The 115,343-nt window shown below is 41.7% G+C and carries 90 protein-coding genes, 3 tRNA genes, 1 other RNA gene and 1 pseudogene; 47 read left to right on the top strand and 48 right to left on the bottom strand.

The genetic code is table 11. The annotated features are described in order from the left end of the window. The first annotated feature begins 83 nt into the window (after window positions 1-83). From INT03_RS06245 to INT03_RS06260, 4 genes are all read left to right on the top strand, one after another. The gene (locus INT03_RS06245) at window positions 84-1,151 is read left to right on the top strand and encodes a helix-turn-helix transcriptional regulator (protein WP_193008242.1); all 1,068 of its coding nucleotides are present in this window, start codon (window positions 84-86) and stop codon (window positions 1,149-1,151) included. 237 nt (window positions 1,152-1,388) lie between these two features. Next, on the top strand, window positions 1,389-3,722 hold the full coding sequence (locus tag INT03_RS06250) for a TonB-dependent receptor (protein ID WP_193008244.1): 2,334 nt from the start codon (window positions 1,389-1,391) through the stop codon (window positions 3,720-3,722). Between the two features lie 29 nt (window positions 3,723-3,751). Next, the gene (locus INT03_RS06255; protein ID WP_193008246.1) at window positions 3,752-5,020 is read left to right on the top strand and encodes an MFS transporter; all 1,269 of its coding nucleotides are present in this window, start codon (window positions 3,752-3,754) and stop codon (window positions 5,018-5,020) included. Between the two features lie 391 nt (window positions 5,021-5,411). After that, window positions 5,412-6,572, top strand: coding sequence for a siderophore-interacting protein (locus INT03_RS06260; RefSeq protein ID WP_193008247.1), 1,161 nt, complete (start codon window positions 5,412-5,414; stop codon window positions 6,570-6,572). Window positions 6,573-6,595: 23 nt separating this feature from the next. Here INT03_RS06260 and INT03_RS06265 read toward each other — a convergent pair whose 3' ends face one another. The 11 genes from INT03_RS06265 to INT03_RS06315 all read right to left on the bottom strand — a co-directional run bounded on the left by INT03_RS06265 (window position 6,596) and on the right by INT03_RS06315 (window position 24,595). Then, window positions 6,596-7,993 carry an MATE family efflux transporter gene (locus INT03_RS06265; protein WP_060490649.1) on the bottom strand — a complete coding sequence of 466 codons (1,398 nt, stop codon included), beginning with the start codon at window positions 7,991-7,993 and terminating at the stop codon, window positions 6,596-6,598. A 111-nt stretch (window positions 7,994-8,104) separates the two neighbouring features. Further along, window positions 8,105-8,836 (bottom strand): thioesterase II family protein, encoded by a 732-nt coding sequence (locus tag INT03_RS06270; protein WP_060490650.1) that lies wholly within the window; start codon window positions 8,834-8,836, stop codon window positions 8,105-8,107. Between the two features lie 42 nt (window positions 8,837-8,878). Then, on the bottom strand, window positions 8,879-9,472 hold the full coding sequence (locus tag INT03_RS06275; protein ID WP_060490651.1) for a GNAT family N-acetyltransferase: 594 nt from the start codon (window positions 9,470-9,472) through the stop codon (window positions 8,879-8,881). A gap of 26 nt (window positions 9,473-9,498) precedes the next feature. Continuing rightward, window positions 9,499-10,809, bottom strand: a complete 1,311-nt coding sequence (locus INT03_RS06280) for a lysine N(6)-hydroxylase/L-ornithine N(5)-oxygenase family protein (RefSeq protein ID WP_226950300.1) — start codon at window positions 10,807-10,809, stop codon at window positions 9,499-9,501. 95 nt (window positions 10,810-10,904) lie between these two features. After that, window positions 10,905-12,524 (bottom strand): (2,3-dihydroxybenzoyl)adenylate synthase, encoded by a 1,620-nt coding sequence (locus INT03_RS06285; protein ID WP_193008249.1) that lies wholly within the window; start codon window positions 12,522-12,524, stop codon window positions 10,905-10,907. Between the two features lie 12 nt (window positions 12,525-12,536). After that, a complete protein-coding gene (locus tag INT03_RS06290; RefSeq protein ID WP_193008251.1) occupies window positions 12,537-15,752 on the bottom strand; it encodes a condensation domain-containing protein in 3,216 nt (1,071 codons plus the stop codon). 241 nt (window positions 15,753-15,993) lie between these two features. Next, window positions 15,994-19,248 (bottom strand): AMP-binding protein, encoded by a 3,255-nt coding sequence (locus INT03_RS06295; RefSeq protein WP_193008253.1) that lies wholly within the window; start codon window positions 19,246-19,248, stop codon window positions 15,994-15,996. Next, window positions 19,245-21,791: a condensation domain-containing protein gene (locus INT03_RS06300; protein ID WP_193008255.1), complete on the bottom strand. Its 2,547-nt coding sequence runs from the start codon at window positions 21,789-21,791 to the stop codon at window positions 19,245-19,247. Before INT03_RS06300 ends, INT03_RS06295 begins: the two co-directional genes overlap by 4 nt. 43 nt (window positions 21,792-21,834) lie before the next feature. After that, the gene (locus INT03_RS06305) at window positions 21,835-22,599 is read right to left on the bottom strand and encodes an SDR family NAD(P)-dependent oxidoreductase (RefSeq protein ID WP_060490656.1); all 765 of its coding nucleotides are present in this window, start codon (window positions 22,597-22,599) and stop codon (window positions 21,835-21,837) included. A gap of 25 nt (window positions 22,600-22,624) precedes the next feature. Continuing rightward, window positions 22,625-23,260 (bottom strand): isochorismatase family protein, encoded by a 636-nt coding sequence (locus INT03_RS06310; RefSeq protein ID WP_060490657.1) that lies wholly within the window; start codon window positions 23,258-23,260, stop codon window positions 22,625-22,627. A 129-nt stretch (window positions 23,261-23,389) separates the two neighbouring features. Further along, window positions 23,390-24,595, bottom strand: a complete 1,206-nt coding sequence (locus INT03_RS06315; RefSeq protein WP_060490658.1) for an isochorismate synthase MenF — start codon at window positions 24,593-24,595, stop codon at window positions 23,390-23,392. Between the two features lie 810 nt (window positions 24,596-25,405). On the opposite strand from INT03_RS06315, the pseudogene INT03_RS06320 reads away from it, so the two are divergent. From INT03_RS06320 to INT03_RS06330, 3 genes and pseudogenes are all read left to right on the top strand, one after another. Then, window positions 25,406-26,148, top strand: a pseudogene (locus INT03_RS06320) (IS5 family transposase). Between the two features lie 696 nt (window positions 26,149-26,844). After that, a complete protein-coding gene (locus tag INT03_RS06325) occupies window positions 26,845-28,017 on the top strand; it encodes a type III PLP-dependent enzyme (protein WP_226950299.1) in 1,173 nt (390 codons plus the stop codon). Between the two features lie 97 nt (window positions 28,018-28,114). After that, a complete protein-coding gene (locus INT03_RS06330) occupies window positions 28,115-29,179 on the top strand; it encodes a 3-deoxy-7-phosphoheptulonate synthase (RefSeq protein WP_193008259.1) in 1,065 nt (354 codons plus the stop codon). A 47-nt stretch (window positions 29,180-29,226) separates the two neighbouring features. Here the strand turns inward: INT03_RS06330 and INT03_RS06335 are convergent, their stop codons facing one another. After that, window positions 29,227-29,946 (bottom strand): 4'-phosphopantetheinyl transferase family protein, encoded by a 720-nt coding sequence (locus INT03_RS06335; protein ID WP_060490662.1) that lies wholly within the window; start codon window positions 29,944-29,946, stop codon window positions 29,227-29,229. 819 nt (window positions 29,947-30,765) lie between these two features. Between INT03_RS06335 and INT03_RS06340 the strand changes: the two genes are divergently transcribed. The 6 genes from INT03_RS06340 to INT03_RS06365 all read left to right on the top strand — a co-directional run bounded on the left by INT03_RS06340 (window position 30,766) and on the right by INT03_RS06365 (window position 36,128). Then, window positions 30,766-31,359: a hypothetical protein gene (locus INT03_RS06340; RefSeq protein WP_193008261.1), complete on the top strand. Its 594-nt coding sequence runs from the start codon at window positions 30,766-30,768 to the stop codon at window positions 31,357-31,359. 159 nt (window positions 31,360-31,518) lie between these two features. Beyond that, complete coding sequence (locus INT03_RS06345) at window positions 31,519-32,511, top strand: DUF2345 domain-containing protein (RefSeq protein ID WP_193008263.1); 993 nt, start codon at window positions 31,519-31,521, stop codon at window positions 32,509-32,511. Beyond that, on the top strand, window positions 32,508-32,924 hold the full coding sequence (locus INT03_RS06350) for a hypothetical protein (protein WP_193008265.1): 417 nt from the start codon (window positions 32,508-32,510) through the stop codon (window positions 32,922-32,924). The genes INT03_RS06345 and INT03_RS06350 overlap by 4 nt, the downstream gene beginning before the upstream one ends. Window positions 32,925-32,948: 24 nt before the next feature. After that, window positions 32,949-33,695 carry a hypothetical protein gene (locus tag INT03_RS06355; RefSeq protein WP_193008267.1) on the top strand — a complete coding sequence of 249 codons (747 nt, stop codon included), beginning with the start codon at window positions 32,949-32,951 and terminating at the stop codon, window positions 33,693-33,695. Between the two features lie 345 nt (window positions 33,696-34,040). Then, a complete protein-coding gene (locus INT03_RS06360; RefSeq protein ID WP_193008269.1) occupies window positions 34,041-35,147 on the top strand; it encodes a hypothetical protein in 1,107 nt (368 codons plus the stop codon). Window positions 35,148-35,414: 267 nt separating this feature from the next. Next, the gene (locus tag INT03_RS06365; protein WP_193008271.1) at window positions 35,415-36,128 is read left to right on the top strand and encodes a GAD-like domain-containing protein; all 714 of its coding nucleotides are present in this window, start codon (window positions 35,415-35,417) and stop codon (window positions 36,126-36,128) included. 249 nt (window positions 36,129-36,377) lie between these two features. Here INT03_RS06365 and INT03_RS06370 read toward each other — a convergent pair whose 3' ends face one another. The 3 genes from INT03_RS06370 to INT03_RS06380 all read right to left on the bottom strand — a co-directional run bounded on the left by INT03_RS06370 (window position 36,378) and on the right by INT03_RS06380 (window position 38,391). After that, on the bottom strand, window positions 36,378-37,112 hold the full coding sequence (locus INT03_RS06370) for a DUF305 domain-containing protein (RefSeq protein ID WP_226950291.1): 735 nt from the start codon (window positions 37,110-37,112) through the stop codon (window positions 36,378-36,380). A gap of 125 nt (window positions 37,113-37,237) precedes the next feature. Further along, window positions 37,238-37,705, bottom strand: a complete 468-nt coding sequence (locus INT03_RS06375; protein WP_226950292.1) for a DUF305 domain-containing protein — start codon at window positions 37,703-37,705, stop codon at window positions 37,238-37,240. Window positions 37,706-37,782: 77 nt separating this feature from the next. After that, complete coding sequence (locus tag INT03_RS06380) at window positions 37,783-38,391, bottom strand: DUF411 domain-containing protein (RefSeq protein ID WP_193008273.1); 609 nt, start codon at window positions 38,389-38,391, stop codon at window positions 37,783-37,785. Window positions 38,392-38,597: 206 nt separating this feature from the next. Here INT03_RS06380 and INT03_RS06385 point away from each other — a divergent pair, with 206 nt between their 5' ends. Together INT03_RS06385 and INT03_RS06390 are read left to right on the top strand one after the other, a co-directional pair. Continuing rightward, window positions 38,598-39,365 (top strand): heavy metal response regulator transcription factor, encoded by a 768-nt coding sequence (locus INT03_RS06385; protein WP_193008275.1) that lies wholly within the window; start codon window positions 38,598-38,600, stop codon window positions 39,363-39,365. Window position 39,366: 1 nt separating this feature from the next. Next, complete coding sequence (locus INT03_RS06390) at window positions 39,367-40,848, top strand: ATP-binding protein (protein WP_193008277.1); 1,482 nt, start codon at window positions 39,367-39,369, stop codon at window positions 40,846-40,848. A 337-nt stretch (window positions 40,849-41,185) separates the two neighbouring features. Here INT03_RS06390 and INT03_RS06395 read toward each other — a convergent pair. The 4 genes from INT03_RS06395 to msrB all read right to left on the bottom strand — a co-directional run bounded on the left by INT03_RS06395 (window position 41,186) and on the right by msrB (window position 42,778). After that, window positions 41,186-41,262 (bottom strand) — tRNA-Asp (locus INT03_RS06395). Window positions 41,263-41,327: 65 nt separating this feature from the next. Beyond that, a tRNA-Val gene (locus INT03_RS06400) sits at window positions 41,328-41,403 on the bottom strand. Between the two features lie 304 nt (window positions 41,404-41,707). Then, window positions 41,708-42,193, bottom strand: coding sequence for a glutathione peroxidase (locus INT03_RS06405; protein WP_045451216.1), 486 nt, complete (start codon window positions 42,191-42,193; stop codon window positions 41,708-41,710). Window positions 42,194-42,352: 159 nt separating this feature from the next. After that, the gene (gene msrB, locus INT03_RS06410; RefSeq protein WP_045448234.1) at window positions 42,353-42,778 is read right to left on the bottom strand and encodes a peptide-methionine (R)-S-oxide reductase MsrB; all 426 of its coding nucleotides are present in this window, start codon (window positions 42,776-42,778) and stop codon (window positions 42,353-42,355) included. A gap of 646 nt (window positions 42,779-43,424) precedes the next feature. Here msrB and INT03_RS06415 point away from each other — a divergent pair. Continuing rightward, entirely contained in the window at window positions 43,425-45,068 is a 1,644-nt protein-coding gene (locus tag INT03_RS06415) for an aminotransferase class I/II-fold pyridoxal phosphate-dependent enzyme (RefSeq protein ID WP_413469119.1), read from the top strand. A 120-nt stretch (window positions 45,069-45,188) separates the two neighbouring features. On the opposite strand, the gene INT03_RS06420 is transcribed toward INT03_RS06415, so the two are convergent. Together INT03_RS06420 and INT03_RS06425 are read right to left on the bottom strand one after the other, a co-directional pair. Continuing rightward, window positions 45,189-46,796, bottom strand: a complete 1,608-nt coding sequence (locus INT03_RS06420) for an inorganic phosphate transporter (RefSeq protein ID WP_193008281.1) — start codon at window positions 46,794-46,796, stop codon at window positions 45,189-45,191. Between the two features lie 638 nt (window positions 46,797-47,434). Next, window positions 47,435-49,063, bottom strand: coding sequence for an ATPase (locus INT03_RS06425; RefSeq protein ID WP_193008283.1), 1,629 nt, complete (start codon window positions 49,061-49,063; stop codon window positions 47,435-47,437). A gap of 253 nt (window positions 49,064-49,316) precedes the next feature. Between INT03_RS06425 and INT03_RS06430 the strand changes: the two genes are divergently transcribed. From INT03_RS06430 to INT03_RS06450, 5 genes are all read left to right on the top strand, one after another. Beyond that, window positions 49,317-50,027 carry an FFLEELY motif protein gene (locus INT03_RS06430; protein WP_193008285.1) on the top strand — a complete coding sequence of 237 codons (711 nt, stop codon included), beginning with the start codon at window positions 49,317-49,319 and terminating at the stop codon, window positions 50,025-50,027. An 81-nt stretch (window positions 50,028-50,108) separates the two neighbouring features. After that, complete coding sequence (gene ubiE, locus INT03_RS06435; protein WP_193008287.1) at window positions 50,109-51,245, top strand: bifunctional demethylmenaquinone methyltransferase/2-methoxy-6-polyprenyl-1,4-benzoquinol methylase UbiE; 1,137 nt, start codon at window positions 50,109-50,111, stop codon at window positions 51,243-51,245. A 111-nt stretch (window positions 51,246-51,356) separates the two neighbouring features. Next, window positions 51,357-52,061, top strand: a complete 705-nt coding sequence (locus INT03_RS06440) for an SCP2 domain-containing protein (RefSeq protein WP_193008288.1) — start codon at window positions 51,357-51,359, stop codon at window positions 52,059-52,061. Between the two features lie 137 nt (window positions 52,062-52,198). After that, on the top strand, window positions 52,199-53,860 hold the full coding sequence (locus INT03_RS06445; RefSeq protein ID WP_193008290.1) for an ABC1 kinase family protein: 1,662 nt from the start codon (window positions 52,199-52,201) through the stop codon (window positions 53,858-53,860). Window positions 53,861-54,044: 184 nt separating this feature from the next. Further along, window positions 54,045-55,460: an FAD-binding oxidoreductase gene (locus tag INT03_RS06450; RefSeq protein WP_193008292.1), complete on the top strand. Its 1,416-nt coding sequence runs from the start codon at window positions 54,045-54,047 to the stop codon at window positions 55,458-55,460. Between the two features lie 92 nt (window positions 55,461-55,552). Here INT03_RS06450 and ruvB read toward each other — a convergent pair whose 3' ends face one another. From ruvB to INT03_RS06475, 5 genes are all read right to left on the bottom strand, one after another. Next, on the bottom strand, window positions 55,553-56,533 hold the full coding sequence (gene ruvB / locus INT03_RS06455) for a Holliday junction branch migration DNA helicase RuvB (RefSeq protein WP_045447074.1): 981 nt from the start codon (window positions 56,531-56,533) through the stop codon (window positions 55,553-55,555). A gap of 203 nt (window positions 56,534-56,736) precedes the next feature. Next, complete coding sequence (ruvA, locus tag INT03_RS06460; RefSeq protein ID WP_193008294.1) at window positions 56,737-57,357, bottom strand: Holliday junction branch migration protein RuvA; 621 nt, start codon at window positions 57,355-57,357, stop codon at window positions 56,737-56,739. 94 nt (window positions 57,358-57,451) lie between these two features. Then, window positions 57,452-58,489, bottom strand: a complete 1,038-nt coding sequence (gene fba / locus INT03_RS06465) for a class II fructose-bisphosphate aldolase (RefSeq protein WP_193008296.1) — start codon at window positions 58,487-58,489, stop codon at window positions 57,452-57,454. Between the two features lie 554 nt (window positions 58,490-59,043). Then, window positions 59,044-59,430 (bottom strand): hypothetical protein, encoded by a 387-nt coding sequence (locus INT03_RS06470; RefSeq protein ID WP_055123806.1) that lies wholly within the window; start codon window positions 59,428-59,430, stop codon window positions 59,044-59,046. A 259-nt stretch (window positions 59,431-59,689) separates the two neighbouring features. After that, window positions 59,690-60,904 (bottom strand): phosphoglycerate kinase, encoded by a 1,215-nt coding sequence (locus tag INT03_RS06475; protein WP_193008298.1) that lies wholly within the window; start codon window positions 60,902-60,904, stop codon window positions 59,690-59,692. Between the two features lie 355 nt (window positions 60,905-61,259). On the opposite strand from INT03_RS06475, the gene INT03_RS06480 reads away from it, so the two are divergent. After that, window positions 61,260-61,589 (top strand): TraR/DksA family transcriptional regulator, encoded by a 330-nt coding sequence (locus tag INT03_RS06480; protein WP_193008300.1) that lies wholly within the window; start codon window positions 61,260-61,262, stop codon window positions 61,587-61,589. Window positions 61,590-61,637: 48 nt separating this feature from the next. On the opposite strand, the gene INT03_RS06485 is transcribed toward INT03_RS06480, so the two are convergent. Both INT03_RS06485 and INT03_RS06490 read right to left on the bottom strand, forming a co-directional pair. Continuing rightward, on the bottom strand, window positions 61,638-62,306 hold the full coding sequence (locus INT03_RS06485) for a thiamine phosphate synthase (RefSeq protein WP_193008302.1): 669 nt from the start codon (window positions 62,304-62,306) through the stop codon (window positions 61,638-61,640). A 171-nt stretch (window positions 62,307-62,477) separates the two neighbouring features. Beyond that, entirely contained in the window at window positions 62,478-63,566 is a 1,089-nt protein-coding gene (locus tag INT03_RS06490; RefSeq protein WP_045451193.1) for a serine hydrolase, read from the bottom strand. A gap of 427 nt (window positions 63,567-63,993) precedes the next feature. On the opposite strand from INT03_RS06490, the gene INT03_RS06495 reads away from it, so the two are divergent. From INT03_RS06495 to INT03_RS06505, 3 genes are all read left to right on the top strand, one after another. Beyond that, window positions 63,994-64,629, top strand: a complete 636-nt coding sequence (locus tag INT03_RS06495) for a response regulator (protein ID WP_055123802.1) — start codon at window positions 63,994-63,996, stop codon at window positions 64,627-64,629. 195 nt (window positions 64,630-64,824) lie between these two features. Continuing rightward, window positions 64,825-66,618 carry a sensor histidine kinase gene (locus INT03_RS06500; protein WP_193008303.1) on the top strand — a complete coding sequence of 598 codons (1,794 nt, stop codon included), beginning with the start codon at window positions 64,825-64,827 and terminating at the stop codon, window positions 66,616-66,618. Between the two features lie 100 nt (window positions 66,619-66,718). Next, window positions 66,719-68,431 (top strand): sigma-54-dependent transcriptional regulator, encoded by a 1,713-nt coding sequence (locus tag INT03_RS06505; RefSeq protein WP_193008305.1) that lies wholly within the window; start codon window positions 66,719-66,721, stop codon window positions 68,429-68,431. A gap of 78 nt (window positions 68,432-68,509) precedes the next feature. Here INT03_RS06505 and INT03_RS06510 read toward each other — a convergent pair whose 3' ends face one another. Both INT03_RS06510 and gpmI read right to left on the bottom strand, forming a co-directional pair. Beyond that, window positions 68,510-70,012, bottom strand: a complete 1,503-nt coding sequence (locus INT03_RS06510; protein WP_193008307.1) for a S41 family peptidase — start codon at window positions 70,010-70,012, stop codon at window positions 68,510-68,512. Window positions 70,013-70,365: 353 nt separating this feature from the next. Further along, entirely contained in the window at window positions 70,366-72,024 is a 1,659-nt protein-coding gene (gene gpmI / locus INT03_RS06515) for a 2,3-bisphosphoglycerate-independent phosphoglycerate mutase (protein ID WP_193008309.1), read from the bottom strand. A 260-nt stretch (window positions 72,025-72,284) separates the two neighbouring features. Between gpmI and ssrS the strand changes: the two genes are divergently transcribed. Next, window positions 72,285-72,480: non-coding RNA, 6S RNA (gene ssrS, locus INT03_RS06520), on the top strand. Between the two features lie 133 nt (window positions 72,481-72,613). Here ssrS and INT03_RS06525 read toward each other — a convergent pair. Further along, on the bottom strand, window positions 72,614-73,234 hold the full coding sequence (locus INT03_RS06525) for an FxsA family protein (RefSeq protein ID WP_055123798.1): 621 nt from the start codon (window positions 73,232-73,234) through the stop codon (window positions 72,614-72,616). 254 nt (window positions 73,235-73,488) lie between these two features. Here INT03_RS06525 and ruvC point away from each other — a divergent pair, with 254 nt between their 5' ends. Next, window positions 73,489-74,073, top strand: a complete 585-nt coding sequence (ruvC, locus tag INT03_RS06530; RefSeq protein WP_045446965.1) for a crossover junction endodeoxyribonuclease RuvC — start codon at window positions 73,489-73,491, stop codon at window positions 74,071-74,073. A gap of 129 nt (window positions 74,074-74,202) precedes the next feature. On the opposite strand, the gene INT03_RS06535 is transcribed toward ruvC, so the two are convergent. From INT03_RS06535 to INT03_RS06555, 5 genes are all read right to left on the bottom strand, one after another. Further along, window positions 74,203-75,183, bottom strand: coding sequence for an META domain-containing protein (locus tag INT03_RS06535; RefSeq protein ID WP_193008311.1), 981 nt, complete (start codon window positions 75,181-75,183; stop codon window positions 74,203-74,205). A 294-nt stretch (window positions 75,184-75,477) separates the two neighbouring features. Next, the gene (locus INT03_RS06540; RefSeq protein ID WP_087815507.1) at window positions 75,478-76,140 is read right to left on the bottom strand and encodes a glutathione S-transferase family protein; all 663 of its coding nucleotides are present in this window, start codon (window positions 76,138-76,140) and stop codon (window positions 75,478-75,480) included. A 234-nt stretch (window positions 76,141-76,374) separates the two neighbouring features. Continuing rightward, complete coding sequence (locus INT03_RS06545; protein WP_193008313.1) at window positions 76,375-77,013, bottom strand: peroxiredoxin; 639 nt, start codon at window positions 77,011-77,013, stop codon at window positions 76,375-76,377. Window positions 77,014-77,253: 240 nt separating this feature from the next. Beyond that, entirely contained in the window at window positions 77,254-78,015 is a 762-nt protein-coding gene (locus INT03_RS06550; RefSeq protein WP_193008315.1) for a phospholipase D family protein, read from the bottom strand. A 146-nt stretch (window positions 78,016-78,161) separates the two neighbouring features. Beyond that, window positions 78,162-79,901, bottom strand: a complete 1,740-nt coding sequence (locus INT03_RS06555; RefSeq protein ID WP_193008317.1) for a glutamine--tRNA ligase/YqeY domain fusion protein — start codon at window positions 79,899-79,901, stop codon at window positions 78,162-78,164. Window positions 79,902-80,174: 273 nt separating this feature from the next. Here INT03_RS06555 and INT03_RS06560 point away from each other — a divergent pair, with 273 nt between their 5' ends. Continuing rightward, complete coding sequence (locus INT03_RS06560; RefSeq protein ID WP_193008319.1) at window positions 80,175-80,690, top strand: peptidylprolyl isomerase; 516 nt, start codon at window positions 80,175-80,177, stop codon at window positions 80,688-80,690. A 115-nt stretch (window positions 80,691-80,805) separates the two neighbouring features. Beyond that, complete coding sequence (locus INT03_RS06565; RefSeq protein WP_193008321.1) at window positions 80,806-81,660, top strand: UDP-2,3-diacylglucosamine diphosphatase; 855 nt, start codon at window positions 80,806-80,808, stop codon at window positions 81,658-81,660. Between the two features lie 133 nt (window positions 81,661-81,793). Here the strand turns inward: INT03_RS06565 and orn are convergent, their stop codons facing one another. After that, window positions 81,794-82,381 (bottom strand): oligoribonuclease, encoded by a 588-nt coding sequence (orn, locus tag INT03_RS06570; RefSeq protein ID WP_045446983.1) that lies wholly within the window; start codon window positions 82,379-82,381, stop codon window positions 81,794-81,796. Between the two features lie 220 nt (window positions 82,382-82,601). Here orn and rsgA point away from each other — a divergent pair, with 220 nt between their 5' ends. The 4 genes from rsgA to secB all read left to right on the top strand — a co-directional run bounded on the left by rsgA (window position 82,602) and on the right by secB (window position 85,524). Next, window positions 82,602-83,705 carry a ribosome small subunit-dependent GTPase A gene (gene rsgA, locus INT03_RS06575; protein ID WP_055123794.1) on the top strand — a complete coding sequence of 368 codons (1,104 nt, stop codon included), beginning with the start codon at window positions 82,602-82,604 and terminating at the stop codon, window positions 83,703-83,705. A 173-nt stretch (window positions 83,706-83,878) separates the two neighbouring features. Next, window positions 83,879-84,334, top strand: a complete 456-nt coding sequence (locus tag INT03_RS06580; protein ID WP_045446990.1) for a rhodanese-like domain-containing protein — start codon at window positions 83,879-83,881, stop codon at window positions 84,332-84,334. Between the two features lie 305 nt (window positions 84,335-84,639). After that, window positions 84,640-84,903: a glutaredoxin 3 gene (gene grxC / locus INT03_RS06585; RefSeq protein WP_045446994.1), complete on the top strand. Its 264-nt coding sequence runs from the start codon at window positions 84,640-84,642 to the stop codon at window positions 84,901-84,903. Window positions 84,904-85,071: 168 nt separating this feature from the next. Further along, window positions 85,072-85,524 carry a protein-export chaperone SecB gene (secB, locus tag INT03_RS06590; protein ID WP_045446997.1) on the top strand — a complete coding sequence of 151 codons (453 nt, stop codon included), beginning with the start codon at window positions 85,072-85,074 and terminating at the stop codon, window positions 85,522-85,524. Window positions 85,525-85,765: 241 nt separating this feature from the next. On the opposite strand, the gene adk is transcribed toward secB, so the two are convergent. From adk to INT03_RS06620, 6 genes are all read right to left on the bottom strand, one after another. Beyond that, window positions 85,766-86,422, bottom strand: coding sequence for an adenylate kinase (adk, locus tag INT03_RS06595; protein WP_193008323.1), 657 nt, complete (start codon window positions 86,420-86,422; stop codon window positions 85,766-85,768). A gap of 220 nt (window positions 86,423-86,642) precedes the next feature. After that, window positions 86,643-87,923: a c-type cytochrome biogenesis protein CcmI gene (ccmI, locus tag INT03_RS06600; protein ID WP_193008326.1), complete on the bottom strand. Its 1,281-nt coding sequence runs from the start codon at window positions 87,921-87,923 to the stop codon at window positions 86,643-86,645. Continuing rightward, a complete protein-coding gene (locus INT03_RS06605; protein WP_372862127.1) occupies window positions 87,920-88,414 on the bottom strand; it encodes a cytochrome c-type biogenesis protein in 495 nt (164 codons plus the stop codon). Before INT03_RS06605 ends, ccmI begins: the two co-directional genes overlap by 4 nt. A 65-nt stretch (window positions 88,415-88,479) precedes the next feature. Next, window positions 88,480-89,139, bottom strand: coding sequence for a DsbE family thiol:disulfide interchange protein (locus INT03_RS06610; protein WP_055123790.1), 660 nt, complete (start codon window positions 89,137-89,139; stop codon window positions 88,480-88,482). A 1-nt stretch (window position 89,140) separates the two neighbouring features. Continuing rightward, complete coding sequence (locus INT03_RS06615; protein WP_055123789.1) at window positions 89,141-91,171, bottom strand: heme lyase CcmF/NrfE family subunit; 2,031 nt, start codon at window positions 91,169-91,171, stop codon at window positions 89,141-89,143. Window positions 91,172-91,652: 481 nt separating this feature from the next. After that, window positions 91,653-92,987, bottom strand: coding sequence for a hypothetical protein (locus tag INT03_RS06620; protein WP_087815527.1), 1,335 nt, complete (start codon window positions 92,985-92,987; stop codon window positions 91,653-91,655). A 478-nt stretch (window positions 92,988-93,465) separates the two neighbouring features. On the opposite strand from INT03_RS06620, the gene mrdA reads away from it, so the two are divergent. The 8 genes from mrdA (at window position 93,466) to scpB (ending at window position 101,421) form a co-directional block, all read left to right on the top strand. Then, window positions 93,466-95,451: a penicillin-binding protein 2 gene (mrdA, locus tag INT03_RS06625; RefSeq protein ID WP_193008327.1), complete on the top strand. Its 1,986-nt coding sequence runs from the start codon at window positions 93,466-93,468 to the stop codon at window positions 95,449-95,451. Window positions 95,452-95,487: 36 nt separating this feature from the next. Continuing rightward, window positions 95,488-96,174: a 16S rRNA (guanine(966)-N(2))-methyltransferase RsmD gene (rsmD, locus tag INT03_RS06630; RefSeq protein WP_193008328.1), complete on the top strand. Its 687-nt coding sequence runs from the start codon at window positions 95,488-95,490 to the stop codon at window positions 96,172-96,174. Between the two features lie 210 nt (window positions 96,175-96,384). Beyond that, window positions 96,385-96,813 carry a 50S ribosomal protein L13 gene (gene rplM / locus INT03_RS06635; RefSeq protein WP_045447009.1) on the top strand — a complete coding sequence of 143 codons (429 nt, stop codon included), beginning with the start codon at window positions 96,385-96,387 and terminating at the stop codon, window positions 96,811-96,813. 10 nt (window positions 96,814-96,823) lie between these two features. Continuing rightward, window positions 96,824-97,210, top strand: a complete 387-nt coding sequence (rpsI, locus tag INT03_RS06640; RefSeq protein ID WP_045451158.1) for a 30S ribosomal protein S9 — start codon at window positions 96,824-96,826, stop codon at window positions 97,208-97,210. Between the two features lie 231 nt (window positions 97,211-97,441). Continuing rightward, window positions 97,442-98,533 carry a lipid A biosynthesis acyltransferase gene (locus INT03_RS06645; protein WP_193008329.1) on the top strand — a complete coding sequence of 364 codons (1,092 nt, stop codon included), beginning with the start codon at window positions 97,442-97,444 and terminating at the stop codon, window positions 98,531-98,533. A 155-nt stretch (window positions 98,534-98,688) separates the two neighbouring features. Beyond that, window positions 98,689-99,774 (top strand): tryptophan--tRNA ligase, encoded by a 1,086-nt coding sequence (locus INT03_RS06650; protein WP_193008330.1) that lies wholly within the window; start codon window positions 98,689-98,691, stop codon window positions 99,772-99,774. A 158-nt stretch (window positions 99,775-99,932) separates the two neighbouring features. Further along, the gene (locus INT03_RS06655; RefSeq protein ID WP_226950294.1) at window positions 99,933-100,739 is read left to right on the top strand and encodes a segregation and condensation protein A; all 807 of its coding nucleotides are present in this window, start codon (window positions 99,933-99,935) and stop codon (window positions 100,737-100,739) included. 136 nt (window positions 100,740-100,875) lie between these two features. Beyond that, window positions 100,876-101,421 carry an SMC-Scp complex subunit ScpB gene (gene scpB / locus INT03_RS06660; protein ID WP_390890579.1) on the top strand — a complete coding sequence of 182 codons (546 nt, stop codon included), beginning with the start codon at window positions 100,876-100,878 and terminating at the stop codon, window positions 101,419-101,421. A 185-nt stretch (window positions 101,422-101,606) separates the two neighbouring features. On the opposite strand, the gene lolA is transcribed toward scpB, so the two are convergent. From lolA to rplU, 3 genes are all read right to left on the bottom strand, one after another. Then, entirely contained in the window at window positions 101,607-102,293 is a 687-nt protein-coding gene (lolA, locus tag INT03_RS06665; protein WP_193008349.1) for an outer membrane lipoprotein chaperone LolA, read from the bottom strand. A 453-nt stretch (window positions 102,294-102,746) separates the two neighbouring features. Beyond that, entirely contained in the window at window positions 102,747-103,004 is a 258-nt protein-coding gene (gene rpmA, locus INT03_RS06670; protein WP_055123782.1) for a 50S ribosomal protein L27, read from the bottom strand. Window positions 103,005-103,095: 91 nt separating this feature from the next. Beyond that, window positions 103,096-103,407 (bottom strand): 50S ribosomal protein L21, encoded by a 312-nt coding sequence (gene rplU, locus INT03_RS06675; protein ID WP_010199185.1) that lies wholly within the window; start codon window positions 103,405-103,407, stop codon window positions 103,096-103,098. 551 nt (window positions 103,408-103,958) lie between these two features. On the opposite strand from rplU, the gene INT03_RS06680 reads away from it, so the two are divergent. The 5 genes from INT03_RS06680 to hemB all read left to right on the top strand — a co-directional run bounded on the left by INT03_RS06680 (window position 103,959) and on the right by hemB (window position 113,324). Beyond that, window positions 103,959-104,984, top strand: a complete 1,026-nt coding sequence (locus INT03_RS06680) for a polyprenyl synthetase family protein (RefSeq protein WP_193008332.1) — start codon at window positions 103,959-103,961, stop codon at window positions 104,982-104,984. Between the two features lie 620 nt (window positions 104,985-105,604). Next, window positions 105,605-107,002 carry an efflux RND transporter periplasmic adaptor subunit gene (locus INT03_RS06685; RefSeq protein WP_193008333.1) on the top strand — a complete coding sequence of 466 codons (1,398 nt, stop codon included), beginning with the start codon at window positions 105,605-105,607 and terminating at the stop codon, window positions 107,000-107,002. A 34-nt stretch (window positions 107,003-107,036) separates the two neighbouring features. Next, entirely contained in the window at window positions 107,037-110,267 is a 3,231-nt protein-coding gene (locus INT03_RS06690; protein ID WP_193008334.1) for an efflux RND transporter permease subunit, read from the top strand. Next, window positions 110,264-112,075 (top strand): efflux transporter outer membrane subunit, encoded by a 1,812-nt coding sequence (locus tag INT03_RS06695; protein ID WP_193008335.1) that lies wholly within the window; start codon window positions 110,264-110,266, stop codon window positions 112,073-112,075. Before INT03_RS06690 ends, INT03_RS06695 begins: the two co-directional genes overlap by 4 nt. Before the next feature lie 241 nt (window positions 112,076-112,316). Further along, window positions 112,317-113,324, top strand: coding sequence for a porphobilinogen synthase (hemB, locus tag INT03_RS06700; protein ID WP_109589282.1), 1,008 nt, complete (start codon window positions 112,317-112,319; stop codon window positions 113,322-113,324). Window positions 113,325-113,430: 106 nt separating this feature from the next. On the opposite strand, the gene INT03_RS06705 is transcribed toward hemB, so the two are convergent. Then, window positions 113,431-114,408 (bottom strand): glutathione S-transferase family protein, encoded by a 978-nt coding sequence (locus tag INT03_RS06705; protein ID WP_193008336.1) that lies wholly within the window; start codon window positions 114,406-114,408, stop codon window positions 113,431-113,433. 306 nt (window positions 114,409-114,714) lie between these two features. Between INT03_RS06705 and INT03_RS06710 the strand changes: the two genes are divergently transcribed. After that, a tRNA-Val gene (locus INT03_RS06710) sits at window positions 114,715-114,791 on the top strand. Between the two features lie 241 nt (window positions 114,792-115,032). Here INT03_RS06710 and INT03_RS06715 read toward each other — a convergent pair. Beyond that, window positions 115,033-115,257: a helix-turn-helix domain-containing protein gene (locus INT03_RS06715; RefSeq protein ID WP_095570171.1), complete on the bottom strand. Its 225-nt coding sequence runs from the start codon at window positions 115,255-115,257 to the stop codon at window positions 115,033-115,035. Window positions 115,258-115,343: the final 86 nt, after the last annotated feature.

Here is a 115,343-nt window from a genome sequence, read left to right on the forward strand (position 1 = left end):
CCAAGTCAATGTCTACAGATTTGACAGCATAGGTCAATCCTGTGGACGATTGATCCCCTAAAAGTATTATAAGAAGAGATAAAATGAAATATGTGTTTGATAAGCAATTAGAAATGATTAATGACTGGTGCATGGTAAAAAATGTACAGCGGTTTAATCAGTTAAGTCAAATCATTTATATTGATAAGTCTATTGGTGATGGCTACTTTGAACGTTATGATTTCGGTAGCATTGGTCTATCACGGGTCAATTGCTACTTTCATAGAAATCATCAATTCATTAATCCTAATTGCCAAACCAGTTATGTTTTATACATTGTTTTGCAAGGGAGCTATGAATATCAGCTAGACGACAAAGTGACTATAGAAGAAAAAGTAGGAGTAAAAGCAACAGTAAAAACAGAAGTAGGAACAGAAGTAGGAACAGAAGCAAGGCAGGTAAATAGAACCAAGCTAAAACAGTTTGAGCAAGTAACGATAAATGCGCCTGCCATTTGGTTAATAAAAGGCGATTTAGGGAGATTGAGCACAATTATTAGCGCTAAGGAAGACATTAAAGCCTTATATATTGAGCTAGATAAAGACTTTGTTGGTAAATTAGCCGCACAAATAGAGCAGCAGACAGATGCCAATAACTTAATCATATCCAAATTAATGACTATGTCCGATTCGTCAATTTTACCTTTAAATCTGACTACCAAAGCGGCAAATTTTGTAATGCAGGGCTGGGAGGTTTATAACACGCCTAGTCCCACTGATGATATTAAATTTATGGCACTACAAGGACAATGCTTAACCTTTACGAGTTTATTATTGAAACAATGTATTACTGAAATAGGCGGGGCTAAAGTACAGGCTCTTAATTCTGCTTATCAAGCCAAACTGCTTCTTGATGAGTTTTACAATAAGAATTGGACGATACGAGAGCTTGCGCAAAAAACAGGCACAAATGAATGTTATTTAAAGGCCGACTTTAAGAAATTAACGACTCGAACGATTGGTGATTATCGAACTCATAAACGCATGCAGTTAGCCATGAAACTATTACAAGAGAGACAAAAAATTGCTCCAATTGCTAATCAGCTTGGTTTTAGTAGTACTCAATATTTTCGTCGGGTGTTTTACAAGTTTTATGGCTATATGCCGGATTAATATATGATAAATTTTTATAAATCAATAGCTTTCCTGATTTTACTAAATAATTACGTATAGTCTAAAAATTTGTGTTAACTTTGTAATTGATATTGATTATCATTAACATTGTTTTTCATTTATGTTACTTTGGATTTATATATGTTGCCTAGCAAATCATCTTCCCTTCAATATTATCTCAGTGACCGTCATCTCAGTAAGGATATCAAAACGACTAAAAAATTTAATGCTTTATATATGCCCTCCTTATATCTAGCGCCATTACTCAGTTTATATATTCCTACCACAGCATTGGCAGCCCCATATGAAAATAGCCTGTCCTCAAATGTGCAAACCTTTAATGCGGAACAGTTTGCTGAGAGGAAAGAGGTCGCTGAACAAAATAATGGTATTAATGAAATGACATCTGATGACATGCCTACTGTCACCCTTGATGCGATTACTGTTAATGCTCGAGGTATTGAAGAAGACGAGTTAAAGACCCCCTTTGTGGTTGATACGATTGACGCGCAAGAAATTGAAGACAAGCAATATGTGACGGTAACAGATGCTTTGCGAGATGTACCTAGTATAGATATCCACGATGGTGGTAATGTGGGCTACTCGACACTATGGATGCGTGGTACAGGCTCGTTAAGTATTACCAGTCTTGATGATAATTCTGTTGATGTCCGAATAGATGGTATCAGTAATGGTAAAACGGGATTGGCACGAAACTTAATTGATGTTGAAAAAGTTGAAGTCGCAAAAGGTCCTCAAGGGACAATATTGGGTTCAAGTGCTGAGGCTGGTGGTATCATTATCAAAACCTTTGACCCATCAGATTATACAGAAGGCAGGGTCAGTGTGGGTGTGGGTAATCATAATCTTAAGCGTGGCGAGGCGATGCTAAATCTACCTATAACGGATAATGTTTCTTTTCGCATTGCAGGTATGCTGGAGGAACGTGATAATAGTCTGATAAAGCGAGAAGATGGCAAACCGCTTAATAAAAAAGACAAACAAGGCATACAAGCCAAGTTGCGTTGGCATGATAATAACGAAGACAATAATGTCGTCTTAACCGCTTATCATGATGAGCAAACCAATAATGTTCCTGTCCTACAAAAAGATTTTGATACTTATAAAGTTGCCACGTTTAATCTACCACATGAAAATACAAACACCGCTAAGGGCATGAATTTAGTGGTGAATAGTACCGCTTTTGATTTTGCTGATATAGAGTCAAAAACAGGTTATCACCATTATGATAGCGATATTCTGCGCCCCTACCTACCGCCAGAGATGTTGTCCTTACAATTCAGCGGATACCGAATTCCAGAAGACCAACAGCCCATATTCAGTGAGGTTCTTACCCATCCTGATAACAATCGTCAATACTTAGAGGAATCGATTAAACAGGTTTCGCAAGAAATAACATTGGTCTCTAAGCCAGAGAGCGAAGTCCAGTGGGTCGCAGGACTCTACTTCGCAAACAAAGATAGGGTGTGGAAAAACGATGCCCGAATGAACTTAAATGACATGCCAGATGGGTTATTGAAAAACAGCACTCTTGGTAGTGCGAACAACGCAATTACCGATAAAACATTTGATACTCAGACGAAAGCCATATTTGGTGAAATAACGTATCCTGCGACCGAAAGTCTAGATGTGATAGCAGGGCTACGTTTGGCAAATGAAGAGCAAACACACGACGCCGTTTGGCAAGGCAATGATAATAACCCATTGGGTAATGATGTAAAAAGTGGCAGTAAAACGCTGGAGGACACCGCAACGACGGGACGCTTTGGTTTGAGCTATGCTATAAGTCCTAATTGGCGGGTATATGCGCTACAATCACGCGGTCATAAGTTCGGTGGGTTTGCCGATTATGACAATAACATGGCTTATGGTAACCCCCTTGCATATTACAAGCCGACGACAATTGATGCCTCTGAGATTGGTACAAAATATCGCAGTGCAGACAATCGCTTAAATTTGGGGTTGGCACTTTATCGTAACAAAATGAAAGACGACCATATGAGCGTAACAGCCTCACCTCCTGAATATAAAAGTGAAACGTTCAACGTTGATAGCCGTAGTCAAGGTATCGAGCTATCCGCAGATTGGCGAATAACCAATAATTGGCAGATAAAAACCCAACTTGCCTACACCGATGCAAAGGTCACTGATGCTAGCGAAGTACCACCACCCGCTAGTCCGGGGATGTTACCGCTAACGGCAGAAGATAACCACATGCCACAAGTGCCAAAATTCAGTGGCAGTATTGGTATGCAATACAACGATGATTTACTGTTTACATTGCCAGTATTTGGTAAAGCGCAGTGGTTCGCTGATGCAAAATATCGCTACGTGGGTGACCGTTATGCGCAAGCGTACAATGGTATTGAGCTTGAGAGTTATGGTTTGGTTGACGCTAGTCTAGGACTCACCAGCTACAACCACGAACTAAGCATTTGGGGTAAAAACTTAACAGATGAACGCTACGAGCATATAAAAATATATCCGATGAATGTTGGTATATTAGGAACTGATAGAAGCTATGGTCTTAAATATAGTTATTACTATTAAGACTGTCACTACTATTAAGGTAACAACAGATGAAAATATCTTCCAATCGCAAGCCTTGGGTTTTGCTTGCCAGTATTTATATCACTCAGTATATCGGGCTGGCTTTTATTTTTGCCTCTTCCGTTGCCATCATGCGTGACATGAAGATGCCATTAAATAAAATTGCTTTATTAAACTTCATTGCCTTACCGTTATTACTGAAAATACTTTACGCACCGTTTATAGACCTTATTCGACCCTCATTTATGCACAGACAGTTACAAGGGCGTTATCGCAGTTGGTTACTTATAGCGCAGTTTTTAATGATGATTTTATTGGTTATCATCGGTATGCTAGATATTGCGACACAGTTTAGTCTAATGATAGGATTAATGCTTGTTTATGCTTTGGCCGTGAGCGTGCAAGATGTTGCGGTAGATGGCCTTGCGAACAAAATCTTTAGTAAAAATGAGCGGCAACGAGCAAACAGTGTGCAGTTCTCTGGTAATCTTGTGGGTAATATTATTGGTGGTGGCCTGATACTTATGGCATATCCTTGGCTACAATGGCAAGGGTCACTGCTTGTGCTAGCGTTATTAACAAGTATCTCATGGTTACAACTGCTGCGTTATGTAGAGCCGACAATAGAGTTACCAGACAATGCTGATACCCGCACAGCCGCTACGCAGTTTGTGCAAAAGACGTCTTTAACGCGCTCGTTAGTTATCTTATTAGTCGCCATGTGGCAATTTATAAGAAGTAATCTGGCATGGTTTATTTTATTAGTAATTTACCCTGTCGGATTTAGTGCCGGTTTTACCCTATTGAATCCAATACTGGTGGATGCGCACTGGACGTTTGCAGATATAGGTTTTGTGACTAAAGTATACGGTTCTGTGATTGGGGTGATTTCTGCGCTTAGTGCCAGTCTTCTTATTGACAAAATGGGCCGAGTTAAAACATTGCTCGTGTTAACGGTAGCGCAAGCTTTGGTACTGATGTTATTTTTACCTCTAAGCTATGGTTACACCAATAAGCTTATGGTATATAGTGCAGTGACCACCTACTTTTTAGTAAACCCTGCACTCATGGCGACTGTTGCCACAATTGCGATGGATAAAGCCAGCCTAAACTCTGCCAAAGCCACGTTCTTTACCTTGCAACTGGGTACTTTTTCTTTTATGGGCTTTGTTTGTGCAGGTGTAGCGATGACGGCAGCCAATACGTTTGGCTACAGCAAAGTGCTAATGGCAAGTATCTCTCTCACCCTCATCATTGTCTTATTTATGCGCGCAAAACAAACCATGTTTAATAGCTAGATCTCAGTCACTTAATCTAGGGCGTGTCTTCATTTACAATTTATGGGCTAAAAATGGCTATATTACCGCCAAACTTTGTCTAATTCGTAGTCAATATGTCTATATTAACTGCGAAATTATTCGCGTTTGACAACAATCTATCTCATTTTTATCTCTATAATCCAATTGGAGACATGCCCTAGACAGACCCTAGTCTTAATCAACCTTAAAAGTAGTACACGGCAGATGATTGCAAGTACTACAGTAATAGGCTAAGCGAGTCTTACATCGTAACTCTTTAAGGGTGGGCAACTATAGTATCGCTTCTACACATTTTCTTCTATTACGCTAGGGTCTGTTAATTGTTTAATAAACCCTAAATTCTATTCACTAGCACAGCACAGGTTACCTTATGCCAGCAACCCCCCCCTATACGCCGATAGCAGATATAGATGCCAAGTTAGACATCATCGAGCATCTTAATCAAGACCATATCGAAGAAGTACAAGCGATTGCAGCGTATTATTACCCCGATTTAGCAATTACAAATCCCCTTATTATAGATATTTATAAAGAAGGGATGCTGATATCAGCACAGGTAAATAATAAATCCCAAGAGTTGTTTGTCGATTTTAAACTTGAAGGTGATTTAGAAGAACAGGTGCTTTATTTGGCATATACTGCGATGGCGGAGCAAGGTCGCGATTTAACAGGTAATAAAAAGCATTACTTTGAGGTGATTGGTAAACAAAAATTAACGCCAAACATGACGCGGTTGACGCTACATAGTGAGACGCCGCTACCAGAAAATTATGCCGGCTATGCTTATGGAATGATACTAAAAGTACTGAATAAAACACCCCTTCAGCAGACAGTAGCAGACAAGCAGCAAATCACCTCGCTAACCACCTCCATAAAAGAACAGGTTAATAAACAAGTAAAAAAACGAGGCAATCAAGCATTCTTATGGCTGCTTAAAAAAGTATCTAGCGATAGAAGGCAAAAGATTGTAAAAACCATCAATAAAGATATTCGTCTGTACACACTACGCTCGGCTTGGAAGAGTAAAAAATCTGATTTTAATAATCAAGGTTATATGGATGTGTTCACGCATGGAAATAGTGCAGGTAGCTTATGGATTGAAACAGTAAATTTGGGCGATATTGTTTTTAGTCGTACAGAAACCGATGACAAGCACGCGCATTTACAGGAGGGGCAAACGGTGTTAATTGCTGATGAAACGGCTTATCCTGCTTTGGCGGGTATTCTGGACTTTTGGCAAAACGATATACCGCCTCATATTGTTATCTTAAGTCAACAACCGTTAGAACAAGATTACTTTGACGATAATGAATTTCCGGTAGGAGCGACTATTCATCGTATTGTCAGCCCATATAATCAACAAGGGTTAAAAACCCTTGAGATATTAAAAGATATTGAGTCTATAGACGGGGTATGGGGCGCGTTTGAAAGCAAGGCGTGTAAAGTCGTGCGTCATTATTTACGTAATGAGCGCCAGTTAACTGGCAAGCAGAACCATATTAAAGGATATTGGAAAGCCACTACTGATTGATATGGCTAGGCGGCTAGTCCAGCCTAGCTGCCTAGCTGTATATGTTTAAACTTTCTTCGGCATACTATGGCAAGAACAAATGACGACACCGCCAATCCCACTACCATTAATAACCATATGTCTTCAACGCGCAGTCTCATTATCCAATTAAATTTAATAGAGAGGATAACGACGGGAACAATAAATAGCCAATAATTGATAAGTATCACCAATAAGGGTTTTACGAAATCTTCAAAACCTCGTAAAACACCACTGATGAGCATTTGCATGGCACTAAAAAATTGAAAAGCAGCGCCATATGTCATCAGAATGGTGGCTATCTCTTTTACGCCATCGTCATTGGTAAAATAGCCCACTATCTTATCATCGTAAACGACTAATAAGGCGGCCATAATCGTTGCATACACCACCGTAACCAACAGGGTGAATATTGCCACTTTTGCAGCGTTTGACGCATCCGCTATACCATTAAAGTAGGCGATGCGAATCGTTGTTGCATTCGCAATAGCCACAGGAATCATAAACGCAATCAAGGTGATGTTTAAAACAATTTGATGCGCAGCAATGTGCCGAATACTGTAGGTGGAGATTAAAAAAGCCAACACGGTTAACGCCATGACTTCGAGTAAAAAAGAAAAACCAATGGGCAATCCTTCTATGAGTAAGCGTTTACTGTCTTGTTTGTCTACAGAAACATTATTACCAGAGACCGAATGACCAGCACTGGCAACCCAAGGTAACTGTTGAGTAATCTGTTTTTTTAAGAACATACAAGCGATATACCCACTTACTGCCGTCGCCAGTCCGCATCCCATCCCACCCATTTCAGGAAACCCTAAAAAACCATGGATAAAAATAACATTCAGACAAGCGTTCATAATAACCAGTAGAAAGCTCACTAAAACAATAGGTTTTAGGGTACTATTCCCTTCACCCGTTATTCTATACATAAGCATATGAATAATACCTGGCATTCCAAGGCCAACAAACATTAAATAATTTCTCGTGATTAAACTGACCTCGTCATCTTGAATAAACCAAGTGACTGAAAAGGCTAATAGTTCAATGATTACGAATCCAATAATAGACAGCCAAAAAGCAACGTTTTTGGCATGTAAAAAGAGCTTTTGAGCCGCTATATGTGTATTGCCGTGATAAATGTTATTGGCATCGGCGTTATTGGTATCAACAGTATTGTTAAGGGCGGCAAATTTAGGAACAAAGACATATAACACACCCGTAAAAAAAAGAAAGACAGGTGTCCATATGGCACTGCCTAAACCCACGGCGGCTAGATCTTTATAATTATATTGTCCAGCAACCATCGCATCAACGATACCGAGCGAGGCTTGGCAAAGCTGTATGAGTATCAATGGAATAGCAAGCTTTAAAATAGGTTTAATGATGGTAGAGTTTGTCATTTTAAATAGGCTTCAAAAAATAAGGCGATAGGGGTTTATTACTAAATGTTGGGCGGATACCAGCTTTTATATTGGGTACTTATGCTGCGTTCTTATATACGGTTCGATATATCAGATGGTAGTTGTTGTATACTCAATGGCATAAGTGACTATTTGTAGCATCTCTTTGCACACCTCACGATTGTTAAAATAAAAATGACCGCCTGCAAAAACGTAACTTCCTAGCCAGTTTTCACTATAAGCTGACCAAGCATCCATTTTGGTCTTGTCAGCTATATCCGTGTCGTCATCGCCATATAATGCCAGTAGCGGCACGGTGGTCTTCTTTGGATTGTCTGCTAATAATCTATCGTTCACTAAAAAATCATTACGCAAAATACGTAAAAAGAAAGATAAGGTGTTTTTGTTGTCAAGAATTGCTTTTGGTGTGCCGTTATAATGCGTTAATGCCTCAATTAACTCCTCATCCGTTAATAAATGCTTGAGTGGCATATGCCGAGTATGCTGATAGCTTGGTCTACCACTGACGATAATGAGACTAAGAAAGGGGCGAGTAGACGCATCTAAATAATTAATGACTTTCCAGAGTAACGCTGCTCCCAAACTATGCCCAAAAAGTGCAAAAGAGTGCTGTCTTTTGCTAACGTCTCGATTGATATTTTCAGCGATTTCTTGGGCAAGAACGTCTGGACAATCGCATAATGGCGTGCTCATTTTAATACCATGGCCTGGATATTCTACTGGTATCACATTAAGATAGCTTGGGAGTAGTTTTTGCCAAGCGCTATACAACATAGAGCTACTCCCTGCTGGCGGTAAACAATACATATCATATGTCGTCATGCTTTCCTTTTGTACCCTACGTTTTTTATCATTGATGACGCCTTAAGCGCTTACCGGTGACGTATTTTGAGCGTTATAGAAAGTGTCCCGGTAACAAAAATATAACATTGCCACTTTTTCGGGCATATCAAGCTCACCTTGAGGCTCATAAGACAAAGCGTTCAAGATCTTCGACATGGGTTTATTCTTGCTATCAGGCTCTACGATAACTTTACGAGCGCGACTGTTTTGGAATATAAAATCTGTTAGGCACCGTATAATGGGTTTAGCATAGCCTTTACCGACGACGTCCGTTTCTCCTAGTAGGATATGAAAGCCCATATCTGCCGCCTCAATATCATAATATAAACGGACACGATCTCGGGCCGCTTCATACACTTCAATGTACCCCACAGCCCTACCATTTATCGTTATGAAATAAAGCCTTTGATGGTCGTCTACAATCATCTTTTCATAGTAGGCCAGTAGTTTAGGCATCGGCTCATTTAATTGCCATTGCGGGATAACGTGTTCTTTATGCATCCAGTCATATATCAGTGGCATATCGTCGGGGTATTGAATTTTCCTTAGTCCATATACTGTGTCCGCTATTTTTTTTTCATAATTATTTGGCAATATTTGCGATAGGGTTGGCATATCAAGCTCTCTTTATTATAGTAAGGCTATTGTAATGCTTTGGGTAGAAAGTCTTGGAACGCTATTTTTTTCTCTACTTGATAATATTCTTCACCCAATATTTGGTTGATGATGATCGAGTTTCTATAACATCCCATGCCGAGATCCGGCACAGAGATACCATGAGAATACAAGCCAACATTTTGCACAAAGATAGTTTCGTCATCATCTATGCTATAGTTCCGAGCGATTTGATAACGCCCCTCCGTATCATCTCTATTGATTTTTTCAGAGATAGAATGGATAAATTCTGGTGTTTTATATTCGTAGCCTAGTGCTAAAATCAGTGCTTGGGTATCCATCTTAAATTCTTTATTTAAATCTAGATGATTCAGTTGCAAGGAGAGTGTCTGGTCATTTTTTTTCTCTACATCGTTCAAGCGTACGTTAATGAGCATGTTGACATTAATCGGACTTTTTTTCGCTTTGATATAGAGCAAGTCATAGATATCATTAATAAGTTTTAGGTTAATGCCTTTATATAAGTGATCTTGTCTACTAATCACCTGATTTCTGGTACTTTCAGACAATGAAAAAAAGTAATCTGTATAATCAGGCGAGGTCATCTCTAAAGACAGCTTACCCAAATCCATCGCAAAAATACGATTGGCCATGGTTACCCAGTTAAGCTCGTAGCCATAGACATCTATATCTTGCAATAAATCATAGAAAATCTCTGCACTACTTTGACCACTACCCACGATAGTGATAGATTTCTTCTGCTGATATTTAGGTTTGTTTATTGAATAATGAGCGCCCAAATTAATGTCTTCTTGATCTATTTTACAAAAGTCAGGAACAATAGGAGCGCGGCCTGTACCGAGGGCGATGTTTTTCGTTTGCACGGCAAAATTGGAGTCTGAGCCGTTTTGTCCGAAAACGGTATATAGCTTTTGTTGCTCGTCATATGTTATATCGGTGACATGACAGCTATAGTTTAGATTCTCTAATTGATTAGATACCCATGAACAGTACTGGTTATATTCGGACCTTAAGGGACAAAAATCTTCTCTAATATAAAACTGATATAAACCGCCCGTTTTTTTTAAATAGTTAAGATAAGAGAATCGGCTGGTGGGGTCAGCAAAACTTACCAAATCGGCTATAAAAGGAATTTGTAAGGTGCTCCATTCGGGCATAATACCTGTATGCCAATCAAAATTAGGCTTTTTTTCAAAAAAACAGGCAGTTATGTCTGTTAAATCATTAGTCAATGCAGCCATACCTAAATTAAAAGGTCCTAGGCCAATGCCAACTAAATCATAAATCGTATTATTCATGTGATTGTGAGAGGTCATTATTGTGTCCATTTTTTAACGGTTACTTACAGTGAATTATTTTTATTGATTAGAGACGGCTTAATTTGCCAATCAGGCAGTGCAAATCAAGCCAATTACTTACGCACTTTACCGACCAAGGTATATTGAAAGTCGGTAACCAGTTCTAATTCGTCAGGTAACTTATAATGGGCAATGTTCTTTTGCATAAGATGGGTGCGTAAGGTCTGCAGCGTTAGGGTACGGCTTTCATCTTTTAAAACAACAAAAACCTTTATTTTTTCTCCTAATCTCACATCTGCAATGCCCACGACAGAGGAGTCTTTCACGGCGTCATGTGTTAGGATTAAATTCTCTAATTCACTTGGTGCTATCTTCTCGCCAGCCCTATTAATTTGCTCTTTACCACGCCCCGTTATGACAATATTTTGCTGATTATCAAGATAGCCCAGGTCGCCTGTTTTATAAAAACCATCGGGGGTAAAACTGTCTTTATTTATCAGCGGTGAATTGTAATATCCGTTGATGGTATAAGGCCCTTTAGTCATAATTTGACCCACCTCGCCATGACTTAATACGCTCCCGTTTGGCGCAATAATGCTAATGACGTCACGGGGGGATAGGGGACGACCTTGCGTATGGATGATGGTTTGTTCATCGTCGTCTAACCTTGTGAAGCAAACGAGCCCTTCTGCCATCCCATAGACTTGTTGCAGCGTAATGTCTAACGTTTGCATCACCTTTTTAGCCATTTCGGGAAGCAATTTTGCGCCTCCCACTTGTATCACCTTTAAGCTGGATAGGTCATACTTAGGGAGGGCAGGTGAGTTAATCCATAATGACATCAAAGAAGGCACTAACGAGACTTGGGTAACGTGTTGGTTTTGCATGAGTTTAAAGCACTGTCTGGGGCTGGTTTCAGCGGTAAGAATGACAGTCGCCCCTTTATAAAATACGCCTAAAAACCCCGGAGAGCTCATCGCATAGTTGTGCATCACAGGCAGCACTACCAACTGCTTTGTTTGTTCATTGACACCCGCAATATCGGCGCTCATTTTAACCGAATACAGATAATCGGCATGGGTTCTAGGAATGAGTTTTGGAATACCGGTGGTACCACCTGATAACTGTAAAAAAGCCACTTTGGTTGCACTCACCTCACTGATATCTAACGGCTGATGGTCTTCCGTTATCATAGGCAGTGACTGCTCTATTGTCTCTTGAACAGTAATGGTTTCTCTGTACCAAAGCGTGAAATTGGGATAAGCAAATTTATTTATTATGTCCATCGCATCATCTTGATGAGCATTTACAGATTTTATTTTGATATAACCCACGGCTTTGCTCTGCTTAGCAATATTTTCAATTTCATAGGCGCCATAGCCATCTAAACAAAATATGGGCCTTGCGCCGATGGTATAGATGGCAAACAAGACAATAAAGAACTCAATCGTATTGGGCGCTTGTAGAATAATGAAGTCATCTTTTTTGAGATTTTGAGACTTCAGGTAGCTACCAAACTGTCTAGCCTTGGTATAAAGCTCAGTGTAGGTAAGCTGCTTGTTGCCATCAATAACCGCTGTGTTGTTGCCATATTTTTGTTGGATATTATCTAAGAACTGGATGTGGTTATGTGACCGCCACAGTCCTTCTTTCTGGTAGGTCGAAATTCTTTGTTTATCAAAAGAGACATAGTCACTTTCTAAGTCTGCCGTTAAGTCTTCGGTTGCAAGCATTATTCTCTCCTATTAGAGGTTTTCACCTTTTGCTATCTTATGAAATAACTGTTTTCTAAGGGTTCTGACAGTAGCTGTATGTTCAGTATGGGCAGTCGCTGTTATTAAAGCGTGTACGGTCTGTTTAATAAGGGCGATTTGTTGGTCATTATAATTTTGAGTGCGATAACATATCAGCACTCTTAAGGCCGCAAGTGGATCTGCTTGCTGTTCGAACATCTCAAAATGTAAACCAAACTTTGATAAATCTCGTATGGGCTCCAAAAGCTCGATATTTATTGTTTTATCGGCCGTCTTTATGTCACCATTTAGCATATTGGTGGTATGAAATTGGATATAAAATTCACATAGATTGTCGGTTACTTCTTCTACGGCTACGGCGTCTTCTACGATGCTAAATGGAACATCGCTATAAGGAAGGCCGGATAAAATAGACGTTTTTACTTGGGCGATAAGTTCAGCAAAGGTTAGATGTTCGTTGATAGCGACCTGATGCAAAACAACGTTGGTAAAAAAGCCAATCGTGTCTTGAAACGCCACCGCTTCACGGCTAAACATTGAGGTGCCCACCAAGATTTTTTTACCGGCTCCGAGATAATATAGTGCTAGGGTGATACAGGCATACAGAACATGGAATAATGAGGCTTTATGGATGTTGGCCCATCTGCTCAAGGCTGCATGCACTGTTTTGTCAAACTCTATTTCAACAATAGCGCCGGTGTAATCTATGTCATCGGGTAACTCATTCTCTTGACTAAATAAGGGGCGTCCTTTCTCAACCTTACCTAAATAGGTTTTCCAATAATCAAGATGCTTACCTAATATTTCTTCGCGGTCCTGATTGAACACATATTCTATATAGGATTTAGGTGTCGACTGCCAAATGGGGAGCTGACCGTTCGCCCGTGTTTGATAAGCAGTTATCAGCTCTTGCATAAAGATTGCCGTAGACCACTCGTCAAATGACAAGTGATATATCAATAACGATAAAATTTGTTGATATTTATCATCTTTTAATAGCCGTACTCTAATAGGTATCTCTTTACTTAGATTAAACCCTGTCGTTGCTTCACGGTCCAATATTTGCTGATAATGTTCGCCATTTTGATGGCTTGAGTCTAAAAACCAGGCGTAGTCTGCCAAATCTGCCATCGGGATGACGTTTTGTAGGATGCTATCGTCTTCTGGAAGAAATAACGTACGCAGCGTAGGATGTCTTTCAATGACATCTAAAAATGCCTGTTGCAATAGGGTTTCATCGACTGAGTCAGAAAAGCGTAAGGCATAGGGGATATTGAACATTGGATTTAAACCAAAATCAGCGAGCTCAATGTAAGAGCTTTGAAGAAGACTGAGCGGAGCTCGATTAAGATTATTTTTGCCCACTTGTTTATTCTCTTTTTGTTTCTCCTCTCTGTGTTCATCGTCTTCGTGTTTGTCCGTAGGAGTCTGTACGTCTCCTGTAGAGCCCAATGACCCCGGAGACACTGATTTTTTTGCCAGCTCTTTTGCAGAAGGATGATTAAAAAAATCGACTATTTGGATGTCTAAATTATGTTTTGTTTTGAGTTTGCCAATAACTTTGCTGGCTAATAACGAATGCCCGCCTAACTCAAAGAAATTATCGTCTGCTGTGAGGTCTTTATCCTCTAGTACGTCTTTAAACGTGTTAAGAATAATATCCGTTGTCTGTTGTCGCTCTAGCGCTAAATTGGGGGACTGTACTGATGGTGTCGCCAACTCCTCTCGATTCGTGCTCACTGCCACATTATTGGCAGTTTGTGCTACAAAACTTGAGAATAAGGTGTCTGTAGTAGGGAATAAACTGACTACAACAGGGGACTTGCCTATGACAATGGCCTGTAAGTAATCAACAAACTGAGTTAATAAAAACGTCCCTAGTGAGGGCTCTACGATGTCCTTTAAGGTCATTTCTAGATGAAGGTTTTCATTGGCTTCTATTCTAAAAGCCAACGTAATATCTTGGTCTGTGTTGAGCGGTGGTACCGCTAAGCTTTTCATCCCTATATTTGCTAGGTTCAAATGTTGCGCTGCATCATCGAACTGGGTAATCAGTATATTGGGTAAAGCCTGACGCTGCGATTGGGTGATCGTGATAATTTCTTCAATGGCCCTATTATTTTCAATCGCCATTAAAACCTGATTACGTGTGTCTTCGACAAAATTATTGAAATTAGTATCTACCTTTGTTATGCGAATAGGTATCACATTAGAGCTGGTTTTTATTTGATTGAGCGCAGTGATAGCGTTGGTATCGACGACTGGCATTAAAACATCTATAAACTCTTTAGTGAACAAGGTGGCTATATAATTGCTAAAAAGTGCCACTATAGTATGGGTAATACTAACTTTTGTGTTGTGACTAAATTTTTTTATACTGTCTATAGCAATAACAGTACGAAATCTATTGGCGGCAGGTGATATGTCTAAATAATTGTGCCAACCATCATGACTAATCGATAACGTTTCTTTATGTCGTTTTAAATAGCTGTTTGGCAAGGTGGTCTTTATTAATCCATTTGGAAACTGCGTGCGCCAATACGACGTTGATTTTTGTAAGCTTTCTTGCGGTGCAGTAAATACAGATGGCTGTGACGGCAAGTTTTCTTTAGCATAATAGTGATTTAAGGCATTAAAAATGGGTTGCCAAGCCGTATCATCTAGTAATATATGATGACCAATAATACCTAGAACCGTTGTATTGGCATCAACCGAAAAAAGTATAAATCGAATAGAAGGCTCTTTAGACAGGTTTATGGAAATAGATTGGAGTTCCAATATATAATTGATAGCCGCTGGTATACTCTCTATAGATAAAATAGGAACGTCTACAGGATAACAGGTTAAATGCTCTTTTTTTAAATCGCCGTCACTATCTAACTGATACGCGAGGTTGAGACTTGAATCTGCCCTATAAAGTTGTTTAATCGCCTGTACAAGTTGTTTTTTGTTTAAATCTCCCTTTAGCTCTAAAGCCATACTAAAAGGTCCAGCAGCAGATAAAGGGTCTTGTTGATGCAGCATCCAGGCACGTTGCTCTGCTAAAGTTAACTGTGAGGAGACTGTATGGTCTTGGTCTATAGTCGTATCAACAACGGTATTAGTGTCTATGGTATTAGTAACGATATTAGAGTTTGAAATACCAAGCGCCTCTAACTTTTTCTGAAAAGCAATATGCGTATCTTTGTTTAAGACAGTGTCATTCATAACTGAACCTTTTTATGCTTATATAGTCGAACCGTTTTTAAACCGATACGGTGTTAAGCTCGCTGAATATGCTATCTGCGCTCGTTTGCCTTGTATCGATTTTAAAATCGCTTGACTATAAATGTAATAATAAACGTTATAACCCACTTAGACTTATCGCCAAACTAACTTGTCTAAGGTTGGTTTTATTATCGTGAAACCATTCGGATGAGCGACTGAGATAATGTGTTGTTTAGATGATTTATTGTGGTGCTATTCGTTGTTGTACTAAATGAATCAGCGACTGTATCGTCGAGCAGGCAATCAACGCGTAAACGTCTATATAAATTTGGAAGTGAGCGTTGATTTTCTCTTTAATGGCAGCCAGTTGTTTGGGTCTAATGCCTAACGTTTGCAGGTCAACAGTTAGGTAGTCCTGTGATTTTGGTACAACGGACGCAAAACATTCGCTAATATATCTTGTAACCGCTGTTAGCGTTGTATCTGGTTTGGTATGATTGGACTGGTTTGTTGTCGCGGCTTTAGTGACCACACTAGGGGTCAAAGACTTGGTGGCCGCTTCATTATCATAAAGGCTGGATTGAGCCAAATTTTTTATCAATGTTCTATCAGCTTTACCGTTGGCGGTGAGCGGTATACTTTCTACATGTAACCATTTGGAGGGAATATGGGAGCTCGGGAGCTCATTGTTTAAACATTCTCTAAATTTTTTAGCAGAAATAGCCTGATGGTCTTTTGTCTGATAAACAGCCACCAGCTCATCTGTATCTAGCTTGGCATTATGCGTGCATAAGACGATGGCCGAGGTAATGTTTTCCAATTTCGCTATGGATTGTTCTACATCTAAAGACGCAATACGTACCCCTCTCACTTTCAGATAGCCTGCGTGTCTGCCCGAAAAGATGATATTGCCATCTTCACGTAAGTACCCTAAATCACTTGTCAAAAATCCGAGTTTAGTCTGCCCCTCACTGTCGGTAATATTAACGAAATCAGACTGATCTAATTTTTTATTTTTTAAATAGCCGTTAGATAAGTTACCGCCCGTCATACATATCGTGCCAACAACGTTATAGGGGCAAACCTGTAAGTCATCATCGACAATATAATGTTCATTATTTGCCATGGCTTTCCCATAAGGAATGACCTCTATATCCTCTTTTTGGATGTTATGCCAAATGTTCCAAATGGTTGTTTCGGTAGGGCCGCCTATAGAGTAAAACTGTGCATGAGGGATTAGCTCTCTGAGCTCTTGGATAACGTAAGGCTTAATATAATCACCGCCTAATGTAATATGGCGGATGGACTGTAGCTGCGAAGCCGTAGCACAGGTTAGCAACATATCGACAATCGCGGGCACGCTAGACCAAAACGTAATATGATGAATATCGACCAGATTGGCCCAATCAATGGCACTTTTAGCTTGGGTGGGTGTGGGCAATACCAGTGTCGCACCGACAGATAATCCGCCAAAGATATCAAAATTGGACATATCATGATGAAAAGGTGTCACCGCCATGACGACATCTGACTGATTTAAACGCCATGTTTTTACCGATTGTTCGACTACATTTGCTGTGGCAAGGTGGTTTAGTACCACGCATTTGGGAGTGCCTGTACTGCCTGAGGTATATAGATAGTAAGCTGGCGTGGTATCTATAGTATACTGATGATTGAGTGTGAGATTAACAGCAGTAGCAGTAGCAGACAAGATATTGTCAATATCAAGCCATTTAATATTATCTGCAATATCCCAATCTCCTTCTAGCGCTTTACTAGAGCCGATGATGGCATCTACATTGCTATTGTCTAAAAAGTATTGGATTCTTTTAGTAGGGGCTTGGATATCAATAGGTACCCAAATCACCCCTTGGAGCGCACAAGCCAAGAGGCTATAAATAAATTCAGGACTTCTATCGAGGCAAATAGCCAAAACCTGGCCACGCTTTATGTTGTTTTTCTCTAGCGCTTGGATAACCTTTGCCACCTCATTGCCTAACGTTTCATAATAGATGGCTGTATCGCCAAATATAATGGCCGCTTTATGGGGTATGGTTGTCCATAAATTCGAAGATATCTTACCTAGGTAGTCCTCTATAGCCACGGTGTCTGTCTCATGGTCTGTTTTGCTAGCAGGCGGTGAGTTGTCTGAAGTCAAGCTATTAGCCGTCATAAAACTATCAACAAGAGCTTTTGATAAACGGTCTACCGCAGCGGCATTTAAAAAGATAGTTTCAAGGGTAGCCGCAAATTGCTCGATAAAACTCGTAGATAATGCGTCAGTGGCGTAATCAAGGTCCATAACAAGACGGTTGTCTGCGGATAATGAAAGACGAATATCAAGGGCTAATTGTGGCGTCTGGGTGAGGCCAGAATGGTAACGAACGCCATGTGTTTCTAAGGTGGGTTCGCGCCAAGATAATCCATTAGTAATAGCAACAGGTAAGCTTATAATTTTACCTGTTTGCTTAACCAGCAGCTTACCTAACTCAATACCAGAGAATGACGCATGTTGCATGGCGGCTAATATGTCTTGTTGTACTGATTTAGCATATACAGATATCTGCTCTTGGGGGTTATATCTGCTTTCAAGAACAATAAAAGAGGAATGTGTGCCTAAGGTATTAATCATCGCTGAATTCGATATTGGCAGTGACACTATTATCTCATTGGTTGCCGTGTAATGAGATAACGCCATAAGAATAAGGGTGGTTAACAGGCTATTTGGTAATAGTTTGTCTTTAGCCGCTATTGCTATTAAATCCTTGTAATCTTGCCCATCAATTGAGATGGTTTTTCTACTATATTGAGCACAGCCAGAGTCAGAACGATAGATGCTATCTAATTCTTTTTCCCAAGGCAGTTGCATGACGGTGGTTATAGGTGCTAGCTTTTGTTGCCAATATTGTTTATCAACGTCTTTATTGTCATAAAGGATAGACGCCTTATTGTTATTTTGTTGGAGGGTATGTTTGCTTGGATGTTCCTTAATAGCGTCTTTATTCTCACTAAAGGCGTCTAGTATAATTTGATTTATGGCATAACCATCAAATGTTAAACCATCAAAGCTTGTAAAAATAATAGTTTCTTTATCGGATTCATTATCTTCTTTAGCGTTGGCGGGCAGGTTGAACAACCAGAATTTCCATAGTGGCTGTTTCAAAAGGTGCTGATAATGGGAATAACGCGCTCTTAATTGTTCGTAAGTGTGTTGAGCCTCTATAGGACTGCTATCGGATAAGTCGATAACCTCAAACTGACTGTCTCCCGATTGCCAAACGTTACTTTGTAGTTTTTCAGCATCAATCGTGGTGCGTAATACATCGTATTTATCCACCAGTCTTTCGAGGTTCTTTTGTAAAGTCTCAGCATCTATGTTGCCTCTATACTCCCTAAAATCATGCATTGCTAAGCCACTAAGGGGTAAAATATTTTCTCTTGCTAATAGATACGCTTTTTGTAGAGGATTTAAAGAATCGGACCGTGTTAAAATCATACGAGTTCACCTTCTATTACTGATAAAAATGCAGTAGCAATCGGCATTGCCGTTTCGGGTTTTTTTTCTTCAACCAAACTGCCAAGGTTGCTGGCTGTTCTCTGGATAAAAATATCTACAATAGTTAAATTAGCGTTTTGGAAATACTGATTAATGGCATTCACAAAATGGGTGGCCGTGAGAGAATCACCACCAATATCAAAAAAATCGTCCGTTGCCGCAATCTCGGACATGGCTAAGCCAATTATTTTAGAAGCTATGTAGACAATGACATGCTCAACGGCGCTATTAAATTGCGCTTTTTCTTGCAGTTGATTAGAAGAGAGGTAACTTGACAGTAACCGGTCAACATCTACTTTATAACTATCAGACACTGGGAATTCATCAACGGTCTGATAAAAATGTGGCATAAGATAAGACGGGAGCATTTCTACTAATTGTTCAGTAATATAGTTATTGATGAGTAGGGTAGGCGTCGAATCGGCAATTAAAAAGGCAAATAGTTTTTCGGCATGGTAACAGACACAGACGTTGGCAATACCGTCTAATCTGCGTATCTTATCTGCGATTATTTGTGTCGGTATGAAGCAACCTTGACGCTCTATATAGGAGTGATAACTTGTATATTGTTGAATCTCAAATGTATCATCGTAATAAGCCAAATCAGATTTTCTATGCACTTGTCGCATGTTGTGATCGGTGTTCGATGGTGTCTCACTCCTTTGAGTTGTCAGGGGTTCTTGAGTCGCCAGCGTGCCTATTACCCAAGCCGGACAAGTCAATCCTAATTTATTATAGATGGGGATATGAGGCAGGGGCGGACTAATTATTGATTTGATGCTGTTAGAAGTGGCTAAATGAGTATCTAGCGTGTGGAAAACATCTGTCAAGGCGTCATCTGTCTTTATCGTACCCGCTACAAATGCTTTGATAGCATGGATATAGTAGTTGAACATGTCAGTTGCACTATTGCCTTTAAAGGCATCGTGGCGTATGTCCCAATTAATCACAAGCCTACTATTTAGGTAGGCAATTTGTGCGTCCAAATCAACTTTTGGCCCTTGGGAAACACAATATACGGGCTCACCAAAGGTTTTTTGGAAGTTTTTTGAAAAAATTTCTTTAGAGTCTAATAAGGAAGAAAAGACAATAGGGGAAATTTCATGCTGATGGGTGAAGTCTGATAAGTCTCGAAGGACATGAATACCCGAATAAGCCGTATGTTCTTTTATAGCGCTTAATTCATTATGAATCTGTTCATAAGTCTCTATAAGAGACTGCTGACCACTTAGTGCTATATTTAATAAAGTAAACTCTGAAAATTCACCAATCACATTTTTTAAAGCATCAGGTTTGTTAAATAAAGGGTAATTTAAACGAAAATAGTTATTTGTCGACCATCTGCCGATACTTAAACCAAATAAGGTTAACAATATCTCTGACATACCTAAAGATTGTGAGACGGCAAAAGCGTGTAGAGACTCGGTTTCTTGCGCTGATAACGTATGGCAGAGACTGTTAGTTTCGATAACCTCGCCTCTGAGTCCCTCAGCAATACGCGGTAATTGGGGTATGGGCGCAATAGTATCTAATCTACCTTGCCACCACCGTTTATCTGCTTCTACCTTTGTACTATGAATAGCGTTGTGTTTTTTTTCGTTGAGATAGTCAAAATAAGCGGTGGGTTTAGCGTCCGCTTGATGCCATGGTGGCGATAATTCATTATGGTGAGGGCTATTATTGTTATGAATGTTATAGCTATTATAAACAGTGCTGAGATGTTCTAAAGCGGTAAGCAACGTCACGGGGTCAACGCTGATCATATCGACATCGATATGTAAGTAGGTTTTATGATGAGGTAGGACGCTCACGCTAATAGCAAAAACCTGCCCTTGGCTGATGTTAAGCTTTTGATGAGCAAAGGTGCGTCTTTTTTCTTTTAAAAAGGCTTGTATCTCTGCGGCAGACTGCTTGGTTAAGTCATCAACATGGATGACGTTATCAGGATGATAAAAATTTGCAAATGATTGCTTGCCTTGATTAGAGACTTGAATCGTTAACATGGGGTGTTGTTGAATTAGCTCTAGAACCGATGTTTTCAGATGACCAATACGAAGAGTTGGACTATCAAATTCCAGATAAATATGCGCCGACATACCTTCACTTTGTCTGCCTACCCAATACGCATACTGCATGTTAGAGAGTTCATACTCCTCGTTATCAGAAGTGGCATACTTATTTTCGATAATGCTTTGAGAAGATGCTGACCCATTATCGCTGACTGCTTCCTCGCTTGTCATATTTGTAGGGTTTTTTGCACCCTCAATTTCATGTTGGATAATTTGCAACCATGAATCAACATTAGGTTCGGTCACAAAGTCGATATAAGAAAACTCCTTATTGTATTGTTCGCTAAAGGCATCGACAAGTTCCATCACAATTAATGAATGTAAACCAAATTCGATAAGATTATCGTGCGTCTCTATATTTTCATTTTGCAGGACTTGTCTAACCTGCTCTAGCAAATCACATTGTAAGTTCATAAAGCTACCATATTTATTGTTGTATTTGTTCGGTATTGTTTATTCATATACCCAGCGTGGCCCCACCATCTATAACGATGTCATGCATGGTTATATGGGCAGCGGTAGGCTCAAGTAAGAAAATGATAGCGTTAACAATATCTTTAGGATTAGCGAGTTTTTTGAGCGGAATACCCACTTTATAATTAGCGTGATCACCATTAATGGTATAGCGTATATTTGCCTCACTATCTAAACAGTTATCCCAAAGACTTGTTAACATAGGCGTCATCGTAGAGCCAGGCGAGACTATATTCACCCGAACATTGTATTTCGCCAATTCAAGACCAATGGCTTTCGCAAAATGGGTAAGCGCAGCTTTTGTCGCACCGTACGCGGCCATGCCTACTCGCGGTGTTCTTCCAGCGTTTGAGGAAACAATAACAATACTGCCTTGTTGTTGTTGTCTAAAATGCGGTATTAAATAGTACATAAAATAAAAAACAGCATCGACATTTATGGCAAACATCTCCCTCCATTGTTGGCTAGTGATATCCTCATGCTTATCGGTGTACATAACGCCAGCCACATAAGCAACATATAGCGGTGGGTGCGTGGGTAACAGCTGTTCACATAATGCGCCAATTTGCTCTTCACTGGTAACATCACAAAGATATAAGGACAGTTTAGGATGCTTAATGATTTTTGATATGTTATCTAAATCTCTATCCAAACCTATTACGTCGTAACCTTTAGCAAGCATAGATTCAGTTAACGCCAGTCCGATACCTTGATTTACCCCAACGATCCATATAATTTGTTGTGTCATAACAGTCACTTATTGATATCTATTTCTACGAACGAATAATTTCAGCTGTGGTTACTACTTTTCCTAGATTGCGTTGCACATAATTTAAAGCGAAAATATGGTCTTCTCTAGAAAAGTCAGCGACGGCATCTTCGACAACAAAAGGCTTTATATTGTCCATAAATGCCACAGAAGCAGTTTGTAATACGCCGATATGCGCATATACACCGCAAATAATGATTTGGTCTTTTTTCTGGTTTTGCATATCCTCGCCTAGCTGAGTTCTATAAAAGGCGCTGTAACGCCATTTTTCAAGAATAATATCATTGTCTTCTGGCGCTATTGAGGCAGTGATATTTTCTTGACCTAATTTATCGGGTTCTGTCAACCCTTTTCCCCACATATCTGTTAATAAGCCTCTATCTTCTGTAGATTGTTTTTGGGGCTGCGCTGAATAATACACTTGAACATTATGGTCTTTCGCCCATTGTTTTAACTGTTTTATATGCTCAATAACAGAGGCAATAAGCACGCTATTAGCACCATAGAAGCTTAAGAAATAGTCTTGCATGTCATGAATCAATAAGACTGTTTTATTGGCATCTATGGTCCAATTCACTTTTGCTGTTGGATACTCATGTTGCTGGATAAGCTCGTAATTATTTATTTTGCTAATGCTCATAAAAAGCCTTATGCCGTAGGTAAAATGAATGGTGAGGGCATTCGATAATCAATCTATTTGTTGTTTTTAGTCACTTTAATGGCGGATTAACTGGATTATGTCAGGGGCGTATACGCGATGTTGATTAAGTTATTCATGTAATGTAAACACATTTAACATCGTTTCTAGCTTTTTTTGGGTTTCTATCCATTCTGAGTCTGGACACGAGCCTGCAACAACACCAGCACCTGCATATAAAGACATATGATTACTCTCTAAAAGCCCACAGCGAATGGTCACTAACCATTCACCGTTGCCTTGCGTGTCCATCCAGCCAATCAAACCGCTATAAAATCCACGCTCATACGTCTCTTTGCTTTGAATGAACTGTTTTGCCTGCTCTGTCGGGGTGCCACATATCGCGGGGGTGGGGTGGAGGTTTAATGCTAAAGTAAGCGCATCGGGGGCGTTGTGTCGCAAGGTGCCATTGAGCACTGTGGAGAGGTGGAGCATGGTGGAGGTTTCTAAAATTTCTGGTGTTTCTGTCACCGTCAAGCTAGAACAATAGGGCGCTAAATGGCTCACTACTTTATCGACAACCAAACTGTGCTCGCGTTGATCTTTCGGCGAACTTTTTAGGATTGTTTTATTTTTTAGGTCTTGTTTGAGGTTTTTGGTCAGTGCCAACGACCCCGCCAAGGGGTTACTTTTTACGCGGTGCCCTTCTTTAGATAATAATAATTCCGGACTTACCCCGACGATTGTTTCAGTATCCGATACCGGCACCGCAAAGGTATAAGCTTGCGGGTTTTTTTCAACCAAGATTTTAACCAAACTCGCAACGTTTGGCGCACTGTCTATTTCTAACTGCAACATACGCGATAGGACAACTTTACTTAACGCGGTTTTTTCAATGGTGTCCAAAGCGTGTTCTACCAGTTCTTTGAAATCTTGTTCGGACACCGAGCTTTTAACTTGGTGAACGTTAAATTCTTGTGGCTTACTATCAAATAAGTCATCGAGACAGCTTTTTGTGGATTCAGTGTAAAAGCTTAAACTGGAGTTTTGCTGCGTATCAAAAGGAATAGCACCCATTAGGATAGGGTTTGGGTTGCCTGCTGCTATTAACCTAGAAAACTCATGATCAATGTGGTTTTTTAGGATGGCAGTATCTTTTGCTGGCGTTGCTATACAGGACACAAGTTGACTGGCGTGAATTTGGTATTTATCGGCAATAAAATAAGCGTCATTTTGGGTAGATATTTTATTATTTCTATAGTTGCTGGGGGCGTATGTGCTGTTTTGGGATGTTTCTTTAACAAAACGGCTTCTTTCTTCTTGAAGAGTATTAAACATTGTTATGCCTTTTTTAAATTGTAGTTATTATCTTTTCTTTATTTTTCTAAAACAGATAAAATTGCATCAGAGTTAAGTAAAGAGTTTCTTAACCAGTGAGCAAACATATCTAGATAAGTCTACTAAAAAAATTCCGATGTTTTTTTAAACATTCCCAATCATACGTCGTCACTTTTTTCGTATTTTTTAATACTTAAGTTGAACGTCTCGTTTATTTATTGGTTATATTTTTTACCATGTACAAAAATGAACTATTGTTCATTAAAAATACTCTCATTTAATTTATTGTGGACGCAGACGATAGTAACGACTGCAGGTTTTTTAAGCATTCGGGGATTATATATACAAAAGATTTTTATTTCAATGTTAATGATAATAATTATCATTAACATTACAATTATCATTAACAAATAGCAACATAGACCTAGAATAATCAGCTGTCTAGGCAGACACTCATATATAATAATTATTATTGTAACTTTATGTAAAAATGTGTATAAAATAAATTTTTTAATAGTTATGAATATAAATTTAGTTGTCAATAACATATAAGGTATTGATATTTAATAATATTTTGCATAGTAAGAATATTTTTTTTGGGTGATTTTTTAAAATCTTAGATATTTTCGGTTTTAAGCAGAACCGCCAATAGGTTAGCGTTATTATGAGGTTTAAATGGTTTTATCATTAAAAAAAGCGATGAATAGCAGGAAAAATTAATGTTGCTAGGGCGTGTCCCTAATTGGAAAAAGCGCATATATCTTCTAAAATAAAGCATGCATTTTAGAAGATATGAGGCAAATAACTAAGATGGCCAGACAAGCATTAACCGATAACCTTTGGGAACAGTTACAGGTAACTATGGCACAGCATGGTTGCTATCAAAAAGAAAAGAATCGCGAGGTTATGGAAGCTATTCTCTGGAAACTCCGTACAGGCGCTCCTTGGCGTGACATACCTAAAGAGTTATGCCCGTGGAAAACTGCTTATAATCGTTTTAATCGATGGTCAAAGACTGGTTTGTGGCAGAATTTTTTTTGGCTTACGAAAGGAAGTTGATACGGAATAAGTATTCATCGACGGAAGTTATATACGGTGTCATCAGCATGCAAGTGGAGCTCGGCTTGGTGAATGTCGAGCAATTGGACAAAGCCGTGGCGGAGCAACTACAAAGATACATTTATCCTGTGATGCCGATGGATATCCGCTCGATTTTAAAATCACTGGGGGTGAAGTCCATGACAGTCAAGTTGCAGGTGAATTGATTAAAATGATTGGACAAGCTGATTGCTGACAAAGGCTATGATTCAGAGTCTATTAGAGACAAAGCTCTAAGCTGCGATATGATACCCGTCATTCATAAAAGAAAGAATGCCAAACACCCTAATCCAGAGTTTGATAGCTATTTGTATAAACTGCGTCATCTTGTTGAAAATATGTTCGCTAGACTTAAGCATTTCCGCAGTATAGCCACTCGCTATGAAAAGTTAGCTCGTAACTTTAAGTCAATGCTTTACTTGGCCTGCACTATCATTCATTGCAAAATAAATTGAGGACACGCCCTAGTTACTTTACTCAGATAATAGGTTATGATAATGATAATTATTATCATTTTATAGTTAGTGATTTATTTTTAGGCTATGGATGGTAGAAACGTTCTTATGAGGTATAAAAATCTACTATGTAACGACTCATCGCTAAGAATTACACCGTTATAAACGGGGTAAACTGCAGGTTATTTTTAAGAGCAGGCAGCATACAAACCATAAAAATATGCCAAAATAATCATTAGGGGTAAGTGAAAAACGTACGAGAGCATACTGGGTTAAAGAGCCAAAGAACGCTAACAAAAGGAAGAAGAAAAGGCTTTATATTTATAAACTTATATTTGTAGATATAAAGCCTTTTAGCAAGTAATCGGATGAGGCGACAACATACATATTCCAAATATGTATCGCTAATGACCACAGATATTTACGATTAAAACCTTATGCTATGGTCGTAGTGATGCGAACCAAAAAACAGTGTTCTAAACTAAAAAATGAGTGGAATGAAGGGGTGGACTGTTATGAATAGTCTTATATGGATTGTTTTAAAACACGTATTATTAAATGAGGGATAACACCCGATATGTATTGCTTAAGCCATGGATATAATAAATATAACTTTATATAAGATCCAAATAAACCATACGCCACACATAAAATGATAAACCAAATAAAATGATATTTTATTTAAAGGGAATAATGATGTTTGATATTAATACGTATTTACAACATGAAAAATGGAATAAAATACTACGACTCTCTGAGACCAAATCGTCGCCTTTTTTGGTGGTAGATTTGGACTGTATCCAATCTAACTATATGGATATGGTCGGGCTATTTCCTAGATTTAATATCTATTATGCCATGAAAGCAAACCCTGCCCATGAAGTGATTAATCTGCTTAAGAAGATGGGATCGTATTTCGATTGTGCGTCTACTTATGAATTGGATAAAGTTTTAGAAAGCGGCGTACACCCCGATAAGATATCGTATGGCAATACGATAAAAAAGATAGAAGACATAGCATATGCGCATAGCAAAGGGGTGAGATTGTATGTGACCGATTCCGATGCCGATATAGAGAACATCGCCAAGTTTGCGCCAAACGCTAAAGTATTTGTACGTATCTTAGTCGATGGAGGGGACACCGCAGAGTGGCCCCTGTCGCGTAAATTTGGCTGCCACCCTACCATGGCCGTGCATCTTTTAATCAAAGCAAAGAAGCTCGGCTTAGTGCCTTATGGGGTTTCGTTTCATGTCGGCAGCCAGCAGCAAAATATTTCGTCATGGAATGAGGCGCTGGTTAAGGTTCAAGCGATATTTAAGCAATTACAAGAGAAAAACATTACGCTAAATATGATTAATCTTGGGGGTAGGTTTCCTGCTCGGTACAAAAAATATATTAACCCCCTGCAAGATTACGCTAACAGTATTAATCGTTATATAGATGAGTACTTTCCCAACTGTGAAGACCTAGAATTGGTTTTGGAACCAGGGCGCTCGCTCGTCGGTAACTCTGGGGTATTGGTCAGCGAAATTGTCCTCATATCGCATAAATCGCTCAGCGATAAAGCGCGTTGGGTGTTTACTGACGTTGGATTGTTTCAGGGGTTATTCGAAACCTTGGGCGAGGCGATTAAATATCCCATCTATACCACCGCTATGGCAAGCTCAAAGCAATGTGAAAGCGTGATTTTAGCAGGGCCGACGTGTGATTCCGCCGATATCATGTATGAAGAAACCATGTATCAATTACCCGTAGAGAATAAAATAGGGGACAAGCTGTATTGGCTAACTACAGGCGCTTACACCTATTCTTATTCCTCGGTTGAGTTCAATGGTTTTCCGCCGCTCAAAGTTCATTACTTAGAATAAAATTCTTTTAGATGGCTAGCTATTGAATACAGTTGGTTTTAGCTAGGTGACCTAATAGCCTTTATTTAAATTAAAGGAAAAATATACAATGCAGTTTATGAGTAATTTTCAGAATAAGATACATAACGATGACATCGGTCGTAAGTTTTCTAGCCTGCTAACTCCTAACGATTTAAAGTTACGCTATCCTTTAGCCAAGGACGATATAGGCAGAATTGCTAAACATAGAGAAGTTGTAACAAATATCATTCAAGGCACTGATTCGCGTTTGTTATTAATTTGCGGACCTTGCTCGATACATGACCCGGCGGCAGCCGTAGATTACGCCTATCGGCTAAAAGCATTAGCGCAAACAGTTAATTCAGATATCTATATTGTGATGCGCACCTATTTTGAAAAGCCACGTACCACTGTAGGGTGGAAGGGTTTTGTAAACGATCCAGACTGTGATGGCACCTGCAATATCGAAAAAGGGTTGTTAAAAGCACGGGAACTCTCTATTCTATTAACTAAAATAGGCTTACCCCTCGCTACCGAAGTCCTTGATCCTTATGTCTGCCACTACTTTGATGATGTTTTTAGTTGGGGTGCGATTGGTGCGCGCACCACCGAATCACAAATCCATCGTGAAGTAGCGTCTTCGCTGCAAGCTCCTATAGGTTTTAAGAATAGTACCAACGGGAATGTTGTAGTTGCTGTTAATTCAATAAAAGCAGCCTCTAAGGGACATCATTATATAGGTATCAACCAACAAGGTGATATTTGCAAAATCAAAACGCAAGGAAATACTTGTGCTCATTTGATTCTACGAGGGGGTAAGGTGCCTAATTATAGTAGTAAACAGGTTAAAAACTATGCTAATAAAATGCGAGAGTCAGGTGTTTTACCTGCTATTATTATAGACTGTAGCCATAATAATTCGAATAAAGATTATAGAAAACAACGCTTAGTTGCGGATTCTGTGGTGAAGCAAATAGTGGCAGGTAACCACTCAATTGTTGGTATGATGCTTGAAAGCAATATTAATGCAGGGAAACAATCTGTAAGCTCTGAGATTAAGAGTATGCAATACGGTGTGTCGATTACCGATGAGTGTTTAGATTGGCAAGCGACTGAAAAAATCGTACTCGATATTAATAAACAACTATCTAAAAGAAAGTAAGGTTATAGTTAAAGATAGCTCATATACATTTTATGTACGCGCTTCTCTTATTTGATTATAAACGTAATAATATGGTTGCCATATACTTTATATCCCCCACTAAAATTGTTAGAAACAGCGAGTTGAATATCTTCAGATACTATTATCTCGAATGTTTGTTTTTTATAATCAACTTTTGTTAGCATCGCCGCTTCAAAACCTACATAGCATTTTATATGACTATATATTGTCTTAAACAAAGCTTCTTTTGCAGAAAAGACCAGCGTACAGAAAAATTCATATGATATGTGATCTTTATGATAAAAAGAGCGGTCGTTGCCACATAATATCGCAGTTGATAGGTTTTTCGCTGTCTTTAAGCTCATTATCTTCTCACAGTCCACACCAACTCCATAAATAAAAGACGATTTTTTAGCTATTGCCGCAGACATTTCATTAGTGTGTGTTATTGAAACGTTATAGTTTGAATAACATATCGGTTCTCTACGCGCACCATTAGTCACTGAGAGTATAGGTGACCCTTCTTTGAATAAAGCCATTGCTGCTACAATTCGACCTGCTAAAAACTCTGCCCGTCTCTTGTTTATCGACTGTTTGATATTATTTGGCTCGGAAAAAGGCAACTCGTTATATAAGGAGGGGTTAAAATGCGAAGAATTATAGACACATACCTGTATGACGCAAGAAAGTGTCGCGATGTCATGTTTCACTGAATAAATAAAAGATTGTTGAATAAAATCGGATAGCTTTAAAAAATCTGTACTCATAGTTAGTTTACCAAGTTTGGTTCTACAGTTTTTTCAGCATAGCTCAATTAAATTTGTGATCAAAAAGGTGTAAAAGCTCGCTTTCAATTGAGACCTGATTAACTAGTTACGGCAATCATCCTCATCATCTAAATGGATACTAATCCATTTAGATGATAGCAAAAATAACTTTGATATTTATTAATTCTTTGCTTATGGTTATAAGTATTTGGATGGTAGTGGGGACAGGATGCTTATTTACTCTAAGTATCATCAGTTCGAAACACCTTTGGAGTGTTTTTATTTAGCAGAAAAGTTAAGGTTGTGGGCCATAACATTTTGTATTGAAACTAACAAAATGATTACGGATAAATTGATAGAACGCTTTTCATTTTTATCTTAAGCTCAGTTTGATTCTTAAGTTTCAAGCTACTGAATTTGTTAATAATAATAAGTTACAGGGATCAGTTACCATAACCGACTTTTAACAATCTTGGTCACAAAATGGTCACCGTTTGGTCACTGAGCACTTGGTCACCGACTTTCAAAAGATAGAGCTCATACGCAAAAACTTATCATTCATGCATTGTTAAAGAGTAGACCATTTAGTAAAGATAAATAGAGAAAGAGCATCCATCCCTTATAAGGAAAGGGCTTGAGAGGAAACTCAGACACAAAAAAACCTCAAGTAAACTAATACTTGAGGCGAAACTTGCTTGAAATGTTTTGTGACATTTAATATTAATAATGGAGAAAACTATTAGAAATTTACTAACAATAACTTTCATTGCTTTGGTTTCGTCAGGATGCTATCAGAGTATAGAGAAAAAGGGATCTACAATGACAAATGATCAAAAGATAATTAATGCAGTAGTCAGATCGAAGAATATTAATAAAAATATCACTAATGGAAATGGCAACATTAATGAAGCTCTTAAGTCATCTATGGAAATACTTTCTGGAAAGTCTACACTATTAGATAATGTTGATGAATTTGGAGAATTCAAACCACATGTTCCTAAACAAGGGCCTATGAAAGATTACTTCTTTATAAATGATCCATTGCATATATCTATTAGTTTAAACAACGAAATTACAAATATTGAAAGAATTAAAATAGCTACGACTACTCAGAAAGAGTTAAAAACAAAAAATTTAGATTTTGATGCTTTAAACCTTAAAAACTATGATATAGCAAAAAATAAACGTTTAGAAAGCACCTCTACAAACAAATATACTTACCTATTAAATCGCTTATATAGTTCAAAAGACTATCCAAACGTTATAGTCAGTATTTTAATTAAGACATCAGATGAAAAAGAGTACTTGAATTACAACACAGCTAGTGAATTACCTGAATATATACCACGCATTAGAATTTCTTTAAAGGATCAAAGATCATTACGACCATTTCAAACAATAGGTAATATATAGAACCATTTAAAAACGGGCGAAGCATTAGTACTCTCAACCCAGCCGCAAACCCACGCACAAGCCCAAGAGCACGACTACCAGCAGCATACGCCAACGCTGACCCAAACCGCACTCGGTGGTCAGCACCTAGCGGAGCGACTCACGCAACTGGCAACGGGATTGGGTCGCAATAGCAAAGATCATAAAGCGATTAAGACTCAGCTTGAGAGTATCGTCAAAGAGCAAGATGCTAACCAGCTTAATAAGACCCATCAAACAACACCATTCACGCTGATTGATAGTGCAGCGGATACAAGTTACGTCAGTGACGACACGATTATCCAACGCACTATGGGTGAGCTGCTAACCACCACTCAGCAAGACTTAAATATTAGTAGTGGCGATAGTCATAACCAAATCAGTAGCGAATCACTCAATATCATAGCCGATGGTCAATTTAGCATGACCAATGCCAAAGAGAATATTACCCTCTCCGCCCATACGGGTAAGCTTGAAGCCACGGCTAAGCAAGATGTGAATATTGCCTCCTCGACTAAAGAGGTTGAGATAGTAGCGACGAATAAAATTACGCTGACGGCTGGTGGTGCGAGTATCACTTTAGATGGTGGTGATATTACGATTACGGCAAAGCAGTTTACGGAGAAGGCTGGTAAGCATAGTAGGGCTGGAGGCGGTGTAGATGGGTTGGGATTGGCAGGGTTGCCTAGCATAATTCCTGAGAAAAAGACGCTGATGGATGGAGTTTATAATTTGGCATACCAGTTTATTTTTGCAAGAAATATGCCTTATGCTAATGTAGCTTATACAGCTAAAAACATTACAACGGGTGAAACAACTCAAGGTATTACAGATAAAAATGGCTGGACTGAACAATTCTATACAGATACCGAAAATGAAATTGAAGTCCATTTAGGTTTACCGTGGCAGAACTCAACAGATGATAAACCTTATAATCTAACTTATCAGTTTGTATTTGCTAACAACCTACCTTATGCAAATGTTAAATATATAGGTAAAAATATAAGAACTGGAGAAGTCTATCGCGGCACTACTGACGAAAACGGATGGACTGAAGAATTCCATTCAGAAAGTGAAGACGAAATTGAATTAAGCTTAAATCTACCATGGCAAAATAATAAGGACTCTTTATGAGTGATCCAGTAACTCATGCTAAAAGATATACTAGTAACAGAACTAAAGCTAAACCTACAAATAAGGTGGTACAGAAGGTCTCATATATCTCTCAAGAGCAAGTTAGCAATATTGAAGATAGAGCGACAGATATGATAGTAACAGCGCTATTGAGAGAGTACTCTAATGCTCCTGGTGGACTTTTAGGAGCATTACAAGCTTTGTTAGTAGGTGGACAAGCAACTCTTAATCATGTAAAGAGTATTTTCCAAAAAGATTACAACTGGTACAAAGCTACTGGGGAAAGGCTAGAATATCAGGAACTTAGTTCTATGCCTGGAATAAGAAGATGCTTAGATTATATGAACTGGGATAACTACGAGACGTTCGACGAAGCTTGGAAAGATGTGGGAAACCAATGCTATAACAAATAATCAACTTATAAGAGTAATATAACAATGAATATTATTATTAAGTCTTTACTATTTATTAGCATAATATGTTTATCATCTTGTACTAATAACTCAAATTTAGCTGAACCTAAAAAAGTTTCATTAATAGACTATATCGACAAATCTGATTTAGAGAAATATGGTTTTTCAGCTAATGATATTGAGAACTTCGATACTAAAATCAAGGATAATGGTGTATTTGCAAACGACTATAAGAGCTATGAGGTTAATGGATTTACAATCTTATCAAGTACTGAAAATACTGAACATATATTCATACTAAAAAATAATAAGTTTATTGCTACTTTTGATGACCAATCAAGAAGCTTATACTCTACACAAACTAATATTCCTACACGATTAGATGCTATTGTTACTTATATACCTGAAATTCCTTCTTTGAGCTATAGCACTAATAAACTAAACCATTACGACCTTAATCTGGATGGTATTGATATTATTAGTGAGATCATACCGAGTGATGATAAAGGATTAGATTATTTCTCTGCAGAGCTTTTAGGTGCACCAAATCTTAATATCGTTGAAGCAAGTATAAATGGTAAAGAGTGCAAAGCCTTAGCAGGCTCTTTTGCCTGTTGTCTTTCATCTCAGGAAAGTTATGATGCATATAAATTCAGCTATCAAGATGGTTGGATTAGTCTTCCCACTAATAAAAAATTAAATACAATGTGCAATGCTGAGGATTTCGAAACTTCTAAACATGAACTTAAAAACAAGCTTTTCTTAAAATGACAAGTACGAAATTTACCAATTCTTATTAATGATCTAAAAGTTCTTGCTCACTAGTAATAGTCACATCAACATCAAATATGCCAACACCCTCGTCCTCTCCACCCAGCCGCAAACCCACCTCCAAGCACAACTCTAAATCTAACCCTTAGAATAAGGCAAATTATATCAAACTAACTACGCCAGTCATGTGGCAGTTTGAAGGTGAACAAGGGTAAGGCTATAAAATCCCATTATTCAAGCAACTAAGGCATGTTTGGTATTATGTTTAAACAAATTTTCATTACTCTGATTTGCTTTAGCTTCCTTTTTTTAGCTACTGCCTGCCAAGCAGAAAAAGAGGTTATTATGCCTGATAAACCTTTAGAAATTGCCTTAAACATGACTGCTAAAGATTTATACGATGCCAACCCTGAGTATAAAGCTTTCCAAGAAGCAGATGCTCAGCCTATGGGAGTTACCTTTCAGGGTTATGACTTTCCAACAAACAACATGGGGAAAGTAATTTTCCATTATTCTGACGGTAGTTTCAATATTGACCAAGTTGTCACTGTTTTAGCGATGGATAAGGTAACTAGCGAGCAGAGAGGGTTGAATAAAATTACAGTTGATTTTTTCTTCGATAAGACAGACAACGGTATATCAGACGCAGATGCTTATCAAAAAATGATGTTTTTCTTTAAAGAACTACAAGATAAAGGTTGGACGTATGCGCATTCAAATAGCGCTCCTAGGTTGACTGCCAAAGACAGTTTTACATTTGCAACGACAGATGAAGGTTCAGAACTATATCTTGATTACAGTTACCCACTTACTTTTAAAGAGTGGATGCAACTTAATGATCTACAGCTATGGCGATTAATATATGGCACAGAAATCTATATGGACATTAGAATAAATAGGCAAAGTGACCCTGAAACAGGCAACCGTCATTACCTGATTAGCTTAGATATTTTCGATGAGTTAGAGTTAATAAGACAAATCATTCCTAATAACTATGATGAATCTTTGACCAAAGAATATAGTAAGCTTTATGGCGGATTACCTGAAGCTAGACTTTTTTTCGAGACTAAAGCCATTAAAATGGGATTAAAGATTCAGCAAAATCAACCTGATTATACGCTACCACTCGTACTTAAAGAGACAGGTATTGACACCAGCAAGTTTGTCTCTATCGACCCCTATAAAATCACTTACAAAGAGTTTATGAAGCGTTCTGAGTCAGGCGAAGACATGACGCCCTATTACGAGAACCAGCCTACCGCTAAACCTGAAATCACCAGTCAAGCTCGAGGCCATTGCCTAGCCGAACAACCCTGCCCTAAATCAGGCTACTGGTTCACTTTAGCCAAAGCAGACAGTCGTGCCTACTTTAAGCAAGACGACACCATGCCAGACTATCCAAACAACAACTGGGGTGAAGTGATTTGGCAGTTTGAGGGTAAGAAAGGTTAGTTTGTTATTATTTTACTTAAACCACCTTTGTGTGGTTTTTTATATTTATGACTCTCAACTCAAGCTCGAGCTCCAATAACAAACAGGACAACTACCAGTATCATCCTGCTACTTTGATGCAACTAGGGCTTGATAGAGAATTAAACGACCACAGGGCAATTAATAAGGCATTATTAAACAGTAATAATAAATAGCAAGCCAACACCTACCAACAAATATCATTGACACTGATTAATATGTACAAATAAACATCTAAAGGATAGAAAAATGAGTCACTTTATTATTGATGAAGGATTTGATTACTTTTTAGAAAAGTTTGGTCAACCTGACTGGCAACAGCCTGTTGAACAAGCTACCTTGGAATATTATCGTGGCAAGTTGCCTGACAAACTTCTTTTCTATTGGGAGAAAATGGGCTTCTGCCGCTTTAAACAAGGTCTATTTTGGATGGTCAATCCTGCTGACTATGAAGATGAGCTCGTGCTTTGGCTAGGTGAAGACATTTTAAAACAAGACAATTATTATGTGATTGCTCGTAGTGGCTTTGGCAAGTTATACGTTTGGGGTGAAAAAATGGGTCATGCCTATACAATTACTCCAACTCTTGGTTGGGTTTATCAAGAAAAAGGGGAAGCGAAAGATATTGCAAAAGGCCTAGCAGATAGAAAAATTGAATTATTTTTTGCTTTTAAAGAGACAAAATATGTTGATATGGTTGATAACAATAGCAAACCCTTATTCAATCGCTGCGTGAAAAAATTTGGAGCACTTGAATACGATGAAATGTTTGGCTTCGTTCCTGCCCTTGCCATAAGTGACAACGCGTCTATCAAAAATGTCGATAAAATGAATATCTTTGTGCATCTTAGTCTCTTACCTGACTTGATTGAAATCCAATACATCGACTTTAAGAAATTAGGACAAATGGCATTCGGTGTTGAAGATTCATCAAATCTACCTGATTTAGATGACTTAGTATAATTAATTATTTAAGCCACCTTCGGGTGGTTTAAACACAGATACACTATCCTAGCAAATCTTATTCATATCAATGGCGTACCTAGGAGACTCAACCTTTTAAGGCTTATGGTAGACAAAGGTGGCGACGTGAATATTGATGCAGGCACTAGCGAAATTTTAGAAAAAATATAGAGCAGAAGAAGCAGTACCTTAATAAATATAAGACACTGCTTTTTATCTAAAATACCTCCATTCTTAAGCACTCGTTATTTAACTATTATGCTTGGCTATCCAGTTTTGCATTTGCTCAATTTCAGGCTGCTGCGCGTCAATTACTTGTTGTGCCAATTGACGCATTTCTTCATTTTTGCCATACTTTAGCTGTATCTTTGCCATATCTACTGCGCCAATATGATGCGGCAACATACCGCGAGCAAATGCCATATCTGGGTTAGGGTCAGCGATACCTGCCATCATTTCACTATGCATCGTATCCATACCTTTAGCATAAGCTGTCTGCATGGCTTCAGTATCAGACGTTGGCTCAGCAGCATCAGGATGGTTGGCAAGCCAGTTCTGCATTTGCTCAATTTCAGCTTTCTGAGCGTCAATAATCTCTTGTGCCAACTGACGCATTTCTGCATCTGTACCATACTTTAGCTGAATCTCTGCCATATCAACAGCACCCATATGATGACCGAGCATTCCTTGAGCAAAGGCAGCATCGGGATCGTTGTATGCCATGCCTGCCATCATCTCATCATGCATCTTAGTCATAGAGTCATTATACTCTCCATGCATGCCCGTCATCGCATCGCCTGACATATCATGACCTGCATGAGCATCCATCGCGCTAGTGTCTGTTGTAGCATTATTAACAGGAGCCGCCTCGTCTTTGACAGTAGCCTCTGTTACATCATTCGTCGGCTGACAAGCGCTAAGCAGCATCATGGCACTGACACTAACTGCAAGCATGGCAAGACGTGAGTTTCTTATCATTTTCATGGTAGATCCTTAATTACGATCGTTTGGTAGTTATGGTTCATATAAAAACTGGCAAATCAGCTAAGATCCACCAGTTGGAAAAATCATTTAATTTATGTACTAAGAGGAGTGTGTTTTAAGGCTATTTATTCTAATGCTTCGATCAGTGCCTGCATCTCTTGGATTTCACGTTTTTGTGCTTCGATGATGTCGTCAGCAAGCTGCTGTACTCTAGGGTCTTCTATATCGGCTCTTGAGCTGGTTAAGATCGCAATTGAATGATGCGGTATCATAGCCTGCATCCAATCCACTTGATCGACGGTTGCTTGAGATCTGACGCCCCAGATACCCACGGCAAACATCAGCACACTAAGACCATAAATCATTAAGTTGACCTTAGTTTTCTTGTACATATTGCTCATAAAGGCGAGCATAATTACTGCCATGCCTGCGCCCATATATAGCGCCATATAGGCTCTGGTCTCACTAAAATAAATATGATCCCACTCATAAGTATTGAAGTACATCATGATATACATCACCACGGTAGACGTCAGAATCATGAGGGTGAACTTTACATAAGGGTTCATCTGTTTTTGCTCTGTATGATTCATCAGTCAGTCTCCATCAATGCTGCTATCAGTACTACAATGAGTAGCTGAAATTTAAAAAATCTATCTAAAGTATTGGCTTATAGTTGCTGCTCTGCGGACTCAATCTCAGCGTATACTTGGTTTGTACCATCTTTATTGATTTGCATAATTTGGTATGGCATAAACTTATCTTGATATTCCATACCAGGGCTTCCGACGGGCATACCCGGTACCGACAAACCAATGGCTTGCTTTGGTGGGTTTTGCAAAAACTCAGCCACATACTTAGCAGGAACATGACCTTCGATGACATAACCATCACTGGTAACGGCGGTATGGCAAGAACGCATCTCAGCAGGTACACCGTAACGCTCTTTAAATAATGACAAGTCTGCAACATCATGGGCAGTTGTCGTTAACCCATTATCTTCTGCGTGCCCTATCCATTCTTTACAACAGCCACAATTGGCATCTTTATAGACAGTGGCTGACACGTTCTTGAGCAGGTCTGGGTTGTTGGCTGGTGTCTCTGTCACTGTTTGCCTACTCTGTATAGCGTTTGCCTCACCACTGCTGGCGTTAGCGGCATTGGCAGTAGAGGGGCTGGCATTAGAAGCATTGCTGTCAGATTGCCCGCACGCTGATAATATGGCAGCAGTTAATAAGACCGCTGACCCTCGAACAAACTTAACGGTAAAAGGCATCATAGAGGCTTCTCATGGTGTTGAATATTAAAATTAGGATGTATTGAAGCCAAACTAGCATAACCACTCTGACAGTCAGATGACGCCAAGATGACAATTTTGTCATCTTCTAGACTGAGCATAGGTTTATTACCAGTATTCCTCTATGATTGATAACAATAGAGACATTTTATATTGATCTCATCCTAAATAATTGGCGCGAGTATGCTATGAAAGTATTGTTAGTCGAAGATGAGTTATCACTTGGCGACTACATTAAAAAAGGTTTAAGCGAGGCAGGTTTTATCGTTGAGCATAAAACCACAGGTTTAGATGGGTATCATGCTCTGATGACTGAGGACTTCACTGTCGTGGTGATGGATGTGATGCTGCCTGATGTCAGTGGTTTTGAGCTGGTCAGTAATTATCGCGCTGCTGGTAACACCACCCCTGTATTATTTTTGACCGCAAAAGATGACCTTAGCGACCGCATAAAAGGCTTTGAGATTGGCGGTGACGATTATCTCACTAAACCTTTTGCCTTCGCTGAGCTGTTGGTCAGAATCAAAAGCTTACTACGCCGTGCCAATCAAGCAGATTACGCCAGCACAGTGCTTCAAATAGCTGATTTAAAACTGGATATCGCCAAACGTAGTGTGCATCGAGATAAAGGTTCTATCAAATTGACGGCCAAAGAATTTGCGCTATTGCAGTTTTTACTTGAGCATCAAGGCGAAGTATTGCCCCGCTCTGTCATCGCTTCACAAGTATGGGATATGAATTTTGATAGCGATACCAATGTGATTGATGTGGCGATAAGACGCTTACGAAGTAAAATCGACGATGGCTTTGAAAATAAGCTCATTCATACCGTACGCGGTATGGGCTATAAACTAGAAGCGGACAATAGCGCCGTTACAGTCAATAATGAAACTAGCATTGATATGAGTAATGAGGCTAATACGGTTTCTAAACTCAATCATGTTGAAGTAAAATAGCATGACATATAAATCGGAGCATCGACGCTTGTCATTACTGTGGCGCACTACCCTAGTATTAACGGTATGTGTGCTGATATCTCAAGCTTTTTTGTACATATGGATACAGCGTTCGGTTAATGATCATTTTGAACAAATGGACTCAGAGATCCTGACTCATGCTGCGTTTAATTTACGACAGTATATGACAGAGGTGACATCGGATGATCAGCGCTCTGACAACCTTTCCGACCCTGCTCATCTCGCTAATACAGCATCATCCGTGATAGATATTTTTCGACCAGATTATGAAGTCAAAACAATTATCACTGACCATAATGGACAAGTCATTAATAGTCAGCCAAAGGATTTTATTGATAAACTCAATGACTCCCAATTGGTCGAAAAACTATGGCAGCAGCACCGCGATCAACCCTTTGACTTGCAGCTTAATCATCGTCATTATCGCGCGCTGGTCATTGAGCACTCTAATCGCTTGGCATTAATCGCGCTACCGATTGATGTGCATCATCAATACCTTGCCCAGTTTAATCACCATCTTATTCTGATACTTATTGCGATTACTTTTATCTTGGTATCAGTGGCGGCTTTTAGCGTCTATTTAGGATTCGCCCCCTTAGCGACCATCAGTCAAAAAATGGCACGTATCAACGCCGAGCAGTTAGACGATAGAATCATCGTCTCTGAAATGCCAAGCGAGCTGCGACCATTGGCTGACGCTTATAATGCCATGATGGATAAACTCGAACATAACTTTGCCTCATTATCACAGTTTTCAGATGACATTGCTCACGAACTGCGCACACCACTGGCAACATTAAGTACCCAAACTCAAGTGATGCTCAGTAAACCTAGAGACCATCAAGAATATGTCGAGCAGCTACATCATCAACACGACACGCTCAAGCAACTATCCCTGCTAATTAACAATATGCTATTGCTGGCAAAAACTCAAAAAGGTCTTTACGATTCACAACGTCATCTTGTCGATACTGACTCACTGATAATTAAGCTCATCGATTATTTTGAGCTGATAGCCGAAGAGCGCGGTATCTCTTTTGAGAAAAAAGGGGCATTTGATGTGGTATTAGGGGATGAGAGCTTGTTACAAAGGCTGTTTGCCAACTTGATATCCAATGCGGTTTACTACGCCGCCAGCGACAGTATCATTACTATTACCGCCGTTTCTAAGACTGCTAGCCTCATAAAACATAACGCTCACGCCCTTAGAGAAACGGCTCAGCAGCCCTCGCTAAACATCACCATCACTAATCGCTTGCAGACGCCTCTAACTCAGGCGGAAGCAGATAGACTGTTTGAACGCTTTTATCGTCATGACAAATCCAATAATCAGCACTCGGGCACAGGACTAGGATTGGCCATCGTACAAGCAATCGTCAATGCCCATAACGGCAAAGTCAGTATTACCATTAAGGATGAGTATTACTTTCAAGTTAACGTACAGTTATTAAAAGAATCATAGGACGTGTTTAATCGAGAATAGTCACCGTTTGGTCACCGAGCAGGTGGTCAGCAAGGAGGTGATCAGCGATTTTCAAAAGATAGAATGTATGCAACCAAACTTATAGAGAATACTTTATCTAAGATAGACTAGTCCCTAAGAGTTGATAAGGGAAAAAAAGCCAACCTTTATAGATAAAGGCCGTAAGAAGAATTTTAGACACAAAAAAACCCCAAACAAAATTATGTTTGAGGCGAAACTTGCTTAAACTCGAGAGTTTAAATTTGTTTTAGCTTTTTACTAAATATGGCGCAGCGGACGGGACTCGAACCCGTACAGTTTAAATTCGTTTTAAATATGGCGCAGCGGACGGGACTCGAACCCGCGACCCCCGGCGTGACAGGCCGGTATTCTAACCAACTGAACTACCGCTGCTTAGGTCGTACTTAGTTTATTTAACCACTTAGCCTACTACTTGAGAGTAACGCTATACTAGATAGTGGTGGGTGATGACGGATTCGAACCGCCGACATTCTGCGTGTAAGGCAGACGCTCTACCAACTGAGCTAATCACCCTGAGAAGCGTTAAAAAATTGCACTGCAATTTTAGCTTCGCAAGTTAAAATTCCTTAAAAGGAATTTTATAGAAAGTTTAATCTTTAAAGTTGTCACGCTTTAAGTCAGTAAAAATTCTAACAACATTGAACTTAATTAAGTCCCCTTGCTGTGGGTGTGTATTATATAGATTTACACATGGCTGTCAAACAGTATTTTCATTTTTTTAACCTATTTTATAGGTTTTTATTTATTAATCTGACAAGCCTATGTTTTCATTGGATTTATATTTTTATAAAAAACCAATAAATTTTCAAGCATGACCCTATTTACTGGCTAATGCTTGTTCGATATCCATTTTTATGGCTTCTGGTTTGGTGGTTGGCGCATAGCGGTCAATGACCTGTCCATCTTTACCAATTAAAAACTTAGTAAAATTCCATTTGATACCGTCTGTTAATACGCCACCCTTTTGCTCTTTGAGCCAATCAAAAATAGGATGAGCGTCTTTGCCATTGACATCAACCTTCGCCATCATTGGGAAACTGACACCATAGTTCTTTTGACAAAATGCGCCAATCTCCTCATTACTGCCTGGATCTTGCCCGCCAAATTGATTACAAGGGAAACCAATAACGACCAATCCTTGATCTTTATATTGCTGATATATTGCTTCTAAACCTTCAAATTGCGGCGTAAACCCACATTTGCTGGCGGTATTGACGATTAATAACATCTTACCTTGATAATCAGCAAAGGCTTGTACAGTTCCGTCCATGTGCTCAGCAGTAAAATCATAAATAGTACTCATCATTTGTCCTTAAATTGATTAATTTATTATTTTGGTTTTTTTAAGCCGTGCTCATGTCTCAATAACAGTGAAAACATTAATAATGCTAACAACTGGCAAGGCAGCATCTCGCGCTTCCCTGCCATGACTCTAAAATATTCTAAGCAATTTTTTTAACAATTACTTTTCAGATTTATCTAGATCAATAGACACAGAATTGATGCAATAGCGCATCCCCGTCGTCTCACTTGGGCCGTCAGGGAAGACATGACCTAAATGTGCGCCGCAGTTACTACAGGTCACTTCTGTCCGCGTCATGCCCAGCGAATTATCCACATGCTCCTCGATAGCGCTGTTATCAACTCCTTGGTCAAAACTTGGCCAACCACAGCTGGCATCAAATTTATTGCTTGAGTCAAATAAGCTGGCACCGCAGCCTTTGCAGCGATAAATACCGTCATCAGTCGCATCGTTATAGACGCCCGTAAATGGGCGTTCTGTACCCTTTTCACGCATCACGTGATATTCATCAGCACTCAAACGCTCTTTCCAATCAGCTTCTGTTAATTGGCTGATCTCTTCTTGGCTAAGTTGATTGTCTTGCATAATGTATCCTTAATTTGGGTATGTATTATCTCATCCATTAGCATTAGCTTTTATCTGCTATTAACTAACACTTTATCGCCATATTTTTATAAAACCGATGGGCCTTATCTATTGTTTATCCACTCAATATTCAAGGTATACATTACAAGAAAACTATCATAAACAAGCGATAGTGTAAGGTATTGAAAAAGCTATGATAAATAAAATACAGCAAATTTTCTTAACGTATCAATGAATATAGATGTAGCCACGACAATGATTCTCTGAAAGAAGTTTGATATATAGGGCGTGTCCTCAATTCAATCGATTATCTTCTAAATGAGCTAAAAATGGCTAAATTTTGCCAAACATCGTCAAATAGCTTAGCAATATCTCGATATTATTTGCACTACTTTCCTTGTTTAACGACAATTTATCTCATTTTTATTACCATTTTTAAAATAAGGACACGGCCTAGTAGAGCAGCAATGAGGCAGCGATAATATTGTCAATGCAAGTTATTCTTGCATTGACAAATATACCACCCTTAAAAACAGCTTGCATTGATACTGATAATGCAATAATATCTTGCATTAAGGCTTAATTAAAACAAATGCCTGCTTTCCTTCTCTCGATTACCAACTACTGAATAAAGGCTTGAATGATTATGGCTGATGACAAAAATAAAAGCACACAAGCCGAAAGACTGGTACAGCTACGTCGTGATAAAGGGCTGACTGCTGAGCAATTAGCGCAAGCCATGACCGCAGCAGGCGCAAAAGTCAGTCGCGGTGCTATCTCGAATTGGGAGCGTGGCACCAATGGCATTGTGTCATCTAAACTACCAACGCTAGCACACATTTTAGGCTGCAGCGAAGGCTATCTGTTACGCGGTGAACTAAAAAACGACAGTGATAATAATAAAGAGGTAAGTGAAAGCACTCATTCTCATAACAAAAATAGTCAAAACATGTCATTTGCTCAAACTGACAAGATACATGACTCCCAAATTAATCAAACAGCTACAACTCCTACTATAGATACAAACTCACAAAATAACCCTATGAGTGGTCACCCTATGAACACAATAAAAAAATCGGATAAATTACAAAATGTTTGCTACGACATTCGCGGCCCGCTATTGCAAACAGCCAATAAGATGGAAGCAGAAGGCAAACGTATATTAAAGCTGAACGTCGGTAACCCAGCCCCCTTTGGTTTAGAAGCCCCGCATGAGATTTTGCGCGATGTGGCGATGAACCTACCAGACGCGACCGGTTATTCCGACTCGCAAGGGATTTTTTCAGCGCGTAAAGCTGTCCTACAGTACTATCAATCAAAGGGGTTGCTATCGGCAGTTGATGTCCGTGATGTCTATTTGGGCAACGGAGTTTCTGAGCTGATTGTAATGACCATGCAGGCTTTGATGAATGATGGTGACGAAGTGCTTATCCCAATGCCAGACTACCCGCTTTGGACGGCAGCGGCGAACCTAGCTGGCGGCACAGCGGTACATTATCGCTGTAATGAAGACGACAATTGGCATCCTGATATCGAAGACATTAAATCTAAAATCACCTCTAAAACCAAGGGTATCGTGGTGATTAATCCTAATAATCCAACGGGTTCACTTTATAGTGATGAATTACTGAAACAAATTATTGAGGTCGCTAAAGCGCATGATTTAATCATCATGGCCGATGAAATTTATGATCGTATTCTTTATGATGATATGGTACACACCCCAATGAGCACCTTGACTGATGATGTGCTGGTGCTCTCATACAATGGATTATCTAAATCGCATCGTATCGCGGGATTCCGCGCAGGTTGGATGATGGTGTCTGGCAAAAAACACCATGCCACTGACTTTATCGAAGGCTTGGACATGTTAGCGTCTATGCGCTTGTGTTCCAACGTCCAAGGTCAATATGCCATCCAAACCGCGATGGGCGGCTATCAAAGCATGAAAGAGCTCACGTCAGAGCGTGGGCGCTTATATAAGCAGCGTGAAATGGCTGTGTCACGGCTTAATGCGATCAAAGGTATCTCTTGTACCATGCCACAAGGCGCGTTTTATTGCTTTCCAAAGATGGACCCTGATGTTTACCCTATCGAAGATGATATGGCATTTATGATGGATTTGCTTGTTGAAGAAAATGTCTTAATGGTGCAAGGAACAGGCTTTAACTGGGATAAGCCAGATCATTTCCGCTTGGTGTTTTTGCCAAACTTACATGATTTAGAGGATGCCATGGATCGCTTGGATCGCTTCTTTGCCAAAAAGCGCAAACAATTTGGTACCGAATAAAACTTAACTTGACATAAAAAAACGCTTATCGGCATGATACTGATAAGCGTTTTTTATTTGAAACGTGCTTATAAATAAGGTTAAATAAGATTTAAGCAAAAACCTTAATAAGCGTACGTGTTAAAAAATATTGACCAAAATAATATAACTGATTGCAGACATTGCCGCTGCTGCAGGAAGAGTAATGATCCATGCCAAACCGATAGGTTTCATCAACGCCCAATTGGTGTCTCTATTGACAATACCGATGCCAAGTACTGCACCGACCAAGGTATGCGTGCTCGATACGGGCAGACCCATGGTTGATGCGCCCATAACCACTGCTGCCGCAGCCAATTCAGCTGAAAAACCAGAAGCGGGATGCATTTTTGCCAAGTTGGTACCAACCGTTTGAATGACTTCTTTACCAATGAACCAAAGACCAACGATAAGCGCAACACCAAAGGTCAGCATAACCGCAGGCGGTACAGCGGCTTCAGTTGCAATGCTATTGGTACGGATAACATCCATAATCGCGGCAAAAGGACCGACTGCATTAGCAATATCGTTTGAGCCATGGCTAAAGGCAAAAGCAGAGGCGGTAAAGACTTGCATCCAGCTAAACATAATAAACGTCGCTTTGGTCAAATCCTCTTTATGTTTACCGCGGATACTCTTGGTATAGATAAAGGTCGCAAGCCACACCAGCGCCGCGATCATACCCATGATTAAAAAGCCTTGCAGCGTCGTCATGCCATTATTGACATTCTTTAGACCCTTAAAGATGACCAAAGAGGCCATGACCGCGCCGCCTGCTGCCGCAATGATAGGAACCCATTGCTTCAACGCTTTTAGCGTATCAAGGTTGCTGCGTTCATTTTCAATTTCATAAAGCTGTTTATAGTAGTCAGTCTCTAAATCTTCAACATCGCAATCATCATCTTTATAGATTTCTTGATCACGTAACATCGCTGACGTATAGGCCAGCTGTTCTGATTCTGTTAAACCGTCCAAAAATTCTTTGTGGTTTTGTTTTAAGGTTTTTTTGTCGCCTTTCAAAGTCGCAATGTGCGCCTCTGTTCTATCATTATATTCAATGATGTTTTTCTTAATCTGTCCATATAATACATAGGACAAAACGCCGCCCAATAGCGGTGATAATACCCAAGAAATCGCGATGGTGCCAATCGTACTCCAATTCACCGTTGATAATGCCATTTCAGTACCACCTAACGTGATACCTAATACAACAGAGCTACCAACAACGCCGCCAATAATGGCGTGCGTGGTCGAAACGGGCAGACCTTTTTTAGTGGCAAATAACAGCCAAAATGCGGCAGCGATGAGCGCTGACAGCATGACATAAATGAATTGGTTGGGCGTTACCGAAAGGCCATCTAAATCGACAATGCCGCTTCGAATGGTATCGGTGACTTCACCACCTGCCAGTACGGCTCCGGATACTTCAAATATCGCTGCGATACCCAGTGCCTGCGGGATAGTCAACGTCCCTGCACCTACTGAGGTACCAAAGGAGTTGGCGACATCGTTACCACCAATATTGAATGCCATAAAGACACCAAAAGCAGTGGCCACAATAAATAGCGTCGTCTGTTGACGCATCGTGTAATCTAGACCCCACCACAAAAAGTAGGCGGTCATCGCAATCAGTAAAATGGCAAAAAATAGATTTATTCTCATAGAACCGACTGATTTGGCTGGCTCTGTAGAACTGTTGCTAATACCCATACGTTGATACGTCCTGCGTAAGCTGATTGAAATTATAGGCGGTTGATGACATTGCGCGGCTATTAATAATGCTCGTGATAACTTCTGACATTAATATAACGTATATGAAACGCGCAATATGCTTGCTAAAAACGGTTTTTCTTACTGCTATCTTGGTGCTCTACCCTAACGCTTATCTTTTATTTACTCGTATTTTATTTTACGTAAAGGCAGTAAATAAGGTAAAACACATCACTCAATATGTCACAAAGCCGCAAGGAATATTGCCAAATCGTCTGATTACAGCAGCTTGCGGCTTAGATATGTCGTAGTAATAATTTTGGTTCTAATAACTGCTATTGTAAGAACCTTTGCCAAATTTATTAACCAGAGTGATTAAAATGTCTGTGTCAAAGGGTAAAAACACTCTACTCACTCAGTGAGTTTCGTGCACAGCAGGAGCTATTACGCGCCTATTATATTAAATATAAGCGCATAATGCATGATGATATTGCAAGATTTGTAACTGCCAGCATATGTGTTAGAAAACATCCTGCTGTAACGCAGCATTATACTCTCTTTCCCTGAATTTATTTAACGTTAAATATATAATTATGGCGCTTTGTAACCAGCTACCTAATTGAATGACCAATCGCATATCAGCTGCCACACACCGCTGATAGTTGCTTAATCGCATGATCTAAAACATCCAAACGTGCTTGACGCTTCTCATTGGTCGCGATGACGCACCACGGTGCGTGCTCTGTATCGGTACGTGCCAGCATATCCGCCGCAGACTGCACATAATCCGACCATTTATCACGGTTACGCCAGTCATCATCCGTCAGCTTAAACTGCTTGTGCGGTGTCTTTTGACGTGCCTCAAAACGTTTAAGCTGTTCTTTTTTATCGATAGCCAACCAGTATTTGATAACGATTGTCCCCGCCGCGGCTAAATCCGCCTCAAAGCGATTGATTTCATCGTAAGCACGCTGCCATTCTTCATCCGTGGCAAAACCCTCAATGCGCTCAACCAAAACGCGCCCATACCAAGTCCGATCAAAAATGGCAATACGGCTAATACGGTCGGTTTGCTCGTTCGGAAGTTTGGTCCAAAAACGCCATAGATAGGGATGTTGCAGCTCATACAGCATTGGCGCACTGATATTATAAATTTGATACTCGCGTGGGTCGAGAGGCGCAACCAATCTTTTAATCGCGCCACCTTTGCCAGCAGCGTCCATTCCTTCAAAGGCAAAAACGATATGACGCCCTTTGCGCGCACGCAGCAACTGTGCAAGGCGAACTTGTTTTTCTACCAACGCATCACGGTAGTCCGACTTGTCAATCTCTGCCTCATCGATATCTTTTAAACATTTAGGAATTTTTACAGGTTCAAACTTTGCTGATTTGAGTGCTTGCTGAGCTTGCTTCTTAGCCTTTGATTTATCAGAGGTTTGTACTTTATTGATTTTACTACTTATTAGCGCGGTTTGCATCGCTTGTAGCACTTCATGGCAAAAATGGTCAGCCGCATCTGATTTGTCATCACCATCAATGATGATCCAATCATCTTGCTGGCGTAGCAGAACGGTAGCCACTTGATTAAAGGTTTCGATAACTTTTTTACTATTCCAGTCAATTTGGTATAAAAACTGCGGATCGGCTTCATCGTCATTCAGTCGCGCTTGCAACGTTTCGATATCGACATGGAACCAGCATTTAAGCAGTCGGGTTTGATTGGCAGCTAGGTCTTGTTCGAATGCTTGTAGCTTAATAAGCTGCTGCTGTAAATAGGCTTGCCATTGCGCAATCGGCAACGTCTTGTCGTTGTCTGACGTTGCCATACGCATGACGTTATAAAGCAAGTCAGCATACCAGTTGCCAAAATAAACCATCACATCGCCATGACGGGGTAATGCCTTGGTATGTGCTTGCCAAATCGGCTGATACGCTAAGGGACAATCACCAACGGTTGCCTCAACTTTAAGTAGTCGAGGATCTACCCATTGTCGCAATTGCTTGACAGCAGTGCCCTTGCCTGCCTGCTCCATACCATTGACCAATACCAATAACCCTGTTGGTTTATTGAGGGTTGGTGGCGTCTGTTGCCGCGTTGCTCGTAGAGCATATTGGGCCGTGACCAGTGCCAATCTCAGTGCATCTTTGTCCATAGAAAACTGGCTCAGGGGATTGGGAGTTAAGCGCTCACAGACAATTTTCTCACTAAATTGTGCACTTAGCGCTTGTGGTGCGGTGGGTTCAGCCGTCTTATTATTTTTGCTCATAACTGTCATCATCCTATGATTGAAAGCATATTAGCGTCATCATAGCATTGCAGCAATTCGGTAAATAACGCTGCTATGTAACAGTTTGACATTTGTATTCTGCTTTATTTTCTTTTAAGGTGAACACAATCTCAGACACATGCTGTAATCACGCTCTATAAATACAAAAACCAAAAGTATAAAACATGGTTTATCCTGAGCTTTTTATTCGCAACCTTTTAACTCTCTTTACTTTTATGCAGGTTTACTAACCATGGCCTCTTTAGCCGATTTACAACAACATTTGAACCGTTTTTGGGCACTGCCTTATCATGAAGATTTGGCATTAAACGATAAACTTAGCGAGGTGCAAGCTTGGCAACGAGATCGTATTCAAAACACTCACAAAGACTTGTTTGAGCAACCTCAAAATCAGTTGATGGCAGATTATTTTTTGACACAATTGTATGGCGGCGATGAGTTTAAATTGTTGGCCAAACAGTTAGAACGCATTGTACCCAAGGCACAAAAAGTCGAGCGTTTTGCGCCAGCAGCGGCTTTAGAAACCGGCAGCATGGCGATACAAGCCGCTATCTTAGCGATAGAGCTGGATTTACATTTAGCAGAATGGCTATTGGCTCAAGATTTAGCCGTTAACGAAGACAACATGCTGAACGCCTATCGTGCGGTCAATGAAGCCGACACCAGACGTATCCAAATCGGTCATTTAAAAGAGGTGTGCTATCGTACCGATAAATATATAAACTCTTTTATGTTGCAAAAAGCCTTTGCCTTGGCTAAAGGCACCGCCTACCGTTACAACTATCAACCCTTATATGAATTTATTAATGCTGGATTTATCGCGATGCGTCCGTTAGACAGTGTCAGTGGTTTCATTGAACCATTTTGTGAGCGTGAGCTTGAGATTATTGACCGTGTTCATGAGACGGATAATGGCGGTAAGCCAATGACGTTTGGTGTATGATAGACGTATCATTTGCTTGGTTAGCTACTATTTTATACCTTGCAAACCAATAATCATAAAAGTGAATAACAGGATAATGCTATGACCGATAACACCCATAATAACAACGCGCATCTCAATCAAAAACCTACCATCAATGGTCACCTGCAAGATAAATTGGTCAGAGATAGCATCACCCACAATCAAAACATCACGGCACAAGTGCAAGCACGTCAAAACTATGAAACTAATACCACGCTTAATACGGGTATTGATGCTGGCGTAGAAAACAGTAAGAAAAATGACTTTACACAAGTCCAAGACCTACCAACGGGAACGCCACAAGGCCAACAAACCACTATGCCAAACCATACTACCAGTAACAACGCCAATAGCAACACTGTAGATAATGCATCTGCACAAACACAAACCGCCAAACAAACGCTTTTTAACCAGCGTGATGACATCAATAATCCGCATACACCTGATGTTGATGGTAATGAAGAAACGCATTTTGGCTACAAGACCGTCAATAAGGCTGAAAAACAAGCGCGCGTGGCGGACGTATTTACCTCAGTCGCCAAAAAATATGACATCATGAACGACTTAATGTCCTTCGGTATTCATCGCTTATGGAAGCGTTATGCGATTAGCTTGTCAGGCGTGCGTGCGGGTCAACATGTGCTTGATATCGCTGGTGGTACGGGTGATTTGGCCAAAGTCTTTAGCCGTGAAGTCGGCAGAAACGGTCATGTGGTGTTATCAGATATCAATGCCGCCATGCTCGAAGTCGGTCGTGAACGCTTAATCAATGCTGGCTGCAACAACGTCGATTTTGTACTTGCCAATGCAGAAACACTCGCGCCATTTGATGACAATAGCTTTGACCTAATCACTATTAGCTTTGGTCTGCGTAATGTCACAGACCAAGACGCAGCGCTCAAATCGATGTACCGTGTGCTGAAGCCAGGTGGTCGTTTATTAATTTTAGAATTCTCAAAACCTGTATTTGAGCCATTGTCTAAAGCCTATGATTTATACTCATTTACTGCCTTACCTCTTATGGGCAAGCTGATTGTCAATGATTCTGAGAGTTATCAATACTTGGCCGAATCGATTCGTATGCATCCTGATCAACAGACGCTGAAACAGATGATGCAGCAAGCGGGCTTTGAAAATTGTGATTATCATAACTTGACGGCTGGTATTGTCGCTGTCCATCGCGGCTTTAAAGCGTAAGATTAAGTTAAAAACCATCGTAATAGACATGCCATCACGTAAAGTGGTGGCAACTGACCTTTATAAATGATGCGCTCTTTTAAGGCGCTCAACTGACTATGCGAGAGCCTTATGCTGACTGTTCTACTTTTGGCGGGTGCCGAAAAGCTGATTAACCTTGCTATTGCTAGTGATGAGATTACCAAATCAGGATTGGCACCGCTTGCTGGCAAAGTGTTGCGACTCAATATGGCAATGCCTGAAATTCGTTTGGATATTTTATTCACTCATGAGCGTTTACGTTTTGAGCCGGTGACAACCGAGAGTGTGTTTGAGCAAAGGGGCGCGATGAACGAGCACCAACAAGCCAGTATGGAGCGCGCACGGATTGGTCATAGTCGTCCAGACTGTACCATTACTGTAGATAACCCAGCGCAACTGCTGAATCTGATGCGTGGTGCCGAAGGCAATTTACCTATCGCGGGTGATTATAAGGTGCTCATGCAGCTCAAACAACTGGTCGCAGGTTTCGACCCAGATGTCGCAGGACAGCTTGAGCCATTTATTGGTAAGCCGATGGCCAGTCAGTTACATCTACTTATATCACAGCTAAAAGGTAGCTGGCGTCATAGTGCTAAACGCGCTTTTGACGATGTCAGCGACTGGGCTAATGAGGTGGCAGGTAATAGTGCTCCTGATCCTACCGAGGCAGCAGAAGTAAACGATCTTAAGCAGCAACTGTTAAAGCTGCGGGCTGATGTCGAACGTGAAGAGGCCAAACTTGCTGCTATCAAAGATGAACAGGCACGTTTTCTCAATAACTCATTTCATCAATAAATGTTGTCGTCGATGATCGCTAAATCCTACTATCGACAGCACTTTTTATAGATAAGTGCAATTTATGGACAAGCACAGTTTATAAATAAGTGCAGTGCCCACCCTATTTTCGACTTTTTTTAGAGTACCCATACCTCATGCTATTATCTCATCGCGCCCGTTTACTTGAGCTTTGGCGTATCGCCGCAACTTATCGCATCGATACTCATCTTTCTATCGAAGACGCGCCACAGCTGCAACCTTTGGCGCGTTTGATTCGCCTACATCCAGCGGCGTGGGGTAAAAAACACCAACCCAATGCGATTAAATATGCGCTTGAAGACATGGGCACACTGTTTTTAAAGCTCGGACAACTGCTGTCAACGCGTCGCGATTTAGTGCCGCCTGAGATTATCGAGCAATTGGTTCAGCTACAAGACAAAGTCAAACCTTTCAATTCTGATGTGGCCATTACCCAAATCCAAGACCCTAAACACGGTCTTGGTCAATCGATTGGCACACTGTTCGCACGCTTTGATGTCAAACCTCTAGCGGCGGCTTCTATTGCCCAAGTACATACTGCTGCGCTGCATGATGGTCGTGAAGTGGTGGTAAAAGTGGTGCGTCCTGATATTCGTACCACCATCATTGCTGATTTTGAGCTACTACGTGAGCTGGCCAATTGGGCATCAGCGCGTATTGAAGCGGCACGTGCCATCCATATCGTCGATATTGTCGAAGACTATCGCCAAGTGATGTTAAACGAGTTGGATTTGACCTTAGAGGCAGACAATACCACTCAGATGCGCAACAACTTCTTGGGTTCCGCATTGATGTATGTACCAGAAGTCTATGATTCTGCCAAAAATGTGATGGTCATGGAGCGTATCCAAGGCGTTCCTATCTCGCAAGTTGCAGTGTTTGATAAGCTAGGTTATGACCGAGCAGCACTAGCAGAAAAAGGCTTAACGATATTTTTTACCCAAGTATTCCGCGATAACTTTTTTCATGCCGATATGCATCCGGGCAATGTGTTTGTAGAGACGCCGCCAGTTAAAACACTCACCGCAGATATGGCAGCGGTTGACTTAGGTCATGAACCACGCTATATCGGACTTGATTGTGCCATCATGGGTACGCTATCAAAAGACGATCAACTCATTGTGGCGCGCATGCTGTTGGCGGTGATGAATAACAACTTTACGGCGATGGTTGATATCGTCAGTAGAGCTGGCTGGATTCCACCAAATACAGACAAGCATGCCCTGATGCGCGATATGAAACGCACGGTTGGTCCAATGCTGCAAAAATCTATCAATGATATCGACTTTGCTGGTGTCTTAATGCAAATTTTAGATATCGCACGTCGTCACCATATGAGTATTCCGCCGCAACTTATGCTGCTATTGAAGACCTTGGTTCATGTCGAAGGACTCGGTCGCGACTTGTATCCTGACCTTGATATCTGGTCACTTGCCAAGCCGATTTTAAGCAGTTGGATTAAAGAGCAGCTCGATCCGATGCGTAATTTACAACATTTACGCCAGCAGTTACCAGAGATTTTATTATCGACGACTGATATTCCAAAGCTACTGGATCAAGGCTTACAAAGCCTTGCCTCACAAGGATCACGCCAAGACAGTCAACTGCGAGAAATACAACAAATTCGTGCGGATATGCTTAATGATCGCCGCCGAGATTGGCTAGCACTGTCAGGTTTTGCCATTTTCATCGCCATTGCAACACAGGTTGTTGGCTGGCTCTCGCCTATCTTTTATATATTGGCTATTTTGGTTGTCGTTTGGCGTATTTTAGCCTAACGCTCTGTTATTTTTAATAAAAATAAGTATTGGTTAATAGCCATTACTATCTAATTTTTATTCAATAAGCTCTCACTCACTTTCATTGCTTTTAGTGACATTTAAAGTGAGTGAGAGCTTAGTTTTTACATTGCCTCATTTCTCATTGTGTCGTTAAAAAAGACGCCCTGTATAGGAGTCACCCATGTCTACCGCTAAAATATCAATTGCTAAAAAAGACCACAGCGAGGCTATTGCTGCATTACAAACCCGTTTCGGTAAACAACTTACTACCAATATAACGGTACGTGAGCAGCATGGGCATACGATGACGTGGCTTGCCAATCAGCCACCAGATGCCGTCTTGACAGTACAAGATAAGCACGAGGTAGCAGCTGCGGTGGAGATTTGCAATCAGTATCAAATGCCAGTGATTGCATTTGGTATTGGCTCATCCTTAGAAGGTCAATTAAATGCTCCATATGGTGGATTATGCATCGATATGCATGCGATGGATGCAATATTGCAGGTACATAATGAAGATCTGACAGTGACCGTACAACCAGGCGTCACACGTGAGCAGCTCAATCACTACTTACGTGATACTGGACTATTTTTTCCAATAGATCCGGGTGCTAATGCCAGTATCGGCGGTATGGTCGCCACTCGTGCCTCAGGCACCAATGCGGTACGTTATGGCACGATGAAAGATGTGGTACTCGCGCTTGAGATAGTCACCGCTAGTGGAGAGATTGTCCGCACTGGTACCCGTGCCAAAAAATCTGCCGCGGGTTATGACTTGACGAGATTAATGATCGGCTCAGAAGGGACACTTGGTATTGTTACTGAGGTGACGCTTAAACTATTCGGCATCAGCGAGTGTATAGGTAGCGGTATTTGCCATTTCCCAACGATTGAAGATGCCTGTCAGGCAGTAATGCTGACCATTCAAATGTGCTTGCCGATTGCGCGCATTGAGCTACTTGATGCCATGCAAATTAAAGCGTGTAATCAATATGCCAATCTTGATCTGGATGAGACGCCTACGCTATTTGTAGAGTTCCATGGCACAGATGCCAGCGTCTCTGAACAAGCTCAAATGTTTACGGATATTATCGAAGAATTCGGCGGTCGTGACTTCGCTTGGGATACCAATGAAGCCGAGCGCAAGCGTCTGTGGCAAGCACGGCATAACGCTTATCATGCCAGCTCTGCTCTACGTCCTGAAGCCAGCGCCTTATCGACGGATGCTTGTGTGCCCATTTCACGCTTAGCAGAATGTGTCAGTGAGACAGCAAAAGACATCGAAGCGTCAGGTATGATTGGACCTATCGTCGGTCACGTCGGCGATGGTAATTTTCATGTTTTGTTATTGGTCGATACCGATAACCCTGAAGAAGTTGCTACCGCTGACGGCATTATCAGCCGCTTAGCTACCCGCGCTATTGAAATGGATGGCACTTGTACAGGTGAGCATGGCATCGGGCAAGGCAAACAAAAATATATGCAGCAAGAGCACGGTAACGCCTTAGTGCTGATGCAAGCGATTAAATCAGCTCTTGACCCTAATAATATCTTAAATCCGGGTAAAATATGGCCTGAACCTTTACCCGCTGTTTAACTGTCGAATGGTGCTTATAAGAGATCAAAGCCTAAAAAATGCCCCTACGTTTAACTAGAGTATTAAACGTAGGGGCATTTTTTAGGCTAATTTCATAACATCTGGTCAATCGCCATCTGGGTCAGTACGCGTCCACGTGCGGTACGCAATACATAGCCTTGCTGAATAAGATATGGCTCAATCACATCCTCAAGCGTACCGCGATCTTCAGCCATTGCTGCTGCTACCGCTTCAACGCCAGCTGGACCGCCATCAAAGCGTTCGTGCAATATCTCAATATAACGTCTGTCCAAATGATCAAGACCACGTCTATCAACTGCCAGCATATCGAGCGCACTGCCAGCAATCGCGCCATTGATACTACCGTCGCCTCTCACTTCAGCATAATCACGTACACGGCGTAATAAACGATTGGCAATCCTTGGCGTACCACGCGCGCGACGAGCAATCTCCACCGCGCCATCTTCACTCATCGGTACACGCATCAAACGGGCGGCACGACTCACAATCGTGGTCAAATCAGCAATATTATAAAATTCGAGCCGCTGCACAATGCCGAAACGATCACGCAGTGGTGAGGTCAATAATCCTGCTCGCGTGGTTGCCGCGACTAAGGTAAACGGCGGTAAATCCAGCTTGATAGAGCGTGCCGCAGGTCCTTCACCAATCATAATATCCAGCTGAAAATCTTCCATGGCGGGGTACAGTATCTCTTCAATAACGGAACTCAATCGATGAATTTCATCGATAAATAGCACATCACCCTCTTCTAGATTGGTCAACATGGCTGCCAAATCACCGGGGCGCTCAAGCACAGGCCCTGAGGTTGAACGTAAATTACCACCCATTTCACGAGCAATAATATTGGCAAGCGTCGTTTTTCCAAGACCAGGCGGACCAAAAATCAAAGTATGATCTAATGCCTCACCCCGACCACGCGCTGCGCCAATAAACACTTCCATCTGCTCACGTACCACTGGCTGACCAATGTATTCAGCCAATAATGCCGGTCGAATATTAGAATCAGGCGCATCGCCTGCCCCTTCGAATGGATTAATCAAACGATCTTGCATCATAGGTTTTATCATTATATTAAATCATTATTTTTAAAGAATAGGTAGTAAATAGCATAACCAAACGCTACGTATAAGTCATGCAAAACATCATAAAGCAGCTACCAAATAAAGCACAGCCTAAAACGAAAATAAGCGACAATGAATGTCGCTTATCTATTTAAGAGTTATTGATACTTATTGATGGTAGTGAGCTGAATGAATCAAAATCCTGACAACTGTTGCAATGTGGCTTTTAGTAAACCTTGCGTATCGGCAAAGGTATTACCATTACTCTTAGCGGCTTTAATCGCTTGCTGTGCCTCTCTTTCTTTATAGCCCAAGCTAATCAACGCGCCTTCTACCTCAGCGATGATGCTGCCCTCGTGAGACACCTCAGCAGGTTGCATGGCAAACTCTAAATGACTGCTATCGACTTCGATATTTTTCAGCTTATCTTTTAGCTCAATCAATAAGCGCTGTGCTGTCTTTTTACCAATACCAGGGATACGGGTCAATGCTGTCTCTGACTCTTGCTCGACATGCATTTTGAGCTCAGCTGCTGACATCGCAGATAGCATAGCCAATGCCATTTTTGCCCCAACGCCATTGATTTTAATCAGCTGACGAAAGACATCACGCTCTTTACGATCAATAAAGCCAAACAACAGCTGCGCATCTTCACGAACATGAAAATGCGTCCAAATACTCGCTTGCTCATTGAGACGCAACTGGCAAAATGACGGTAGCGGCAGCTCTATATCGTAGCCGACACCAGAGGTAGTCATGACACATGCAGTCGGTGCCATCAAATACTGCACTTGACCACTAATCAATCCAATCATAATCCACTACCTTTATTAGAGCTGATATAAAAAATGAACTGAGCTGCTATTTAATGATAAATGCTATTAAATAAGCATATCTTGTTGGCAACGCTTATTTATAAAAATTGACCATACCTTCAAGGCTAATTGGGCGAATTTTATGTGCCTGACCCGCAGAACCAAAGGCTTCGAAACGATTGGTACAGATATCTGACATTGCAACCATAGAGGCTTTGAAGTATTTACGCGGATCAAATTCACTCGGGTTTTCTGCAAGGAATTTACGAATAGCGCCCGTTGATGCCAAACGTAAATCGGTATCGATATTTACTTTACGCACACCATGCTTAATCGCTTCAACGATTTGCTCAACCGGTACACCATAAGTCTCACCAATGTTGCCACCATTTTCATTGATAACTTTTAGCCACTCTTGCGGCACTGATGACGAGCCATGCATGACCAAATGAGTGTTAGGAATACGGGCATGAATCTCTTTTACACGCTCAATCGATAAGATGTCGCCTGTCGGTGGACGGGTGAATTTATAAGCACCATGACTGGTACCGATAGCAATGGCTAACGCATCGACGTTGGTGTCTTTAACGAACTGTTCTGCTTCATCAGCACTGGTTAATAGCTGCTCGTGATCCAATACGCCTTCTGCGCCAGAGCCGTCTTCTTCACCAGCCATACCGGTCTCAAGGCTACCTAAGCAACCAATTTCACCTTCTACAGAGACGCCGCACGCGTGTGCCATCTTGACAACTTCGCGAGTCACGCTGGCATTGTAATCATAATCCATTGGCGTTTTACCATCTTCACCGAGCGAGCCGTCCATCATCACTGATGAAAAGCCAAGCTGAATTGAGCGTTGGCAAATCGCTGGTGACATACCGTGATCTTGATGCATAACGACTGGAATATGTGGCCACTCTTCGATAGCAGCAATAATCAGATGACGCAAAAATGCAGAGCCTGCATAACTGCGTGCACCGGCACTAGCCTGTACGATAACAGGAGAATCACAGGCGTCGGCTGCCATCATGATTGCACGCATCTGCTCTAAATTATTAACATTGTAAGCAGGGACACCGTAGTTATTTTCGGCGGCATGATCTAGAAGTTGACGTAACGATATTAAAGCCATAAGACGCTCTCTGATTAAATTTTGAATATGATATTAAGAAATATTCTTAAAAATACGATGTTGCAACAATTGCCCTAAAACCCTAGCCTGATAATAGTCAGACCAGCAAAAAACCAGTGTTTTTTGATCGTAATTATTACGCCGTGATTATAGCAAAAATTGCCAGTGCTTCGTAGCGGTTAACCGACTATTTCTTTCTTTGCTTGATTCACAAAACAGAATGATAGCGAGTTTCATAAAACAATTTGATAAGTTCCATATGATATGCAGCTAATTGAAAAAACGGATAAACCTTGTGCACCATATTTTTGACTGACTAAGGCCTGCCCTCAATTAAATCAATGGATATTTAAATGCGCTAAAAATGAGGACACACCCTAACCTCTAGATTATGATTTTAAATACAAAAAAGCCTTGGTTATCACCAAAGCTTTTTAAATATTTTGAGGGCTTATACAGCAATCAATATCTGCAACCAACAGCTTAATAAGCTATTCATCAATCGATAAATTAGTAGCTCAATGGCTTAGGTTCAGTTGCTTATGTATTGATGATTAATACTGTTGTTCTGCTTCTACTGCGTTTTCACTGGCTTTATTCTCAACAGCAGATGCGCCATCGGCAACCACTTCAGCAGTTTTGGCAACGGCTTCATTTGCGCCTACCACAACTGCTTCACCAGTGTTTTTTAGTGCATCTGTAGCAGCAACACCGGCAGTTTCAGCGCCTTCGGCAACTTCAGTACCAGCATCTTTTGCAGCAACTTCAGCTTCAGCAGCAGCGGCTTCTGTTTCAGCAGCGGCAGTATCAGCGTTAGCAGCAACATCATCACCAGCAGACTCAACAGCAGCTTCGGCGTTCTCTTCTGTTTGTTGGCTACATGCAGTGATTGCAAAAGTACCAGCAAGTACGCTAGCAAGTAATAAATGGCGTTTTAACATAATAAATCCCTCATAAATAAAGCATGTCAAATACATGATTTGCGCTATTTTATAGAGTGCAAATTAGACATGCAATCATAATTTTCAGTATAGAAACAAATAATTACTACTTAATAATAATGAGTGGCCACTGACTCTTATTTCTCTTAAAACAATAACATAAGAATAGTAGCCAAAATATTATTGATACAGCGTACATGAGATGATGAGGCTAAATTGTACGGCTAATGTTACTCATCTGCTAAATATCGTTAAAGCGTTACGCATCAACCTGTAGAGCAGCAACCGCAGGCAATACCTTGCCTTCTACAAACTCTAAAAATGCGCCACCACCTGTTGACATGTAGCTAACGCCATCTGCCACTTGATATTTATCAATTGCAGCAAGCGTATCACCACCACCAGCGATCGAAAATCCTTCGCTGTTTTTAACGGCATTTGCTATGATTTGTGTGCCCTGACCAAAAGCATCGACTTCAAAAACACCAACTGGACCATTCCATAAAATGGTTTTTGCGTTGATAATAGCATCCGCTAATTGCTTAGCACTTTCTGGAGCGATGTCCAATATCATGTCATTTTCGCCAATCGCATCGACAGATTTGATGGTCGCAGTGGCTTGTTGTAATGAGCCTGTGAAGTCAGCAAAATCAATCTCATTTTTATCAGCAACGACAACATATTCAGGTAATAAAATCTCAGTCTTAGTCATAATGTCACGAGCTGTCTCAACCAAGTCCGCTTCATAAAGTGATGCACCAACGCTATGACCTTGCGCGGCTAGGAATGTATTTGCAATACCGCCACCAACGATAATCTGCGAGCATAATTCAGACAAACTGTGCAGCACTTCTAGCTTTGTCGATACTTTTGAACCACCAACGATTGCCAACATTGGCTGTGCTGGGGTCTCAAGTGCCAAGCTTAACGCATCAAGCTCAGCCGCCAATAAAGGTCCTGCACAAGCTGTTTTTCCTGCTCGATGCATAGCTTGGGTAACGCCTTCTGTTGAGGCCTGTGCGCGATGTGCGGTGCCAAATGCATCCATCACGAATACATCGCATAAATCAGCGTATTTCTGTGCTAAATCCGCATCGTTTTTCTTTTCGCCCTGATTAAAGCGCACGTTTTCTAATAGCACGACCTCGCCTGCTTTAATTGCCACGCCTTCAGTAAGGTAGTCATTGTTTAAGCTAACGGGCTTTGATAACTCCGTGGCTAATTTATCGCTTAAATACTCAGCAACTGGTGCTAGCGAATATATCGACTCAGGACTGCCTTCAGTTGGACGACCTAAGTGTGAGCAAACAATAACGGCCGCGCCTTTTTCTAACGCCATCTTAATCGTAGGCAAACTGGCTTGCAGGCGTGCATCACTGGCGACTTTACCGTTTTTAATAGGCACATTGAGATCTTCACGAATCAACACCACTTTATCCGTTAAGCTCAGCTCACTCATACGCAAAAAATTCATTACCTGCTCCTATGCATCATCTCTTGTTAATCTATCGGTTGGCTTTTTACTCATTACTGAAAATATTTATCAAATCGGCTGCTCTTGTCCATGGCTGTATAAAAGCAACCAAGCAAGAATTTGAGGCGGTGTATTCTAGCAGTTTTCTAGCAAGTGATCATAAAGAACGCACTATTAAATTTTACTCGGGCGTGTCCTCATTTTGAAAATGGGGATAAAAATAAGACAAATGGCTAAATTTTAATAAAAATCAGTAACATTTCGTGGTGGCACTTAGTAATAAGGCTGTTTAAGATGCTATTAGTACTGATAATAAATAATACCTACAATAAAAATAACCTATTAGGAGAACCCAATGAGTATCGACCTTCAAGCTGCCAAACAAGACCTACTGACACTTAAAGAAGAATATGAGACTCGTATCGATAAAATCGAAGATCATATCCAAAACCCGCAAGACGACCTCAATGAGCATTGGGAAGACCAAGCCATCTCTTATCGTCAAAACGACATGCGTACAAATTTGATGGTTGAAGCCCGTCAAAGTTTGATCTATGTCGAAAATGCACTAAGCCGTATTGAAAACGGGACTTATGGTAAATGTGAAGTCTGCGGTGAGCAAATTGAAGAACAGCGCTTACAAGCACTGCCTTACGCTACCCTATGTATGGAACATGCTGAATAACGACCCATTTTACTCTACGACAGCCATTCCAAATCAAAGTTCTAGTGATCAAGTAGGCATTTTCCATTGAGAGAATGCCTGCTGCCATTGTTGACAGCGCGCAGCGATTTGATCCACAGGCAAATCCATAATATCCCCAACGACCGCCACGTAAGTAATCAGCAAACCTGCCAGCTCGGTGACATTTTCTGCCGTCAAGCCACCGATGACACATATCGCTATATTTTGCTGACAGCCATCTATGAGCTGCTGGCGCGAGATAATATTGGCGTTAGGTTTTGTATTTGAGGTAAAAATCGCACCCATAGCGGCATAGCTTACGCCCTCATTTTTTGCTTCTTCAACCAATTCCACATTGCCATGACAAGTGCGTCCGATCACTTGGTTTGGTTGGAGTTCGTGCTTAGCATCAGTGACTTCGCCATCTTGTTGACCCAAATGCACACCAACGCCGAGCTTGGCAGCCAATTTAATATTGTCATTGATGACGACTGGTACGTTGTACGCTTTCGCCAACTCAACTATTTGTCTAGCCTCTTCGTATAGACGAGACTCACCATCAGGTAGCGCCAGTATCTGCTTGCGACGAATTTGTAATAGCGCGATGAATCCTGTTGCTAGTGCTGCTTCTAATTTGCGATACAGTAGCGCAAACTCATCGTCATTGGTCAGTAAATATAATTTTGGCGCTGATATAACAGTCGGTGTTTGGGTCATATTATTTTTCCTAGAGTGTGTCCTCATTTTAAAAATGGAGATAAAAATGAGATAATTTTTTAGCCCATGTAGAAGTCCATTGATTAAATTAAAGACACACCTTAAATTCAACACAATAAAAAGGCTGTTATATCGAATAACAGCCTTTTTATAAATGCTAAAACAGTAAAGTTATACCGTGCGGCGTGTCGCTAGACTGTTTAGAATATTTTTGGCATCACCCCAACGTGTGGCTGAGCTGTTCGCTCCTAAGATGACAATAATTGCTGGGCGGTTATTCACACGCGTTTCCATGACCACACAACGACCAGCTTCATTGATAAAACCTGTTTTTGAGATACCAATTGGATAATCACCGGCACGAACCAAGCTACTGGTGTTATTGGCTTTATAAGTACGGTTACCACTTGAGTAGTTAGAAACATAAAAGTCATAGCTCTTGGTAGTCGAGAAACGACGAATCACGTCATAGTTACCCGCCGCGCGAACCATTTTAACCAAGTCATTTGATGAAGCGACGTTGCGCTTATCAAGACCCGTTGGATCACCAAAGAAAGCCGTGGTCATACCCAGATCTTGAGCTTTACGATTCATGGCACGTATAAAGGCAGTATAGCCACCTGGATAATTACGCGCTAAACTCTTTGCTGCTGGATTTTCTGATTTCATCAGTGCCATCAGCAACATCTCAGCACGATTCAAACGATCGCCTGATTTAAGGTTAGAGCTGGCACGCTTAGGGCCGACGAAATCTTCTGGATCGAGTGTGAGTTCTTCACGCATATCGAGACCAGCATCCAATACGACCATAGCCGTCATCACTTTAGAGATACTGGCCATTGGGCGCGCAATGTCAGCATCTTTTTCATAAATAGATTCGCCCGTTTCAGCATCGATGACCGCGACACTACGCGAATCAGTGCTGATCGGTATCATGTTACTGCTACCAAATGAGCCACGATACGTTGTATTGTAGCTATTACTGCTATTGTAACTGTTATTACTACTACCGAAGCTATTGGCGTTGGTGATACTGGTCGTACCATTGCCACTATCAACTTTCTTGATAGCTGAGCCTTTGGATTTATACATAATATTGCGTGCTTCAGACAAACTATCGGCACCGCCCCAACTCATGCGAGCACTAGAGCTAGTGTCGGCGCTACCATTAATAGTAAGTGCCGCTTGTGCAACACTGCCCAAACTCAATGAAATCATAGCAGCGATTAATTGCTGTTTGGTTAATGGTAGTTGCTTCATTATGCCTCCTGCTGTCACGATGCTGTTAATTAGAGAATCAGTTACATACTAACCAATAGCAACAACGTACGTAGCGTTTATGAATGGGTTTATAAGTACTCGTATAGAGTTTTTGTATTTTTAGTGTATCATGGTTTGCATTTAAGTTTAATGTATCAAGCTGATTTAATAATTTATTTTGGTGTAATTCAAATTTTACTACAACCACTTTATATTACAGAAACATTGACTCACATTTCAGCAATATATCTTAACTTTGAACACTGTAATTATTCGTTTTCTGTTATATTAAACAATAGTATCTATCTAAAAGATTAGCAATATTTTATTTTTTTCAAAAACTAAAAAAACGACTCTAATGATTTTATTTTTTGTCATTTAGCGTCAATAAAAGCCTTCATTCTGACACACAACAAAGAGTATCGTTATGATTAAAGTACTGGTAGTAGATGATCATGATTTGGTGAGAATGGGTATTAGCCGCATGTTGTCAGATAGTATCGATATCGAAGTAATCGGCGAAGCGGACAGCGGTGACATGGCCATAAAATTGGCCAAACAATTACGCCCTGATGTGGTTTTGCTTGATGTCAATATGCCTAATATTGGTGGGCTTGAAGCAACCAAACGCTTAATTCAGCTGGATATGGGTATCAAAATATTAGCCGTCAGTAGTATGTCAGCGCAGCCGTATCCTTCGATGCTTATCAAAGCGGGGGTCAATGGCTATATTACGAAGGGCACGCCGCTCGATGAGATGATTCGCGCTGTCAAAAAAATCTATCAAGGTGGTCGTTATTTTAGCCAAGATGTCGCTGAGCAACTGGCTGATGTTTTGCTGTCAGATAATGCCAACTCACCTTTTGACTTACTGAGTGATCGCGAAAAACAGGTGGCAATGATGGTCGTTAACTGTCAAAGCCCACAGCAAATCGCTGACCAACTATTTGTGAGTGTCAAAACCATCAACACTTACCGCTATCGTATTTATGAAAAAGTTGGGGTTGATAGCGATGTGAAGTTAACACATTTGGCCATTCGTCATGGTCTAATTCAGCCATAACTCATTAAGGCGTGTCCTCAGTTCAATTGATGGACATCTACATGGGCTAAAAATGGCTAAATTTTATCAAGTATCGTCAAATATCCTGATATTAATGGCGATATCTTCCTTGTTTGATTGTAATTTATCTCATTTTATCTCTATTTTTAAAATGAGGACACGCCCTAGCAACTGTTACCTTATTGCGGTCAATCTATGAAGCCTGCTACTAATATCGTCTCTGCTGTTACTCACTACTTGCATCGTGATGACACGCTATCTCCACCTCAATTGCGCAGGTTGGGGCTTATTTATAGCAGTTACCGCTTTGCTGTTAGTCTGTTTTCTCTACTGATGGTGTATATCACCGCTCACTCTGACAACAGCCTCTCTCTACCAAGCTTTTTACAACAAACAACGCTTAGCTTTTATTTCCTACTTAGTCTTATTTTACTTGGCTTATTTTATGTCGTTAATCAGCAAATGCGGCGGCAGTTAGCCTTTGGTTTAGTATTGGACGTCATTATATTAAGCTTATTACTATATACAGCGGGTGCGCCTGATTTACAGTTGACCATGTTATATATGGTGGTGGTCGCAGCGAGTTTTATGTTGCTACACGGCTCACAAGCCTTAATTATTACCCTACTCGCTATTATTTTTGTCATTTATCAGCAATTCTTTTATGCCATTGCCAATAGCATGAGCTTAGCAAATTTAGGGGACGCATTGCTCATGTCAGCCAGCTTTTTGGCGGTTGGTGGTTTGAGCTGGTCCATCTCACAGCGTTTGGTACAACTTGAGAAAGTAGCAGCGAGTCACGCTAAAGAAGTTGAACGATTAAACGTCATCAACCAAGAAGTCATCACGCAAATGGTTAATGGTGTCATCGTCATCGATAAACAGCATATCGTTTTAGCAAACCTTGCCGCTCACCAATTACTTAGCCTTTCGCCCACCCCTTCCGCATCATTGCATAACACTTCTATTGATACAAAAGATACTCGGAACAATACTCGCAGTGCACTCTTATCTAACTTTCAGCAGCAGCTTGGTCAACAACACACGCAGCTATTTAAAGCCTGTTTGTCAGTAGCGGCTGGCCAATCACGCACCTTTATTTATGATTTGCCTGCAGTCGCAAACGCTTCCATATTCGGTAAACTGCGCGTACAAATTATTCCATTAAAAGATGACAGTAAATTGATAATGTTAGAGGACTTACGCCGCGAGCAAGCCAGCGCCCAACAATTGAAGCTGGCTTCTTTAGGGCAATTGACAGCGAGCATCGCCCATGAAATAAGGAATCCTTTGGCAGCGATATCACAAGCCAGCCAATTATTAATGGAGGATGTTATAGAAGCCAATCTAGAAGTCGATACAGCAGATAATACGATAACGCCGACTATCTCAAATGACGATATGGCAGCGAATCATGAGCTTTATCAAATGATATTTTCACAAACAAAACGTGTGAATCGTATTATCGAAGATGTACTAAAACTGTCGCGCCAGCAAACCGCAAACCAGCAGGCGATTATATTGGCAGACTGGATGCCAACATTTTTAGATAACTACTTTCAAGGACACGATATTTTTCTACACGTAAAAACACAACCGACCATATCATTCGACACGCATCAACTAGAGCAAGTCTTAATCAATTTAATTAACAATGGCTTGCGCTACAGTAGCTACGCCCACCCTCATGCCTATGTGGAAATCGAGATTTATTGTGCGGATAACGATGTTATAATTGATATATTGGATGCTGGTCGCGGGGTTAGCACCAAAGATTTAGAACATTTGTTTAATCCATTTTTTACGACAGATCAAGCAGGGACAGGCTTAGGACTGTATTTATCACAAGCTTTTTGTGAGGCCAACCAAACTCGTTTGCTTTATATTCCTGAACATGAGAAAACCTGTTTTCGCTTGATAGCACCTGCTATTGGCGCTGATACTTATGTAAATAAAACTGAACATAATGTTAATACCACTATTTTATAAATATTAACGTTACCAAGTATTAACATACTATGGAATACTTTGCCACTAAGGCCTCTTGGTTTTTACCATTTTATAGCTATTGAATACGATGAGATGATGTATGACAACAACCGCGCTAGTCGTTGATGACGAAGTGGATCTATGCCGATTGATGCAAATTACTTTGACCAAAATGGGCATTAAAAGTGATGTAGCATATACTCTGTCACAAGCAAGATCATACTGGCAAGACAATGATTACGATTTCTGTCTGACCGATTTAAAGCTGCCTGATGGGTCAGGACTAGAGTTGGTAAAAGAAATCAGCAATAGCTCTAGTACCCCCATTGCCGTGATTACTGCTCATGGCAGTATGGATCTCGCCATTGAGGCATTGAAGCTTGGTGCTTTCGACTTTGTTAATAAACCTCTTGAGTTACCGCGCCTACGTCAACTGGTGCAAAATGCTTTAAAAGTTATTCATCAAGATAATGAAGCAAAAACCACAGCTGAATGCTCACCTGAACAAAAACTGTTAGACAGTAGACTCATTGGTGATTCTGCTGTGATGCATCCGCTGAAAAATACTATTTTAAAATTGGCACGCTCACAAGCACCCGTATTTTTGTCAGGTGCTTCGGGTACTGGTAAAGAAGTGGTTGCCCGATTGATTCATGATTTAAGCCCACGCCGTGATGGTAGCTTTGTGCCAGTAAACTGTGGAGCAATACCATCAGAGCTGATGGAATCAGAGTTTTTTGGTCATAAAAAAGGTAGTTTTACAGGGGCTGTCGCTGACAAGCAAGGGCTGTTTCAGCAGGCCAATGGCGGCACGTTATTTTTAGACGAGGTAGCAGACTTGCCTTTGGCCATGCAGGTAAAACTACTGCGTGCCATTCAAGAGAAAACGGTGAGAGCCATTGGTGATACCAAAGAGGTTCCTGTAGATATTCGTATCTTGTCCGCCACCCACAAAAATTTAAACCAACTGGTACAGGATGGGGCATTTCGACAAGATTTATACTACCGTATCAATGTGATTGAATTAAAACTGCCAACGCTCAATGCGCGTCGTGATGACATTCCTGTATTAGCAAAGCACTTTTTAGCATTAATTGCTGATGAATGGCAGTTAGAGAACCCTCCAACACTTACCATCGAGGCTTGTGAGCGTTTGCAAGATCATAACTTTGCGGGCAATGTCCGTGAACTACGTAACGTCCTTGAACGTGCCGTCACCCTAGCAGAGACGCCGTACATTGACATCAGCCATTTGGGTTTGCCTGATATTGATATGACTCATCACCGTGCAGCCTCTCAAGATCAGAGTGAGCCAGCAGTTATTGATAAAACTCAACATTCTGAACGTCAAATAAACAACCAAATGGTCGCTCAATCGATAGAAAATAGAGAAAAAGTCATTCAATCTATGGATGAGACTATAGCGCCACAGGTCAAGCAAGTGACGACCAACTTGCACCCTTATCGTACTAACGCTCAGCACTACCCTTCTATGATACAGCGTTCAGAAAGTCATCATGCAGAAAGCCCAAACCATACAGCCCGTCACAATCACGAAGAATCTGTCACTCATCGATCTATTCTGCAAGAAAGTGATGAAAAAGCAATTCTAAGCAAATTAAAGGATGGTCAGTTACCCTCTCAAGGGTTGGAACACTACCTACAAGAACAAGAAAAACAGTTGATTATTACCGCGCTAAAACAAACGGCTTGGAATAAAACGCAAGCAGCTGAACTACTAGGTACCACTTTTCGCTCGTTACGCTATCGCATGAAAAAACTAGAGATAGCTGAGGATCAATTCGAGCCATAGCATTCGCCATTTTTGAATAACGATAAATGATGATATTTTAACGTTAATACATCGCGATAGCCTATCTTTAAGCGAGCTTTACTGAACCCTATTGCCTGCCACTGCTTTATCGACTTTGGCAGGTTTTCGGACAAAACGAATGCCCGAATCAAGTGCTTTTGTTTTTAGTAAAGCAAGCGCTTGCTGCTCCCATGTACTTTCACTTCCTGACAAGGTCATATCAGGCTCTACACCGATTCCATCGATCTTATTGCCTGACGCTGTCATATAGTTGGCGACGGTGAGTTTGACAGCCTGCTCATCATTCAATGGGATGACCGACTGTACAGACCCTTTACCATAGCTGACTTCACCAACGATTGTGGCACGTTTTTGTGCTTGTAAGCTACTGGCCAGCACCTCTGCCGCTGACGCCGAATAGCGATTTTGCAACACCACCACTGGCAATGATTCAAGTATCGCCAGACCTTGAGTTGATAGCGTACGCGTATCACTTTGACGACCCTTTACTTGTACCACATCAGTGTCGCTCATAAACAAACTGGCTACGCTCACCGCCGACGTTAGCACCCCGCCTGGATTATCACGCATATCTAGCAAGATACCTGTGATAGGTGCGTCTAGATCTATCAAGCCCTCCAAGAGTTTTTCACGGCTATTATTTTGAAAGGCAGGTAACTTAATAACAGCAACACCGTCAATGAGACTTGCCTCGACCGTTTGAGGGTGGCTGTTATTACGCTGCAAGGTCGTGGTATGTTTGCGGCGACCAGCTTTTGAGGTGACAACATCTACTTGCGTACCCGCAATCCCTGTCAAAAGTTGCTCGATATCGTTACTTTCTTTTTCTTCATCAAGTTTGAAATCACCGACTTGATGTAAATAATCGCCAACCGCAATGCCCTTTTTATCTGCAGGCGATGCATCAATAACTTCTGTAATCACCCAATAGCCATCTGTAGGCTGATAATTGACTTTGATACCGACGTCACCCACATCACCTTCGGTAAAGGCACGCAAGTTTTCATAAGCCTCAGCATCTAAAAATTCAGCATGACTATCTAGCTTAGTCAACATACCACTCAACGCATTATTGAACAGCTCTTCATCATTGACCGCATCTACATATTCACGGCGTACCAAATCCACTACCGCAACAAACGTCTTGAGCGTTTCTGGAGAAATGGCATTCAATGATACTTGCGCAACCTCAGGTGGAATACTGACATCGATCTCATTCGTGTCATCGGTCAAGGCACTCTCATCTGCGACACTGTCTATCGAATCGTCAACTTGGTCGGCCGACTCAAGCATATCAGCGACATCTGATAAATTATTAGTGTCATCTTCTATGGCTATCTCATCGTTATTTAAGCTAATCAGTTGTAGACTGGCGGTGGGATTATTGATGGTCGCATTAGCTGGTGACCTCGCTGCTTGTGCGTACATACTAGCAGTGCTGAGCCCAAGCAGACCTATCATCAATGCAGGTTTAAACATAGTCGGCGCAGTGAATACCTTCATTGCTTGTTTGCCCAATCGCTTCGTCACTGGTAAGCGCATAAAATAAATAGAACGCATAAGAGAACTCGTTTAATAATAGAATTATTTTTATAGATATATGGATGAATATTTATCTCATAAGATAGCACCAAGAGCCAGTCTAAGACTAGGAGAGTATTGCAAGTAACATTTACGATAACTGATATGATTTCATCAAATGATGAGTAGCGGTGTCAAGTTTGTTTAGCAGGCGAAATATCATGCTGGCCCTTATTTTTCTCACTATCCAAACATTTAAAGATAAATAAAGTCAGTCAAATATCTCTTAAAAAACAGATCAAAAAAAGGAGAGACAATCAATATCTCTCCTCCTTTCTATTACTTCTAACAACACTAGTAAGTTGTCAATATAATAGTATTAAGTGCCTGACTTACAACGCTGGAACCAGTAAGCTTTCGCCCGTCATTTCAGCAGGCTGCTCAATATCCATCAGCGCCAAAATAGTCGGTGCGACATCGCTCAACTTACCACGACTACGTACTTGTAAGTTTTTTTCACCCACGTAAATGAGCGGTACATGCTCAGTGGTATGTTGAGTATGTACTTGACCGCTTTCGTAATCTTGCATCTGCTCACAGTTGCCATGATCTGCCGTGATAAGCATATCACCGCCAGCAGCGCGTACCGCTGACTCAATACGGCCAACACAGACATCTAGTGCCTCTACTGCTTTTACAGCCGCATCAAAAATTCCCGTATGACCTACCATATCACCATTGGCATAGTTGACAATTAACACGTCATATTTGCCTGATTCAATGGCAGCCACTAATTTATCGGTCACTTCAGGCGCACTCATCTCTGGTTTCAGATCATAAGTCGCCACATCTGGAGAGGGTACGAGAATACGTGTCTCGCCCTCATACTCTTCTTCACGACCACCGCTAAAGAAAAACGTCACATGCGCGTATTTTTCGGTTTCAGCGATACGCAGCTGAGTTTTACCATTGTTTTGCAAATATTCGCCAAGTGTATTGGTCAACGACGTGGGATAATAAGCAACGCTAGTTTTGGGATTGTCTGCTAAAACGTCAGAATATTTGGTCAGCATCACAAATGCCGCAAGTTTTGGCTGCTTATTGCGGGCAAACCCTGAAAACTCATGATCTGGCAAGACAAAAGCTTGCGCCAGCTCACGGGCACGGTCAGCACGGAAGTTCATAAAAATAAGCGCGTCATTGTCATCAACGGTATAAGGCACTTCATCACGGCCAATGACTACGGTCGGGTTAATAAATTCATCGGTTTCGCGTGCCTTATAAGCAGCTTGTACTGCGCCATCTGCACGCGTAGACAGACGATCGGCTTTACCTTCAGTGATAAGCTCATAGGCTTTTTGCACGCGATCCCAGCGATTGTCACGATCCATTGCATAATAGCGCCCAATGATACTGGCAATCTGTACGCGGCCGCCTTCATAATGAGCATTAAGCTTATTGATATGATCCCGCAGACGATTAATATACTTATCTGCTGATTTAGGTGGGGTGTCGCGTCCGTCTAAAAAACAATGTACAAAGACATTTTTGGCGCCGTGCACTAACGCAGAGTGGCACATCGCTTCGATGTGATCTTGATGAGAGTGGACGCCACCATCTGACAGCAAACCCATGATATGGACGTTACCACCCAACTCGTTCGCGGCTTTAACCGCCTTGACTAAGGCTTCGTTTTTATAAAACTCACGATTGGCCACTTCACTTGAGATACGAGTCGAATCTTGATACAGAACGCGACCCGCGCCTAAGTTCATGTGCCCAACTTCTGAATTGCCAAACTGCCCATCTGGCAAACCAACATCTTCTCCAGAAGCCGATATCAATCCATGCGGATATTGCTGATAAATCCTATCCAAATTTGGCATATTGGCGGCAGCAATCGCATTATCCTTATCGTCTTCACGATGCCCAAAACCATCTAATATCATTAAGACATGCGGCACTTTTTTATTTTGATCGCCATCCTGCTTGCTATTGAGCTGAGCCTGATTATCATCGATAAATGCTGATTGTTGCTGGGTATTGGTCATGGATTACCGCTCCTCAAGTGAATGAACGCCTATAATGCTATATTAGGATGTTTAAAGCCCTCTATATTAACACACATCTTAAAATAGCTGAAAAATCGTCATTTTACGCCCACTCTTAAGCGTTTAAAGCATACTTATTTAAAGCATATCTATCAGTAGAAAAGGCGGTTAAAACTTAATAGCAATAATGCCACTCTCTAAATCTACGTATCAATCTGTAAATCATACTTGCAATCATTCAAACCATTCGTTAATATAATTATATTCTGAAGTGTTGGCTAGTAGATGTTTATTCCCTGAGCCGATAATGCTTTACCAGGATGTGGTACCTATTGCTTCATTGTGTATGCCTGCACCGCTTGCGGTGTATCAGGAAACCTGCAGAGGCAGTGACGCATCCGCCCTGAACTTCACGGTTCATGGGTCACCATCTTACAGCGGCACTTCGGTTGTTCTATTCGGTTAATTATTATCTTATTTATATTCGGTAGGTTTACTTATCAACTCATAAAGACTTAGTAATAACCATTAAAAAGCCCCTTTTATCATTGATGAAAGGGGCTTTTCTTATGCTTGCCTATTAATTTAACTATTCATCATTAGCAGATTTGGTGATTTTTTTCACATCCTTGGGAATGGTTTTTGCTGTCCCATCAATCGTTGTATGCTGTTTAAACCCATCGCCAAACGGGTTTTGTTGTTGACCGAACGGATTTTGATTATTCATACCACCAGCACCGCCGAATGGGTTTTGACCGCCCATGCCACCAAACGGATTTTGTCCGCCGCCCATCTGTCCACCCATTTGCTTGGCCATCATTTCCATCATTTTTTGCTGATTATTCATGACATAATTATTAGCAAAGTCTTTGAGCTTCTTTTGCACGGGTGGCAATATCACCAATAATGCGAGCAAATCGCTCAGCACACCTGGAATGAGTAGCAAAATACCAGCCGCTGCCATGGCCACACTTTTCATCATGGTTGATTCTTGCGGACGCATTGATGGGTTCATCATGCCACCTGCTTTCATTTGCTGCGCCATTGGATTGAGGGCAGCCATCCCTTTACGCAAGAGGGAGATACCGATGACTGCGGCGATAATAAACCACATAAATACCCACCAACCACTCATAAACTGAGCAAGCAAATACCAAAGTAGCATTTCGATAATAAACCAAACAATGGCAATACCAACTATCTGACCCATAAAGTGTCGTCCTATAAAATAAAAACCAATAAATTGAGCGCCATGCAAATTAAGATGGCTAACATATGATGTATATGGGGATTGATTGCTATACTATCAAACTTAAGGCTGATTTTTAAGCCATATAGTCGGTACAATATAATTTGGATACAAGGAAGATGAGCAAAAGCACTACGAGTAGTAGGCTGAGCGAGTCTGACACCGTATCCAACTTATATAGGATTGAAAATAAAATGTAAGCAAGATGGAATATTATGGCAATTATTATTGGAATTGATCCTGGTTCGCGCATGACCGGTTATGGCATCGTCCAACAGACGGGCGACAAACTCACCTATATCGATGCAGGTACCATACGTACCGACACCAAAGAGATGCCTGAACGTCTAAAGCGCATCTTTAATGGCTTAACGCGCATCACACAGCATCATTTGAAATATGCTGATGAGCCTATCTATACGGCTATTGAGCAAGTGTTTATGGCAGAAAACCCTGACTCAGCGTTGAAACTTGGGCAAGCGCGAGGTGCTGCTATTGCCGCCATGGTTGCTCTAGATTTAGAAGTATCGGAATATACCGCGCGCCAGATTAAGCAAGCCGTTTGCGGTTATGGCGCAGCGGCAAAAGAGCAAGTGCAAGAGATGGTCTGCCGTATACTATCTTTGGATGTCGTGCCGCAACAAGATGCCGCCGATGGTCTTGCCTGCGCCATCTGTCATGCGCATTCAAGCCATTCCATGAATAAATTAATATTAAACAGTGCCATGCGTGGGCGCGGTGCGTCTAAGAAAAAAGGTCGCTGGCGTTTAACAGAAGAAGATCTGGGGAACTTGCGTTAAGAACGCTTATAACACAAGCATAAAAAACACGCGTTCGAATGCCGCGTGTTTTTCGAACTGTCTAAGTTATTTACACTATCGTTTTGCTATAAAATCGCTTTACTATAAAAATGCAACGGCTTAAACCGACTACTCTGCGACGGCACTTTCAATCACTGCATCCAACACATAAGCATATTCTTCGCCTTCTATACTATTGCTATCGTCACTGTCTAATGGGTAACGCTGCAGACGTAATACTTCATCATGCATGCCATCATGCTGATAACCATCGATTTCACCCGTAAAGACTGCCCACTTACCTTCGCTCGTTTTAATACCTTGGTCATCATAGGTAATGGGTTTCACTTGTAGACACATCTCAGAGCCATTATCGGTGCAAGGTATCATTTTCGAGCTTACTGCCCAAAATACGGTCTCACCTTTACTATTATACTTGGCTTGTGAGGTAAGCCTACCTTCCCAAATCAACGTTGCTCCGACACTAGTAACTTGGGTTAATATTGGCTTATCACTCTTGAGACTATCATCCTGAGAGTTATTGTCTTTAGCGTCGCCATCTTTGGTACTGTTAGCTTTCATTAATGTTAACTGGCTTTCACCTTGCATCAGCTGATTTAAACTATTTTCAGCCTTATCAAGCTCGCCACAAGACATTTTCGTACTCATACCCTCTTCAATAGTCAAAGTATGACCTTGCAATTGGTAGCCGGCGCTCATGGTATTACAGCCAACGCTATAACTTAACGTATTCTCACCTTGGTATTGATTAAAAGACAAGCGCACTTGGTCTTTAATATCCGTCAGCATGTTTAATGGCTGTGCGCCTTTATCCGTTACAGACATCAATGTCCAACGATAACGTGAAAGATTGGCAATCATTTTCTCTTCATCGCTCATCTTATCCATCTGAGTCTCATCCGTTACTGCATCAGCATTCATATCTATGCCATCATCATTTATTGCATCAGCGCTTGTCTGAGTGCCTTCTTGTACGTCACTTTCATTGGGTAAAGAGGCATCTTGGCAGGCACTTAAAAAAACACTTAGTGCCAACAAACTTGGTAGTAAAGTGAATCGAATTGGCCGTTTTTTAACAGATGAGGTCATAGCAGTCATACCTTGTGGTTATCCCTTTTTTAAGTCAAAGTATTTAAAAAATCAGGTTAAATATTTAACAATAAGGGGCTGATGATATCCACTTAATTAAAGCGTCACAATTCACCACTATAGCGCCGTTGATTACCATGGTTGTAACAAAGTGTTTATTTTTATGGATTCATCGTAACTGCTATTTTAATATTTAAAAGTACTACAAAAAATCAATGGTCTCAGATAATCGAAAATTTCCTCAATTATTCAAGACCATCAATGATGTCACCTTTTTAATTTTTCGCGCTAGTCTTACTCGTTTGTATGAGCAATTTTGGCTTTTGCCATATTTTTAATACTGAAACGCTCATTCATCATTTGATAAAAACGCGCAAGATTTTCGCCCTGCTCATTCGGATTTACGTTAAGGACTTTACCAAAATCCAAACCGAGATATAGGACGATATCAGCAAAGCTTAATTGTTCACCGACCAAATACTCACGACCTTCTAAAATATTTTCAAAATAAGCAAGGGCTTTAACAGCTCGTGCAACAGATGGCGCGACAAACTCTGGGACTTGCTCAACGCGTTGGGCTTTGGACGGATGGCTGTGCTGGAAAGCCAGCATAAAGTTATATAATACCTCAAACTCAGCAATGCGGCGCATAGCGCACACTTGCGCACGTTGTATCACATCATTCCCCATCACCGAGCGCTCACCATAGACACGGTCGAGATACTCACATACAGCCTGCGAATCATTGAGTACCGTGCCATCACCTAGTGTTAGAACTGGCACGGTCTGCATTGGATTTATTTTGGTGAACTCGTCTGACATTTGCTCATTGGCAGCAAAATCAATGTCAATCACGTCCACATCATCCATATCATCGACATCGATACCTTTTGATGCTAACAAAATAAGGGCTTTACGTGGATTGGGTGCAGTACGGGTGACGTATAGTTTTTTCATAGCAAACTCCTTGTAAGATTGGACAAAAGCGACTCAACGCTATCTGGTTTTATTATGGTTATTACGCTGTTGATGATAGATAAAGACTGGCCATCCTTTATACAACAGTTATATCCTACTCTGCTCATCATAGCAAAGCCTTATTAGGCTTGCTTTTTTGATCAGAGACTAAACAACAAAAAGCCCCACAACGTTACGTCATGAGGCTTCATTTCATTCATCCAATCATGCTACTTATTTATTTGGTGCAGGCGTGGTACGTAAATAAGGCTTAATTTCTGTATAACCTTTAGGGTATTTAGCCGTAATATCTTCGTTTTTGACACTTGGTGGAATGATGACATCATCACCGTCTTTCCAGTCAACTGGCGTCGCAATGTTATATTCATCAGACAGTTGCAAAGCATCAATGACACGGATAATCTCATCAAAATTACGACCACAGCTTGCAGGATAAGTCAGCGTTAAGCGGATTTTTTTATTTGGATCAATAATGAAGACACTGCGTACCGTATGCGTGCTATCTGCATTTGGATGCATCATGTCGTATAGCTCAGCGACTTCTTTGTTCGGATCAGCAATGATTGGAAAATTTAGCTCAGTACCTTGAGTCTCACCAATATCTTTTGCCCACGCATGATGGTCATCGATACCATCAACAGAGATACAGATTGGCTTGACACCACGCTTTTGAAATTCGCCATTCAGTGCCGCAGCACGACCAAGCTCAGTAGTACATACTGGCGTAAAATCAGCTGGATGGGAGAAAAAAACGACCCAATTATCGCCTGCCCACTCGTGAAAATTGATATTACCCTCTGTGGTTGCAGCGTCAAAATTCGGTGCGGTATCGCCTAAACGTAAATGTGCCATGCTTAATTCCTTAGCTATGTTAGTGATGAGCACTAATATCCAAAGATATTCACGTGCTCTATTATTATCAACGTACTTCTTATTATCAATGTGCCCTGTCAGATATTACACAATAACTCAAAGCACGTCAGCAAAAATTCTATTTTATCTTAGCAAACTGGTTATGACTGTCTTGTGAAGGATTGTAATGCGGTTATTCTGTTTATTACTAGGTAACTTAGCATACACTTAGCGAATGAATCAAATCACCATTCCAGAATCCCATAAACAAAAATCACCGAATTTACCTTTTTTACTAGTACCACCTGCTGCACGCCCAGCATCTGTTAGTGTAAGTTCACCTTCTTGCTCTTGTAAATATCCCGCTGCAAGCAACTTATCATTTAACTCTTGTGTCTTAAAACCCAACTCTTTGGCAAGCTTCGCCGTCGTTAATTTAGAGTAATTAGGCGTTGCCGCTTCTGTAGCAGTAGGTGCGACCGTTGTCTTAGCATTATTGCTGGGCATTGTATGACTGGCAGTAGCAGTATTATCAGTCCTACCATCAGATTCAGTCACTTTTTCAAGCGACATGCGCACTTCATCGCTGATACGAATAATGCGCTGTGCCTCCTCATAAGTATCGGCATATAGTTTGGCATCTTCATTACGATAAATCAGCACGCCCATTTCATTATTATTGACTTGGCTAAATTCATAAAGGTTCAAACTGGTAATGATGCATTCGTTTTCATTGAGGTAGCACTTCGCATGCAAATTTTTGCAAAAGCTGGTACGAATAAAGGTCAGGTTTTTAAGCCAGTTTATCTCTTCTGGGTGTAAATCATTCTTGCCATAAACGATTCTAATATCAATTTTGAGACGATTACGATCTTCTAGCAACTCTTTAATACGCTCATTCAGCTTTAGATAGGGACTGATGATAATCAACCTATCAGACGCATTTTTAATCAATTCTTCTAAATGGTAAGTCGTGCCACTACTGTTTAAAAATTTTGCCATTATTATTTCCTCAAATCTTACGATCAATCCCTTTATAATCATGCACAAAAAAGCCCATCCCTAGCGTACTAGAAATGGGCAAGCTTGAAAACCACTATTGTTCAGTAATTTTTCAGATAAATACTAATGCCGCTGATAGTGTTACATTAAGCTGGCTTATAGCTGTCACGCAAGCTCACGATTTGGTTGAATATCGGTTTATCAGTGCTGTGGTCTTCGCTATCAGAGATAAAGTAACCTTCACGCTCAAACTGGAAGCGTGTGCCAGCATCCGCATTTGCCAATGACGGTTCAACTACAGCATTGAGTTCAGTCAACGAGTCAGGATTTAATGCTTGATGGACGTCAGCGACGCCACTTGGGTCTTCGACACTAAATAACTGCTCATACATGCGCACCGTTGCTGGGATGCCTTGGCTAGCTGATACCCAATGAATCACGCCTTTAACCTTACGACCTTCAGGATTTTGACCCAAAGTCGCCGGATCAATCGTCGCTTTTAGTTCAACGACATTACCTGCGTCATCTAGTACATGTTCGGTCACTGCCAACACATAGGTGTTACGCAGACGAATTTCTGGCTTTTCTGGTGATAGACGCTTATAACCTGCTGGCGGCTCAATTTCGTAATCGCCTTGATCGATATAGAGAGTCTCAGTGAATGGAATCTCACGCTCACCCATGTCGACATTAGGATGTTTTGGCTGCGTGAGCCATAAGGTTTGCGAAGCATCATCAAAGCGAGCGTTGACGCTGTCCGCTTTTTGCGATTCCCAACTGCTGACCGCTTCGGCAAAGTTGGTAATGATCACTTTTAATGGCTTAAGCACTGCCATACCACGACCTGTGGTCGTCTCTAATGATTGGCGAATACTAAATTCTAATAAGCGAAAGTCAACGACGCTGTCTACTTTGGTTACACCAACACGCTCACAGAAATCACGTAAACCCTCTGGTGTGTAACCACGGCGACGCATGCCAGCGATCGTCGGCATACGCGGATCATCCCAACCACTAACGATATTTTCGTCAACCAACTGTTTAAGCTTACGCTTGCTGGTCAAGGTATGATCGACATTTAAGCGGCTAAATTCATACTGGTGCGGTGGTACATCAAAGCCAATTTTGTCAATGACCCAATCATAAAATGGACGATGATCTTCAAATTCCAGCGTACACAATGAATGGGTAATGCCTTCGAGTGCATCAGAGAGCGGGTGGGCAAAATCATACATCGGATAGATACACCATTTATCACCCGTTTGGTGATGCGCTTGATGCATGACGCGATAGATGACAGGGTCACGCATATTCATGTTTGGGCTTGCCATATCAATCTTGGCGCGCAACACGGCTTTGCCTTCAGTATATTTGCCTTCTTTCATGTCATTAAAGAGGCTCAAGTTTTCTTCAACACTGGCAGAACGATGTGGTGACGCTGTGCCTGCCTCATTGAATGAGCCTCGGTTTTCTTTAATTTGCTCAGGTGACTGCAAGTCTACATAAGCATCACCCTGTTTAATCAACTGCAAAGCCCACGCATACAACTGGTCAAAGTAGCCTGACGCATGGTGCGCCTCTCCTGCCCACTCAAATCCAAGCCATTTCACATCGTTCTCGATGTTGTCGATGAAATCTTGTTTTTCTGCGGTAGGGTTAGTGTCATCAAAACGCAGGTTACAAACACCACCAAACTCTTCGGCCACGCCAAAGTTTAGGCAGATAGATTTTACATGCCCCAAGTGCAAGTAGCCGTTTGGCTCTGGCGGAAAGCGCGTCACGATTTGTGGGTATTTTTGCGCCTTGACATCGTCACGAATGATATTGCGAATAAAATCGTTTTTTTGTTCGTCTTTTTGTGCATTGTTGCTTGAGTGCTCACTCATCGGGCATTGCTCCTAACGCAAATTGTCAGTTCATGCTACGTGCCATCACGCAGCATGGAAAATTCAAACCAAATCATTAAAAACAAGTTATTAAAAATGATAATAAAAAGCTAAAGTTGCGTTATTCTATCAGCTTTTGCGAACGCATTAACAGCCTGATACATGACACGAGATAAAAAAGCCGTTAGACTAGCCATAACTTTTTAACCACCAACTTTTTAGCCACCACTTAACAGCGTCATTTTAGGCGCTGCAATCAAAGAGGAATATCACATGGTAGACATGCCACCAGTAGTAGAACTAGACACCAATATGGGTGCGATCGTTATCGAACTCAATGAAGAAAAAGCACCAAAGACAGTAGAAAACTTTTTAAACTATGTAAAATCTGGTCATTATGACGGTACGATTTTCCATCGCATCATTGACGGCTTTATGATTCAAGGCGGCGGAATGGACGCTGAAATGAATGAAAAAGCGACCAATGCTCCAGTTGAAAACGAAGCAGACAACGGTCTAAAAAACGATGCTGGTACGATTGCGATGGCGCGTACGCAAGATCCGCATTCAGCAACCAGCCAGTTTTTCGTTAACGTAAAAGACAACGACTTCTTAAACCATTCTGGCAAAAACATGCAAGGTTGGGGCTACACCGTATTTGGTAAAGTAACCAGCGGTATGGATGTCATCGAAAAAATGCGCGGCGTACCTACTGGTCGTTTCGGCATGCATGCTGATGTGCCAAAAGAGCCAGTGGTTATCAAATCAGCGACTATTATCACTAAGTAACTGCTACTAAATAACGGTTTCTCATTAATCATTCTTCAATAGTTATTACTCAGTAGCGATGAGTCTGTAAAAGCTTATGAGTCGTTACTGTTTAAAATTACGAGGATAAAGATAAATGCAAAGTTTTGAGCACCTAATTACCACCAGCCCTCATGAGGTGCGGCAAGTATTGATTAGCGATTTGCATTTATCGCCTGAAGAGCCTGCCTTAGTGCAGGCTTTTTTGGCGCTGCTTGATGATTGCCTTGCTTTGCCTGTGCTCAAGCGCTTATTTATCTTAGGTGATTGGTTTGAAGTTTGGCTCGGTGATGATTTTTATTTGTCTTTATCCGACGAGGAACGACAAAGTCATTGGCTCACTCCGCTTATCGTCAAATTAAAAAGACTACGGGTAGCTGGCTGCGAGATTTTGGTCATGCATGGCAACCGTGATTTTTTGTTAGGTCAGCCATTCTGCAATCTATTTGGTGGCGAGCTTATTTACGAGCCGTATACTTTGACTGTCGGTCAGCAAAATTATCGTCTAGAGCACGGTGATGCTTTGTGTACTGATGATAAAAAATATCAGTTTTTTCGCAAAATCATGCGTAATCGGTTAACCCAATGGTATTTGCTCAATAAACCACTAGAAAAACGCTTGGCTATCGCAGATAAAATGCGTAAAAGAAGCCAGCAGAACAACGCCAATAAAGCGGCGCATATCATGGATGTGAACGATGAAGCCGTGCATCAAGCCATCAGCGATAGCGATGCTTTATTGCATGGACATACCCATCGTCCAGCTATTCATCAGGCTACCACTGATAAAAAACGCTACGTGCTCGGCGACTGGCGATTGCTCGATAGCAATATTCGCCAGCCAAAAGTAAGTGCGGTGATTGGTGCAGTGACAGGCGACGAGCAATCAAATGACAGTTTTAATAGTAATGCTGCTGAATTTAGATTGATTGAATTTAAATCGCTCATTTAATATCATTTTTTTTGAGCGCCTCTGAACAATAAAAAAGGTCTGTTGATAATTCAACAGACCTTTTTTACTATAAATGACACTGCATGATTGACACGAATTTAAGTGTCAAACTATTGATCGCTCAACTCTTACTTTACGGTATTAATTTAAAGAAATGCTGGCGATAATGCTTTAATTCACGAATAGAATCACGGATGTCATCTAACGCTAGGTGACTGCCACCTTTTTCAAAGTTTCTGAGAATATCAGGACGCCAGCGGAAGCAAAGCTCTTTAATTGACGAGACATCCAGATTGCGATAATGGAAGAATTTTTCTAATTCCGGCATTTGACGCGCCATAAAGCGGCGATCTTGACAGATGGAATTGCCGCACATTGGCGACTTACCACTATCGACCCATTTATTGAGAAACTTAATCGTCTCAGCTTCAGCCTCTGCCAATGTCACGGTACTACGGCGGACACGGTCGACCAATCCTGACTGACCATGCTGCTTGGTATTCCAATCATCCATTTTATTTAACGTTTGATCCGATACTTTTATAGCGAACACTGGCCCTTCGGCAAGGACATTTAAATCTTCATCAGTGACAACGGTAGCAATCTCGATAATCTCGTCATTCAAGGTATCCAGTCCGGTCATTTCTAGGTCAATCCATACCAGCCCTTTTTTGCCTTGGTTTCTGATTTTAATCTTGTTGGGGTGGTCACCGGTACTCATAAAATATCCTATGGTCAATAAAGTTTAGAACAACTTTGGAGCAATATTAATTAGATAAATCGCCTGTTAATGTTCATCGCTAAGTAGCAAAACGTTGCATCTACTGATTTATAACCCTTAAAACGTTACAAAATCTCTGTCTGCAGCAGGCGCTTTAGGCTGTATGTTATCAAACTTTCACGCTACACTTAGCAATATTTTTTTAATAGGTTCAAAACCCATGGCATTAATTCGGCAACGCAAACTGACTAAGCAACAGATTCGTCGCATCGACAAACAACAGCTGGCAAGTCAAGACAGCATCGATGACAGTTTGATGGATGGCGTGGTCATGGCGCATTATGGCAAGCAGTTGGAAGTACAAGTGACCAGCTTGCCTGCGGTGATACCCGTGCAACCGGAGATTGCACCCGATGATCCTGAGCCGTTTTGGCAAGAGCTGGCATTAGGCGATATTTGGCGTTGTCATGTGCGTACCAACTTACCGATGCTAGCTGCTGGCGACCAAGTACGCTGGAGTGCCGATCCTAACACGGGCTTTGGACGTATTGAATCGGTCAAGCCGCGTACCTCTCTGGTCTCGCGTCCTGATCGTTATCATAAACTTAAACCTGTCGCCGCCAATGTCGATATTTTAGCGATTGTATTTGCGCCGCTACCTGCTGCCGCGCCAACCCTCATCGATCGTTATTTGGTCGTCTGTCATCATGCTGGCGTAAAGCCGCTGTTGGTGCTTAATAAAGCCGATTTATTGGCAGAAGAAAACGGCGTCGATACCAAAGAATTATTGGCACAATATGCTTCTCTCGGTTATGAGAGCGTCTTGACCTCAGTCGATTGCCCTGAAAACGTCGCGGATAGCGATGAGCAAGAAGGGCTGGATGAATTAAAACGTTATATCGATAAAAAACTGGTTATTTTTGCGGGACAATCTGGTGTCGGTAAAAGCAGTTTAATCAATGCACTACTACCTGAATCGGCACAAAGCGTCAATATCATCTCTGATAACTCAAAACTTGGTCAACACACCACCACCACCAGTCGCTTATTACCATTTAATCCAGCCGACTTGACCCAAGGCGGTATCGTCGATACGCCAGGTATCCGCGAGTACGGCATTTGGCATCTCACACCCGATGATATCATTTCAGGATTTGTGGAACTTGCACCCTTATCTGGCAACTGTCAGTTCCGTGATTGTCGTCATACTCACAACAGCAAAGGCTGCGCACTATGGCAAGCGGTTGCTGACGGCGTGGTATTGCAGCGCCGTGTGGAAAACCTCGTGACTTTAAGAGAAGAGGCTGATACTAAGCCCTATTAATACGGGCAGTATTAATATTGGCAGTATTAGTATCCGCCTTATAGCTCGTTAATCGCTTGGTTGACCATCGCCCGTTTACTATGGATGGTCTAATCGGTATAATAGCGCCTTGTTCAATATCGTTAGGCTGTCTTCTCAGCTTAACCGAACACTTATTTTTTTGGAGGTATGGTTTGGATCGTGCGCTGGAATTTGTGGGCAACCACCCGTTTTTATTTGGTATATTAGCCGTACTTGCCGTGCTATTTTTTACGATTGAAAACAAACGTAGTGGCAGAAAAATATCGCCCAATACCTTAGGTATGATGGTTAACTCGCAAAACGCGCAGCTAATCGATATTCGTGCCAAAAAGAAGTTTGAGACCGGTTACATTCAAGGCAGCCGTAACATACCGTTCACCGAGCTCAAAGACCGCTTAGAAGAAATCCGTGCAATTGAGCAGCCAGTGATTATCATTTGTGATATGGGTGTGCAAGCAGGCGCGGCTATTCAGATGATCGGCAAGGACAGTGTCTATCGCTTAGAAGGTGGTATCGGCGGCTGGCAAGCAGCGGGCATGCCATTAGTTGGTTTAAAAGACGCAAAGCCTAAAAATAAAGGCAAAGCCAAACCAAGTCTACATAAGTAGTCCGCTATACTGATGTTTAAAAATATTTAGCCCGTATCAATTGATATATGATTGAGGGGCGTTGAATATTTATAAATAAAAAAGACACCTTATCGATAGGTGTTTTTTTGTTTGTGGCATTTGTGCTACCGTCAGAGCTTTTATACTCAAGCATCTTGAATTTGCTCTGTTCATCCCCACTTTAATAACGAGCATTACCGAATCTATCTTCAATTTACTTGCTGGTAACGGATTATAAGAATTTTTATCAAATAATTATTTATAATAAAACGATTACCTTCTAAACTTATAAATAAGGATTTACCATGACTGTCGCTGTTAAAGTTTACACCACCCCTATCTGCCCATATTGCTCAAACGCCAAACAACTCTTAAAAACTAAAGGCGTTGACTACGAAGAAATTGGCATGCACGATATGAGCCGCGAAGAGCGTCAAGAATTAATGAAAAAAACCAATAACTATCGCACTGTGCCACAGATTTTCGTCGGTGAGACCTTTGTCGGTGGTTTTGATGAACTCAATCAAATGAACCAACAAGGCAAACTTGACGAGCTATTAGCAGGTTAATCTGCTACTTTTCGTTGCTGTCTGTCTTTGCCTGTGCAATGATAGACAGCGGCAAAGATAAAAGAGAGTAATAAAAACATCCAGATTTTGTCTCGATTTACATTACAATGAACTTTTATTAAAATGACAGTTTGTCCAACTATTTGAATAACTTTTAGAGGATTTATCATGGCTGAAGAACAAGCACAACCACAATTAGCGCTAGAGCGTATCTACGTAAAAGACATGTCACTTGAAGTCCCAGGCGCTAGTGTGTTCACCAAAGAGTGGAACCCAGAGCTTGATATCAATTTGTCTAGCAACGCTGAAAAACTGGATGATGATCATTATCAAGTCATTTTAACGGTGAGCGTTACAGCAAAAAATGCGGAAGAAGCGGCATTTATCGCTGAAGTGCATCAAGCGGGTATCTTCTTATTAAAAGATATTCCAGAAGACCAAATCGGTCAAATCTTAGGTGCATACTGCCCGAACGTTTTGTTCCCGTATGCTCGTGAAGTCATCAGCGACATCGTAACGCGTGGTAGCTTCCCGCAGTTATTGCTAGCCCCTGTCAACTTTGACCAAGCTTACGCACAAAGCCAGCAACAAGCACAAGTTGATGCTGAAGGTAATGCATAAGTTTTAAGCAAAAATTTGCTAGCTTTATTCACAGTATATTTTGATAAAAAAGCCGTTTACTCATCACGAGTGAGCGGCTTTTTTGTGGATGCTGTTTAAGCGCTTACTCAAAAGAATCGTTGAGCAATGAGAGTTCTACTGAGTAATATTGTGAGACAGACAGTTAAAACCATCAGACATAAAAAAACCCTGCTAACAAACAGGGTCTTCAATCTCATCATCAATTATTCAAAATCGATGATCAACCTTTTAACGCTGATAAAATTTGTTGCTTAACCTCATCGATGCCTTGCGTGCCATCAAACTTATCATAATTAGGGGCATCGGCACCTTCTTTGGCCTTGTCTTGATAAAAACCAACAAGCGCTGATGTTTGCTCATGATAAGTCGCTAGACGATCACGAATGGTAGATTCTTTATCATCTTCACGCTGGATTAGCGCTTCACCTGTCACATCGTCGATACCATCGACCTTGGGTGGATTGTGATCAACGTGATAAACGCGACCTGAACCAGGATGTTGGCGACGACCAGATAAGCGCTTGACAATCTCGTCATCTGGCACGCTAATTTCGATTACATGATCGATAGCAACGTCAGCATCTGCAAGTGCTTGAGCCTGTGGAATCGTACGCGGAAAACCATCCAAAATACAACCATTGGCACAATCAGGCTTAGCGATACGTTCTTTCACTAGGTTAATAATGAGGTCATCAGAAACCAAACCACCAGCATTCATGATGTCTTTGGCTTTTTTGCCAAGCTCGCTGCCTTCTTTGATTGCTGCACGCAGCATATCGCCAGTTGAGATCTGCGGGATATCATATTCTTTAGAAATAAACTGGGCTTGGGTACCTTTACCGGCGCCTGGTGGACCTAGCAAAATAATACGCATCATTACACGATTCTCCTTAATAGATAGGATTTTGGGACTAATAAAACTCAGGGATTGGTTGTTTGCCAAGCTACCTTACCTTGTGGCTTGGCAAAGCTCAAGTATTTTCATTATTTGCAGTGATAAGTTGTCATGACTTATCTGTTCATATAATGCTGTTGCGCGCTGCTGTATCGGACAACAGCGCTTACGTCAGAGGTGCTGACAACAACAGATATAAATACTATGGAATTTGTTGATTAATTTCAACATTGACCTGATTTTGTTCCGCACTAATTACCACAGGATTACCTGACAAATCCCCTGACTCTGCACTGGCAGTACCACTATGGCTGATACGAGCGATGACAGCCAACTGAACTTTATCCGCTCTCGCCGATTTCAAAGTACGTTCAGGCATCATGGCATCCAAATCGCTTAGGCTAATGCTGGCTTCACCTTGCTTGATAACACTGATCGGCAAACGTTTGGCAGCAAATGGTGGTCCACCATTGACATCACGTATGGCGACAAATAACACATCGTCGGCTTTAACTAACGGCAGCAGGCTAGCATTAATCGTAACAGTCACTTCAACACCTTCAGAGGCTTGCTGTTGCTGAGCGGTGACATTAGCACTTAGCTCATCTAAACTCGCCAATGCTTTGGTATGATCACCAGGTTTAGCCGCAATACTGTCACGTAGACGCTTAATCCAGCCTTGTGCTTGATCAAAATTACTACTCCGTGCCTCACCCATTGCCATGAGCATTTGCGCGCCCTCATGCTCTGGATTTTTAGCCAACACGTCTTGTAGCACTCGGCGACTATTAGCGTCTAATTGGCCTTTATTGGCAAAGAAGCTAATCTGTGCATAAGTGGTTGCAATCTCTTCATTGTCTGGTGACAAACGATAAGCACGCGATAAGGCTTCAATTGCGGAGTCAGTGGCTTCTAATGATAAGAATAATTCTGATAAACGCATCCAGCGATCTGGATCATCAGCGTGACGATAGACATTGGTTTGCATGGCACTAATCAGCTGTTGACCATCTTCAATCGCCCAAGCAGGCGGCTGATCAATCTTACCCGTTAATAAGTCATCAGCCACTTGACCGACTTTGTCTTCAGCTGCCCAAAGCTCGAACACAGGCGTACGATCGCCGACCATCAAATACGCCATCGCCGCGAGGACTGGCACCCAGACAGTAATAATCAATCGGCTTTTGATGCCAGGCGCGACCATCGGTGTGACTTCACGCTGAGCATCCAATAACTGGCGTTCAAGCTCCAGTTTTTGGTTCTGGTAATGGCTGTCATCGATAGTGCCATTGTCTTTATCTGTTTTTAGTTCTGCTAGACGCTCACGGAACACAGCAACGTTGATATCCAACAGCTGATTGTCCATAGGCTTTTCTGGCGAGCGTGATGCTCGCAGCCAAGGCATGATAGTAATAACAGCGAGTATTAGGGCGATGAGTAAGCTTAGAGCAATAAATAAGCCCACAGTAGAGAATATGGTCATTTTTTGTCCTTGAGGCTTGTAATATCATGGTCGTTTTTGTCATCGCTCGAAGCACGTGATAACAGACGATCAATCTCGGCTTTTTCAGCAGCAGATAGAGCAGCAGCCGTACTATTGACCGTTACCCCGCTTTCACCACTAGCGACAAGCTGACGTCGTTTGCTTTGCCAGAACCAGCCTATGAGTAAACTGATGAGTAATAGTGGCGGAAAAAACCACAAAATCCACGTTGATGGCCGGACAGGCGGCTTATAAGTGATGAAATCGCCATAACGTTCCTGCATATAAGCACGAATCTCGCCATCACTACGACCATCTTTTATCAAATCATAGGTTTTTTGCTTTAGATCTTGGGCAATGGGCGCATCCGATCCTGCAAGATTTTGGTTTTGACATTTAGGGCAACGCAGCTCTTCGATGAGACCACGATATTGGGCTTCTTGCTGCACAGAATCAAAGTCATAGACCTCAATAGCAGCATAGCTTGCCATACTTATTAGACAAGCTATTAATAGGCTCGCGACTTTTAACGTAACGGCTGTTATTTTATTGGCTATCATTTACACGCCTCCGCAACCTGAGTCGGATCTGGACTGACGTTGTTATTATTGGCTTCATTGAGCACCATCAAGCAGGGCGTGATACGGCTTTGCCAGTTGCTTTCATTGATCTCACCAATGATGTGCTGACGAATAATACCATTACCATCGACTACGAAAGTCTCAGGTGCACCCGTCAAACCTAAGTCCAAAGCAAACTGACCAGATAAATCCTGAATGGACATCGAGAACGGATCGCCACCTCGGTTTAAGTAGCCTAGGGCATCACCAATATCATCTTTATAGTTGACCCCGACCAGATTGACACCGCGCTCCTCTAGTTGCATAAGAAAAGGATGCTCAATAATACAAGTTGGGCACCAAGAGCCCCAAATGTTCATCAAAAAGGGCTTATCAGGCAGATTCTCATTGGTCATGATACGACTGGTATCTGATAATAAAGGCAGCTCAAAAGCGGGCACTGGGCGCTCAAGTGCCGTATTGGTAACAATATCCGTCGGCTTACCCAAACGCAGATATAGCATGATGATTAAGCCAATGAAAACGATCAGTGGAATCAAAAACCATAGCTTAAGTTGCTTTTTGTTCATGGTTTTCGTGCCACCTACCTTATCTTGCTTTGCATTTTGATCAGGGGATTGCTTTGATGTGCTCATATTAATTATCCCCTGTCTTTAATGCTGACGCATCCAAATCGGCGACAGTGGTAAAGCCTGCTTTATTCGCCGCAATTTGTGCAGGTGTCTTGGTTTTCTTAATACGATACCGATGATCAAGAATACTCAATACTGCACCAAACGCCATAATCAGAGCGCCTAGCCATATCCAGCGGATAAGCGGTTTCACATAAATACGTACTGCCCATTCATTGCTATCTTCGGCGATAGGTTCGCCCAGTGCCACGTAAACATCACGCATGAGGCTAGCATCAATCGCGGCTTCTGTGACTGGCATCATACTAATGATGTAATTACGTTTTTCAGGATACAGAGTAGTCACAGCACGGCCATCTTTGCTGATTTCAACCTCAGCTTGGGTGGCATCAAAGTTACTGCCTTTGACTTCACGAAAGCCTTTAACGGTAAAGTCATAGCCTTGGACATGAACACTATCGTTTGGTCCAAGCGCGACATCACGTTCAATACTTAACGTACTGGTAAATGCGACGCCGATGACGGCAATAATGACACCAATATGAGCAGTCTGTTGACCCCAATAGCTCAGACGTAACTGGCGTAACCCTTTAACAAAATTGGGTGCGTTTTTGGTTTTGTCTTTGAAATCAACCACCATCCATAGCAGTACCCAAAAACTGACCGCCAAGGTAACGCCAATATTAAGCATCGCAGACGGGCTCACAAAATACGTGATAACTGCCGCAAGCACTAAACTACTGGCGGCAATGACCATACCAGCGCCCAATAGCGGACGGCTGTCTTTTTTCCAGCGAATGTTCGAGCCCATACCCATTGCCACTAATATCAGCCACGTTAGCGGTACAAATAGCGCATTAAAGTAAGGAGGGCCGACAGACACCTGACCTAAATTAAAGGAGTCAGCAATGATAGGATACAGCGTGCCGAGTAATACGACCAAAGTCGAAATCAAAATAATAACGTTGTTAATGACTAAAAATGACTCGCGTGAGATCAGTTGATACTGACTTTCGACCGTTAAACGCCAACCACGTACCGCAAACATCAACAAGCCACCGCCGATGATCACACCGAGAATGACTAGAATGACCAGACCACGCGTTGGGTCAGCGGCAAACGAATGCACCGAGGTAATAACGCCAGAACGCACGAGAAAGGTGCCCAATAGACTGAGTGCGAAAGCAAAAATCGCCAGCATAATCGTCCATGCTTTAAAGACACCACGTTTTTCTGTAACGGCAAGCGAATGTAACAGCGCAGTACCAGCCAGCCATGGCATCAATGAAGCGTTCTCTACTGGATCCCAAAACCACCAACCACCCCAGCCAAGCTCGTAATAGGCCCACCATGAGCCAAGCGCGATACCAACGGTCAAAAAGCCCCAAGCCGCCAATGCCCACGGACGCGACCAGCGTGTCCACACTGCATCTAAACGACCTTCCCACAATGCCGCCATACAAAAGGCAAACGGCACGACCAAACCCACATAACCCATATACAGCATCGGTGGGTGGATAATCAAACCGAAATCTTGTAGCACAGGATTTAGATCCGCACCATCAACAGGTAAGTTTGGCAATGTACGATCAAATGGCGACGAGGTAAAAATCAGCATCGCGAGCATCATCATCTGCACGCCAGCCAAAATTACCAACACTCGCGCACGCATAGACAGTGGCAAACCACGGCTAAAGTAAGAGACCAGCGCACACCAAGTAGCCATGATGGTCATCCAAAGCAGCAATGAACCCTCATGACCACCCCAAGTTGCCGACAGCTTATAATACCAAGGCAACAGCGTATTAGAATGCTGAGTGACATAGACTAGGCTGAAGTCATTATAATAAAAGCCTGCCATCAGCGCGGCAAATGATGTGATCATGGCAGCAAATTGTGCCCACGCCAGACTTGGTGCCAAACGCTGCCACGCAACGTGGTCACGCATGATACCGACGGTTGGTAATACCACCTGCAAAATCGCCAATATAAAGGCGGCTAGCAAGGCAAAATAACCCAATTCTGTGATTAACATACGGTCTAACCTTGTTTACCTTAATACGGTCATTGTTTATTTTAGGGATTGGTTTTTTAGGATATTCGAAAGTATCCAGTAATCGTTACTACGAGTATTTATACTGCTGGTCTTTATCAGGGCGTATTAAACATTCACAAATAGGCACTGCTGATTGCGAAAACTGTTCTAGACAAAGCGTAAAACGACAGTAATGCTCGTGCCTTAACTAGGTTTATAACGCACTGCTCATATAGATCTGGGAGGCAGTTTTCACATCAGCTCGAAGAGACAGGACTCTTTTTTACCATTTCATGGTTAAAAAATAGTCTCTGTCAGTGCCATGGTCGAATATTCAACACGCCCTAGTATTATTTATTATAAAAGCGCCATTAGCCATTGCAGCTGAGGGCGCTTACAGCAAGGTACATTAGCGTCAACTTGTCACGTTTCTGTATCCACTCTGTATGCGATGTGTATAAAGGACATAAAAAATGCGTCATTACTGAATCGCAGGAAAAAACACTAAGACCAGATGCAACCAGCCTGCTAAAAACCCTGTCAAACCACCCAACACGATTAATGTCATTTCATCTTCACGAAAAGCGGGACGTAATAAGTTCTGAAACTCATCTGGCGTCAGCGCGCGAATACGGTCACGAAACAGCCCAAATATTTTACTGGCACGGCTTTCATTGAGCTCAGGATCTCGCAATGGCACCATTGTCGCAACAATTGACTTATCAATGATGGTGTTTTTTAGCTGTCCATATTCGCGGCGACCCAAGCCTAGGCGCAGTGTCGTACTAATCACTGGCGACTCTAGCACTTTATATAAATGCGACTTCATCAACTCACGCGTTTGCGCAGCACGGTCGCCATACATCATCTCATTCATGATGTTCTCAAGCGTCACCAAATCTTTTACGACAATCTCAGCAAAAACCTCAGAAACCTCCTCTTGGCGTTTCATAAAACCGCCTTGCAAACGGTACTGGGCGATATGTGGTAATTGCGGTCTAATAAAGGGAAAGCGACTCTGGACGGCAAAAAACTTCACATAAGGAATAAATCGCGGCTCTACAGGATTAAACACCATCCAAATAGCAATCCAATTGGTAAGAAAACCCCAAATAGCGGCAAAAAACGGCACTGTCCAATGCTGCGGCACCACCAAAAATATAAACATTTGGATAATACCGAAGACCAAACCAATCAAAGCACTGATATGCCAAATAAAATCGATCTCTTTTTGACCAACCTTCAAAAACATATTGACCATTAAACGACGATCACTTTCCATCGTGTTAACAATCATTTTGCGCATATCAACCAAGTCTTCGACGTTATGGGTCAAGTCAGTCACCAAAGACTGCATGATATTGGGCAGCTCTTGATGCGCTTGAGCATAGACACGGCGCTTCAACGCATAAGGCAGATTACCCCACAGCGCTGGCGAATGGTCCAACATAATTTCATCAATCAATGCTTCAAGGTTTTTGTCCACGGTATCCGTGATAAATACCGCCATCTGCTCAGGTTCCATCGCCTGAAAGAACTCATCAAGCGAACCAAGCTTTGATAGCGTTTGATCCACGATAACGCCTGATATCTTGCCAGCCTTTCGTGGGACGATACCTTGCCAGCCAATACCCGGCAACCCAAAAAACGGGAAGTTTGGAATACGAATACCCCGAAACTTAATCGGATAGAACAGCATTTTAAGCGCCATCCACACGTGTATCCATGTGACAAATGCGGTCACAGGCGGAATAGTCAGCATGGCAAAAAACTCTGGGTGTTCAGCTATTGTCTGCCACAATGAAGTTGCATCCATGACTTATCTTGCCCCTGACAGGTTAATTGTCGTCGCTAATTAAAAAGGATTAGCAAATTAGAACGCTTAACAAAAAGCCGCTCTGCCCATGATAATTATTATCAAATAAATCGCCTGATTTTAGCATACTTGCCATTCATTAGCACACGTCGAGCCTAGGTAAGTTGTGACTAGGGATGACACGTTTTACTATTACTTTCGATAGTAACAATATTAATATCATCTACAGGCGCTTTAGATAATAACGACCACAAAATAAATGGCGGTGTACTGCGGCGGCTCATTTGTTCTGTTATAATTTGTGATTGTATGACCGCACATCGCTGTATATAGATTGAGGGATTATTATTTCAACTCATATCAGTCCATGTAATTGAAATTCTTATTATTATCCTTTATGCTCGCCGCACTTTGATGAACGACCCTGCCCTTTTACTCTCTTTTATTGACTCACTGACCGTTTGGGCTCTTACTTTCTATGAATAAACCGCTAACCCCCAATACTGAACAGGTCAATCGTGTTTTCACCAGTCGTATTATTATCCTTGGAATTCTGATATTTATTGGATTGAGCGGCTTGATCGTGCGTTATGGTTACCTGCAAGTCTATGCGCACGATAAGTATACGACGCAAGCAGACAATAACCGTATTAAGCTGATCTCTGCACCGCCCAGCCGCGGCTATATTTATGATCGCAATGGGATCATACTGGCAGACAACCAGCCCGTATTTACGGCCATGTTAAGCCCTGATGAAGTCGAAAATCCAGAGCGTACGCTAAATTTGCTTGCGCCTATTTTTGAGCTAACAGATGAGAATATTACCGATATTTTAGCGCGACTGAGTAAAAGCAAAAACGATCCTGTGACCATCAAAATTGACTTAACCGATGCCCAATTGGCGCAGTTTAGTGAGCGCAAACCCTTTTTTCGCGGTGTGACCATTCAAAGCAAGCTGACACGTTCATACCCTTATGACGAGCTATTTGCACACGTCATCGGCTATGTTGGGCGTATCAATGATAAAGAAACCAAACGCATTGACAAAGATCGCTACGCTGGCACTGACCTTATCGGTAAAATCGGTATCGAAGATTATTACGAGGATATATTGCTAGGGCAACCGGGTTATCAGTCGGTAGAAACCGATGCTCTTGGCAATATTTTGCGTCAATTAGACACTAAACCACCCGTAGCTGGTAATGACATTACGCTGAGCTTAGATTATGGCTTACAGCAAGTCGCCCAGCAGCAGCTAGACGGTCGTCGCGGCGCTATCGTGGCAATCGATCCAAAAAATGGCGATGTATTGGCGTTTGTCAGTAATCCAAGCTATGACCCCAACCCTTTTATCTCAGGCATCTCCTTTAAGGATTATGGCAATCTGCGTGAAGATCTGGATCAGCCGCTCTATAATCGTGCGCTACAAGGGATGTATCCTCCTGCCTCCACTATTAAGCCTTTTGAAGGCTTAGGCGGCATTCATTATGGGCTGCGTAATTGGGAAACCACTATCTATGATCCCGGTTATTTTAGCTTACCGGGAGACTCACATCGATTCCGTGACTGGAAGCGCGGTGGTCACGGGTCAGTAGATCTTAAAAAATCAATTATGATGTCGGTGGATACCTATTATTATAAATTGGCCTATGAGATGGGCATCCAGCGCCTACACGATTGGATGACACGCTTTGGATTTGGTGAGCCGACAGGCATTGATTTGCCCAATGAAAAATCAGGAATTATGCCATCACCGAAATGGAAAAAAGACACCTATGGTAAAGGCTGGTTGCCGGGTGAAACCATCTCAGTCAGTATCGGGCAGGGTTATTTCTTAGCCACACCATTACAGATTGCCAATGCAACCGCCATGACAGCGAATAAAGGCTATCACATTACTCCGCATCTACTAAAAAGTAGCGATGGTGCAGCACAAGTTAACGTAATCACTAAACCAGATGGTAAAATTGACTACAATGGCAAACCCTCTGACTGGTTACGTATGCATGATGCGATGGAAGATACAGTCAAAAGGGGGACTGGACGTGGGATTTATACGCCGCGCTATCGTATTGCGGGCAAAACAGGTACTGCGCAAGTCAAGTCCATTGCGCAAGGCAAACGTTATGATAAATCTGCCATAGACAAACGTCACTGGGATCATGCTTGGTTCAATGGTTTTGCACCCGTAGAAAATCCTGAGATTGCGCTTGCCGTATTGGTCGAAAATGGCGGTGGCGGTAGTAAAGTCGCTGCACCGATAGGTCGCGCACTATTTGACTACTGGATATTACAGCGCAAAAACGACCCTATCTTGCCACCAACGGCTGATCAACTAAAAGTCATCAAACGCCAAAAAGCTTTTGAAAAATTGATGCGTGATGCCCAGCGTGAAAAAGAAGAAAAAGCGCTAGAAGAAAAGGCAGAGGCGGAAGCAGCTACGGCCACTACGACCTCTGAGTAAAAATACGCTAAACGAGATACGGTACATATAAATATTATGAAAAAATCTATAAGCAGCCGCGAGCATAGGAACAATCATAAGAGCAAAAATATAGCTGCGGGCGACGTGCGGATCATTGGTGGTCAGTTTAAACGCCGTGTTGTACGGTTTATCGACGCAGAGGGTCTACGTCCGACCCCAGATCGCTTGCGAGAGACGCTGTTTAGCTGGCTACTTCCTGATATTCATGGCGCTTATGTGCTTGATAGCTGTGCCGGTAGCGGTGTCTTAGGTTTTGAAGCACTGTCTCGTGGTGCCGCGCATACCACCTTTATCGAAATAAATCCTGCGCAAAGTAATATGCTACGTCAAAGTGCTGAACAGTTGCATCTGAGCACTGATACCCATCAAATTATCCAAGGCACTGCAGAGAGAGTATTGATGCAAGAGCAGATTGTTCCGCGCCCTTTTAATATTGTATTTATCGATCCACCGTATGCTCAAGATCTGTGGCAACCTATTTTAATGGCATTGATTACCCAGTCATTAATTGATAGTGAAACCCTGATTTATCTAGAAGCGGATAAAGATTTAGAGAGCCAATTGAAGCAACTGGAAGAGACGCTTAATAAAAATCCAGATATCCAATCAGGTACTATTCAGCAAATAATCCGCTTTGAATGTGTCAAACAGACCAAGGTTGGACAAGTTGTTGCTGGACTTTATCGTTTATCATCGTCATAATTGTCGGGTTAATGCCTGCCATTAACAAATTTTACAAATGTTTAGAACCGCTAAAAACTGGCCAACGCTGCAGTTTAATGTATATAAGGCGAAAATAAACCCCAATGCAGCTTGCAAGCGTAGGCACTACTGCTTATAATGTGCAGTCTGTTTTTTGAGAGCCCCGTTCCCAGCTAAACTCTCAACGAATTCTAATTTTAAGGTTTTATCATGAAAACACTTAGTGCAAAACCAGCTGAAGTGACCCATGACTGGTATGTCGTAGATGCTGACGGCAAAACCCTTGGTCGCTTAGCCACTCAAATCGCTAGTCGCTTACGTGGCAAGCATAAGCCTTCTTTTACGCCGCACGTTGACACTGGTGACTTCATTGTTGTCATCAATGCTGATAAAATCACGGTAACGGGTAAAAAAGCGCAAGATAAAAAATACTATCGTCACAGTGGCTACCCAGGTGGTATCAAGGAAACCAACTTCAGTAAGTTGCTTGCACATAAGCCTGAAGATGTTCTACACAAAGCAGTTAAGGGTATGCTTCCAAAGGGCCCTCTTGGCTATGCGATGATCAAGAAGCTGAAGCTATATGCGGGTACTGAACATCCACATACTGCACAGCAACCTAAAGAACTAGACATCTAAGGATATACTTATGGAACGCAATTACGGAACTGGTCGCCGCAAGACGTCTACTGCTCGTGTCTTTTTAGCTAAAGGTACTGGTAGCATCGTTGTTAACGGTAAGCCACTTGATGAGTATTTTAGCCGTGAAACTTCACGTATGGTTGTTCGTCAGCCTCTAGAATTACTTGACTCACCTACTGCTTATGACCTTTACATCACTGTAAAAGGTGGCGGTATTAGTGGTCAAGCTGGCGCAATCCGTCACGGCATCACGCGTGCATTGATTGAGCTAAACGAAGCCAACAAACCTGCACTAAAAGCAGCTGGCTTTGTTACTCGTGACTCACGTCAAGTTGAACGTAAGAAATTGGGTCTACGTAAAGCACGTAAACGTCCACAATTCTCGAAACGTTAATCAAAGCTATCTCTTATCTTTTTGCGGCTGTTGTCTTTATCTCAGAGCGACAGTCATAATATTAAAGAAAAGAGTAGATTTGCAAAACCTTATAAGCTGTTCGCAGCTTATAAGGTTTTTTTATGGCTGATGACTTTTGCATTTGCTCGTGATTTTGTGCGTAAACCACCTTGCAAAGCAATGCTGACTACCCCATCATGATGATAACTTTTCATTATTAGTAACAATTTTATGAAAGCGCCTGAACAATACGACCCCAGCAAACCATCTGCCAAAAGCAGCCTGCCACTGCCAAGTACACAGCAGCCTGCTAAGTCCCCAACGATACCTGCTGGCATGCCAACGATTACCCAAAATCATAAGCGCACAGCACCCATAGAAAAAAAGCCTTTTCAATGGCAGTTTTTGTTGCCTAAATATTGGGGCATTTGGCTATTGGCAGCAATGATCTTACCCATCATATATTTGCCGCTACGATGGCAGTTTTGGCTGGGACGTCAGCTGGGCATACTTATCTATAAAATAGCAGGCTCACGTCGGCGTGATACGCTTATCAATTTGAAACTGGCTTTTCCAGAAAAACCAGACGTCGAGCGCGAATTGATGGCAAAACAAGTCTTTGTCAATCAGGGCATTGGTGTTTTTGAAACCTTATGCGCTTGGTATCGTCCAAATGTTTTTACTCGTACCGTTTCAATTTCAGGATTACAGCACGTTATCAATGCACAGAATGAGGGTCGTCCTGTTATTTTACTGGGCGCTCATTATACGATGCTTGATCTGGGCGGCATGCTCTGTACGCAATTTTTTCCGATGGATGGGATGTATCGACCGCAGAATAACGCGCTACTTGATTGGTTTGTTTATAATGGTCGTGCCAGTATTCTTAGCAAGCAAATAGCCAGTCGTGACATGCGCAGTTTTGTTGAATCAATTAAAGCCGGTCACGTGATTTGGTACTCACCTGACCAAGATTATGGTCTAAAACAAGGCGTCATGGCACCATTCTTTGGTGTGCCAGCAGCGACTATTACAGCATCACGGCGCATGGCAAAATTGGGCGACAAGGCACATCCACCCGCATTAATGGCGCTGCATACTTACCGGCAGACACCAGACAGTTTACCCAAAGGCAAACGCCCGCACTATCATCTAACGATTACCCCAGAAATTCAAAACTATCCAAGTAACGATGAATTGGCTGATGCGATGCGAGTCAATGAGTTGCTAGAGGGGTTGATTCGTATTGATCCCACTCAGTGGATGTGGTTCCATCGTCGTTTCAAAAATGGTCCTGATGGTCGTACTGATATCTATAAGTAAGCGTGTATTGCTACGAAAGATCGCCAGAAAATTTGCTATACTTTGCAGCTTATATTTTTTATATTACCTACATATAAATAACAATGAATTTATAATAAATTGAAAAACAAAACTTTTATAAATAAAACCTTGATGAACCAAATAATGGATTTACCATGAATAACACTCATATTTCTGACAACCAAGCTCCTGATCACTCAACGCAAGCCAAGCGTATTTTGACGGGCATCAAACCGACGGGTACCTTACATTTAGGAAATTACGTTGGCGCGATTCGTCCAGCCATTCAGTCTATCCAAAACAGTGATGACGAAGCATTCTTTTTTTTAGCAGATTACCATGGCATTATCGGCTGTTATGATCCTGCTATTATTCATGAATCGACCAAAGCCATTGCAGCGACTTGGCTTGCCTGTGGACTTGATCCTGAGCGCGTCACTTTTTACCGTCAATCAGATGTGCCGGAAATACCAGAGCTTGCTTGGATTTTGAACTGCTCATGTGCCAAAGGTTTAATGAATCGTGCTCATGCTTATAAAGCAGCTGTTGATATTAATATGAAAAAAGAAGACGTCGATCCTGATCAAGGTATCAACATGGGATTGTTTGGCTACCCTGTACTCATGGCAGCAGATATCTTGATGTTTAATGCCACACATGTGCCTGTCGGTCGCGACCAAATTCAGCATGTTGAAATGGCACGTGATATTGCTGGTACCTTTAATCATCGCTATAAAACGCTCTTTACCTTACCATTTGCCGTTGTAGATGACGATATCCCATTACTAACGGGTTTGGATGGTCGCAAGATGAGTAAGAGCTATGGCAACACCATTCCGCTATTTGGTGATTCTAATCCACAAGTTAGCGCCGAAAAGCAGATGCATAAGGCCATCATGAAAATTGTGACCAACTCACAATTACCTGCTGAGCCAAAAGACCCTGACGACTCGGCTATTTTTGAGATTTATAAAGCCTTTGCGACCCCTGCTGAGATTGCCGATATGCGCGCGCAGTTTGCTGCTGGTATTGGCTGGGGCGATGCCAAGCAAGCCCTGTTTGAGAAAATAAATACGGAAATAGCACCCTTCCGCGCGCGTTATGAGCATCTTATGGCTAACCCAAAAGAGCTAGAAGAAATCTTACAAATGGGTGCAGAAAAAGCCCGTCGTCATAGCCGTAAGCAACTAGATAAAGCGCGTCGTGCCATTGGTATCCGTCCACTTGCCAAACTTAAATAATCATTTGATTATGTTAACCAAGATGGATACTAAGCGTGCAGACTGAGCTAAAAAATGAACAAGCGGCTTTACCAAAAGCCGCTCTTCTTTTAACTGTGCCTCAAGCCTCTGATTCTTTAGATATTAAGCGCGCGCACGACGGCTCAGTTATCAATGATATGTCTTTACGCATTTACCAGACATCCGTACAACATCTACCAGAAGATCTCTATGTGCCGCCGCAAGCCTTTGCCATTTGGCTTGAGCAGTTTGCCGGACCATTAGACTTTTTATTATATTTGGTCAAAAAAAATAATGTTGATCTGACCCAAATGCCGATACTACCCATAACTGAGCAGTATTTGGCTTACATCAGCGAATTAGATACCGAGCATTTTGAATTGGCAGGCGATTATCTGTTGATGGCGTCCACGTTGATTGCCATTAAAACCGAGCTGTTGCTGCCCAAACCTGAAACTCCGAGCGATGAGCGTGATCCAAAAGCAGAACTGATTGAGCGCCTTGAAGAATATGCGCAAATCAAAGTAGCCAGTCAACGCTTAGATAATCTGGTGCGTCTTGAGCGTGATGTGTTTTTAGCCATGGTCAGTATGCCCGGTCAAGACGTCATGAATGCGGAATTACCTAGCTATTCGCCAAACCTTTTGATTGACAGCTTATTTAAAATGCAACTGCAGCCCGATTATCAAATGCATACCATTAAAGTCGACGCTGTTCCCCTTGCTGATCGTATTGCCAGTATTAGCCGACAGCTCAGTACGGATGGTGAGCACTCTTTTTATGAGCTACTAGATAAAACACAAGGTAAAATAGGTGTGGTTGTCAGCTTCGTCGCCATACTAGAGCTGATAAAACGACAGTTGGTTGGTATCGTAAATACTGAGTTAGAAAGTCACCCTACCACTGACAATAATGATGCTGAAGACAGTCATATTAAACCCTTAACGTTACAGTGGTTGGCATAGTTATTATCGACCTGTCTATTCCTATAAATATCGATACACATTATCATTTAAAAAGAGTCGCTTTCTAATGACAGATACTGACAATACCAAGCAAGATTATGACAAACCACCCTCATTATCTAGCGCTTTACTGTCATTGACCGATGAGCAGCGACAGCATCTAGAAGACTTAAGCAAGCATATCGAAGTGCTATTACATGCGTCCGAAGCGCCCCTCACCGCCACTGTCTTAAGAAAACACCTGTCTTTAACGGCTAAAGAGCTAACACAGGCTTTGGCGCTACTAAGACAGCGCTTGGATATGGGCGTACTAAGCTTGCACGAAACTGCCAGCGGTTATCGACTGCAAATCGCGAATAACTATAGTGCATTAATTCAACGCGTCTTCCCGCAGCGCCAAGAACGCCTGAGCCAAGCCTTACTTGAGACGCTTAGTGTGATTGCTTACAAGCAGCCAGTGACTCGTAGCGACATAGAGCACGTGCGCGGTGTCACGCTATCGAGCAATATACTGCGTCAGTTGTTCGATAAAGGCTGGATTGAAGAGAAGGGCTACAAGGAAACCTTGGGTCGCCCAGCATTGCTACATACCACGCCACAATTTTTAGATGCCTTTGGACTGAGTGAGTTGAGCGAGTTACCACCGATGCCAGATATCAGCGCCATCAAAGCGATGTCTTAAGCCTTTAGAGCGTGAAGCCTTTAAAAAGCGTTAAGCAATTAAAACATAGTATAGAAAAGATTTAGCATTATTCTCCAGAGAATCTTTATTCAAAAAAAAAGACAGATCGCATAGGATCTGTCTTTTTTATTTAATCAATAAAGCCGTTGATTAGCCATTAATAATTGGCTCTTGCTAACGGCCTATTATTGATTGATAACATCAACGCCTTTTGGTGGCGTAAACTTAAACTGACTGCTACTGATGCTTGGGTTTAGTTTGATACTACTGAATTTGATGGAAGTGGTTTGACCAAGGCTGTCATTTAGCACCATCATTACTGGCTTCCCACCACTAAAACTCATTGATAAGCTCTTAAAGCTGGCACTGTCTGATTTTGGGTACAGCACGTAGTAATTTTTATTGTCATATGGCTGGGTAATTTTAAAATTCTTGTCAATTTGGCTTGGGTCGCCTGATAACAGCAGTGCTGGTGTATTGCCAACTTGGCTGTCAACGTTTTGCTTGGTCGCTTGCTCTAAATCCTTGTCATAAACCCACATGGAGTTACCATTAGCGACGATCAGTTGCTGTGATGGCGACTTTGTTTCCCAGCGGAAATTATTTGGGCGTTGTACACTCATCGTACCCGTAAAAGTACCACTGTTGGCACCTTTGGTCGTTTGGCTAAAGTTAGCCGTCATGCTTTTGGTATTTGTCAGCAGCTTGTTTAAACGTTTGGCAGCGGTCAAATTATCAGCTGGTGCAGCAGTAGCTGATTGTGTCAATACCATCATCGGGGCTGCAACACCAAGCGATGTCATTAATACACCAGCTAAAGCACCGTTCATCATTTTTTGTTTTAAAGTTGTTTTGTTGGTTAATAAAGTCATCATAAATCCTCTCTAAAAATGCATAATCGCTTAAAAATTGTCGCTTTAAAATAAGACATCTTATTAAAATTTTTGTTTTCCATAAATGTTTATCTAGCAACCATAAAACGGGTGCTTATAAACAATGACAACAGTGTGCCAGTTTTTTTATTACACGCCTAGTCATGATTTGCAATCTTTACTACCGCTGCCATACACGCTTGTAACTACTCTTTTGAGCATTTTTGTGATCATAAGTGGCTACACAATCGTAAAGCGCATGGATGGTGAGTTTTTTGACTATTCATTATTTTCTAACGTTATTTACTAATATTGTTTAGCAGCATAAAGCCAATTTAGCATCCTTAACCCCTACGAAAATAACTAAAAAAAAGCCCCTACTACCAAACGGTAATAGAGGCTTTTAGTCATCGGATTATTTTAGTCTTTGACTAAAATAACCTAGATGGGCAATTATGCGCTTTCAACCATTACATAACGACGGTTGAACTTACCTTTGGTCGCAAACTTTACTACACCGTCATTCAGTGCAAATAAAGTATGATCACGACCCATGCCAACGCCTTCGCCTGCGTGGAATTCTGTACCACGTTGACGAACGATGATGTTACCAGCTGTGATAGCTTGGCCACCAAAGATTTTAACGCCTAGCATTTTTGGGTTTGAATCACGACCATTACGGCTTGAACCGGCAGCTTTCTTATGTGCCATGGGAAAATCTCCTTGTTAATTTGACTTATCGCTGATGCGATAACTCTTAAGCATTTAGTGCACTATTTAGCAGTAATTGCTAAGTGGATAATTAGGCATTAATAGCTTTGATTTTTAACAAGGTATACCATTGGCGGTGACCTTGCTCTTTGTGATAATGCTTACGACGGTTGTGCTTAACGATACGAATTTTTTCGCCGCGACCATGTTCAACCACTTCAACTTCAACGCTAGCACCTTCAACGATAGGCTGACCGATTTTGACAGTCTCGCCGTCAACAATCATCAACACATCTTCGAATTTAATTGTTGCGCCAGTTTCTGCTTTTAGTAGTTCAACTTTAAGCAACTCATCGACAACTACACGGTGCTGTTTACCACCAGTTTTGATTACTGCGTACATTGTATGACTCCGTTTAACCCGTGTGCCGTGGCTGATGTTATACCAACGCTTTTACGACGAACACGACAGGGAAAAATTAAAGGCAAGATTTTACGGCTTTTTGCTCATAAAAGCAAGCCGTCTATCTCACTTGTTTAACTGGTTTTTGTAAGGCAGTTACACGAATAACCACCTCACTTTTTATTATATCTACTGCTGATTAAGAGCGCATCCAAGATGCTACTCCAACAAAAAAACACTATATAATAATAGCGGCTATTATAACTTATATAATCAGCGACTTACAGCCTTTTATACATCTCTTAAACGACCTTAAATGTCACCGATAAATGACCATTAATTCTAGTGAAATTTCAGCCAATTTTTACAGTTTTTATGTCAATTTCTATATATAGTAAATCTTATGCAAAAGATAGGCGCGATGTTTTAGGCACGTTTTAACCCACAATCTAAAGGCATAGCTATGCTATTATAGAAAATAATGCCTGACCTATCTATAAAACTAAGGCTATAAAAAATTCTCTTTATTCTTATTAATATGACTATTTATTATGACCAGCATCCCTTCACATAAAACAGATTCAATGACTCAATCAACGCCTAATTATGCTGATATTCAAAGTATCGTGGCGGATGATTTTGAGATTATGGACAAGCAAGTATTCGGTAATCTTAATTCCAAAGTTCAGCTGGTAATGAGCGTCTCGCAGCATGTAATCAATGCTGGTGGCAAACGTATGCGCCCGCTGATTACCTTGTTATGTGCACGCATGTTTGAGGACAAGCCCTCAGAAAAAGCCATGCATCTAGCCGCTATTACTGAAATGCTGCATACAGCGACCTTGGTTCATGACGATGTGATTGATGAGTCAGGACAGCGCCGTGGTAAGCCAACTGCTAATGCCACTTGGGATAATGCCACCGCGGTACTAGTCGGTGACTATCTGATTGCTCGCGCCTTTAATTTATTAGTTGGCTTCCAAAGCTTACCACTGTTGCAAGTATTCTCAGATGGCACCTGCGATATCGCTGAAGGCGAAGTATTGCAGCTCCAGCATCAGCACAACCCTGCCGCGACAGAAGAGGACTACTTGCGCATTATTGACGGTAAAACCTCGCGGCTGTTTATGATGGCGACTCAAGGCGCTGCAATTTTACAAGACAGAATAGAGTATATGCAGGCTTTAGGCGATTTTGGTCAGCACTTTGGCAATGCTTTTCAAATTATCGATGATGTGCTCGACTATAGTGGTGATAGTGAGGTAATGGGCAAAAACCTAGGAGACGACCTCGCTGAAGGTAAGCCAACCCTACCGACCATCAAAGCGCTTGAGCTGCTAAAAGATAGCGACATCAAAGGCTATGAGCAGTTGCGTGTCGCTGTACAAACTGGGAAGACACCGAACGCTGAGCAGCTTATTGAGTTAGTGCGCCGCTCAGGATCATTAGATTACTGTAAGCAGCGGGCTTGGGAAGAAACCAAGCTGGCGCAACAAGCACTGAGTACGTTACCTGACAATCGTTATCGCACAGGCTTATATCAATTGACTGAATTGGCTAGCGCACGCTTGCTGTAGTCAGTATCGTCATAACAGTTGTCAATACTTGCGGATAGTAGCCATTAGCTGTTGATAAAGACCATTAATGAGTAATTGTGTTAATGGTCACAGTTAATAGTTGCTAAAGTTTTTGTTTTGTTGGCAAACCTTATTTATCATTCATTAAAGACCTTACAATCTATATGGTTATGCTATTTTCACAAAAGTTTACAATTATTTCTCATTGACCGTTGTATGACTGTACATTAGCTGTTAATGAAGATGGCGCTTGCCATGACAGCATTTAATGCATTCACAAAAGCTGATATTACGATTTCTAACCATAAATCCTGCGATCAACTACTTGACTGTGGGGTTATCCCGATAGTTTATAATTACTCGTTAACTTTACTAATCAAGGTTGTGGTTTGGCTACAGCTTTGATGCTTAAGATTCTTACACCGATACTTGATACTTATATCGCTATTAGAGGTTCTAATAGTGATGTTTGGCTAAATTCATATTATTAAGAACAAATTTAGCCGAGAAAGTAAAGATCATTAGAATCAATACTCATTTTTATATTCAATACGCTTAGATTTATTGATAAACTTTTTATACTGTCATTACTTATTTTATACCTATTGCCGAGGACATTGATGAAGCACTCTACTCTTGCGCTTGTAATAGCATCTGTACTATCTGGAGCTGTACTGATTGGCTGTGACAAAAACGAGGACGCCGCTGGCGCAGATGCCGCACAGCAGCAGATGCCGCCTGCGGTTGTTAACGTCCAGACTGTCACGCTCGATACTGTACCCCAAGTACAGACTTTTTCTGGACGTACCACGGCTTATCAGACTGCCGACGTCCGCCCACAAGTTAATGGCGTTATTGACGAAGTATTGTTCCGTGAAGGCGGCAACGTCAAAAAAGGCCAGCCACTTTATCGTATCAATACTGATAACTACGCTTCTTCTGTCACCAGTGGTCAAGCAGCAGTGCAACAAGCACAAGCAAATTACCAGACAGCACAAGCAAATAATGCCAATGCAAAAGCCGAGCTAGCCAGCCGTCAAGCATCATTAGCACAAGCGCAAAATGATTTACAGCGCTTACAAGGCTTGGTCAGCATCGACGCCATCTCAAAGCAGCAGTATGAGCAGGCACAAACACAAGTACGTACTGCACAAGCAGCGGTACAAAGTGCGGCCGCCGCTGTTGGACAGACACAAGCAGGCATCGAAAGTGCAAAAGCAGGCATTCAGACTGCTCAAGCGGGGTTAGATGCTAGTAATCTAGATCTTAACCGTACCATCGTACGTGCCCCGCTATCGGGTCGTACTGACCGTTCTAGTGTCACCGCTGGTACTTTGGTCAGCGCAGGTCAGGCTGATCCGCTGGTGACTATCTCACGCTTGGACCCTATCTATGTTGATATCAGTCAATCATCCTCTGAGCTATTAAAACTGCGTCAGCAAATCGCTGAAGGCAAAGCACAAGCAGGAATGAACTCGGTTGAGTTGGTATTAGAAGATGGCTCAGTCTACCCAGCACGCGGCAAGCTCGCTTTATCTGAAGCAAAGGTTGATGAATCAACAGGCGCTGTGACCTTGCGTGCTATTTTCCCTAACAGCAATAACATCTTGCTGCCTGGTATGTATGTGACGGCACGTTTGACACAGAGCGTGATTACCAATGCTGCATTGGTACCGCAAAGCGCCGTAATGCGTACACCGAAAAGTGAGACGCAAGTTTACATCGTTGATGAAAATAATAAAATCCAAGTACGTCCTGTCACTATTAATGGCACTTATAAAGGCCAGTGGGTTGTCACTGACGGCTTACAAGCAGGGGACAAGATAGTTGTTATCGGCGGCTCAAAAGTTAAGCCTGAACAAGAGGTGGTCGTTAAGCCATTAGAGAATCCAAACCCAGCACCAGCTAAAGAAGGTGCCTCTAATGCCCAGACGCCGCCGCCAGCTGCTAAAGCGATGGATAAGCCAGCTAGCAAAGATGCCACTGCTCAGAAACCAGCAGAGTCTACCGCTAACTAATTCCATTCAAAGATAGGAAGACTAGGAATATACTATGTCACGTTTTTTTATTAATCGCCCTATTTTTGCATGGGTTATGGCTATTTTAGTCATGCTCATCGGGGTGATATCGGTCATTAACTTACCGATTGAGCAGTATCCACGTATTGCACCACCGACGATTTCAGTCAGCGCAAGCTATCCTGGTGCTAATGCTCAGACGGTTGAAGATTCAGTCGTTCAGATTATTGAGCAACGCATGAAGGGTCTTGATGGTCTGATGTATATGTCGTCATCGAGCTCCTCGAATGGTGCTGCATCCATTACGCTCACTTTCGAAAATGGTACAGATTCTGATACTGCACAGGTACAGGTGCAGAACAAACTCCAAGCCGCCATGAGCTCACTACCTGAGTCGGTACAGCGTCAAGGCGTCAACGTTAATAAATCCTCTAGCAGCTTTTTAATGGTGCAAGGTTTTATTTCTGAAGATGGCAGCATGGATCGTGCGGATATCGCCGATTATGTCAACTCAAACGTTGTTGACCAGTTAAGCCGTGTGGAAGGTGTTGGTGAAGTACAAGTTTTCGGTTCTGCTTATGCCATGCGCATTTGGTTAGATCCGGCGCGCTTACGTAGCTATAACATGGTGCCAGCGGATGTGGTTGAGGCAGTACGTGCACAAAACGCCCAAGTATCTGCCGGTCAGCTAGGTCAAGCACCTGCTGATACCAGTCAACAGGTTATCAATGCGACTGTCACGGTTCAAAGCTACCTACAAACGCCTGATGAATTTAAAAACATTCTATTAAAAACGGATACCGCTGGCGCAAAAGTGCGTTTAGGTGATGTGGCAGAAGTTGAGATTGGTAGTGCAGACTACGGCGTAGTGTCGCTATACAATGGTAAAGAAGCAGCTGGTCTTGGTATTTCATTGGCGGGTGGCGCAAACGCACTGGAAACTCGTGAAGCTGTTGGGGCTCGTATGGCAGAGCTGGAAGCAAACTTCCCAGCAGGTCTAACATCCGTTATCCCTTATGACACCACACCATTTGTGCGCTTGTCTATCGAACAAGTGGTTATGACACTGCTTGAGGCAATTGTTCTCGTATTTATCGTCATGTTCGTTTTCTTACAGAACTGGCGTGCGACCATCATTCCTACTCTTGCCGTACCTGTCGTACTACTTGGCACCTTCGCTGTACTTTACATCGCTGGTTTTAGTATTAACGTCTTGACCATGTTTGCCATGGTACTATCCATCGGTCTGTTGGTCGATGATGCGATCGTCGTTGTCGAAAACGTCGAGCGTATCTTGGAAGAAGATCCTGATATCTCTATTAAGGATGCTACCGTACAATCGATGGGCGAGATTAGTAAAATCGTTATTGGTATTGCGCTGATTCTATCTGCCGTATTCGTACCGATGGCATTCTTCGGTGGCTCAACAGGTGTGATTTATCGTCAGTTCTCTATCACCTTGATTACCAGTATGGTGCTATCAGCCTTAGTAGCGCTTATCTTTACCCCTGCCCTTTGTGTGACCTTACTCAAGCGTAGCAAGAGCCATGATAAAGGCAATACAGAAGAGCAAAAAGGCTTCTTTGGTTGGTTTAACCGCTCGTTTTATAAAGTCAGTCGTAGTTACGAGAATTTAGTTGGCAAAAGTTTCCGCTTGAAGTGGCTATACTTAATTCTTTATGCTGCCATTATCGGTATTATGGCAGTGGTATTCTTACGTATTCCCGGCTCGTTCTTACCAGAAGAAGATCAAGGTATTATGTTTACCTTGGTTCAGTTACCTGCTGGTGCGACGCTTGATGAAACGCAAGAAGTGCTCGATAAAGTCAGTGATTATTACAGTACCCAAGAAGGCGATAATATCGCTTCAGTCTTTACGATCGCAGGTTTCAGTTTTGCAGGACAAGGGCAGAATATGGGACTGGCCTTTGTACGTTTATCGGATTGGGCTGATCGTCCCGGTGAAGAAAACACTGCACAGGCTGTCGCTGATCGCGCCATGGGTTACTTCTTTACCCAACTAAATGAAGCACAAGTATTTGCGATTGTACCGCCAGCCATTACCGAACTTGGTAACGCCAGTGGTTTTGACTTAATGATTCAAGACACCGGTAACCTTGGACATGAGGGTCTACTCGAAGCACGTAATATGCTGCTTGGCATGGCTGCGCAAAACGACAAAGTCGCAGGCGTTCGTCCAAATGGTCAAGAAGATGCACCGCAGTTAAAAGTGAATATTAATCAAGAGCAGGCCGCTGCTTATGGCTTATCACTTGCTAGTATTAATAGCGTTATTTCTACCGCTTGGGGCTCAAGTTATATTAATGACTTCGTCGATCGCGGGCGTATTAAACGCGTCTTTGTTCAAGGTGAACCAAGCAGCCGCACTAACCCTGAAGATATTGCTAAATGGTATGTACGCAACGATGTAGGTGAAATGATTTCATTTGATGCGTTTTCTAGCAGCGAATGGCAATCTGGCTCACCGCGTCTGACCCGTTATAACAGCTTACCATCGATGAATATTCAAGGTAGTGCTGCACCCGGTCTAAGTACGGGTGAAGCGATGAGTTCAATGGAAGCAATGATGGAGAATCTGCCCGAAGGTGTGGGCTATGAGTGGACGGGTATGTCACTTGAAGAGCAAAAGTCAGGTGCTCAAGCGCCGATGCTATACGCGCTTTCAATCTTGGTGGTATTCTTATGTCTAGCAGCCTTGTATGAAAGCTGGTCTATCCCCTTCTCTGTGCTATTGGTCATTCCACTTGGGGTATTAGGTGCAGTCATCTTTACTTGGCTACGTGGCTTTAATAACGATATTTATTTGCAGGTAGGTCTACTCACAGTCGTTGGTCTATCCGCTAAAAATGCTATCTTGATCATTGAGTTTGCAAAAGAGCACCAAGAGGAAGGCTATAGTCTGAGAGAAGCCGTCATGACAGCCGCGCGTCAACGTTTGCGCCCGATTATCATGACCTCGCTTGCCTTTGGACTGGGTGTTGTGCCATTATTTATCGCCACAGGTCCTGGTTCAGGCAGTCAAAATGCCATCGGTACCAGTGTACTAGGTGGCGTCGTGACCGCGACATTGTTAGGTATCTTCTTTATTCCCATGTTTTATATTTGGGTACGTAGTATGTTCCCGTACAAATACGAGAATAATAAACCAAACGATAAAGATGATGATAATAGTACGCCTGACCCGAAAAACCCAACGCCTTCTGAGAATTATCAGCCTGCAAGCTTTGGAGACAATACACAATGAGTGTTCAGAAAACATATAACACCAACTCAGCAGCGGTAGCAAACATTGCTATCACTGCGCAACCAGCGGGCTCACATATGCGCAGAAATGCTGGTCGCCTAATCGGCTTGACCGTTTTAGCGATGAGCATGGCTGCTTGTAACACGATTCCAAAAGCAGATATGCGCCCTGTGCTTGCTGAGCCAAATATCCCTATCGAACAAACCTATGGGGCATTCGATAAAGAAACGGTTAGTAGCGCTGATCAAGCAAGTATTGCGGGTCAACGCTGGCAGAATTTTTATAGCGATGAGCGTTTAAAGGGCTTGATTGCTTTAGGGTTAGAGAACAACAAAGATTTTGAAAGTGCTCGTTTAGCAATCGAGAAAGCACGCGCACAGTATCAAATTACCGATCTTAATGATCTACCAGCGATTAATGGTAATGGTGGATACACGCGTCAAGCACAAAATAGAACCGACAAAAACCCCAATAGTAGTTATAACGTCAACCTAGGGTTGGCTAATTACGAGTTGGACTTTTGGGGCAAAATTGCTAGCTTAAAAGATCAAGCGCTACAGAATTTCTTAGCCACTACAGCGGCCAAAGATTCGACCCAAATCAGCTTGATTAGTAATATCGCTCAGAGCTATGCCAACTTGAGCTATAGCTTAGCGCAGTTAAAGCTGGCAGAAGCGACGGTTGAGAGTCGTGAAAAGTCCCTGTTTATCGCTGATAAACGCTTTGAAGCAGGCATTGATCCGAAGCTGCCATCTTTGCAAGCCAGTGCGTCATTAGAAAATGCCAAACTTGCTGTCCTACGGGCACAAAGCAGCATTTTAAAATCACGTAACGCCTTACAGTTCTTGGTGGGTGGACCGATTCCAACCAATCTAATTCCAACACCAGCAGTCAGCAACATCACTAGCCAGCAGATATTTAGTGCAGGCTTACCAAGTGAGTTGCTACGTTATCGCCCAGATGTACTGCAAGCAGAATACAACCTAAAAGCCGCTGGAGCCAATATCGAAGTGGCACGAGCGTCTTATTTCCCGTCTATCAGCTTAGCAAGTAGCATTGGGGTTAGTAGCGGCAGTTTAGATGACTTATTCAAAAGCGGCGCTGTCGGTTGGTCGTTTGGCCCAAGCATTAGCGTGCCTATCTTTGACGCTGGTCGCTTAGACGCCAATTACGATGTGGCTAAAATTGAGCGTGAACAAACGCTCACAGGCTACGAGAAATCGATCCAAACCGCATTCCGTGAAGTGTCAGACGTACTCGCGACACGAGCCACGCTGGGTGAGCAGCTCGAAGCACAATACCGTCTACAAGATAACTTTGAACAAACATTCCAGATAGCAGATGCACGCTTTAAAGCAGGTATTGCCAACTATCTAGATGTGTTAGATGCACAGCGTTCATTGTTCTCAACGCAGCAAGGTATTTTGGATTTAGAGCTACAAAAAATTGTGAGCCAAGTCGAGCTATACCAAGTGCTGGGTGGCGGTGCTAATTTGGATGTACCAACGGAGATTCCTGTACCGCATAAAAACTTAGTGCAACTAGTGAATCTACCGGCCAATAGTAATAAAGCAAAAGCGGCGAATGCTATCGATGCGGCTAGCTCAGCGCGGGTTGCTTCTGCACAAGAAGCAAACGCCATTAAACAAGCGCAACCATCGGAAACGGCTACCTTTGAGCCGACCGCTGTCGTTGACGTCAATAATGATGGCAAAAAAGATGCTGCCGTAGGAGTCGTTACCAAACAGACGACGTATAACGAAACCAGTGTTGAGCAAGTACCGGTCACGCAGATCGTTGAGCCTTAAATACTGATAAATAGTGTGAGGTGATTTCCTTCACATTGATAGTCGATAAGTACAAAAAGCCCTACCGACTTGGTAGGGCTTTTTGCTTTTTTAAGGCGCTTTTAGTTATAGTAGGGAAATTAGCTTACACATACTTTTATCCACTTATTAATGTCCGTGATATAAAAAAACATATGCTTCAAAACAGCTTATTTAATCAAGCTGATAAATAACAATGACTAAAATCTAATGAGGACAAATCATGACTTATACCTTTAACCGTCAATTCCCTGAAACTCGTCTACGTCGACTACGCTACAACGATAACGTACGCGCGATGATTCGTGAAGTTGAGCTGCATCCTAAGCACTTTATCGCCCCTGTCTTCGTCTTAGAAGGCAAAAATAAGCGCGAAGCAATCGCTAGTATGCCAGGCGTCGAGCGCTTATCGATTGACCTACTGATCAACTATGCCAAAGAATTATTAAGCGAGGGCGTCACTACCATCGACATCTTCCCTGTTATTGATAATTCCTTAAAAACACCCGACGGTAAATCAGCTTATGATGAAAATGCCCTTACTGCTCGTACCGTAAAAGCGATCAAAGATGCTGTGCCTGAAATGGTAGTAATGACCGATGTGGCGTTAGATCCTTATACTTCGCACGGTCAAGATGGACTGCTTGATGATTCAGGCTATGTGATTAATGATGAAACGGTCGAAGTATTGGTCAAGCAAGCATTGGTACACGCTCGCGCTGGTGCTGATATCATCTCGCCTAGTGATATGATGGATGGCCGTATCAAGGCCATGCGTGACGCCTTTGAAGCCGAAGGCTTTGTGAATACCGCTATTATGGCTTACTCTGCCAAATATGCTTCTGCATACTATGGCCCGTTCCGTGATGCAGTCGGCAGTGCTGGCAACCTAAAAGGTGGACACAAGAAACAGTACCAGATGGATTTCGGTAATCGTGCTGAAGCGTTGCACGAAGTGGCGATGGACATAGCCGAGGGTGCAGACATGGTGATGATTAAGCCGGGTCAGCCGTATTTAGATCTGATTCGTGAAGTTAAAAACACCTTTGGCGTACCGACCTTTGCTTATCAAGTGTCTGGCGAATATGCGATGCATATGGCTGCGATTCAGAACGGCTGGCTAACCGATGCGGTTATTTTAGAATCGTTGATTGGTTTCCGCCGTGCGGGTGCTGATGGAATTTTGACGTATTTTGCGCTAGAAGCCGCTCGTCAATTGAATAATGCGTAATATAAATTAAGCAGCTTTTTATTTATACCGTCAATTCATCGCGCCAACTGTGATCAATCAGCTGGCGCGATTTTTTATTGGTCTTATTTTAATACCTCAATAGAACTTATAAACGTGTACGCTCGTGTGGCTCATTAAAATCAAGCACTGGACCAATAGGAATGATACGCGTGGGATTGATATTGGCATGGCTAGTATAATAATGCTGCTTAATATGCTCGATGCTTACCGTCTCTGCAATACCTCGCACTTGATATAAATCACGCAAATAACCCCAAAGATTGGGATAATCAACAATACGGCGAATATTACATTTAAAGTGTCCGACATATACCGCATCAAAACGCACCAGCGTAGTAAACAAGCGCCAATCCGCCTCAGTAATCGTATTACCTAGCAAATAACGCTGGTCTGTCAAACGTGCCTCTAGCGTCTCTAATACATCGAATAGCTCCGTCACCGCTTCTTCATAAGCCTCTTGTGTGGTCGAAAATCCTGCTTTATAAACGCCATTATTGACCGTAGAATAAACGAGCTCATTAACTGCATTAATTTCTGCTAATAACTCGGTTGGTAAAAAATTACCTGCTAGTGCCCCAACCTCATCAAAAGCTGAGTTAAACATACGAATGATCTCAGAGGACTCATTACTGACGATGGTATTGGTTTTTTTGTCCCATAATACGGGCACCGTCACCCGTCCTGTATAGTCAGGCTTTGCCGCCGTATAAATCTCATATAAGTAATTAGCATTTACAATAGGATCAGCAATCACGCCCTCGCCCTCTGCAAACGTCCAGCCCTTATCGCCCATAAATGGATGCACCACTGACAGCGAAATCAGGTCTTGCAAACGCTTTAGCTGACGGTAAATAATGGTACGATGTGCCCAAGGACATGCAAGCGAGATATATAAATGATAGCGATCAGCTTCGGCTTTAAAACCGCCAACACCTGATGAGCCTGCGCTGCCATCGACCGTGACCCAATTTCTAAAACCGGCATCTTCTCGCTCAAAACGTCCACCGCTCGCCTCTGTGTCATACCATTTGTCTTGCCATTGACCATCAACCAATAGACCCATAACACTCTCCTCAACATTCTATTTTGATATAACTTTTGTGAAATATGCATACTGTGAAGTCATTATCACTATCCTCACTTTATTTTGAGAATGATACCAGTTATATACTGCCTAGCTATTAGGATTTGTAGTTCTACTGACAATAAAAAATAAACCAATTTCAATCACTATTTAATATAACTACATAAAAAAATATTAAAAGTCACTTAATATAAAGTGTGATAATCATTATTATGCTAATAAAAAAATTTATTAGAAATAAAGCTTGCAAAGTCTCAAAAACTTGATAGAATACTCAACCTAAATAGGCGTATAGCTCAGTTGGTTAGAGCGCTACCTTGACATGGTAGAGGTCGTTGGTTCGAATCCGATTACGCCTACCAGATTCGAAAAGCCCCAATCTTAAGATTGGGGCTTTTTTTTGTCCGTGAAATATGGGCTGTAGCGGAAAAGGAAACTATACGTCGATTCAAATTACCTCTTTTCTCACTTTCAGCAAACATCATCAAAAAACGTGTGTGCCCAAATTGTGCCTAAGTTGCGCCTGCTATCTATTTCGCCTTTCTTTCAGAGTAGCACTTTTGACCTCTACCCTAAACTATCTAAAGCAATCTCAAAATTGATTTACTTCTCTTTATCTAGCGACTCGTTAGGTACATAAGTAAATAAATCACCTACTTCAATATCTAGTGCCTCACAAATTTTATCCATAGTGTCAAAATCTATTCTTGAAGTCTGTTCGTTATAGATCTTGTGCACTGTCGACTTACTAATTCCTGTCATCCTTATTAGATCTGCCACCTTCATACGTCGTTCAGCTAGTAGCACTGGTAAATTACATAAAATCATTAATAATTCCTTAATAGACTAAAAAAGTACTTGCATCAACTAACAATAGCTAGTAAAGTACTTCTATCGAACAACAAATTACTTTT

The sequence above is a fragment of the Psychrobacter sp. PG1 genome (assembly GCF_014897815.1).
In the GTDB taxonomy this organism is placed as follows: Bacteria; Pseudomonadota; Gammaproteobacteria; order Pseudomonadales; family Moraxellaceae; genus Psychrobacter.

Excerpts from the sequence above, each read along its gene's own strand:
- ubiE (WP_193008287.1), top strand. The coding sequence starts at position 50,109 with ATGACCGATAACACCCATAATAACAACGCGCATCTCAATCAAAAACCT.
- INT03_RS06540 (WP_087815507.1), bottom strand. The coding sequence starts at position 76,140 with ATGAAAAAACTATACGTCACCCGTACTGCACCCAATCCACGTAAAGCC.
- INT03_RS06645 (WP_193008329.1), top strand. The coding sequence starts at position 97,442 with ATGAAAGCGCCTGAACAATACGACCCCAGCAAACCATCTGCCAAAAGC.
- INT03_RS06545 (WP_193008313.1), bottom strand. The coding sequence starts at position 77,013 with ATGGCACATTTACGTTTAGGCGATACCGCACCGAATTTTGACGCTGCA.
- INT03_RS06360 (WP_193008269.1), top strand. The coding sequence starts at position 34,041 with ATGCCTGATAAACCTTTAGAAATTGCCTTAAACATGACTGCTAAAGAT.
- INT03_RS06705 (WP_193008336.1), bottom strand. The coding sequence starts at position 114,408 with ATGGGTCTATTGGTTGATGGTCAATGGCAAGACAAATGGTATGACACA.
- rplU (WP_010199185.1), bottom strand. The coding sequence starts at position 103,407 with ATGTACGCAGTAATCAAAACTGGTGGTAAACAGCACCGTGTAGTTGTC.
- INT03_RS06310 (WP_060490657.1), bottom strand. The coding sequence starts at position 23,260 with ATGAGCATTAGCAAAATAAATAATTACGAGCTTATCCAGCAACATGAG.
- INT03_RS06250 (WP_193008244.1), top strand. The coding sequence starts at position 1,389 with ATGCCCTCCTTATATCTAGCGCCATTACTCAGTTTATATATTCCTACC.
- INT03_RS06440 (WP_193008288.1), top strand. The coding sequence starts at position 51,357 with ATGCTGACTGTTCTACTTTTGGCGGGTGCCGAAAAGCTGATTAACCTT.
- INT03_RS06550 (WP_193008315.1), bottom strand. The coding sequence starts at position 78,015 with ATGGCAAAATTTTTAAACAGTAGTGGCACGACTTACCATTTAGAAGAA.
- INT03_RS06500 (WP_193008303.1), top strand. The coding sequence starts at position 64,825 with ATGAAGCCTGCTACTAATATCGTCTCTGCTGTTACTCACTACTTGCAT.
- orn (WP_045446983.1), bottom strand. The coding sequence starts at position 82,381 with ATGAGTACCGGTGACCACCCCAACAAGATTAAAATCAGAAACCAAGGC.
- grxC (WP_045446994.1), top strand. The coding sequence starts at position 84,640 with ATGACTGTCGCTGTTAAAGTTTACACCACCCCTATCTGCCCATATTGC.
- INT03_RS06420 (WP_193008281.1), bottom strand. The coding sequence starts at position 46,796 with ATGGGTATTAGCAACAGTTCTACAGAGCCAGCCAAATCAGTCGGTTCT.
- INT03_RS06285 (WP_193008249.1), bottom strand. The coding sequence starts at position 12,524 with ATGCTTGCAACCGAAGACTTAACGGCAGACTTAGAAAGTGACTATGTC.
- INT03_RS06405 (WP_045451216.1), bottom strand. The coding sequence starts at position 42,193 with ATGAGTACTATTTATGATTTTACTGCTGAGCACATGGACGGAACTGTA.
- INT03_RS06505 (WP_193008305.1), top strand. The coding sequence starts at position 66,719 with ATGACAACAACCGCGCTAGTCGTTGATGACGAAGTGGATCTATGCCGA.
- msrB (WP_045448234.1), bottom strand. The coding sequence starts at position 42,778 with ATGCAAGACAATCAACTTAGCCAAGAAGAGATCAGCCAATTAACAGAA.
- INT03_RS06680 (WP_193008332.1), top strand. The coding sequence starts at position 103,959 with ATGACCAGCATCCCTTCACATAAAACAGATTCAATGACTCAATCAACG.
- INT03_RS06390 (WP_193008277.1), top strand. The coding sequence starts at position 39,367 with ATGACATATAAATCGGAGCATCGACGCTTGTCATTACTGTGGCGCACT.
- rsmD (WP_193008328.1), top strand. The coding sequence starts at position 95,488 with ATGAAAAAATCTATAAGCAGCCGCGAGCATAGGAACAATCATAAGAGC.
- fba (WP_193008296.1), bottom strand. The coding sequence starts at position 58,489 with ATGGCTTTAATATCGTTACGTCAACTTCTAGATCATGCCGCCGAAAAT.
- ruvC (WP_045446965.1), top strand. The coding sequence starts at position 73,489 with ATGGCAATTATTATTGGAATTGATCCTGGTTCGCGCATGACCGGTTAT.
- lolA (WP_193008349.1), bottom strand. The coding sequence starts at position 102,293 with ATGACTTTATTAACCAACAAAACAACTTTAAAACAAAAAATGATGAAC.
- INT03_RS06270 (WP_060490650.1), bottom strand. The coding sequence starts at position 8,836 with ATGACGACATATGATATGTATTGTTTACCGCCAGCAGGGAGTAGCTCT.
- INT03_RS06535 (WP_193008311.1), bottom strand. The coding sequence starts at position 75,183 with ATGACCTCATCTGTTAAAAAACGGCCAATTCGATTCACTTTACTACCA.
- INT03_RS06610 (WP_055123790.1), bottom strand. The coding sequence starts at position 89,139 with ATGAGCACATCAAAGCAATCCCCTGATCAAAATGCAAAGCAAGATAAG.
- INT03_RS06495 (WP_055123802.1), top strand. The coding sequence starts at position 63,994 with ATGATTAAAGTACTGGTAGTAGATGATCATGATTTGGTGAGAATGGGT.
- INT03_RS06290 (WP_193008251.1), bottom strand. The coding sequence starts at position 15,752 with ATGAATGACACTGTCTTAAACAAAGATACGCATATTGCTTTTCAGAAA.
- INT03_RS06470 (WP_055123806.1), bottom strand. The coding sequence starts at position 59,430 with ATGTTAAAACGCCATTTATTACTTGCTAGCGTACTTGCTGGTACTTTT.
- mrdA (WP_193008327.1), top strand. The coding sequence starts at position 93,466 with ATGAATAAACCGCTAACCCCCAATACTGAACAGGTCAATCGTGTTTTC.
- INT03_RS06620 (WP_087815527.1), bottom strand. The coding sequence starts at position 92,987 with ATGGATGCAACTTCATTGTGGCAGACAATAGCTGAACACCCAGAGTTT.
- INT03_RS06350 (WP_193008265.1), top strand. The coding sequence starts at position 32,508 with ATGAGTGATCCAGTAACTCATGCTAAAAGATATACTAGTAACAGAACT.
- INT03_RS06655 (WP_226950294.1), top strand. The coding sequence starts at position 99,933 with ATGTCTTTACGCATTTACCAGACATCCGTACAACATCTACCAGAAGAT.
- INT03_RS06480 (WP_193008300.1), top strand. The coding sequence starts at position 61,260 with ATGAGTATCGACCTTCAAGCTGCCAAACAAGACCTACTGACACTTAAA.
- INT03_RS06605 (WP_372862127.1), bottom strand. The coding sequence starts at position 88,414 with ATGGCAAGCTATGCTGCTATTGAGGTCTATGACTTTGATTCTGTGCAG.
- INT03_RS06335 (WP_060490662.1), bottom strand. The coding sequence starts at position 29,946 with ATGAGTACAGATTTTTTAAAGCTATCCGATTTTATTCAACAATCTTTT.
- INT03_RS06260 (WP_193008247.1), top strand. The coding sequence starts at position 5,412 with ATGCCAGCAACCCCCCCCTATACGCCGATAGCAGATATAGATGCCAAG.
- INT03_RS06415 (WP_413469119.1), top strand. The coding sequence starts at position 43,425 with ATGGCTGATGACAAAAATAAAAGCACACAAGCCGAAAGACTGGTACAG.
- rsgA (WP_055123794.1), top strand. The coding sequence starts at position 82,602 with ATGGCATTAATTCGGCAACGCAAACTGACTAAGCAACAGATTCGTCGC.
- INT03_RS06265 (WP_060490649.1), bottom strand. The coding sequence starts at position 7,993 with ATGACAAACTCTACCATCATTAAACCTATTTTAAAGCTTGCTATTCCA.
- secB (WP_045446997.1), top strand. The coding sequence starts at position 85,072 with ATGGCTGAAGAACAAGCACAACCACAATTAGCGCTAGAGCGTATCTAC.
- INT03_RS06685 (WP_193008333.1), top strand. The coding sequence starts at position 105,605 with ATGAAGCACTCTACTCTTGCGCTTGTAATAGCATCTGTACTATCTGGA.
- INT03_RS06340 (WP_193008261.1), top strand. The coding sequence starts at position 30,766 with ATGACAAATGATCAAAAGATAATTAATGCAGTAGTCAGATCGAAGAAT.
- INT03_RS06650 (WP_193008330.1), top strand. The coding sequence starts at position 98,689 with ATGAATAACACTCATATTTCTGACAACCAAGCTCCTGATCACTCAACG.
- INT03_RS06325 (WP_226950299.1), top strand. The coding sequence starts at position 26,845 with ATGTTTGATATTAATACGTATTTACAACATGAAAAATGGAATAAAATA.
- INT03_RS06695 (WP_193008335.1), top strand. The coding sequence starts at position 110,264 with ATGAGTGTTCAGAAAACATATAACACCAACTCAGCAGCGGTAGCAAAC.
- INT03_RS06375 (WP_226950292.1), bottom strand. The coding sequence starts at position 37,705 with ATGAATCATACAGAGCAAAAACAGATGAACCCTTATGTAAAGTTCACC.
- INT03_RS06275 (WP_060490651.1), bottom strand. The coding sequence starts at position 9,472 with ATGCCAACCCTATCGCAAATATTGCCAAATAATTATGAAAAAAAAATA.
- INT03_RS06445 (WP_193008290.1), top strand. The coding sequence starts at position 52,199 with ATGCTATTATCTCATCGCGCCCGTTTACTTGAGCTTTGGCGTATCGCC.
- INT03_RS06245 (WP_193008242.1), top strand. The coding sequence starts at position 84 with ATGAAATATGTGTTTGATAAGCAATTAGAAATGATTAATGACTGGTGC.
- INT03_RS06525 (WP_055123798.1), bottom strand. The coding sequence starts at position 73,234 with ATGGGTCAGATAGTTGGTATTGCCATTGTTTGGTTTATTATCGAAATG.
- INT03_RS06430 (WP_193008285.1), top strand. The coding sequence starts at position 49,317 with ATGGCCTCTTTAGCCGATTTACAACAACATTTGAACCGTTTTTGGGCA.
- rpsI (WP_045451158.1), top strand. The coding sequence starts at position 96,824 with ATGGAACGCAATTACGGAACTGGTCGCCGCAAGACGTCTACTGCTCGT.
- INT03_RS06255 (WP_193008246.1), top strand. The coding sequence starts at position 3,752 with ATGAAAATATCTTCCAATCGCAAGCCTTGGGTTTTGCTTGCCAGTATT.
- INT03_RS06380 (WP_193008273.1), bottom strand. The coding sequence starts at position 38,391 with ATGATGCCTTTTACCGTTAAGTTTGTTCGAGGGTCAGCGGTCTTATTA.
- INT03_RS06615 (WP_055123789.1), bottom strand. The coding sequence starts at position 91,171 with ATGTTAATCACAGAATTGGGTTATTTTGCCTTGCTAGCCGCCTTTATA.
- INT03_RS06370 (WP_226950291.1), bottom strand. The coding sequence starts at position 37,112 with ATGAAAATGATAAGAAACTCACGTCTTGCCATGCTTGCAGTTAGTGTC.
- INT03_RS06385 (WP_193008275.1), top strand. The coding sequence starts at position 38,598 with ATGAAAGTATTGTTAGTCGAAGATGAGTTATCACTTGGCGACTACATT.
- INT03_RS06690 (WP_193008334.1), top strand. The coding sequence starts at position 107,037 with ATGTCACGTTTTTTTATTAATCGCCCTATTTTTGCATGGGTTATGGCT.
- INT03_RS06355 (WP_193008267.1), top strand. The coding sequence starts at position 32,949 with ATGAATATTATTATTAAGTCTTTACTATTTATTAGCATAATATGTTTA.
- hemB (WP_109589282.1), top strand. The coding sequence starts at position 112,317 with ATGACTTATACCTTTAACCGTCAATTCCCTGAAACTCGTCTACGTCGA.
- ruvB (WP_045447074.1), bottom strand. The coding sequence starts at position 56,533 with ATGCAAGATCGTTTGATTAATCCATTCGAAGGGGCAGGCGATGCGCCT.
- INT03_RS06560 (WP_193008319.1), top strand. The coding sequence starts at position 80,175 with ATGGTAGACATGCCACCAGTAGTAGAACTAGACACCAATATGGGTGCG.
- INT03_RS06485 (WP_193008302.1), bottom strand. The coding sequence starts at position 62,306 with ATGACCCAAACACCGACTGTTATATCAGCGCCAAAATTATATTTACTG.
- INT03_RS06425 (WP_193008283.1), bottom strand. The coding sequence starts at position 49,063 with ATGAGCAAAAATAATAAGACGGCTGAACCCACCGCACCACAAGCGCTA.
- gpmI (WP_193008309.1), bottom strand. The coding sequence starts at position 72,024 with ATGACCAATACCCAGCAACAATCAGCATTTATCGATGATAATCAGGCT.
- INT03_RS06280 (WP_226950300.1), bottom strand. The coding sequence starts at position 10,809 with ATGACCTCTCACAATCACATGAATAATACGATTTATGATTTAGTTGGC.
- INT03_RS06510 (WP_193008307.1), bottom strand. The coding sequence starts at position 70,012 with ATGCGTTCTATTTATTTTATGCGCTTACCAGTGACGAAGCGATTGGGC.
- INT03_RS06565 (WP_193008321.1), top strand. The coding sequence starts at position 80,806 with ATGCAAAGTTTTGAGCACCTAATTACCACCAGCCCTCATGAGGTGCGG.
- INT03_RS06315 (WP_060490658.1), bottom strand. The coding sequence starts at position 24,595 with ATGTTTAATACTCTTCAAGAAGAAAGAAGCCGTTTTGTTAAAGAAACA.
- ruvA (WP_193008294.1), bottom strand. The coding sequence starts at position 57,357 with ATGATTGGATTGATTAGTGGTCAAGTGCAGTATTTGATGGCACCGACT.
- INT03_RS06555 (WP_193008317.1), bottom strand. The coding sequence starts at position 79,901 with ATGAGTGAGCACTCAAGCAACAATGCACAAAAAGACGAACAAAAAAAC.
- rpmA (WP_055123782.1), bottom strand. The coding sequence starts at position 103,004 with ATGGCACATAAGAAAGCTGCCGGTTCAAGCCGTAATGGTCGTGATTCA.
- INT03_RS06365 (WP_193008271.1), top strand. The coding sequence starts at position 35,415 with ATGAGTCACTTTATTATTGATGAAGGATTTGATTACTTTTTAGAAAAG.
- rplM (WP_045447009.1), top strand. The coding sequence starts at position 96,385 with ATGAAAACACTTAGTGCAAAACCAGCTGAAGTGACCCATGACTGGTAT.
- INT03_RS06715 (WP_095570171.1), bottom strand. The coding sequence starts at position 115,257 with ATGATTTTATGTAATTTACCAGTGCTACTAGCTGAACGACGTATGAAG.
- INT03_RS06475 (WP_193008298.1), bottom strand. The coding sequence starts at position 60,904 with ATGAATTTTTTGCGTATGAGTGAGCTGAGCTTAACGGATAAAGTGGTG.
- INT03_RS06330 (WP_193008259.1), top strand. The coding sequence starts at position 28,115 with ATGAGTAATTTTCAGAATAAGATACATAACGATGACATCGGTCGTAAG.
- INT03_RS06490 (WP_045451193.1), bottom strand. The coding sequence starts at position 63,566 with ATGAAGCAACTACCATTAACCAAACAGCAATTAATCGCTGCTATGATT.
- INT03_RS06300 (WP_193008255.1), bottom strand. The coding sequence starts at position 21,791 with ATGAACTTACAATGTGATTTGCTAGAGCAGGTTAGACAAGTCCTGCAA.
- INT03_RS06450 (WP_193008292.1), top strand. The coding sequence starts at position 54,045 with ATGTCTACCGCTAAAATATCAATTGCTAAAAAAGACCACAGCGAGGCT.
- INT03_RS06305 (WP_060490656.1), bottom strand. The coding sequence starts at position 22,599 with ATGACACAACAAATTATATGGATCGTTGGGGTAAATCAAGGTATCGGA.
- ccmI (WP_193008326.1), bottom strand. The coding sequence starts at position 87,923 with ATGACCATATTCTCTACTGTGGGCTTATTTATTGCTCTAAGCTTACTC.
- adk (WP_193008323.1), bottom strand. The coding sequence starts at position 86,422 with ATGATGCGTATTATTTTGCTAGGTCCACCAGGCGCCGGTAAAGGTACC.
- INT03_RS06295 (WP_193008253.1), bottom strand. The coding sequence starts at position 19,248 with ATGATTTTAACACGGTCCGATTCTTTAAATCCTCTACAAAAAGCGTAT.